This is a genomic window from Anabaena sp. PCC 7938 (genome assembly GCF_049315035.1).
GTDB lineage: Bacteria > Cyanobacteriota > Cyanobacteriia > Cyanobacteriales > Nostocaceae > Anabaena > Anabaena cylindrica.
The window spans coordinates 2,080,318-2,195,660 of sequence record NZ_CP186034.1 but is presented as its reverse complement, the minus strand read 5'-3'; the positions used below and the strand labels follow the sequence as shown (position 1 = coordinate 2,195,660).

Annotated in this window: 84 protein-coding genes, 2 tRNA genes and 5 pseudogenes (1 of these 91 running past the window's edge); 34 read left to right on the top strand and 57 right to left on the bottom strand. The window is 38.5% G+C overall.

The genetic code is table 11. From position 1 onward, the window contains the following. The first annotated feature begins 283 nt into the window (after nt 1-283). On the top strand, nt 284-2,056 hold the full coding sequence (locus tag ACOWPH_RS10090; RefSeq protein ID WP_015215254.1) for a ShlB/FhaC/HecB family hemolysin secretion/activation protein: 1,773 nt from the start codon (nt 284-286) through the stop codon (nt 2,054-2,056). A gap of 156 nt (nt 2,057-2,212) precedes the next feature. Here ACOWPH_RS10090 and lpxD read toward each other — a convergent pair whose 3' ends face one another. After that, nucleotides 2,213-3,259 (bottom strand): UDP-3-O-(3-hydroxymyristoyl)glucosamine N-acyltransferase, encoded by a 1,047-nt coding sequence (gene lpxD / locus ACOWPH_RS10085; RefSeq protein WP_015215253.1) that lies wholly within the window; start codon nt 3,257-3,259, stop codon nt 2,213-2,215. A 197-nt stretch (nt 3,260-3,456) separates the two neighbouring features. Between lpxD and ACOWPH_RS10080 the strand changes: the two genes are divergently transcribed. Then, complete coding sequence (locus ACOWPH_RS10080; protein ID WP_015215252.1) at nt 3,457-3,681, top strand: FitA-like ribbon-helix-helix domain-containing protein; 225 nt, start codon at nt 3,457-3,459, stop codon at nt 3,679-3,681. Beyond that, nucleotides 3,681-4,073, top strand: coding sequence for a type II toxin-antitoxin system VapC family toxin (locus ACOWPH_RS10075; RefSeq protein WP_015215251.1), 393 nt, complete (start codon nt 3,681-3,683; stop codon nt 4,071-4,073). Before ACOWPH_RS10080 ends, ACOWPH_RS10075 begins: the two co-directional genes overlap by 1 nt. Nucleotides 4,074-4,537: 464 nt before the next feature. Here the strand turns inward: ACOWPH_RS10075 and ACOWPH_RS10070 are convergent, their stop codons facing one another. After that, the gene (locus tag ACOWPH_RS10070) at nt 4,538-5,782 is read right to left on the bottom strand and encodes an NAD(P)/FAD-dependent oxidoreductase (RefSeq protein ID WP_015215250.1); all 1,245 of its coding nucleotides are present in this window, start codon (nt 5,780-5,782) and stop codon (nt 4,538-4,540) included. A gap of 631 nt (nt 5,783-6,413) precedes the next feature. Here ACOWPH_RS10070 and ACOWPH_RS10065 point away from each other — a divergent pair. Beyond that, nucleotides 6,414-7,019, top strand: coding sequence for a DUF4360 domain-containing protein (locus ACOWPH_RS10065; protein ID WP_015215249.1), 606 nt, complete (start codon nt 6,414-6,416; stop codon nt 7,017-7,019). Between the two features lie 240 nt (nt 7,020-7,259). On the opposite strand, the gene ACOWPH_RS10060 is transcribed toward ACOWPH_RS10065, so the two are convergent. Further along, nucleotides 7,260-7,454, bottom strand: a complete 195-nt coding sequence (locus tag ACOWPH_RS10060) for a hypothetical protein (protein ID WP_015215248.1) — start codon at nt 7,452-7,454, stop codon at nt 7,260-7,262. A 568-nt stretch (nt 7,455-8,022) separates the two neighbouring features. Between ACOWPH_RS10060 and ACOWPH_RS10055 the strand changes: the two genes are divergently transcribed. Both ACOWPH_RS10055 and ACOWPH_RS10050 read left to right on the top strand, forming a co-directional pair. Then, nucleotides 8,023-8,580, top strand: a complete 558-nt coding sequence (locus ACOWPH_RS10055) for an SRPBCC family protein (RefSeq protein WP_015215247.1) — start codon at nt 8,023-8,025, stop codon at nt 8,578-8,580. 5 nt (nt 8,581-8,585) lie between these two features. Continuing rightward, a complete protein-coding gene (locus ACOWPH_RS10050) occupies nt 8,586-9,161 on the top strand; it encodes a DUF924 family protein (protein WP_015215246.1) in 576 nt (191 codons plus the stop codon). An 81-nt stretch (nt 9,162-9,242) separates the two neighbouring features. Here ACOWPH_RS10050 and ACOWPH_RS10045 read toward each other — a convergent pair whose 3' ends face one another. After that, complete coding sequence (locus tag ACOWPH_RS10045; protein WP_015215245.1) at nt 9,243-9,470, bottom strand: Nif11-like leader peptide family natural product precursor; 228 nt, start codon at nt 9,468-9,470, stop codon at nt 9,243-9,245. Nucleotides 9,471-9,921: 451 nt separating this feature from the next. Continuing rightward, entirely contained in the window at nt 9,922-12,540 is a 2,619-nt protein-coding gene (clpB, locus tag ACOWPH_RS10040) for an ATP-dependent chaperone ClpB (RefSeq protein WP_015215244.1), read from the bottom strand. Nucleotides 12,541-13,276: 736 nt separating this feature from the next. On the opposite strand from clpB, the gene gshA reads away from it, so the two are divergent. The 4 genes from gshA to ACOWPH_RS10020 all read left to right on the top strand — a co-directional run bounded on the left by gshA (nt 13,277) and on the right by ACOWPH_RS10020 (nt 18,452). Continuing rightward, nucleotides 13,277-14,416 (top strand): glutamate--cysteine ligase, encoded by a 1,140-nt coding sequence (gene gshA / locus ACOWPH_RS10035; protein WP_015215243.1) that lies wholly within the window; start codon nt 13,277-13,279, stop codon nt 14,414-14,416. Between the two features lie 230 nt (nt 14,417-14,646). Beyond that, nucleotides 14,647-15,102 carry a tRNA (cytidine(34)-2'-O)-methyltransferase gene (locus tag ACOWPH_RS10030; protein ID WP_015215242.1) on the top strand — a complete coding sequence of 152 codons (456 nt, stop codon included), beginning with the start codon at nt 14,647-14,649 and terminating at the stop codon, nt 15,100-15,102. 787 nt (nt 15,103-15,889) lie between these two features. After that, on the top strand, nt 15,890-18,226 hold the full coding sequence (locus tag ACOWPH_RS10025) for a LysM peptidoglycan-binding domain-containing M23 family metallopeptidase (protein WP_015215241.1): 2,337 nt from the start codon (nt 15,890-15,892) through the stop codon (nt 18,224-18,226). Between the two features lie 152 nt (nt 18,227-18,378). Next, a tRNA-Met gene (locus tag ACOWPH_RS10020) sits at nt 18,379-18,452 on the top strand. Nucleotides 18,453-18,711: 259 nt separating this feature from the next. On the opposite strand, the gene gatC is transcribed toward ACOWPH_RS10020, so the two are convergent. From gatC to psaC, 15 genes and pseudogenes are all read right to left on the bottom strand, one after another. Then, nucleotides 18,712-19,002 (bottom strand): Asp-tRNA(Asn)/Glu-tRNA(Gln) amidotransferase subunit GatC, encoded by a 291-nt coding sequence (gatC, locus tag ACOWPH_RS10015; protein ID WP_015215240.1) that lies wholly within the window; start codon nt 19,000-19,002, stop codon nt 18,712-18,714. A gap of 60 nt (nt 19,003-19,062) precedes the next feature. Then, the gene (locus tag ACOWPH_RS10010) at nt 19,063-19,584 is read right to left on the bottom strand and encodes a photosystem I assembly protein Ycf3 (RefSeq protein WP_015215239.1); all 522 of its coding nucleotides are present in this window, start codon (nt 19,582-19,584) and stop codon (nt 19,063-19,065) included. Between the two features lie 206 nt (nt 19,585-19,790). Continuing rightward, nucleotides 19,791-21,278 carry a UDP-N-acetylmuramoyl-L-alanyl-D-glutamate--2,6-diaminopimelate ligase gene (locus ACOWPH_RS10005; RefSeq protein WP_015215238.1) on the bottom strand — a complete coding sequence of 496 codons (1,488 nt, stop codon included), beginning with the start codon at nt 21,276-21,278 and terminating at the stop codon, nt 19,791-19,793. Nucleotides 21,279-21,310: 32 nt separating this feature from the next. After that, nucleotides 21,311-21,598, bottom strand: a complete 288-nt coding sequence (locus ACOWPH_RS10000) for a glutaredoxin family protein (protein WP_042466030.1) — start codon at nt 21,596-21,598, stop codon at nt 21,311-21,313. Nucleotides 21,599-21,711: 113 nt separating this feature from the next. Next, entirely contained in the window at nt 21,712-22,683 is a 972-nt protein-coding gene (locus ACOWPH_RS09995; RefSeq protein WP_015215236.1) for a glycosyltransferase, read from the bottom strand. 623 nt (nt 22,684-23,306) lie between these two features. Further along, nucleotides 23,307-24,212, bottom strand: coding sequence for a glycosyltransferase family 2 protein (locus ACOWPH_RS09990; RefSeq protein WP_015215234.1), 906 nt, complete (start codon nt 24,210-24,212; stop codon nt 23,307-23,309). 15 nt (nt 24,213-24,227) lie between these two features. Next, nucleotides 24,228-25,505 carry an ABC transporter ATP-binding protein gene (locus ACOWPH_RS09985; RefSeq protein ID WP_015215233.1) on the bottom strand — a complete coding sequence of 426 codons (1,278 nt, stop codon included), beginning with the start codon at nt 25,503-25,505 and terminating at the stop codon, nt 24,228-24,230. A 2-nt stretch (nt 25,506-25,507) separates the two neighbouring features. Further along, on the bottom strand, nt 25,508-26,380 hold the full coding sequence (locus ACOWPH_RS09980; protein ID WP_015215232.1) for an ABC transporter permease: 873 nt from the start codon (nt 26,378-26,380) through the stop codon (nt 25,508-25,510). Nucleotides 26,381-26,697: 317 nt separating this feature from the next. Then, on the bottom strand, nt 26,698-27,705 hold the full coding sequence (locus tag ACOWPH_RS09975) for a glycosyltransferase family 2 protein (RefSeq protein ID WP_015215231.1): 1,008 nt from the start codon (nt 27,703-27,705) through the stop codon (nt 26,698-26,700). A gap of 98 nt (nt 27,706-27,803) precedes the next feature. After that, nucleotides 27,804-29,081 (bottom strand): glycosyltransferase, encoded by a 1,278-nt coding sequence (locus ACOWPH_RS09970; protein ID WP_015215230.1) that lies wholly within the window; start codon nt 29,079-29,081, stop codon nt 27,804-27,806. Nucleotides 29,082-29,837: 756 nt separating this feature from the next. Further along, entirely contained in the window at nt 29,838-30,038 is a 201-nt protein-coding gene (locus ACOWPH_RS09965; protein WP_052334529.1) for a DUF4351 domain-containing protein, read from the bottom strand. Nucleotides 30,039-30,328: 290 nt separating this feature from the next. After that, complete coding sequence (locus ACOWPH_RS09960; RefSeq protein WP_216087733.1) at nt 30,329-31,150, bottom strand: transposase; 822 nt, start codon at nt 31,148-31,150, stop codon at nt 30,329-30,331. Nucleotides 31,151-31,389: 239 nt separating this feature from the next. Continuing rightward, nucleotides 31,390-32,097 (bottom strand): annotated as a pseudogene (locus tag ACOWPH_RS09955) (Rpn family recombination-promoting nuclease/putative transposase); the annotation flags it as partial. Between the two features lie 90 nt (nt 32,098-32,187). Then, a complete protein-coding gene (gene glmS, locus ACOWPH_RS09950) occupies nt 32,188-34,083 on the bottom strand; it encodes a glutamine--fructose-6-phosphate transaminase (isomerizing) (RefSeq protein WP_015215229.1) in 1,896 nt (631 codons plus the stop codon). A 601-nt stretch (nt 34,084-34,684) separates the two neighbouring features. Further along, complete coding sequence (gene psaC, locus ACOWPH_RS09945; RefSeq protein ID WP_015215228.1) at nt 34,685-34,930, bottom strand: photosystem I iron-sulfur center protein PsaC; 246 nt, start codon at nt 34,928-34,930, stop codon at nt 34,685-34,687. 552 nt (nt 34,931-35,482) lie between these two features. Between psaC and ACOWPH_RS09940 the strand changes: the two genes are divergently transcribed. The 4 genes from ACOWPH_RS09940 (at nt 35,483) to chrA (ending at nt 38,959) form a co-directional block, all read left to right on the top strand. Then, nucleotides 35,483-36,463: a glycerophosphodiester phosphodiesterase gene (locus ACOWPH_RS09940; RefSeq protein WP_042465084.1), complete on the top strand. Its 981-nt coding sequence runs from the start codon at nt 35,483-35,485 to the stop codon at nt 36,461-36,463. Between the two features lie 296 nt (nt 36,464-36,759). Then, nucleotides 36,760-37,329, top strand: coding sequence for a pentapeptide repeat-containing protein (locus ACOWPH_RS09935; protein ID WP_015215226.1), 570 nt, complete (start codon nt 36,760-36,762; stop codon nt 37,327-37,329). A gap of 11 nt (nt 37,330-37,340) precedes the next feature. Beyond that, the gene (locus tag ACOWPH_RS09930) at nt 37,341-37,535 is read left to right on the top strand and encodes a hypothetical protein (protein WP_150111019.1); all 195 of its coding nucleotides are present in this window, start codon (nt 37,341-37,343) and stop codon (nt 37,533-37,535) included. A 230-nt stretch (nt 37,536-37,765) separates the two neighbouring features. Further along, nucleotides 37,766-38,959, top strand: a complete 1,194-nt coding sequence (gene chrA, locus ACOWPH_RS09925; protein WP_015215225.1) for a chromate efflux transporter — start codon at nt 37,766-37,768, stop codon at nt 38,957-38,959. A 27-nt stretch (nt 38,960-38,986) separates the two neighbouring features. On the opposite strand, the gene ACOWPH_RS09920 is transcribed toward chrA, so the two are convergent. Then, nucleotides 38,987-39,283: a hypothetical protein gene (locus ACOWPH_RS09920; RefSeq protein ID WP_015215224.1), complete on the bottom strand. Its 297-nt coding sequence runs from the start codon at nt 39,281-39,283 to the stop codon at nt 38,987-38,989. Between the two features lie 339 nt (nt 39,284-39,622). Here ACOWPH_RS09920 and ACOWPH_RS09915 point away from each other — a divergent pair, with 339 nt between their 5' ends. After that, nucleotides 39,623-40,870: a zinc ribbon domain-containing protein gene (locus ACOWPH_RS09915; RefSeq protein WP_015215223.1), complete on the top strand. Its 1,248-nt coding sequence runs from the start codon at nt 39,623-39,625 to the stop codon at nt 40,868-40,870. A 315-nt stretch (nt 40,871-41,185) separates the two neighbouring features. On the opposite strand, the gene ACOWPH_RS09910 is transcribed toward ACOWPH_RS09915, so the two are convergent. Both ACOWPH_RS09910 and ACOWPH_RS09905 read right to left on the bottom strand, forming a co-directional pair. Next, nucleotides 41,186-41,620, bottom strand: a complete 435-nt coding sequence (locus tag ACOWPH_RS09910) for a hypothetical protein (RefSeq protein WP_015215222.1) — start codon at nt 41,618-41,620, stop codon at nt 41,186-41,188. A gap of 41 nt (nt 41,621-41,661) precedes the next feature. Next, on the bottom strand, nt 41,662-43,119 hold the full coding sequence (locus ACOWPH_RS09905) for an MFS transporter (RefSeq protein ID WP_015215221.1): 1,458 nt from the start codon (nt 43,117-43,119) through the stop codon (nt 41,662-41,664). Between the two features lie 73 nt (nt 43,120-43,192). Here ACOWPH_RS09905 and ACOWPH_RS09900 point away from each other — a divergent pair, with 73 nt between their 5' ends. Continuing rightward, nucleotides 43,193-43,711 (top strand): phosphoribosyltransferase, encoded by a 519-nt coding sequence (locus ACOWPH_RS09900; protein WP_015215220.1) that lies wholly within the window; start codon nt 43,193-43,195, stop codon nt 43,709-43,711. Nucleotides 43,712-43,768: 57 nt separating this feature from the next. Here the strand turns inward: ACOWPH_RS09900 and ACOWPH_RS09895 are convergent, their stop codons facing one another. Further along, the gene (locus ACOWPH_RS09895) at nt 43,769-44,686 is read right to left on the bottom strand and encodes an AEC family transporter (RefSeq protein ID WP_042466028.1); all 918 of its coding nucleotides are present in this window, start codon (nt 44,684-44,686) and stop codon (nt 43,769-43,771) included. A 106-nt stretch (nt 44,687-44,792) separates the two neighbouring features. On the opposite strand from ACOWPH_RS09895, the gene ACOWPH_RS09890 reads away from it, so the two are divergent. Next, on the top strand, nt 44,793-45,590 hold the full coding sequence (locus ACOWPH_RS09890; RefSeq protein ID WP_015215218.1) for a M15 family metallopeptidase: 798 nt from the start codon (nt 44,793-44,795) through the stop codon (nt 45,588-45,590). Nucleotides 45,591-45,693: 103 nt separating this feature from the next. Here ACOWPH_RS09890 and mrdA read toward each other — a convergent pair whose 3' ends face one another. Beyond that, nucleotides 45,694-47,511 carry a penicillin-binding protein 2 gene (gene mrdA / locus ACOWPH_RS09885; protein WP_015215217.1) on the bottom strand — a complete coding sequence of 606 codons (1,818 nt, stop codon included), beginning with the start codon at nt 47,509-47,511 and terminating at the stop codon, nt 45,694-45,696. Between the two features lie 201 nt (nt 47,512-47,712). Here mrdA and ACOWPH_RS09880 point away from each other — a divergent pair, with 201 nt between their 5' ends. The 4 genes from ACOWPH_RS09880 to ACOWPH_RS09865 all read left to right on the top strand — a co-directional run bounded on the left by ACOWPH_RS09880 (nt 47,713) and on the right by ACOWPH_RS09865 (nt 51,455). Further along, on the top strand, nt 47,713-48,864 hold the full coding sequence (locus ACOWPH_RS09880; protein WP_015215216.1) for an ABC transporter ATP-binding protein: 1,152 nt from the start codon (nt 47,713-47,715) through the stop codon (nt 48,862-48,864). Nucleotides 48,865-48,869: 5 nt separating this feature from the next. Continuing rightward, nucleotides 48,870-49,952 carry a polyamine ABC transporter substrate-binding protein gene (locus tag ACOWPH_RS09875; protein ID WP_042466027.1) on the top strand — a complete coding sequence of 361 codons (1,083 nt, stop codon included), beginning with the start codon at nt 48,870-48,872 and terminating at the stop codon, nt 49,950-49,952. A gap of 7 nt (nt 49,953-49,959) precedes the next feature. Then, entirely contained in the window at nt 49,960-50,358 is a 399-nt protein-coding gene (locus tag ACOWPH_RS09870; RefSeq protein ID WP_015215214.1) for a hypothetical protein, read from the top strand. A gap of 179 nt (nt 50,359-50,537) precedes the next feature. Next, nucleotides 50,538-51,455, top strand: a complete 918-nt coding sequence (locus tag ACOWPH_RS09865; protein ID WP_015215213.1) for an ABC transporter permease — start codon at nt 50,538-50,540, stop codon at nt 51,453-51,455. A 390-nt stretch (nt 51,456-51,845) separates the two neighbouring features. Here the strand turns inward: ACOWPH_RS09865 and ACOWPH_RS09860 are convergent, their stop codons facing one another. The 24 genes and pseudogenes from ACOWPH_RS09860 to ACOWPH_RS09745 form a co-directional block, all read right to left on the bottom strand. Then, a complete protein-coding gene (locus ACOWPH_RS09860; protein WP_015215212.1) occupies nt 51,846-52,613 on the bottom strand; it encodes a hypothetical protein in 768 nt (255 codons plus the stop codon). A gap of 244 nt (nt 52,614-52,857) precedes the next feature. Then, nucleotides 52,858-56,547, bottom strand: coding sequence for a hybrid sensor histidine kinase/response regulator (locus tag ACOWPH_RS09855; RefSeq protein WP_015215211.1), 3,690 nt, complete (start codon nt 56,545-56,547; stop codon nt 52,858-52,860). 264 nt (nt 56,548-56,811) lie between these two features. Beyond that, a complete protein-coding gene (locus tag ACOWPH_RS09850) occupies nt 56,812-61,224 on the bottom strand; it encodes a GAF domain-containing protein (protein WP_015215210.1) in 4,413 nt (1,470 codons plus the stop codon). A 115-nt stretch (nt 61,225-61,339) separates the two neighbouring features. Then, nucleotides 61,340-61,816: a chemotaxis protein CheW gene (locus ACOWPH_RS09845; RefSeq protein WP_015215209.1), complete on the bottom strand. Its 477-nt coding sequence runs from the start codon at nt 61,814-61,816 to the stop codon at nt 61,340-61,342. Between the two features lie 148 nt (nt 61,817-61,964). After that, nucleotides 61,965-62,330 carry a response regulator transcription factor gene (locus ACOWPH_RS09840; RefSeq protein WP_015215208.1) on the bottom strand — a complete coding sequence of 122 codons (366 nt, stop codon included), beginning with the start codon at nt 62,328-62,330 and terminating at the stop codon, nt 61,965-61,967. A 317-nt stretch (nt 62,331-62,647) separates the two neighbouring features. Then, entirely contained in the window at nt 62,648-63,850 is a 1,203-nt protein-coding gene (locus tag ACOWPH_RS09835; protein ID WP_015215207.1) for a response regulator, read from the bottom strand. Between the two features lie 853 nt (nt 63,851-64,703). After that, complete coding sequence (phnL, locus tag ACOWPH_RS09830) at nt 64,704-65,408, bottom strand: phosphonate C-P lyase system protein PhnL (RefSeq protein ID WP_242043041.1); 705 nt, start codon at nt 65,406-65,408, stop codon at nt 64,704-64,706. Between the two features lie 8 nt (nt 65,409-65,416). Next, nucleotides 65,417-65,521 carry a hypothetical protein gene (locus ACOWPH_RS09825; RefSeq protein WP_422665719.1) on the bottom strand — a complete coding sequence of 35 codons (105 nt, stop codon included), beginning with the start codon at nt 65,519-65,521 and terminating at the stop codon, nt 65,417-65,419. Next, entirely contained in the window at nt 65,472-66,188 is a 717-nt protein-coding gene (gene phnK, locus ACOWPH_RS09820; RefSeq protein WP_422665718.1) for a phosphonate C-P lyase system protein PhnK, read from the bottom strand. Before phnK ends, ACOWPH_RS09825 begins: the two co-directional genes overlap by 50 nt. A gap of 154 nt (nt 66,189-66,342) precedes the next feature. Then, nucleotides 66,343-67,210 (bottom strand): annotated as a pseudogene (locus tag ACOWPH_RS09815) (alpha-D-ribose 1-methylphosphonate 5-phosphate C-P-lyase PhnJ). Between the two features lie 51 nt (nt 67,211-67,261). Continuing rightward, complete coding sequence (locus tag ACOWPH_RS09810; RefSeq protein WP_015215203.1) at nt 67,262-68,422, bottom strand: alpha-D-ribose 1-methylphosphonate 5-triphosphate diphosphatase; 1,161 nt, start codon at nt 68,420-68,422, stop codon at nt 67,262-67,264. A gap of 79 nt (nt 68,423-68,501) precedes the next feature. Further along, nucleotides 68,502-69,572 (bottom strand): carbon-phosphorus lyase complex subunit PhnI, encoded by a 1,071-nt coding sequence (locus ACOWPH_RS09805; protein WP_015215202.1) that lies wholly within the window; start codon nt 69,570-69,572, stop codon nt 68,502-68,504. Between the two features lie 6 nt (nt 69,573-69,578). Next, nucleotides 69,579-70,025 carry a GNAT family N-acetyltransferase gene (locus ACOWPH_RS09800; protein WP_015215201.1) on the bottom strand — a complete coding sequence of 149 codons (447 nt, stop codon included), beginning with the start codon at nt 70,023-70,025 and terminating at the stop codon, nt 69,579-69,581. A gap of 58 nt (nt 70,026-70,083) precedes the next feature. Next, nucleotides 70,084-70,677 carry a phosphonate C-P lyase system protein PhnH gene (phnH, locus tag ACOWPH_RS09795; RefSeq protein WP_015215200.1) on the bottom strand — a complete coding sequence of 198 codons (594 nt, stop codon included), beginning with the start codon at nt 70,675-70,677 and terminating at the stop codon, nt 70,084-70,086. Continuing rightward, nucleotides 70,678-71,136: a phosphonate C-P lyase system protein PhnG gene (gene phnG / locus ACOWPH_RS09790; protein WP_015215199.1), complete on the bottom strand. Its 459-nt coding sequence runs from the start codon at nt 71,134-71,136 to the stop codon at nt 70,678-70,680. A gap of 24 nt (nt 71,137-71,160) precedes the next feature. After that, nucleotides 71,161-72,000 (bottom strand): phosphonate ABC transporter, permease protein PhnE, encoded by an 840-nt coding sequence (phnE, locus tag ACOWPH_RS09785; RefSeq protein WP_190645357.1) that lies wholly within the window; start codon nt 71,998-72,000, stop codon nt 71,161-71,163. 205 nt (nt 72,001-72,205) lie between these two features. Then, nucleotides 72,206-73,243, bottom strand: coding sequence for a phosphonate ABC transporter substrate-binding protein (gene phnD, locus ACOWPH_RS09780; RefSeq protein ID WP_015215197.1), 1,038 nt, complete (start codon nt 73,241-73,243; stop codon nt 72,206-72,208). Between the two features lie 98 nt (nt 73,244-73,341). Further along, on the bottom strand, nt 73,342-74,139 hold the full coding sequence (gene phnC, locus ACOWPH_RS09775; RefSeq protein WP_015215196.1) for a phosphonate ABC transporter ATP-binding protein: 798 nt from the start codon (nt 74,137-74,139) through the stop codon (nt 73,342-73,344). 1,151 nt (nt 74,140-75,290) lie between these two features. Further along, nucleotides 75,291-76,559 (bottom strand): glycosyltransferase, encoded by a 1,269-nt coding sequence (locus ACOWPH_RS09770; protein WP_015215195.1) that lies wholly within the window; start codon nt 76,557-76,559, stop codon nt 75,291-75,293. Between the two features lie 69 nt (nt 76,560-76,628). Continuing rightward, complete coding sequence (locus tag ACOWPH_RS09765) at nt 76,629-77,888, bottom strand: glycosyltransferase (RefSeq protein WP_015215194.1); 1,260 nt, start codon at nt 77,886-77,888, stop codon at nt 76,629-76,631. A gap of 94 nt (nt 77,889-77,982) precedes the next feature. Beyond that, nucleotides 77,983-78,450 carry a DUF2141 domain-containing protein gene (locus ACOWPH_RS09760; RefSeq protein WP_015215193.1) on the bottom strand — a complete coding sequence of 156 codons (468 nt, stop codon included), beginning with the start codon at nt 78,448-78,450 and terminating at the stop codon, nt 77,983-77,985. A gap of 414 nt (nt 78,451-78,864) precedes the next feature. After that, nucleotides 78,865-79,869 carry an NAD-dependent epimerase/dehydratase family protein gene (locus ACOWPH_RS09755; protein WP_015215192.1) on the bottom strand — a complete coding sequence of 335 codons (1,005 nt, stop codon included), beginning with the start codon at nt 79,867-79,869 and terminating at the stop codon, nt 78,865-78,867. Between the two features lie 218 nt (nt 79,870-80,087). Continuing rightward, on the bottom strand, nt 80,088-81,266 hold the full coding sequence (gene devC / locus ACOWPH_RS09750; RefSeq protein WP_015215191.1) for an ABC transporter permease DevC: 1,179 nt from the start codon (nt 81,264-81,266) through the stop codon (nt 80,088-80,090). Between the two features lie 95 nt (nt 81,267-81,361). Then, on the bottom strand, nt 81,362-82,570 hold the full coding sequence (locus ACOWPH_RS09745) for an ABC exporter membrane fusion protein (RefSeq protein ID WP_015215190.1): 1,209 nt from the start codon (nt 82,568-82,570) through the stop codon (nt 81,362-81,364). 1,809 nt (nt 82,571-84,379) lie between these two features. On the opposite strand from ACOWPH_RS09745, the gene ACOWPH_RS09740 reads away from it, so the two are divergent. The 7 genes and pseudogenes from ACOWPH_RS09740 to ACOWPH_RS09710 all read left to right on the top strand — a co-directional run bounded on the left by ACOWPH_RS09740 (nt 84,380) and on the right by ACOWPH_RS09710 (nt 100,965). Beyond that, nucleotides 84,380-89,770, top strand: coding sequence for a type I polyketide synthase (locus ACOWPH_RS09740; RefSeq protein WP_199327322.1), 5,391 nt, complete (start codon nt 84,380-84,382; stop codon nt 89,768-89,770). A gap of 106 nt (nt 89,771-89,876) precedes the next feature. After that, nucleotides 89,877-91,608: pseudogene (locus ACOWPH_RS09735) on the top strand (SDR family NAD(P)-dependent oxidoreductase). 312 nt (nt 91,609-91,920) lie between these two features. Next, nucleotides 91,921-93,282 (top strand): polyketide synthase, encoded by a 1,362-nt coding sequence (locus ACOWPH_RS09730; protein ID WP_015215187.1) that lies wholly within the window; start codon nt 91,921-91,923, stop codon nt 93,280-93,282. Next, the gene (locus ACOWPH_RS09725) at nt 93,279-96,620 is read left to right on the top strand and encodes a PfaB family protein (protein WP_015215186.1); all 3,342 of its coding nucleotides are present in this window, start codon (nt 93,279-93,281) and stop codon (nt 96,618-96,620) included. Before ACOWPH_RS09730 ends, ACOWPH_RS09725 begins: the two co-directional genes overlap by 4 nt. A gap of 190 nt (nt 96,621-96,810) precedes the next feature. Beyond that, the gene (locus ACOWPH_RS09720; RefSeq protein ID WP_015215185.1) at nt 96,811-98,481 is read left to right on the top strand and encodes a PfaD family polyunsaturated fatty acid/polyketide biosynthesis protein; all 1,671 of its coding nucleotides are present in this window, start codon (nt 96,811-96,813) and stop codon (nt 98,479-98,481) included. Between the two features lie 2 nt (nt 98,482-98,483). Then, nucleotides 98,484-100,001 (top strand): thioester reductase domain-containing protein, encoded by a 1,518-nt coding sequence (locus ACOWPH_RS09715; RefSeq protein WP_015215184.1) that lies wholly within the window; start codon nt 98,484-98,486, stop codon nt 99,999-100,001. 159 nt (nt 100,002-100,160) lie between these two features. Beyond that, nucleotides 100,161-100,965, top strand: a pseudogene (locus ACOWPH_RS09710) (SDR family NAD(P)-dependent oxidoreductase). A 795-nt stretch (nt 100,966-101,760) separates the two neighbouring features. Here the strand turns inward: ACOWPH_RS09710 and ACOWPH_RS09705 are convergent. Beyond that, nucleotides 101,761-101,831: transfer RNA gene (locus tag ACOWPH_RS09705), tRNA-Cys, on the bottom strand. Nucleotides 101,832-101,928: 97 nt separating this feature from the next. Continuing rightward, the gene (locus tag ACOWPH_RS09700) at nt 101,929-102,531 is read right to left on the bottom strand and encodes a chromophore lyase CpcT/CpeT (RefSeq protein ID WP_042466023.1); all 603 of its coding nucleotides are present in this window, start codon (nt 102,529-102,531) and stop codon (nt 101,929-101,931) included. Between the two features lie 520 nt (nt 102,532-103,051). On the opposite strand from ACOWPH_RS09700, the gene ACOWPH_RS09695 reads away from it, so the two are divergent. From ACOWPH_RS09695 to ACOWPH_RS09670, 6 genes are all read left to right on the top strand, one after another. After that, on the top strand, nt 103,052-104,065 hold the full coding sequence (locus tag ACOWPH_RS09695; protein WP_015215180.1) for a PstS family phosphate ABC transporter substrate-binding protein: 1,014 nt from the start codon (nt 103,052-103,054) through the stop codon (nt 104,063-104,065). 239 nt (nt 104,066-104,304) lie between these two features. Then, the gene (pstC, locus tag ACOWPH_RS09690) at nt 104,305-105,219 is read left to right on the top strand and encodes a phosphate ABC transporter permease subunit PstC (protein ID WP_015215179.1); all 915 of its coding nucleotides are present in this window, start codon (nt 104,305-104,307) and stop codon (nt 105,217-105,219) included. Nucleotides 105,220-105,285: 66 nt separating this feature from the next. Next, nucleotides 105,286-106,209: a phosphate ABC transporter permease PstA gene (gene pstA, locus ACOWPH_RS09685; protein ID WP_015215178.1), complete on the top strand. Its 924-nt coding sequence runs from the start codon at nt 105,286-105,288 to the stop codon at nt 106,207-106,209. Then, the gene (gene pstB / locus ACOWPH_RS09680; RefSeq protein WP_015215177.1) at nt 106,203-106,997 is read left to right on the top strand and encodes a phosphate ABC transporter ATP-binding protein PstB; all 795 of its coding nucleotides are present in this window, start codon (nt 106,203-106,205) and stop codon (nt 106,995-106,997) included. Before pstA ends, pstB begins: the two co-directional genes overlap by 7 nt. Nucleotides 106,998-107,136: 139 nt before the next feature. Then, the gene (locus ACOWPH_RS09675; RefSeq protein ID WP_015215176.1) at nt 107,137-108,936 is read left to right on the top strand and encodes an aspartate kinase; all 1,800 of its coding nucleotides are present in this window, start codon (nt 107,137-107,139) and stop codon (nt 108,934-108,936) included. A 419-nt stretch (nt 108,937-109,355) separates the two neighbouring features. Next, entirely contained in the window at nt 109,356-110,165 is an 810-nt protein-coding gene (locus tag ACOWPH_RS09670; RefSeq protein ID WP_015215175.1) for an SDR family oxidoreductase, read from the top strand. A gap of 78 nt (nt 110,166-110,243) precedes the next feature. Here ACOWPH_RS09670 and ACOWPH_RS09665 read toward each other — a convergent pair whose 3' ends face one another. The 6 genes and pseudogenes from ACOWPH_RS09665 to ACOWPH_RS09640 all read right to left on the bottom strand — a co-directional run. Further along, nucleotides 110,244-111,053, bottom strand: a complete 810-nt coding sequence (locus ACOWPH_RS09665; protein WP_015215174.1) for a superoxide dismutase — start codon at nt 111,051-111,053, stop codon at nt 110,244-110,246. A gap of 359 nt (nt 111,054-111,412) precedes the next feature. After that, nucleotides 111,413-111,766 (bottom strand): phage holin family protein, encoded by a 354-nt coding sequence (locus tag ACOWPH_RS09660; RefSeq protein ID WP_015215173.1) that lies wholly within the window; start codon nt 111,764-111,766, stop codon nt 111,413-111,415. A gap of 119 nt (nt 111,767-111,885) precedes the next feature. Continuing rightward, a complete protein-coding gene (locus ACOWPH_RS09655; protein WP_015215172.1) occupies nt 111,886-113,127 on the bottom strand; it encodes a WD40 repeat domain-containing protein in 1,242 nt (413 codons plus the stop codon). A gap of 188 nt (nt 113,128-113,315) precedes the next feature. Next, on the bottom strand, nt 113,316-113,915 hold the full coding sequence (locus tag ACOWPH_RS09650; RefSeq protein WP_015215171.1) for a tRNA-(ms[2]io[6]A)-hydroxylase: 600 nt from the start codon (nt 113,913-113,915) through the stop codon (nt 113,316-113,318). A 63-nt stretch (nt 113,916-113,978) separates the two neighbouring features. After that, nucleotides 113,979-114,959 carry a magnesium transporter CorA family protein gene (locus tag ACOWPH_RS09645; protein WP_015215170.1) on the bottom strand — a complete coding sequence of 327 codons (981 nt, stop codon included), beginning with the start codon at nt 114,957-114,959 and terminating at the stop codon, nt 113,979-113,981. 365 nt (nt 114,960-115,324) lie between these two features. Beyond that, nucleotides 115,325-115,343 (bottom strand): annotated as a pseudogene (locus tag ACOWPH_RS09640) (SDR family oxidoreductase); it runs 698 nt beyond the window's last position.

Genomic DNA, 115,343 nt, shown 5'->3' with positions numbered 1-115,343 from the left:
TAATAAAATGCAACGAATTTACTTTAGTTTTAACTAATACTACATAGATGGTAATGAAACTTCGTAGTTTAGCTAACTTAAGTACATTTAATCTTGCAATCAATAAAAGTTACATTTGCATCTTAAGTGGTACTTAGGTTGATTCCCAAAAAGCCGTTCTCTAAAATATTTTCCTGGCAATCAGACTATATGCAATCTTTTGTAATAAATTTATCACTATAATCTTTAAAATCATCCTCCAAAGAAGTATTATTTTATCTGGTGCAGAGCAAAATATTATAATATGTACTATAGAAGAACTGCGTTTTATTACTTGCTATTAAGTATACTAGTATCGCTTGATAGTGTAACGCCTCGACCTCTGAGAGCGCAGACTATAGAAACTGAACAAACATCAAAGGGTAATACCTTTTTATCCCAACAAATCCCACTCCCTCAAGATTTACAACCACCTTCATCTTCCCCATTTCCTGCGCCAAAAATTCCACAACTACTACCCCCACCAGCAGAACTATTTCCACCTACTGAGCAAATTACCCCACTGCCAGAACAATTTCCTAATAATTCGCCTACAACTATTGTTGTTGAACGGTTTGAAGTGATTGGTAGCACTGTATTTAGTGCTGAGGAGTTAGCTCAAGTGACTGCTGAATTTACTAAACGACCGATTTCGCTGGCTGAGGTGTTTCAGGCTCGTTCTCAAATTACTGATTTGTATATTAAGAATGGTTATATAACTTCTGGTGCGTATATTCCACCACAAGCTATCCAATCTGGTGTGATTAAAATTCAGGTAATTGAAGGTAAATTAGAAGACATAGAAATATTGGGTACAGGGCGACTTAATCCTAGTTATATACGTAGTCGTTTAGCAATAGCCACAAAAGCACCTGTCAATAGGGAACGTTTGCTGGAGGCTTTGCGATTGTTGCAACTTAATCCTTTGATTGAAAACTTGTCTGCGGAACTGTCTGCTGGTTCTCGGACTGGAACGAATATACTGCAAGTGAAGATTAATGAGGCGAAAACGTTCCATTCCCAAATTACCTTAGATAATGGTCGATCGCCTAGTGTTGGTAGTTTTCGTCGCCAATTGAATATATCTGAGGGTAATTTATTGGGCTTGGGAGACGCTCTGAGCCTGACTTACAGCAATACTGATGGCAGTAATTCTATTGATGCCAACTACACATTACCTGTGAATTCTCGCAATGGAACTATAGCTTTTAGCTTTAGTAATACATCCAGTAATGTAATTGAAGAGCCTTTTAATATCCTCGATATTCAGTCTAATTCTCGTGCCTATGAACTGACATTTCGTCAACCCATTGTTCAAAGTCCCACACAGGAATTTATCTTGGGTTTGACAGGTTCTCGACGGGAAAGTGAAGCTTCTTATATCCCCGGTGATCGCATTCCTTTCCCCTCAGTGGGAGCAGATGAAGAAGGACGCACAAGGTTATCTGCGTTGCGCTTTTTTCAAGAATGGACTACTCGCAACAGCTATCAAGTAATTGCCGTGCGATCGCAATTCAATCTAGGAATTGATTTCTTAAATCCTACAATTAATACATCTGCCCCCGATGGACGCTTTTTTTCTTGGCAGGGACAAGCTCAATGGGCAAGGCTTTTAGCTCCTGATACCTTATTGTTACTCCGTGCCAATACACAGTTATCCTCAAGAGCATTGCTACCTTTAGAACAATTTGGCTTAGGTGGTCAAGAAAGTGTACGTGGTTATCGTCAAGACTACTTACTCACAGATAACGGAACTTTGGTTTCTGCGGAAGTTCTCATACCCATTCTGCGCCTACCCAAGATGAATGGTATGTTACAGGTCATACCCTTTATAGATTTCGGTGTCGGCTGGAATAATTCAGGTACAGATAATCCCACACCTAATACTTTGGCTGCGGCAGGAATAGGTTGGCAATGGACACAGAACAATCTTACCGCTCGTCTGGATTGGGGAATTCCTTTAATATCAGTTGATACACAACCAGGAACATGGCAAGAAAATGGCTTGTATTTTTCTTTGCGATACAATCCTTTTTGAATGCATAAAATAGGTTTACACGCCTAACTGTACCACCTTTAATTTTACAAACCGCGCAACCAGAACGATCGCATCTATCAACCTGCATTATTATTCAGTCAGGGAAACTCTATTATTGAAGTAGTGCTTCCCAGAAATTATGTAGAACTGTTGAGTTTACTTGTGTCCTAGCTGACGTTGCAATTGTTTGAGAGATTGATATAAATCTGGCAAGCGACTATAAACAGCAGATACTTTGAGATATAGTTTATGTGGCATTGCTGGAGAGCCAGAAACAATCTCTCCGGGTGCGACATTGTTGTGAATGCCAGCTTGAGCAGATGCGATCGCACCATCTCCAATTTTGACCTGATTGGCTATTCCTGACTGTCCGGCTAAAATTACCCTATTTCCCACCTTTACACCACCAGCCATACCTGCTTGACCTGCGATCGCACAACCAGAACCTATTTGACATCCATGTCCTATCTGCACTAAGTTGTCAATTTTGGTATTGCGTCCGACTCTAGTTTCTCCCACTGCGGGACGGTCAATAGCAGAGTTACAACCCACTTCTACCCCGTCTTCTAAAACTGTGTAACCAGATTGTTCCATTTTTAACCAACCTGTGCGGGTGGGAACAAAGCCAAAACCCTCTGCACCGATGACAGCACCGCTATGAATTACGCAATCTGCACCGATGATGGTACGTTCATGGATAGTACAATTAGCGTGTAAAGTTGTGCGATCGCCTATTTTCCCATCTGGATAAATTACCACATTAGGATGAATAGTTGCACCGTTGCCGACTTCTACCCCTGATTCAATCACAACATGAGCGCCAATATAAACATCACTACCGATTTTGGCAGTGGGGTGAATGACTGCGGTGCTGTGTATATCTGGATTTGGACGATATGGTTGATAAAAAAGAGCGATCGCTTTAGCAAAAAATAAGCGTGGTTCAGAAGTTGCTAACCAGGCAATACCATTCTCTGTAGCTTGGATTTGCAACTTTTCATCTTGAGGCAAAATTAAAGCACTAGCCTCTGTCGAATTAATCAAAGAGGCAAACTTTTTCCCTTCCACATAGCTGATAGCACCCTTTTTCGCTTCATCAATAGCTGCTACTCCAGTAATTTCTGGGTTTTGGTTGGGCTGACTAGTAATACTGTGAGAAGTAACTGTGTCTGCTAATTGGCTGAGAATTTCACTAAATTTCATTATTTAGATCATAATATTTTCATTTGCTTTTTATTTATCACATTTTGCTCAGTTACTGTACGTTCGCTCATTTTTAACCTGCCAACCCTAATTAGACCCTACAAGGCGTGTAATCCAAGCGATTAATCAAATGCCAGCAAAGTGCTATCATTTAGGTAATGACCCGGTAGTAAAGCATCATTAGCAAAGAAGGCAGTATGGCAACAATTACCATTCGCAATATATCTGATGAGTTGCTTAATCGCATTAAACGCTTGGCAGCGCAAAAAGGGGTTTCGATGGAGCAAGAAGTCCGTGATTTGTTGCAAAAACGCTATGGACAACGGGATGAAGTGCTTGATCGTATTCGTCAACGAACGGAGACATTACCGATGGAAGCAGAAAGTCAGGTGCAGTCTTGGAAATCAGAAGGACGACCTTGATGGTAATTGATACAATGGTGTTTGCCTATACTCTCTTGCACGTAGAGGATAGGTATGAACAGGCGATCGCTGCTTTAGAAAGTGTAGATCAAATTGTGGTTCCTGATTCGTTATTTGCTGAGTTGGGCAATGTGATTTGGCAATGGATACAATTTCGACAGCTACCATTGCAAATGGGATTAACCGCAATGGAAGATGCCGAAGCATTAGTTGATGTCATGATTTCCAGTTCTCAAATTCGAGATATTGCTCTAAAACTAGCAGTCGAGGCAAGTCATTTGTTCTACGATACGTTATTCGTGGCAGCAGCAATTCAATTTGATACTCAGGTGCTAACTTATGATCGGAAACTGGCGGCTAAGTTTGGTGATAGGGTTCTATTACTGGAATAGGTTAGAAATTGTACACTTGACAAAAAAGGCAATAAGTGGATCAGGCGAATACAGAAAAAACAAGCAATCGCTTTTCACCAATGTTATACGTTTGCTGATAGCGTAGCGTAAGCCATAAAAGTCTTTTGCTTAGGGTTAGGAGTACCCCTGTTAAGGTGTACCAATAAAGTACTACCCATAAGCCTAATTTTACGTTGTATCCAAAACCCTGAAACCTAAATTTGAGTGCAAATCTGATTTTTTGCTTGGAAATTTTTATGGGTGCAAACCTAAAACCCTTATTAATTTGTTAGTACAAATGTTCACCTTAACAGGGGTAGGGTTAGGAGTCAGGAGGAAGAATTAGAAGAAGAGAAGAATAGTCTTGAATCTGGTCAAGTGATAGGTTTTTGGTAGTTTCAACGCTTATTGCTTGAATTCATTTTTAACTCCTGATAACGCAACGAATCGCCCAGCCATATTCCTTAGTTCTGAACTCCTTCCATTCCCATTTCTCTCCCAGCTAAATAAGCAGTTGTCCAAGCGCTTTGGAAGTTAAAGCCACCGGTGATACCATCAACATCTAAGATTTCACCAGCAAAGTATAAACCCGGAACTAACTTACTTTCCATTGTTTTAAAGTTAACTTCTTTGAGGCTAACCCCACCACAGGTAACGAATTCTTCTTTAAAAGCACCTTTACCTGTAATTGCGTATTCTCCCTGAGAAATTTCTTGGACTAGCTGATTTAAGGTTTTGTTAGAAATACCTGCCCAACGGTCTTCTGTGGTTATATCTGCACGGCTGATCAGATATTGCCAGAGACGGTGAGGTAAGTCTACACCCCGATGGAGTGCGATCGCTTTTTTGCCCCATTCCTCTTTTACGTCTAACAGCTTTTGTCTAACTTCTTCTTGTTGTAAGTTTGGCAACCAATTGATGAATAATTTACATTGATAGCGGTTTTGATTGAGAATCCTTGCACCCCAGGCAGAAAGTTTGAGGACAGCAGGGCCACTCAAGCCCCAGTGGGTAATCAACAAGGGGCCAGTTTGTTGCAATTGGTTTTCACCTGCGATTGATAACCGCAGATTTACAGGATTAACACTAATTCCTGCTAATGCACGCAATTGAGGGTCAGCAATATTGAAGGTAAATAAAGAAGGGACTGGGGGTTCGATGTGATGACCTAATTCTCTGGCGATTTTATAACCTATGATGCTACTACCTGTAGCTAAAAGCAAGCGATCGCAATATTTAGTTTCTCCTGACTTGAAAATAATTTCAAACCCTGCATTTTGTCGGTTCACAGAAATTACAGGTGTGCCAATACTCAGTTCTAACCCCGCAGTAAACGCCGCTTTAATCAGACATTCGGCTATGGTTTCGGAACGATCTGTAATCGGAAACATCCGCCCATCAGCTTCAGTTTTCAAATTTACACCATGAGCTACAAACCAGTCTACAGTGTCTAGGGGTTGAAAACGAGTGAAAGCACCCCGCAAGGCTTTTCCACCTCTGGGATAATTGAGGACTAACTCCTCAGGATGAAAACAAGCGTGAGTGACATTACAGCGTCCCCCACCGGAAATTAGCACTTTTGCCAAAGGTTGACGACTGGCTTCGATTAACGTAACTTGGGCTTGGGGATTAGCTTCAGCACAAGCGATCGCACCAAAAAATCCCGCAGCCCCACCACCAATAACTACAATTTTTAAAGGTAATACCATTTTAACTTTTAGATTTTAGACTGTAAAAGACTTGCTACATCAGCTTTGCAGTTTTACCATCTTTTTATTTCCTCATGTCAACTTAATCAGATTTCTTTTTATTGATCCTTCCTTAAATTCTCAATTTAACTAGTTCGTACATACTATTTTATATGCATTTTAGTGAACTCCAAAAAATAAGTTATCTTCTTTAACCGCATCAAAACGACTTTTCCTCTCTCTCTCTCCTAAAAACCATGAGATATTGTTTTATTTGACAGTCTCTTATTGGAAATAGGTTAAGTTTGTTTGCTAATTTGGTTTGCTAGGAACTAAATCCATCTTCATGTCAGTCTTGATTTTCACGAGGTTGTTGAAAATTTTCAGTTTTCTAATTTGGTTTGCTAGGAACTAAATTCATCCTCATGTCAGTCTTGATTTTCAAGAAGTTGTTGAAAATTTTCAGTTTTCTAATTTAGTTTGCTAGGAACTAAATTCATCCTCATGTCAGTCTTGATTTTCACGAGGTTGTTGAAAATTTTCAGTTTTCTAATTTGGTTTGTTCAAAACCAAACTCTTTCTCATGTCCATCTTGATGTTCATGAGTTTGTTGAAATAACAACTTTGCTTAAAAACTGTGAACTAAACATTTATGAATTACCAAAATCTAAAGAATACATCTCTCAAATTTGTACAAGTTTTTCTGGTTGCATCTACACTGATGACCGCTTCTTTCGGACCCGCATTTGCTAACGAAAAAGTTAAAATTGTAGGCGCAAACTATGGTGGTAACGGTTGCCCTGAAGGATCTGCTAGTGTAAGTGTCAGTCCTGATGGCCAAGAGTTAAGTATTCTCTTCGATCAGTTTGTAGCTCTAGGAAATAAATCAAGTGAAGCACGTAAAAGCTGTAATTTGAGTATACCGATTAAAGTTCCCCAAGGCTTTCAGATTTCCTTCTACGATGCTGATTATCGGGGCTATGTTGCTCCCGCCACAACTGGGAGATTAAGAGCAGAGTACTTTTTTGCTGGTCAGCGTGGCCCTGTCTTTACTAGAACATTTAGAGGCGAAACTGATTACAACGTTCGAGATAAATTAGCGACTGTGGGTGATATCTGGTCAAGTTGTGGAGATAGTGTAAATATGCGTGTAAATGCTGCAATGATTGCTAGTGGTCGAGGCGTGGCAACTGTTGACTCTTTTGATCTAACCCACCGTGGCTTAGTTTATCACATTAAATATCGAAGTTGTCGATAAATAATGTTGATTTTCCGCTTTTCAAGGTAGGGACTGTGAATCCCTATTTCTTTTCCTAACAGTTTATCATAAATCAGCTATTAGCCAATGACTATGCCACGCTAGGGAACAGAGGTACAACCCTATGGTGGCATAGCTTTGCGATTAAATTTTTTACCTCATTTACCTGCAATATGCTGTAAGTATATTTTTAGAAAGACGCTGATGCGAACAAACGAAAAGGATGTATTTTAATAAATATCAAACACGCCACCATCTCTTTTGCAGAGAATTTAAAACCCCTAGTGCGATCGCACTTAAGAACAATAGCAAAATTACCCCACCGGGAATAAATGTCAGAATTCCCAACCCTCTAAGTATCCAAATGGCTATCCCCATACCCAAAAGGATACCTAGTATTTGCGTTAATTTGCGATTTATGGAAGATTGATTCATCCTATTTTCCCTCAATTACAGTTAAATTTACAGTTACAGCAGAATTCATGAGTCAGGAGTTCAGGAGTAAAACCGGCTTTGTGTATAGGTTTCAATTTAGACTTTGTACCTCATAACTACGTAAAATGCTGTATACTCAAGACCAAGCATGAAAATGCTTAAATACTAGGATTGCAAGTTGAGACATAAATCATGTTTGTCATTCTAGCCGTTATTTACGCAATTTTTCATCTACGCATCTGTGACGGCTGTAATTAACGCAAATGCTAAATAATATTAAGATATAGCAATTCCCAAGCTCATGAAATACACCCCACCCGCGCTGTCGCGCACCCTCCCCTTACCAAGGGGAGGGTTGGGGAGGGGTAATTTTGTATCTTACTAGAGTGGGAAAGGCTATATATCTTTCTAGTCGTTTTTAGTCAAAATAAACTTAAATGAAATCATTTCCAGAAAGTCTCCAAATTTAACTGTAATTAGAATGGAGTGGGTGAAATCTAGTCAACCTGATGATTTCCAGTTTCTCAAATTGGTTTAGGCTGTTTATTGAGGAGTGACTAAATAAACTATGTCTGCGTTTAATATCTCAGACTCAACTACGAAAGGCTCAAATATGTTATGGAGTCAAGACAAGCAAAAATTGCTATTACAGGGTGAAATTCTGCTGGAAACGCGATCGCATACTACCTGGGGTGGTGCTGTCACTGCGTGGATGTATTTACCCTTAGTCCGCTTCAATGTATGGCAGCAACTTACTGACTACCCACGTTGGGTACAATATTTTCCTGATATCACTAAAAGCGAAATTACATCTCAAGGCGACGCAAAATTTCTGTATCAAGCAGCACAAAAAGCATTTTTATTTTTTACAGCCCAAGTTGAAATCTACCTGAACGTAGTTGAAGTCATAGGTCAACAAATTCAATTTAGGATGGAAAAAGGCAGTTTTGAAGACTTTCATGCCAATTTAGACCTAAAAGATTGGGGTGATGGCACATTGATAGCTTACTCAGTTCAAGCAACACCTCATATTCCCATCCCTTCAATTTTTATTCAACAAGCAATGAGTTTGGAATTACCTACAAATATGCGTAAAATGCGACAAGTGCTTTGTAATACTCAATAACAGCAATGTCAAAGGCAAAAGCTATTTTGGAATTTTGGTTTGGTCATCCTCATGAATCAGATTACGGTAAACCTCAACAATTTTGGTTTCACAAACAACCAGAAATTGACGAAGAAATCCGCACCCGGTTTCTTGAAGATTACCAAAAAGCAGCAATGGGATATTTAGACGATTGGATAAATACGCCCGAAACCTGTCTAGCTTTGATCTTATTGCTAGATCAATTTTCCCGAAATATGTTTCGTGATACCCCAGAAGCCTTTGCAACTGACTGGGAAGCACTCTCAGCAGCACAACACGCAGTTGCACAAGGTTTTGACCGGGAATTATTGCCTGTACAACGTTGGTTTATTTACTTACCCTTTGAACACAGTGAAAATCTAGCTCATCAGCGTCAATGTGTAAAGCTATTTCAGCAACTTAGTCACGATTCTGATAGTATTATTGCAATTGAATCTGCTTTTGATCATATGAAAATCATTTCCCGTTTTGGGCGTTTTCCTCATCGTAACCAAATTTTGGGACGTTTATCTACCCCAGAGGAAGAAGAGTTTTTACAGCAGCCTGGTTCATCTTTTTAGAATGCTTAGTAAATAGGTAAGTGGGTAGGGTGAGTACTGAGTGTAAACCCACTCACTTCCTTAACAAAACCAGAAGTACTATTACGAATTACGAATTAATTTTACAGGCTCACTTGTAAACAATAATTCCTCTAATTCACCTTCCGTAAAACTGTAGCCAAGATTAGCGGCAAAATTGACAATTTTGGCTTTATCCCAATGACAACTGTCAAAAATTCCTCTTTGACAGCAACTGTGATGGTATAACTCATAAAGAGTTGTCTCTGAACTCAACATCTCATAAAAACTTTCAACTTGTTCTAAAGACATATACTCGGATAGTTTATATTTTTCTACTACTCAAAAATACCTTGATTGAGAGTACATTCTAGTTAATTCTTTCCATGATGTAAAAAATTTTAATTTACCAAAAATATTAATAGACATCGACCGAATTTAAATATGCATCATCAAGAATCTTTGTAGAGACGTTCCATGGAACTAGGACTTACGCAAGATGTGGCTGAAAACCTTATTATTACGTAGCGGTAATTCATGAATTACCGCTACTTTCGTTCTGTTTTGCGTAAGTCCTGATAAAGTCTCTACTTTCTATATAGCAATTCCCAAGCTCATGAAATACACCCCACCCGCGCTGTCGCGCACCCTCCCCTTACCAAGGGGAGGGTTGGGGAGGGGTAATTTTGTATCTTACTAGAGTGAGAAAGGCTATATATCTAATACACCCGACTGTTGCAAGTTGCCGGGTTGATGAGTGAAACTAACTGGTGAATACCTCCACAGGTAAACGACTAAATGAAAGGCGTTCGTTCTGCACATCAACAAAAATGGTATCACCGTCGTTGAATTCACCCCGCAAAATGGCTTTAGCAATTTGAGTTTCTAACTCTCGCTGAATTGCCCGCTTTAGTGGCCTTGCTCCAAAAACGGGATCATATCCGACTTCGGCTAAAAAGTCAAGAGCATAATCGGATAATCGCAGAGACATTTTTCTGTCGCTCAATCTTTGTCTGAGCCTATCCACTTGTAACTGGACAATTTGCCGTAATTCCGATTTTTGTAAACTGTGGAAGATGATAAATTCATCAACTCGGTTGAGGAACTCAGGACGGAAACTACCTCGCATTGCTTCCATTACCCGATGACGCATTTCATCATAACGAGAGTCATCACCAGCCACATCCAGAATGTACTGCGAACCGATGTTACTAGTCATGATGATGATACAGTTTTTAAAGTCTATTGTTCGCCCCTGGGCATCAGTGACGCGACCATCATCAAGAATTTGCAGGAAAATATTAAATACATCAGGGTGAGCTTTCTCGATTTCGTCGAATAGAATCACGGCGTAAGGACGACGACGAATCGCTTCTGTTAATTGTCCTCCTTCTTCATAACCTACATATCCGGGAGGCGCACCAATTAACCGAGAAACGGTGTGTTTCTCCATATATTCTGACATATCAATCCGCACTAAAGATTCTTCGGTGTCGAACATATATGCAGCTAAGGCTTTGGCTAATTCGGTTTTACCTACACCGGTGGGGCCAAGGAAGATAAAACTAGCAATGGGGCGATTCGGGTCAGAAAGTCCAGCGCGAGAACGTTGAATTGCATCTGCTACTGCTGTGACTGCTTCAGCTTGTCCGACGACACGGTGATGAAGTTCATCTTCTAAATGTAGTAGTTTTTCTTTTTCCGATTCCACCAATTTGCTGATGGGAATTCCTGTCCATTTAGAAATAATTTCGGCAATATCAGATTCGGTGACTTCTTCCCGCAACAGAGATTTACCAGTTCCTTGAGTATTTGTTAGTTCGTTTTCTACATCTTCTAATTGGCGATGCAAATTAGTTAAAGTCCCATATTTCAATTCGGCTGCGCGGTTGAGATCATAATCCCGTTCGGCTTGCTGAATTTCTAGGTTAACTTTTTCGATCTCTTTTTTTACAGATTGAATTTTGTCGATAATGTCTTTTTCTGATTGCCATTGTGTACTCAAAGTTCTTTGTTCTTCTTTGAAATCGGCAATTTCTTTTTCGAGTCTTTCAAGACGTTCTCTAGAAGCAGCATCACTTTCTTTTTTGAGTGATAACCTTTCCATTTCCAACTGTAAAATTTTGCGATCAATTTCGTCAAGTTCTTCGGGTTTGGAGGTAATTTCCATTTTCAGCCTAGCTGCGGCTTCGTCTACTAGGTCGATGGCTTTGTCTGGTAAAAAGCGATCGCTAATATAACGACTCGATAACGTCGCAGCTGCCACCAAGGCACTATCAGAAATCTTGACCCCGTGGTGGTTTTCATACCGTTCTCGCAAACCGCGCAAAATCGAAACCGTATCTTCCACACTTGGTTGATCTACATAAACTTGTTGGAAGCGTCTTTCTAAAGCCGCATCTTTTTCGATATGTTTGCGATATTCATCTAAAGTTGTTGCCCCAATACAACGCAGTTCTCCCCGCGCTAACATTGGTTTTAACAAATTTCCCGCATCCATTGCCCCTTGGGTTGCACCAGCACCAACAACGGTATGAATTTCATCAATAAATAAAACAATATTGCCACCAGAATCGGTGACTTCTTTTAACACAGCTTTCAAGCGTTCTTCAAATTCACCCCGGAATTTTGCTCCGGCAATTAAAGCCCCCATATCTAAACTAATTAATGTCCGATCTTTAAGAGATTGGGGAACATCACCAGCAACTATTCGCTGTGCTAATCCTTCGGCTATAGCTGTTTTACCTACACCAGGCTCACCGATTAATACAGGGTTATTTTTAGTCCGACGGGAGAGAATTTGAATGGTACGACGAATTTCGTCATCACGTCCAATCACTGGATCTAATTGACCTTTACGAGCAGCATCTGTTAAATCACGCCCGTATTTTTCTAGTGATTGATATTTTCCTTCTGGACTTTGATCTGTCACTTTTTGACTCCCTCTAATTTGTTTAATAATATTTTTTAGTTTGTTTTCATCTAAACCAAATTCTTGGCATAGAGCTTTACCAAAGCGGTCATCTTTGGCGTAACCTAATAATATGTGTTCAACTGAAATATATTCGTCTTTAAATTCTTGACGATATTTTTCTGCCCGGTCAAGTAGTGTATCCAAGCTGCGTCCTAAATATACAGAACTACTGCTACCTGATACTTTTGGTTGACGTAAAATAAATTGGTCAGTGCGATCGCGCACTTTTACCAAATTTGCACCTGCTTTAGTAAAAATAGCACTAGCTAATCCATCTTGTTCTAGCAGTGCTTTCATTAAGTGTTCGCTTTCAAGCTGCTGCTGTTGGTATTGCTTGGCGACATCGGGAGTATGAGCGATCGCTTCCCAGGCTTTTTCTGTAAATTGGTTTGGATTAGTGGGTTGCATAGATTTTGATATAAATTACTCCATATTCACAGAGCATTGATTCCTTATATAACTATTGTAAAAACAGGAAAGCTCTCACCTGGATCGGTCTTCACATCTTGATAAGGTAGTATTATCAGGACAGAAGCCAGGAAAAGCAAAAGTTTTCAGTTTCAAGCTTCTTGGCTTCTATAAGTTTTTTCAATAAGAATTTAACCAAAATATGTATTTTCCGACTTATTGAGAAAAATATCATCCATATTCTCAATATTAATGAGATTAATTATCAATAATTTACGAGTTTTCGTCTTTTGGGCGATTGATATTGACCTATTGATTTTTTGTATTATTATTAGTGTATACTCATGCTAGTGAGTGTAAAAATTTTAAAAGCAGCCAAATAAGATAATTACAGAAATACCTGAAAGCTTTTGGGTATTGCTGAATTAAAATATGATTTTCGATCTAGAGTCGAGAATCTCTACCCATAGAACTTCTCTGCAAGGGTTTTGAGAGCAAGTAAAATTATTTTCATAAATAAAATTCAGTAATGCTAACTTCTCGAAGCATTAAGTTACTAAGTAAATGGGCAGAATAAAACCAAACTGTGCAAAGAAAAGTAAACTCAGGGCGGCCTGATCCCAACGACAATTTTTAACGCCAACCTACTTGTCTATATTTACACCGTCATCCTTGATGCAGAAATTCGTCTAATTAGATACAATTTATTCAAATTAGGAGAGCCGAGGAGAATAAATTGGTCTTAACGAAAGGCTTTGAGATTGAGATGTATACTGGCACACCTCAAGGTGAAATCGTCGGACTCTCCGACCAAATCATCACAGATTTAGATGGGTTTATGCGAGAGCCAGATAGTCGCAATGTAGAATACATAACTAATCCATCTACTAATTATGAAAATCAATTATGTGGTTTGTTACGTCCTCGACGGATATTGCGTAAATATTTGCAGGGTTTAGGCAATTACACCTTAATTCCAGGAAGTACCTTATCTTTAGGTGGAAGCGATCGCTTTTACCGTTCTGACCCCACCAACTCTTATCATGACTACATAGAGCAAACCTACGGGACAAAAGTAGTCACAGCCAGCGTACACATCAATGTTGGTATCAGTGACCCAGAAATTTTAATGCGTGCCTGTCGAATTATCCGACTCGAAGCACCCCTATTATTAGCCCTCAGCGCCTCCTCTCCTTTCCTCAATAGTCAAGCCACAGGCTATCATTCTACCCGTTGGGGACTCTTCCCTCAAACCCCCACATACGTACCTTTATTTGCCAGTCATGCCCATCATATCCAATGGGTAGAAGAACAGTTAGCAGCCGGAACCATGCAAAATGTCCGGCATTTGTGGACATCAGTGCGGCCAAATGGCGATCGCCGCCCTTATGATCTAAATCGTCTAGAGCTGCGAATTTGTGATTTAGTCACAGATCCCATTTCCCTATTAGCAATTACAGCTTTACTAGAAGCTCGATTGTTACAAATCATTGATAATTCCAGCATTGACCCCTTAACCCAAAGCAGTTTATCTCCTGAAGAACTGATCACGTTAACCGCTAAAAATGAAATGGCGGCAGCCACAGCCAGTCTTGATGCCCAATTGCAACATTGGCAAGATGGTAGTAATATTTTCGCCAGAGATTGGATTTCCCAGATATATCAAGACGTTTGGTCAATAGCTAAACAACAAGGCTTCAGTTGTTTCCTTTCCCCTTTACAGAAAATTCTCCGCGAAGGTAACGAAGCCCAACAGTGGTTACAGTTACACAAAGTTGGTTTTGATGCCCAGCGTGTCATTAACCAAGCAATTGTCGCCACCCAAGAACGGGAACAGGAACTAGAAAATAAACTTTGTTCGTCTCTATTGACTTAGGGAGCAGGGAGCAGGGAGCAGGGAGCAGGGAGCAGGGGGAAAATTATTTATAAGAGTGTTCCAATGACCAATGACCAATGACCAAATCCTACTTTTTTCGTTTTAAAATTCTAATCTTTAGTGACAACTTCAGACCTATTAACAAAACCTATAGGTTGTCGATATCTGTCATTAGGTAGATTTTCTAATAGCGATACAGTGTTCTATAGAATTCTTAACATTTCGTGACCATGCCTCAGGTAGTCTTAGTTAACCCACAAATTCCCCCCAATACAGGCAATATTGCTCGTACTTGCGCCGCTACAGGCACAGAACTACATCTAGTTGGACCATTAGGATTTGAAATTAGCGATCGCTACCTCAAAAGAGCAGGTTTAGATTACTGGCCTTATGTCAAGCTGCACAATCATGAATCTTTAGAAGCATTCAAAATCATTCATCAGCAGCGTGGAGGCAGATTGTTAGGCTTTAGCGTCAGAGGTAGCATCAATTATCTAAAGTGTCAATTTCAAGCTGATGATTGGCTGTTATTTGGTAGTGAAACTACTGGTCTGTCGGCAACTGCTCTCTCTCATTGTGACTCCATTCTCCACATACCCATGAACGAACCTGGAGTTCGCAGTCTGAATTTATCCGTAAGTGTAGCTATTGGTTTGTTTGAATCTCGCCGCCAGTTAAATTATTGACAATAAATAGCCATTTTTAAGTAAAAAAGCTGGGACATCTCAGATTAATCAGCATTTTTGAACATTTTTTATAGTGAAAACGCTTAAAAATCAATCAATATTGACTAAAATTTAAAACACCTCTCAACCTCATATAAAAAAGTGTTAGCCAATCTGAGGGAACTGATATAAGAAATTTGTATATAAACTTTGATTTTAGGTCAATGGTCAATGATAGATTTTAGTGAACTCAAATTCTATTTGGAAGAGGTACAAAATCATCAAAAACCTTAACAGGAAAGCATCTTGACTATTTGTATTTTCAGACACAATCAAATACCCCAAAAGTTGCTGCGAGTTTGTACGGTTGTTTTTTAGGGAATAAACCGCGTAAAGTCTCCTGTTGATAAGACTGATTGGATAAAAAAACCTAGAAAATATCAACAGCAGGAACATCGTTTTTTCAGAAATCACAGCAGAGCAAATGCTAACAGCGATCGTGGATTCAGCAAAGTCATCATTATTTTTGTCTAAATCCCGGCTTAAGGGAGCAAAATCAGCACAGATAACTGTCAATAGCGAGCAGTCCTGGACTTTATGAAGAGTGGTAATAGACAAGTCAACACGAAAATTTTAAGGTTTACTAACAAGTATGAACTTGTCTAAATCAGAGAAGCAGGTTAATCTTGCGTAAGTATCTCTGGTGAATGTGATCTTGATATGTCGTTTAATGTGATCTAAATCATTGATTAGTATCCAACTGAAAAATCAAGGTCTATTGAACGCTAGTGATCATAGGAGGTCGTCTTTGAAACGAGCATTGAAAAAGAGAGTGAAGGCTGTGTTGAACAATACCCCCAACAGCGATGGTGTCCCGGTAGTGCAGTTAAATGAGACTAATCACAAACCAAACCGCCGAGCGGGAACCAAGGCCGCAATGATTGGCTTGGCAATCTCAATGGGCGCAACCAGCCTTTTGGTGACTCGACAAAGCGATCAAGCCCAAGCAGCGGCTCCTGTTGGTAGTCAAAAAGCAGCCTCAACAATTCCAGCTGTTTCTGACAATGAAATTAAATTTACAGCCACAAAGCTGGAGTCCCAAGCCGTCTCATCAGCGAGCGTGCCTGAAAATCCTGTCATTCTGGAACCAACAGCAGTTTCGCAAGTGCCTGGGCTTGAAGCTAAATGGCCAATTACAGCCAACGAAATGGCTGTTCAAATTTCTGCACTAGAAACCAATCAAAGTGCCGGCTACTTACAATCCCAAATGGGGCAGGGATTAGATAGCAATTCAATTCAATCCAGATTACAAGCAGATAAATATCTGCCTGAAACAGGACAACAATTTACTCGAAATCAGAGCGTTGCCGGCAGTCAAACTACAGATAATATCACTGTAGCAGCAAACATAGTCAGCAATGACGTTAATGCACAACTGAAAGCGCAGCAAGAATTTGCTCTGAATCGTTTACAAGAAAAATCGAACCGTTTAAGAAATAGTCTGGCGGAGTTGCGGTCTGAGGAGACCCAAAACTTATCACAAGCTGGTATTGAAATAGCACAACCAACCACCGTAGCTGGGAATACATTGGTAGCGCGGTCGGAAAAATTGAGAGATGCTCAACAAACCAGCCTGATATCAAAATTAAAACAGGAGAAACAAACAAGTGAGGCACAGCAGAAGGTAACAAAACCTGCACTAGCCGCACCCAAAGTTATCGCCCAATCAGCTCTAAAAACCTACGAAGTTAAACCCGGAGATACATTAGCAGAAATTGCTAATAATTACGGTACTTCAGTCTCAGAACTAGTCCAAGCTAATAATCTAGAAGATCCTAATCAACTGCAAATCAGCCAACAACTGATTATTCCTGGTGCTAGAGCAGGGCGTAGCAGTTTCAACCAGGCAACTGTACCAACTAGTCCTACTTTCGACCAACCTGGAAGTAATACCACAGTTGCTAATTATCCTGTGAGCAAACCTAATTTAGAGGCTAATCTACCTCAGGTATCACAGTCGTTAGTAATTGGCAAAAAGAGTAGTGTTACTATCCCAGTAGTTCAGGAGAACCAGCTGCGGGCAAATACTCCTGTTATCACCAACAGCATCCCCATAGCCGTTCCAGTAGCTGAGGATAATCAGCTTCAAAACCCACCCACTGAAATCAAAGCAACTTCTGATGGTATTGGTGGTGATACCCCACTACCCTATAGTGTTGCTGAAGCGCGAACGACTAGAAGACAACCTCAAAAGGTGGTTAAGTCCAAAGGTAACGAGCGTCTCCGCAGCTTACAAGCCGAAATTGAGAGACTACGGGAAAAATACCGCGCTCAAGAGTCGGGAATAGTTATCTCCTCAGTTGCTGAAGACAGTAATGCTGGAATTCCCATTCCGATTGCAAATGCCAATGAATTTAAGCCTTCTAAGGTGAATTCACGACTGAATGCAGTAGCGATTCCAGTACCTCGACCAATTCTGCCCAGCTACAGCGGAAGACCTGTTCAGCCCACATTCCGTGCTACTCGTATCACTAACGAGCCAATTAACCCAGAATTCCTACGAAATCAAACAGCTTTTGCCGGCAGTTCTTCTCGGAACTCAGGTGGTATTAGATTGGTAGTTCCTCCCGCAGGTACAACCAATACTGATTCCTTAGGTAAATTGCGAGGAAGTAGAGTATCTCCAGCCTTGCCACCTTTGGCCGCAGTAGATATATACTTGCCAAGGTCTGTTGATAACAACTCCAATTCTTCTACAACAGCTTATATTTGGCCAGCAAAGGGTGTACTCACATCTGGCTATGGTCAGCGTTGGGGAAGAATGCACAGGGGTATTGATATTGCTAACTCCACTGGCACGCCAATTTACGCCTCTGCTCCTGGTGTTGTTGAAAAAGCAGGCTGGAATAATGGCGGTTATGGTAATTTAGTTGAGATTCGCCATCCTGATGGTAGCAAGACTCGCTATGCTCACAACAGCCGGATTTTAGTACAAGCAGGTCAATCAGTAGAACAAGGGCAAACAATTGCTGCTATGGGTAGCACTGGTTTTAGCACTGGTCCCCACACCCACTTTGAAGTTCATCCAGCAGGTAAGGGTGCAGTTAATCCTATTGCTTTCATGCCTCCAAAGGATCGTTTGTAATATCTAACTGGCTTTAACTCAATTATTGCTTTGTTTGTTGAGGGGGAGATAAACTCCCTCTTTTATTTTTTATTTTCAGGGATATTTTTTTAATTGGGAATTGCCACGGCTAAATTTGTATGCTATCTTAGTAGAAGTTGATAAAACAACACGGCTCAGTAGCTCAGTTGGTTAGAGTACGGGACTCATAAGCCTGGGGTCGTCAGTTCAAATCTGACCTGAGCCATTTTCAAATTTCAAAATATTATGTCTTCCAGTATTTCAGCCGATTGATTCTTATATTCATGCGGCTTTTGTTGTGTGTATATTGTCTCTACAATTCGAGGAAAATTTGAAGCTGAAGTTTTCCAAAATTTGTTGAGAGGAAACCAGATTATTCTAAAAACAATACGCCATTAGCAAGCCCCAAATAATCCCTTGGCTCAAGCACAAGGGATTATGAAAATATCCATTTTTGATTTTTTGCTACAGAATCTCTGGCTGTTTTAATCAGCATTAAGGATTTTTGGTACTCTGAAGAATTCTCCTTCCTGCTCAGGGGCGCTGCTGAGGATGGCTTCTCTGTCAGGGTAGGGCTGTAGTCGATCCTCTCTGGTAACATTGCTGACATCAATGGCTCTGGTTGTGGGGAGAACATCGGTGACATCAAGTTCACTTAGTTGTTCGATATACTCCAGAATACTGCCCAGTTGGGTGGTAAATTGCGCTTCCTCGTCTGGTGTCAATTCTAAACGAGCGAGATTAGCAACTTTACGAACTTGTTCACGATCAATCATGGTTTGTAAATTGTCAATAGTAGGGGCGGCAATACACCCTAACAGATTTTGGATCAGCTGTTAAAAGAATACGTCAATTTGCGATCGCCCTGTGGTCTTTAACCAGTTTTGGGCTTCAATGTAATTATTAGGAGCCATGCGAACTGCTCTAATCCAATAATCTGCGGCTTGGTCAAACAAAGCTTCTCCAGCGTCGTTATCTCCCTCTTCTTTAGCCTTCTCACCTTGGAAATGATAAATTACCGCGATGTTATTCAAAGCTTGGGGTAGACGAGGATTTAACTCAATAGCCTGGTGATAATATTCTAAAGCCTTGGTGTGATCGCCATTACTAGCATAAATTAGCCCCATATTGTAGAGAATATAACTCTGATCATTGGAGTCTTCCTCTAGTGTGAGAGCTTCTTCATAGTAATCCAGTGCTTCGGCATATTCTCCTTCTGCCTGAGCGGACATTCCATCTCGGTAATAAACAAATGCTTCTTTAGCTTTTCTGTTAGCTGGCAGCAGTTTGAGGATCAGGTCTGCCATGACGGTGAAGGATTTGTCAACAAAGTTATCGTTTTTCTGTGTTCTTGGCATATTGGCCTCTATGGTGACTCAAATGAGTCAGATTTAGGAACTAATTCTTGGCGACTGGTATTTTACAATCAGCAACTCCATAGTTAATTTAACTGATTTATGACAACTTCTCACCTTTCTGACCCTCGATTATTAAGATTCAACTGGGGATTGGGGATTGGGTTTAAATAAATTTCCCCTTGCTCCTTGCTCCCTACTTCTTGCTGTTACCTGTCACCTGCCCTTTTTTGTAAAGCCTCCCGTGCTTGTTCTCTGTCGTCAAAGTGGATTTTTTCTGTACCGAGAATTTGGTAATCTTCGTGACCTTTACCAGCCAACAATATGCCGTCACCGGGTTGAGCTTGTAAAATGGCGGTGTGAATGGCAGTAGCGCGATCGCAAATTACCATTGGTTGCACTGTATCAGGAATACCTGCCAACACATCTTGTAGAATCTTTTCCGGGTCTTCAGTGCGAGGATTATCTGAAGTCACCACAGCCACATCAGCTAATTGGGCGGCGATTTTTCCCATTTTAGGACGTTTAGTGCGATCGCGATCGCCCCCGCAACCAAACACACAAATCATTTTACCCGAAATAAACGGGCGTGCAGCTTTGAGCAAATTCTCCAAACTATCGGGAGTGTGGGCATAATCTACAATCACGCTCACATCTTGCTGATCACTAATTTGCACCCGTTCCATTCTACCAGGAACACCAGGAAAATCAGAAATGGCATTTGTTACCAAATGCAAATCTAACCCCAAATGTAAAACTGCACCCACCGCAGCCAACAGATTTTCTAAATTATATTGACCAACCAAAGGTGAATTAAAAGCGATATCACCCTTTGGTGTATGCAGCATTCCACTCACACCATGAGGTTGATAACTTAAACCACTCATCCAAAAATCGGCATTATTATCATTAACGCTATAACTCCAAACCCGTTCTCGATTCAAAGAAGCAATTAACCGTTTTCCATATTCATCATCAGCGTTAATAACTGCCCGTCCGTGGAGATAATCAGGACTAAATAACAAAGCCTTCGCTGCAAAATAATCCTCCATATCTTTGTGATAGTCCAAATGGTCTTGGGTGAGATTACTAAACACCCCTACCTCAAACGGACAACCCAAAACCCTACCCTGTGCTAAAGCATGGGAACTAACTTCCATCACCCCAAACTCACAACCAGCATTGACCGCTGTGGCTAACTGTTGTTGTAATTCCACCGCAAAAGGCGTAGTGTGAACAGCAGTTTGTTCAAAACCCGGCCAACGAGTGTAGAGAGTTCCCAGTAAAGCCGTAGGTAAACTAGCTTTGGTGAGAAAATATTCAATTAAGTGAGTAGTTGTAGTTTTACCATTTGTCCCAGTTACACCCACCAACTTGAGTTTCTGCCCTGGATAACCATAAAAAGTGGCAGCGATTTGGGCGCAAGCTCGATTCATATTATCGGCGCTAATCACCATATCTGTAGATTTAGGCGGTTTTTTTTCCATCACTTGAGGAGAAACAACCGCAGCCACAGCACCAGCAGCCAAAGCACTCGGCCAAAAATCTCCACCATCTACCCTTGTACCAGGCATCCCAATGAACAAATCACCTGCACCGCAAGCATGGGAATTAGTCTTGATTCCCTTCACCTCCACATCCGCCAAACTAGGATTTGTCAGACCTTCCACCGTTGCTAATAATTCTTGTAATTTCATTGACTACACCTTGCCACAAGCTTTCCTTGCGCCTATTCTGCATTATTTTTTTCTGAATTGGACATATATTTGTGAAGCATTTGTTCCAATTGCTTGACACTTGCACGGGGAGAGGGACGGGGTAAAGGTTGTGTAACTGCTGCATCATCTAGTACTAGATACATTACAGGTATTTCAAACTGATACGCCGCAAACCAATCTTCACGGGTAGTAATATCTCGAATTTCTAACTCTAAACTGAGATTTTGGATTTGTTCTAGCTTTTCTTGTAAGCCTTCACAGAGATGACAACCGGGTTTACTGTAGAGAATTAATCGCATTTTGCAATTATATAATTTTTTTACTCCGTTTCTATTATCTACAGAATCCATCTAAATAGTCAAAGCACTGGGAAGCAGAATTCAGAAGCTAATAACGCTATCATTTTACTTTTTTAATCAGCACTAAGCATCGTTTTGGTAACAAACTTTTTGAAAAACAAAATTCCACAAGCAATTCGTTCAGTTTGGCGAAAACCTACAATATTTTGCACCAGCCGATAAAATTTTCTCTTACTATTAGCTTTAAATTCTGGAAACATCACAAAAGCCTCTTCTAAAAACATCAAATATTGTTCGTAGTCAAATAATAGGGCTTCTCTAGCAAGTTCAAAATATGATTTAGCTAAAGCCTGACGATATATCATCGAAAGTTGGGTTTTTTGCAATAGTTGCTGCTCTGCTTTCTTTAATACTAGATAGTGGCTTTTTAACCAGCGTGCTTTAGAAGAGGTAGAAACTGTAACAGAACCATAACGCCTATAAATAGCATAACAGCCTGGTTGATATACAACTTTAGCACCAGTCATAGCCACTGATAGAAAAAAATCTCTATCCTGCGCTGCAAGTAAATTTTCATCCCATCCGCCACTATTTTCTACTGCATTTCTTTTATACATTAAAGCAGCCAAAGCTACCCACCAATTAGCTAGTAAAGCCGCTAAAATATCATCTTGATTTTCAGAAATTTCTATCTTATCCAGAAAACTAGAACCATTAGCTAAATGATACTGATGTCTCCAGTCACCATAAACAACATCTGCACCTGTTGCTTCTAAAAAATTGATTTGTCTTTCTATTTTTTCCGGTAAAATATAATCATCTGCGTCCAGGTATTGAATATATTTTCCTTGAGATAAATTAAAGCCTAGATTTCGAGCGTAATTGCCTCCTTTATGGGGTGAACTTCGCCAGATGATTTGATCACCATAGCCTTTGATAATATCTAGAGAATTATCCGTCGAACCATCATCAATAACAATAATTTCAATATGGGGATAGGTTTGCTGTAAGCATTTATCAATTGCTTCTACCAACCATTTTCCAGAATTAAAACATGGTATGATTACCGAAACTTTATTGGGCATATATACTAATCCTAAATAGTAAAGCAGAGGTGTATATAAATTACTAGGCTAAGTAGATAGGCAAAAATAAATCAAATTAAACCTCATCCAAGTTGAGAACTGGAGTTTTTCAAAAGGGAACAGGGAAGAGTATAGAATTTAGGAACAAAACCCGATTAAGAAAAAACTATTGGTTTCAAAGTAGACGTGGTTTATGTTAAGTAAAGTCATAAGGTCTGAAATTCACTTTTAGTGAGGGCTACAGCGTTACTTTGAGGTTTAAATACCTCACTACAAACCTTTATTTACGTTACTTAAAGCAAATATTTTCTAGTAAATTACAAACTCATGTGAATTTGTATTTGAGACCTTAGGGGATATTTAAAAAGTGGTATTTGCTGTATTAAAAGCTTTGATTTTCCTAAATCATGCTTAAAAAGGAGGATATTGAGAAGGTTCTTCTCTCCTTTTAAGGGTGGATGTTGATATAAACGTAAACTGTTTAAGTATCCTCTGCGATAAACACCTAATAGATAAATTTTTGCTGACTTCATATTTCAGAAGCTAGAGATTCTATAATTTGCATACTATTAATACAACTTTTGTAGTGTAGGTATTAATGTGCAAATTAAAATCGCGACAACTTAGTAACTATTGTTGAAATTTGTACTTGCAAATTTTAGTCCTAACTGATAAAATCTAGAAACGATGAGATGAACTATTTGTAGTGGATCTTGTTGCATAGACCAGCATAAATTGTAAAAAGCTTCACGCTTTAAACCAAGTTCATAGCATCTATGAGCGTGTTCATAAATAAACTTAGCAAACATTTGTGGATGGGCTTGAAAAAGTGATTTATGTTTATGTACTAGGCGTAAAAAACTTTCTTGGCGGAGTATGGGATTTCTTGAAACTCTTAGCCCCTCATGGTTATATAACTGGTAGGTAATGATGGGTAGACCAATAATTGAGCAAACGGGGTTGAGTCTTAAAAAGAGTTCTGAGTGAACGCGCGATCGCATTTGGTCATCCCAACCCCCAATTTTTTGTAGCGTTTCTCGCTCAACTACGAGGGTTTGCTTGGTATTATAAGATTTGCCAGTTTCGAGTTCTTCGAGAAAGAAATGAGCGCCGCGTGGACGGACTAGAGGGGGTAAACGCTTACCCAGGACTTGACCTTGAGAGTTGACTTCCTCTAAACCAGAGATCACTGCCACTGGTGCAGGTAAGTATGTTTGAGATAATGCCTCTAATGATACCTCTGCCATATGGGGAAGATAGCGATCGTCATCGTCCAAAAATGTCACCCATCGACCGAGTGCAGCTTCTAATCCAACGTTACGAGTTCCCGCACCACCATGAGAATTTGATAGGTGAATCAACCGCAATTGAGGATGACTGGGTAAATCTATCGCCTTTGTAGAAGCATCATCAACCACAATTACTTCCAAATCTGACATATTTTGATCAAGCGCACTTTTAACTGCATGAGTTACTAAGTGAGGTCGGTTGTGAGTGGGAATAATGATGCTGAGTAGAGGATTACTCATTTTCAATACCTTAATTTATTGATTAATAACTTGCCATTTACGCGGTTGATAAAATAAACATCGACTGATGGTTTTATTGGTCTTCACAGTAAATCTAAAAGATTCAACAATATCAAAAGATTGAACGCCTCTTCTGATATATATTTTGGCACTATATACACCAGGAATAAAAGAACAATATGGCATATACATTTGGATTTCTGGCTTTCCTGGCAGGATAGTTAAAAGCTCTTGATCAGAATTAGAAGTTATATACTGAACCAGTCCATTTTCTCCTGACAAAGCTGTGACTAAAACACCTAAATTAGCTTGGGTAATTTTTTGGTAAGATTTGCATTCTACACATAAATAAGCTGGTTCACCAGAAAGCGGTGCTTCTAGAAAATCACCCTGTTCATCTCTAAAAAATACAGCAGTAATATCTAAACCTAAACTTTCAATTTCTGGCTTTTCCGACAAAATCATTTTTCCTAAAGCACTTTCTGAGCCACTCAAACAGAGATCTTCTTCATATTTGCGAATTACTGTTTCTGTTTGACCCGATGTAATTACTTCACCTTTTGATAAATAAATTGAAGAATCACAAACATTAAGGATGCTATGGGAGTTATGAGAGACCAATATAAAAGCTGTGCCATTTGTCCGCAGTTGTGCTAACTTGCTGTGGCACTTCATTCTAAATTTGATGTCTCCTACCGCGAGAACTTCATCAATTAGTAAAACATCTGGTTCTACATGAACTGCACAAGCAAAACCTAGTCTAGCTGCCATACCAGAACTATAAGTTTGTACAGGTGCATCAATAGCATTACCAATCTCAGAAAAATCTATCACTTCTTGAAATCTCTCTGTGATTTTTTTGGTTGATAAACCCAAGATTGACATATTTGCATAAATATTTTCCCGCCCTGTTAGTATAGGATTAAATCCTGCCCCTAAAGCAATTAATGGAGCTACCCTACCTCTAACTTTTACACAGCCAGTGTCAGGTTTTATCAACCCACTAATGATGCGTAGTAGTGTACTTTTACCAGAACCATTTGAGCCAACTAAACCAAGAGCTTCTCCCCGCTTTAATTGAAAACTGACATCCTCCAAAGCCCAAAATTCTAGGCGGCGTAAAGTATCGCTTTTCCTATTTCCTCCTAATAATTCTGTGGTAATATCTCGTACACCATAGAACAAAGACTGTTTTAAATTCCTACAAAATTTTTTAGAAACACTATCAACGGCAATCAGCACTTCAGCATTTTGAGAATGAACAGAAATCTTTTTATCGATTAATTCAGTCATTATTAAGAACTTACCCTCTCAACCACAAAAGGCATCGCTAGACGGAATACAATCCAAGTTAGTACTAATCCTACTAAAGTAATTGTACTCACCAACCAAAAACTAAAAGATTCTGATACTACTCCTGTGGTAGCTAAATCCCTTACTGTTACTAACAAAGGAGTAACAGGATTCAACTTGACTAACAACCCAAATATTCCTTCTTTGGGAACTGGATAAATTACAGGTGTGAGAAATAACCAAAATCCTGTTATCAAAGTTAGTCCTTTGGAAATATCTTGGTATAACACTCCCAAGGGAGCTAAGAAAATACCAATAAATGTTCCCAATAAAACTAAATGAATTAATGGAATTGGAGTTAAGATTACTGTCCAATTAATGGGAATGCGAAACCAAATAAACAATACCACTATGAGAATTAGCTTGATAGCAAAATTAAAAAAGACTTCCCCTACTTTGGCCAAAATTAATGCTTCCCGTGGAAAATTTACCCTGGCTAACATGGGTTTTGCTACTGTTACCGCTTGTACTGGACCATTTAAAGCTTCTACAAAAGTTTGCCATAATGCAGTGCTAAACATAACATATGCTGGATAGGGTAAATCAGTTACTCCCACATTAATAACTTTGGCATCTTTCGCAAGGGTTAAACTTACAGCTAAGACAATTGGTGGTAAAAAAGCCCAAGCTATACCTAAAAAAGATTGTCGATATTGGGCGTTGATATCTCGCATCATCAATCGCCAAGCTAGTTCACGAGAAGCTAACAAGTCTCGCCACATTTGTCGCGCTAAGTCTAGGGGATATCTCAGTTGACTTTCTGGTGTATAAATGATTTGAGGTAGTTGAGAATTCAATTTTTGATGTCGCTTCAATATTTTTTATCCTTTGTCCAAGAAATTGCAAGTATTCTAGGGAGCAACGCAAGAACTCTCAGAAACCCTCTTTACTTCCTGTCCTTTGCGGTTCGTTTTTTCATGATTTTGTGAAAGTCCTATATTCATGAAAATCAAATATGAAATATGGGACTCCTATTTGATTTTTGATAGCTTGCGTGGCGTAGCCATACAAGACTCAGTAGGTATCAATTCTGTCTTTCCTGTTCCCTGTTAAGAGTTCCCTGACTACACAAGTAAATATGCCTACGGCACGCTACCGCGAACAGGAATCAAACCGGATTCCTATATGAGTTCTATAGGTGTGTTTGTGCGTAGCGGCTAGTAATGTAACGGTTGGCTATCTTATCTATATACAATAGAGTTTTCCCCACTAATCGCCAGCCAAATTTGTTAATAGGCAATTTACGCACCAGGGGATTAATAATTGCCATCTGTCGTCGCCATCCCAAGCGTTTATATTTATTTTGAAAGTATTCATCTTCAGTGAGATTCCACTTGTCACGCAGGCGTTTAAGGCTGGCTAGTTCCCAAGCATCACTCCAACGCAGCATATAGTAATGTATGTCTGTTGGTTCTAGTGGTTTGTTTGTTACATAAGTCATCAGAGATTCAGGTTCTAAGTAAACTGTGCCACCGGCTTCTGCTACCAAAATGCACAAATCAACGTGTTCTTTGGTGTTCAAAAGTGCTTCATCCAACAGACCAATTTGTTGAAATATCTGTGTTCGTACCATCATGCAGTGAAACTCGGCTAACCCAGTTTTTTGGCGTTGTAATTGGGTTTGAATATCTGCAATTTTGCGGCCTTGTTTATATATCTTTTCAATCATGCGCTTTCTGGTGGTTTCATCTTTAGTCTCCACCTTGATTCCAGATTCCCCCCCGGCACAGTGTACTTCTGTGTGTAAAGGTGTACCCTGACAAATGAGCGGACTAACTATAGTTGCATCTGTTTCTTCTGCACATTCCACTAAAGGCTTGAGCCAACCTGGGGTAACAACAACATCATTATCAATAAAGACAACATACTTGCTGCTGACTTGACGCAAACCAAGGTTTCTCGCACTGTTGGGAGAGAGATAGTAATTTGTGCGAATTAGTTGAAATTGCTTTTGTTGTGATTGTTCTGCTAAATAATCCCTAATGTGACGTGGGGAACCACCATCTATATAAATTAACTGGAAGGGGTAATGTGTATGTTCATAAATGCTTTCTAAGGCTTCACAGGTACAACTGAAACGTTCTCTGGGAGAAACAATAATTGTTACATCTGGGGTGGTGATCGCTAATGAGTTTTTCATTTCAATCAATATCCTTTCAGAATTTAAAACTGATTTTTTTGTAAATTATTAAGGCAAGAAGTAATAAATTATGGAGAGCCTATTTTCTTGCCTAGATATTACACAGTGATTGCCGGAGATAAGGCTGAATTTTGAAGAGTTAAATCATCAGTGATAACTTGGCGATAAATTTGCACTAGCTCATCATTAAGTTTGTTCATATCATAATGTGATTGAACATAAGAATGACCAGAGTAACCCATTGTTGACCAAATTTGTGGATGTTCAATAAGATAGATTAATTTCTCAGCTATAGCTTGAGCATTTCGCTCTGGAACTAGAAAACCAGAAATACCATCTTGTACAAGTTCAGGAATACCACCATGAGTAGTAGCAATTACTGGTAAACCCATAATCATTGCTTCTTTTAAAGTATTAACTGGTGCATCTTGATTTCCATCTTGTGCTGTCACACTAGGAGCAATAAAAATATCTGTTTGGTCGAGAATTTCAACAATCTCTGGCTGAGTTTTCCATCCAATTAGCTTGACTTTATCAGCAATATTCAATGATTGTATGATCTGCTGGAAGTGTTCTTTCAATTCACCATCACCAATGATGTTATACTCGATATTTTGATAAATTTTGCTTACCTGAGCAACAGCTAAAATTGCGTATTCTATACCTTTTTTTTCAATTAAACGACCAGTGGTAGCAATGCGAATTTTACTTTCTGTATGAGGATACCTTTCTTTAAAAGGAAAGTGCATACAATCTATTCCTGAACCATGTACTACGATTTTATTGGCATCACAGCCTAGTTTGATGGCTTTTGCCTTAAAAAATTCACAGTTGGTTAAGAAAAAATCACCTTGAGTAAAGAGTGAGTCATAAACATTTTCTCCGTTTTCTTGAACAAACCAACTGATATCGTAGCCTCTAAATGAAGTAATTAATTTACCTGTGATAGCACCTATATTCCGTAAAATCATTCCTTCTAGTGCTAATGTACCGAACTGGCAATGAATAATATCGTAAGGAGGAGCTTTTAATAATGGTATAACTGAGTATAGTAATCGCAAAGAAACTGCCCGTTTACCATAGTTAAAAAAGTTGAGCGATCGCAAAATGATTAAAGGAGCTTGGTGAAAGTTTTTGACGATTAATTCTATTGCTTTTAACAAGCGCAAAAAATAATTTTCAGGAAGCTTTGTTTGGTAATATGTATGGTCAATCAAATGATAACTTGCTACTTTGGGATGAACTTTAGAAGTATTGTCAGGTGGTGTGGCATAAATATTTACTTCATTTCCTCTGTCTATCAAACCTATGATTTGATTAACAATAAATGTTTCTGACAAACTTGGGAATTTATCAACAATAACGGCAATCTTCATAAAGTTATTCAGAAATTTACTAGATATATCAACATATTTTTCATTTACAAATTACGGCAATAAAAAGTTTTCTCTCTCATCTATTTCGCTAAATAACAAGAAACAGTATAGATTAACTTTTTTAGTTATTCAATATAAAAAATCAAAATACTTCTTTGGACTGATTTTAAAATCATATCTAGTAAAAAATACAACTTATGCTGGAATTTTAAACTAAGTCATGAAACAAAATTTTGTGATTTTTTTAGTAAAAAATCTAGTAAATTAATAAATGGTCAAGAAAGAGTTTACTAAAAATCAAGAGTATATGAAACTAGAATAAACAAGTAGTTGTGTGATTGTAATAATTTATAAAACGATATTCAAAAATAAATCTACGCAAAAACACAATCACCACTGCAAAATATACTTAAAAATAATAAGAAATGATCAGCAAATAAATCCCCATAATTAAAATTAGGGGACTTTACTGTGTCAAAAAATGACTGATTCAGATATGCGATAATTAGCCGCATTGGCTGGGGCATTTTGCCATAATTCAAAAAGTAGCGTAAGGTATTTTTGAAATAATAATAAAAAATTGAGTCCCGCCGCATATAATCTAATTAATCCTAATCACACAAAATTATCCTCTGGATGATTAGTAAATACACCCACAGGATAAATTGTAGAACTTTTTTATTTAGTTATTCCACAGTCACCGACTTCGCCAAATTTATCGGGGTCAGTTTTGCGGATCGCACTCTGCACACAAATCTACTTCTCAGCAGCTTCCAAATTTTCCAGCCAAACAACTAAATTACCTAAATTAGAAAAATCTAACAATACCTCAGTTAAAGCTTCCAATTGTTCCAGAGATAACTTTTCAATTTGCATTTTTAGCTGACTAGGAACTTCCCCAAATTTTTTAGATAATAACCGCAGGATAAGATTTACTTCTCCCTCCTGTTTACTCATATCTTGCACCTTAAAATAGTAATGTCAATTCCATGACTAAGTGCTAAGGGTCGAAGTCGTTCAATGTCAAGTAATAACAAAGACAGGACTAAATGAGGAAGAAAAGTAGAGAGTGCAAGAAAAGCAGCTTTACCCCAGTCCAAAGAATCAGATAAGGAAGATGAAATATATGCCCAATATGCTAATAAATAGGCAGTCATAGACAAGATTAACCAACGATAAACCCCTAAAAGAGTGCCTTGTCCAAACTTGTCTAAACCAAAGCGATGTTTAGCAGTTTTGAACCAACCTCAAGAAAGCCAACGGCGTTTACCCCACCAAGAAATAGTGCTAGCTTTAATGGGTTTTGTAGAGATAACATATCTTTTGACAAACTGACCATTCTCGCGTTTAAAATAATACCAAGAAAGGGTAACAGGAAAATCTAATCCAACGAGTTGAACTTGTCTTCCTCGACGATGTAAAAGTTTAACAGGAGTGCCATTAATTAATTTACGATTACAACCAATACCAAGGACAGCATGATATTTAAGTTTACGAATACCGTTGATAAAATCTTTAGTGCCAAAGGCTGTATCAGCTAGAATTTTCACCTCGAATTTTTTGGTAAAATCTTTTGGTAAATTACGTACCATTCGTAGTGCCATCTGAGCAGGACTGGCTGTACCTTTACCTCTCCAGACGCGAAAATTCCAGGGTATACGCCATTTTCCAACTACCAAATATAAGATTACTATATGGAAACCTCGCCTACCATTGTAGACACTTATTAAGTTATTTAAACCTTTGAATTTACCACATTTTTCTAAAGTTGTGAGGTCAATAATCACTTGTAAAAATGCTTTTCGCCCTAATGGACAGTGACTATTAATTTGTTCAAGCGCCTGCTGGCGGAGATGATAAATGAGTTTACGAGTAGACCAATTACTAATATTCAAAAATCGACTTAATGCACTTTCGGATTTGGCTTTACTGTAATGTGGTAAAGGTTTTCCATCTGCGGCTAGAAATAATCCTAGCATTGCTTCCAAATTATCTCTTTGATAACGAGTAGGCATCAATGCTAGAATGGTGTACATTAGGTTATGGGCGTGGGCAAGAATGATTTCCATATTTCTTGCTGATTAATGTTTTCTACGCCCTTTTCTCTCATTTTTCATAAAAAAATACAAGTGTTTCTGTGCAGATGACATTATTTCTCTTTTCATATATGTCATTTGTAAATATACTGGGAGTAAATGTAGTTTATTATTTCAGTATATAAATTGTAGGTATGATTTTTAGATGTTTCTTTTGTTCTCTTATTTTCGGTTAATACTGAGGTTTTCGGTCAGGTGCAAGATGTGAGTTTACCTTGTTGTATACCTTGTTGCATACCTTGTTGCATACCTATTTCTGTCGCTTCTTCTCTGAGTTCTTGATATAAGCGAGTTTGCTCAAAAGTTATACCTAACATTGCTTCTATCTCCACACGACTTAAACGAGTAAACCGATAAGACATAATCGTGGTAATTATTTCCATTATCGCACGACTATCTGCTGGTTCTTGTAACTCCTGCTGACAACGGTTGACTAAATATCGCGCTGCTGCTGGTGCTTTGTCTTGGTTTAGAGTAGTCAATACCAATAAACTGACATCAAGGGGTAATTGCTCAATTTCTCCCAACTCATCCAAATATACTCGATGTACTTGTTCCGAACTCAAAAGTGCGCGATAGGGGTGAATATCCCCTTGTTCCATACTCCGAGTTGGATAAATTAACACAGCTTGCCAATCTTGAAAACGCTCTCTATTTCTATAAAAATAGAGAAATAACTCCCCAAATAAACGCTCATAAAGTTTTTCATCTCTTTGAAATTGTACTTCACAAAAATAAACCACCCCTGGTGTTTCCGTTTCCGGTGGTAAAAATACCCCGTCAATTTCAAACTTTGGCTCTTTCACCGCTACTGAATCAAAGCGATAATTAGCCGCATTGGCTGGGGCATTCTCCAATAATTCAAAAAGTAGCGTAGGGTATTTTTGAAATAAATAATAAAAAATTGAGTCCCGCCGCATATAATCTAATTAATCCTAATCACACAAAATTCTCCTCTGGATGATTGGTAAATACACCCACAGGAGAAATTGTACAACTTTTTTATTTAGTTATTCCACAGTTACCGACTTCGCCAAATTTCTTGGCTGGTCTACATCTAAACCACGCCGTGCAGCAATGTGATAAGCCAATAATTGCAATGGAATAACCGTGAGAATTGGTGAAAGGATTTCCTCAACCTCCGCAACAGGAATTAAATCATTAAATATTTCCCCTGCTTCCCCATCTTTGACAGAACTAACACCAATTAACCGGGAATCACGGGCTTTTGCTTCCTGGGCGTTAGAGATCACCTTTTCATATACACTACCCCGAACTGCGATCGCAACTACAGGAACTTTCGCATCTAGCAAAGCAATAGGGCCATGCTTCATTTCCCCCGCCGGATATCCTTCAGCATGAATATAGCTAATTTCTTTTAACTTCAAAGCCCCTTCTAACGCAATGGGGAAATTAATTCCTCTCCCAATAAAGATAAAATCCTTCGTTTCCGCAAAGTCATGTACTAATTGCTCAATATAACGTTCTTGAGTTTCTAAAATCGCTTCGATTTCCCCTGGTAGCTGGCGTAAACCTGTGAGAATTTCCTCAAATCTTTCCACAGTAATCTCATGGCGACGATAAGCTATATCTAAAGCCAAAGCATAAAACGCCATCAATTGAGCAATAAAAGTCTTTGTCGCAGCAACACCAATTTCAATTCCCCCATGAGTATTGATGATATTTGCAACCATGTTGCCCAAAGTACTTTCTGGACGATTAGTTATTCCTAAAAGTCGCGCTTGATACTTGCTTTCTTTGCCCTGACGACGTTCTTTTTCCATTGCTAAAGCTGCTAAAGTATCAGCAGTTTCCCCCGATTGTGTAACACCAATAGTCAGAGTATTAGCAGTTAACGGGGATGGTGCATAACGAAACTCAGAAGCGTATTGTACCTGAGTGGGAATTCCTGCCAGTTGTTCTAACAAGTATTTACCGACTAAAGCAGCGTGCCAGCTTGTACCACAGGCAACAACTTGAATTTGTTCTAAGTCTGCGTAAAAATCATCAGCTAAACCCAGTTTCACCGGTGATTGTGCAGTTGAGTTGCCATTCAATTCCGTCGGGAAATAAGCTTCTAAACAATCCCTCACTACCCCCGGTTGCTCATAGATTTCTTTGAGCATAAAATGCTTGAATCCCTGTTTTTCCACCATGACGGGATTCCAGTTGATGGTGCGGGGATGCTTTTTTAAACGGTGTCCGGCAAAGTTATAAACCTCCACCCCCAAAGGAGTCAAACGAGCAATTTCGCCGTTTTCTAGGGGCAATACAGCGCGGGTATAGGGAACAATTGCCGGAGTGTCAGAAGCACAGAAAAACTCACCTTGACCAAAACCAATGACTAAAGGTGCTTGCTGCCGGACTACAATCAATTCATCAGGGTAGTCGGCAGAAATCGCCGCCACAGCATAAGCGCCTTCCAACTTACTCACCGCTTCCCGCACTGCGTCTAAAAAAACCGAAGGGGAAGACGAATTTTGATCACAATGCTTTAAACACTCAGCAATTAAATGAGGAATTACCTCTGTATCTGTTTCTGAACGAAATTCATGTCCTAATGCTTTTAATTGTTCCCGTAACTCCCGGTAATTCTCAATAATGCCATTCTGCACCACTGCCACCCGCAATGCTGTATCCATGTGAGGATGGGCATTATGTTCTTCTGGTTTACCATGAGTTGCCCAGCGAGTATGACCAATACCAATTTGAGCAGGATTTTCTATTTGTTCGAGTTTAGAACGCAAATTCAGCAGCTTACCTTTAGCCCGTACACAGTGAACGTCACCTTCCCAAATGGTGGCAATTCCTGCCGAGTCATAACCTCTATATTCTAATTTTTCTAGTCCAGCCAATAAAATATCTGTTGCCGCTTGAGTTCCTATATATCCAACAATTCCACACATTTTTTATACCACTGGTTATCAGTTACTTTCGATTTAATTCCCTTCAAAGAAGGTCTAATGCTTTAGCAATGGGTTTAAATATCTCACTATCGGCTAAACAACTATTTGCTGTTCATTGAAATTTAATAAATGATATAGCATAAGTCAGGACTAAAACCCTTTTGTGGACGGAGTTTCATCATCGCCTGATGTCCTAACCTCCTTGTCCGTTGCTATACTTGCCATCACAGAATGGTTATCTTAGCAAATAAAAAATAAAAAGGAGCAACTTGCTCCCAGTATCACTAAGTTGTGTTTTGGATAGGACTTACGCAAGATATGGCTGAAAACCTTATTATTACATAGCGGTAATTCATGAATTACCGCTACTCTCGTTCTGTTTTGCGTAAGTCCTGTTGGATTTTGGAATTTTACTCTAAAAAAACAGCTTTGTTGGGCAGAAATGTCCACCCCAAAGCTTAAAGAGATTTGCTATGCAGATAATTGAAAAAATTAGGGTGCTGAGTGCTGAGAGAAGAATCAAGAATGCTTTTAGGTAATTTGCTTCTTGTTTCTCCTTTGCTCAGTCCTCAGCACTAAATTACTGAGTTTTTTAAAATCCTCAGTATGCTAAACCCATACTGCGAGTTGTTTCAGCGCCTAGATAAACCCGGATGCTCAAAAAGTCGGTGGGGCAAGCAGTTTCGCAACGCTTGCAGCCTACGCAGTCTTCTGTGCGGGGTGAAGAGGCGATTTGAGAGGCTTTACAGCCATCCCAAGGAACCATCTCTAGTACGTCTGTGGGACAAGCGCGGACGCATTGGGTGCAGCCGATGCAGGTATCGTAGATTTTTACGGTATGAGACATGGAAAAAACTGCTCCTTTCGAGTGTTCTTCTCTGCGAAGGAATCTTAATCAAGGCATAGTTTACCGCAGGGCTTGATAGCCTGTAAGTAAAAGGCTACATAACTTTAAACATTGTAATAAGCTCTCTGAACAATTTATCTGTCAATATCGCTCGTATTCAGCTTTAATCAGCAACATAGCTACCAAGTGTTTACCCGAATGACTCAATTCTCTAAGCCGCTAATTGTAAAGATGTGTAAATTTGAAGCCCGGCCTTTGGGGTTATCTATAGTACCTATCAGTTAGCAGCTAGGCTAGGCTAAACTTTTGACTGGTTGTGACGAAATGTTAACTATTTAGGGACGGTTTACAGATATGTGATGATGATAGCTTGTCGTTTCTGTTCAAGACAAGTAGGTTTACATTAATATCCAAATTAGTACAATAAGACAAGAAAATATGTAGGGTGGGTTAGGAGGTATATACCTAGCGGGCAAGATGCCCGCACCACAAGAGTTTCATTATTCAAGTTTGTATCTAATTTAAATGAAATCCGCTGTAACTATTAAGAATATGGCTAAAACATTCACAAACCAAAGTCCTATTATCATTGCTCACCGTGGTGCAAGTGGCTACCGTCCTGAACATACTTTAGCTGCTTATGAATTAGCAATTGATTTAGGTGCTGACTATATTGAACCAGATTTAGTGATTACCAAAGATGGTATTTTGATTGCTCGTCATGAAAATGAAATTTCTGAAACTACTGATGTTGCTATTCATGCAGAATTTACTCACCTGAAAACTACTAAAATAATTGATGGTGAGGTTAAAATAGGTTGGTTTACAGAAGATTTTACTTTAACTGAATTAAAAACATTAACAGCTAAAGAACGTATTCACCAAATTCGTCCTCAAAATATAGCATATAATGGAATTTTTACAATTCCTACTCTAAATGAAATTATTGATTTAGCAAAACGCAAAAGTTTAGAAATAGGTCGAATGATTGGAATTTACCCAGAAACGAAACATCCAACTTACTTTAAATCAATTGGTTTACCATTAGAAGATAAGTTACTCAGAACTTTACACAAAATTAATTTACCTATATTTATTCAATCATTTGAAGTTAGTAATCTGCAAGAATTATCTAAAAAAACAGATTTACCTTTAGTACAATTAATTAATGATTCGGGAAAACCTTATGATTTTGTAGTTAATGGTGATCATCGCACATATCAATATTTAGTAAATCCAACAGAGTTGATAGAAATTGCTAAATATGCACAAGCGATAGGAGTAAATAAAAATTTAGTAGTTCCCAAAGATAGCAATGGTAAATTACTATCTCCGACATCCTTAGTTAGTGATGCACATCAAACTGGTTTACAAGTTCATGCTTGGACATTCCGCAATGAAAATTTGTTCTTACCTTTAGATTTTCAAGAAAATCCCCAAGATGAATATCAACTATTTTTTGACTTAGGTATAGATGGTGTTTTCAGTGACTTTACAGATACCGCTATCTCTGCTAGAAATTTCCTGAGTTAATGCCACCGTTGAGGCGACTTTGGGGGTCGTATTAGGTGATTTGGGCTTCGGCTAGTTGTCTGTCAAATATATTTTGACGGACAAAGAAGAAACGAACCGCAAAGGACGCAAAGAGCGCGAAGGAAGAAGGAAGAAGGAAGATTTTTTTATTCGTCAATTATTTCTTGACAGACTACTAGTTGTCCTGTGGGGAGGTCGGTGATTTAAAAGGTGATATTAAAGGTGGGGTTGAAGAGGGTTTGCTAGAGATTGAGTGAGTTATCTTTGAATGTGTTAGTTGATGCAGGAGTTGAGGTATGAGAATAACTGTCGAGGAATTGCTTCAACGGTATGCTGCTGGGGAAAGAGATTTTAGAAGCACTACCCTGAAGGGAATTGATTTGAGTGGAGCTAATTTGCCCGGAATTAACTTGAATCAAGCTAATTTGGCTGAGTCCAACCTGAGTAGGGCTAATTTGTCTGGAGCCAAATTGAGGGATGCTTGGCTCCATCAAGTTAACTTGGAAGGGGCTAACTTGTCCAAAACTGATTTGAGTTATGTTGTTTCCAATGAAGCTAACTGGAGAGGAGTTAATTTGGATGGTGCTTTCTTGCAAGAAACTAACCTTGTCTCCGTTGATCTGGAAGGGGCTACTCTCCGAGGGGCTGAGATGAGTAATGCCAATTTCCAGCACTGCAATATGAGAAACGTCAACTTGGAAGGAGCCACTTGGGATATGCTTAATTTTGGAGGGCTGTTCGATGTTGATTTGACTGGAGCAATCGGGGAGCTTGACCTTGGCGATTTCATTGGAGTTGGTATTATTTTGCCCAATGGAGAGTTCCTCGAAGCTACTTGGGAGTTCATTGACCGAAAGTGGAGGTAGAGAGAAAAGTGATGAAAATTGAGTTTCAGTGCGATCGCACAAGCCCTAACTTGTCAGTGGAATCGCAATTCCTCGTAGGTTGGGTTGTTCGCGTTAGCGTTGCGGAGCAATGGAACGAAACCCAACATCAATCAACTATAATTAACTGTAAAAATAATTGTACATCATCAACATCCGCCTCAATTATTGATGAATTGGTGAATTAGATATTAGGTTTTATGACATTTAATTTTTATATTAGAGTAAGCCACAAAATAAATTATCCTGTCTTGTCATGCTGAGTGTAGCGAAGCGAAACGTTCGCGTTAGCGTGCCGGAGGCTCTAGCATCTTGGAGGATTCTTCACTACACTTCGTTCCGTTCAGAATGACATTGGGCATTTCTTTTTATAGAATTCTCTTATACAATCAAGCTGCACAATAATTACCTCAAAAAAATGAATAATGTGCAGCTAAGTCGTTTGAGTGAAGTCGCTAAACTCTTTTTTCAACTAGGTGTAATTGGTTTTGGTGGGCCAGTTGCCCATATTGCCATGATTGAAGATGAAGTAGTTAAGCGTCGTCAGTGGCTGACACAGGAGCATTTTCTGGATTTGTTAGGTGCAACTAACTTAATTCCCGGCCCCAATTCTACAGAAATGGCAATTCATATTGGATACATTTATGCAGGATGGCTAGGGCTAATTGTAGCTGGTGTTTGTTTTATTTTACCTGCGGTTTTAATTACAGGTATATTTGCTTGGGTTTATGTCAATTATGGAACTTTACCGCAAATTTCACCTTTACTTTATGGAATTAAACCTGCTGTTTTAGCCGTTATCTTTAATGCCCTTTGGCGTTTAGCAAAAAAGGCAGTGAAATCGCGTCAGTTACTATTAATTGCCGTCGCTGTTGGGGTGGTGACTTTAGTTGCAAAAGTCAGTGAAGTGATTGCACTTTTATTAGGTGGATTATTGGGGATGGTTTGGTTAAATCGTGGTAATCAAAATAACCCACCAGGAAATCAGACTAACTTGTTAATCGCAGGTTTAAGTATTAGTGTAACTTCGCAAATAATATCAGTAAATGCTGTATCTGTGCCTTTGTGGCAATTAGGTTGGTTTTTCTTGAAGGTTGGTAGTGTGTTGTTTGGTGGGGGATATTTACTGGTAGCTTTTTTACAAGGTGGATTAGTTGAAGAATATGGTTGGTTGACACAACAGCAGTTACTAGATGCGATCGCAATTGGTCAATTTACTCCTGGCCCAGTCCTGTCTACTGCAACCTTTATCGGTTATGTTATCGCTGGTATACCTGGTGCAGTTGTCGCTACTTTGGGAATTTTTCTCCCTTCATTTTTCTTTGTTGCTGCCTTAAATCCCCTGATTCCCCGCTTACGTGCCTCATCTTGGACAAGGGCTTTTTTGGATGCTGTCAATGTGAGTGCTGTGGCGCTGATGGTAGTCACTACACTGCAATTGGGAGTCGCAACGTTAACTTTATCACAATTCCCTTATGTAGATTTGTTCGGTTTAGCGATCGCACTCACTTCTGCAATTTTAGCCATTCGCTACAGCATCAATGCCGCTTGGTTGGTTTTGGGTGGGAGTTTAATTGGTTGGTTTGCTTCAGTTTTGGGCTATGTTCAATAACTAAACACCGAGTTTAAAAATTAAACTTTAACTTGCCAATTGTGATAAATCTACTTGTTGAGTTTTGGCTAATTCAAAATACTCCCAATTTGTAACGGGCATTGGATCAGAATTTTTATTAGTCATAATTGAGTCTATAAATTCTTGAGCTTCTTCAATAGCAAACTCTTCTTTAAACCAACATCTCATAGAAGTTTTTGAATAGTCTAGTTTGCTACCACTTGGGCTGTAGCAAATCACTTCAAATCTGTTTCTAGCAAAAAATTGATATATCTCAATTTTCCATTCTTTATAATGGATCGTTTTCATCAAATATTTATTCATGAATTTATTTTCCTTGATTAAAATTGATTTTTTAACCTGAAATCAAGACCATGCAACAGAAATCAGCATATTAATGGTTCTTATACTTGTCATAATAAAATATTATTTAGCTTTACATTAGAAATATATACATATCTTAATATAGTCGTTATGCTTTGTTACATTATTCAGCTACATAGTAAATTACTAGTATTCAAAAATACATTTATTATTCCATGTATCTTAATTAAGCTTCGTATTAAATTATGCCAATAAACCAAAGTGGTTGGTGAAGTAGTTGAAGTGCATCAATTTTAGGTTATCTTCAATAAATAATTATCACCAAGTTAGAAAAACAAAATGTTTGCCAAAATACGCCGTTTGTTGGGTCAATTATTTAGTAAATCAAGAACAGTCAATAACGAACCTCTCAATAAAGTAAGCTTGATTGTCATTATCTTGATTGATATTTTTATCTTAGTCAATGTTTTTACAGGACTTAATGATATTAGTGGATGGCATCTTAGTCCTAATCAAGCTTATCCATGTCATTCCGAATGGGACAATTACCGGACAAAAACTACAAATGATAAAGACTATCAAATGATTAATTTGGCATTACCAAATTACTCTAATAATCAACTCAATAGACAAATATATCAACAAGCGGAAGAAGGTCATCTGGGCAAAGTTTCTCCAATATGCTTGCAGTATGCTGAGTACAAAGATAAAATTAAAAATCCCCCAAATCTGCAAACTATAAAAACCATTGAACAGCAACAAAACAAAGTTAGTAATCTTGAGCAAAGTAATAAAAATATTCGCGCTCAATATGACTCAACACTTTTAGACAAAATTGCAGGTCAGCCTAGTGATAAATCAATTAATCAAGTCAGTGCTGAAAAAGCTAAACAAACATTAGATCAAAACAAAATTCAAATTTCTACAATTACCAAGGAAATTTCTCAACTTAAAAATGAGCTACTTACCAAGCCAGAAAGTACTAATTTCCTAGCCTTTCTTAAAAATGAAAATACATTTGGAGAAGTAGAAACAGGCTATAAAAAAGCATCATTTTGGTATCCCAGTATCCAACTTGGTTTTCAAGCTTTATTTCTGTTGCCGTTAATTTTTATAGCTTTACTAGTTCATAATATTTCTCAACGTCAAGGATATGGACTCATTGCGCTAATTAGTTGGCATTTGTTGGTTATATTTTTGATTCCGCTAATTTTAAAAATCTTTGAATTTCTGCAAGTCGGCGCAATATTTAAGTTTATCTTTGATATCGTTGGCACACTTTTGGGAGGCTTGCTATTTTTAGTCAGTTATGTTTATATCTTGATAGTTCCGCTGGTTGGTTTTGGCATTATCAAATTTTTTCAGAGAATTGTTTTTAATGCTAAAGTCCAAGCAGTTAGCAGAGTACAGAAATCACGCTGCATTAATTGCGCTAAAAAAATTCGGCATAATGATATTTATTGCCCACATTGCGGTTATGATCAATTTGTTGAATGCGAAAATTGTCACGAGCTTACTTATAAAGCTTTACCTTATTGTAAACATTGTGGAACAGTGCAAGGTTCTAGTGGACTCCACAAAAGATAAATATATTGTGGGAATCACTAAGTCTTTTACAGTTTATACCTAAGTATGGCTAACGCCACGCTGCGTTATCAGAATGACATTTTTAACCCATTTTTAGTATAATTCAATTGATGTCATTATTCTATGCAGCTTCATATAAAATTGGGATTAAATGTCAAAAAATAGCAAAAAAAGCCTCTATATTTAGTTATAGAGGTTTGTTTTATAGCCTTTCCCACTCTAGTAAGATACAAAATTACCCCTCCCCAACCCTCCCCTTACCAAGGGGAGGGTGCGCGGGTGGGGTGTATTTCATAAGCTTGGGAATTGCTATATCTATTCATACTTAACTTCTAATTCCTCACCAGATGGAAAATCTAACTTATCAAGTTTTAAAGCTGCTTCTTTAATTAAACTTGCTTTTGCACGACTTTCTAGTATTTCTTGATAATATTCTTCGGGTGTTAATCCATAATCTCTTTTAACGTAGGCAATTTTATCTTTAATGCAATCCTCAATCATTGATTTAACATCAGCGAAATAGTAATCTTCATTGAATGATTTAATATGTATTTTTTCAGTTATTGAAGGAACCGCAAGTTTTTTGAGACCTCTTGCTTCTTTTAATACTCGACTACCTATTAAATTGTCATCAGCATCAAAAAAACTAAAAACTGTTTTGCCTTTTGTATTTCTTTTTAAAGCTGGTTTAAATCCTATAAAAATATCAACTGATGGGAACACTTGGGTTAAAAACGAAAAATTATCCATTGTCGATTTGTGTTGGTTTCTTTAATTATCTAAATAGCTTATCAGCTTTCTTCCATCTTCTCCCTTCTTTCTTGCAGTTTTAACATGATTTCTGCGTGCATTTCGCGGGTAATGGGATAGAAAAAAGTCAAAATTAAGCCAATAATTAAACAAATTGTAGGTATAGGCCCAACTGCAATACGGATTGCTAATAGTGCTGAATCAGGTTGTATGGGTAATACCGTTTGTCCAGCTACAACTTCTTTAAATCCAGATGCTTGTAAAGCATTACCGACTATAAATAGCCCAAAAGCTAAACCAAATTTTTGTAATAAAACCATAAATCCATAGAAAATGCCTTCCCGTCGTTGTCCGGTTTGCAATTCATCTAACTCAATAACATCGGGAATCATTGACCAAGGAATTAGATAAGCTGTAGAAACACCAACACCTGCCATAATTGCCATGAGATACATCAATCCAATTTGATTAGATTGCAAGAAAAATAGCCCAGCAGCGGCGATAATCCATATACTCATTCCCATAAAATAAACAAGTTTCTTACCAATTTTTTTACTTAAATAACTCCAGACAAATAACATTAATAAAGCGGTTGCTTGTACTGCAATCATAACCGTGGGAACGTCTGAATTTTTTAGCCCCATACAGTAAATAACAAAATAGGGAATAATACTAGCTGTGATTTGTACACCTAACCAAGAAAAAAGATAGATAGAGATAACAAACAGAAAAGGTTTGTTAGTAAAGACAATTTTTAGCTGTTCGATGAAGGGAATTTCTGGTGGTTCCTCAAGTTGGATACGTTTGGCTTCAAAAGCCATAATGCGATCGCGTGTGCCAAAAACACACCAATACAAGGCTAAAATCGAAATTACAGTACAAATAGCTGCTAAAACTAGATATTGTTGTTGAGGATCTGCAATCTGAGAAAAAACAATTTGCGCTAGAATCAGCGATAAAATACTGCCACCAATAGAAAAAGTAAACCGAAAGCTATTCAGGCTAGTACGTTCATCATAATCTTGAGATAGTTCTGGAGTCATTGCCGTATAGGGCAAATTAACAACAGTAAAAAATGCTTGTGATACGACTCCAATGCCTACATAATACCAAAACAATGGCCAAATATTATTACTAGGTTCAGCACTAAATTGCGGTACAATCCACTGTAAGAAAAAGAAAATTCCAAAGGGGACTGCACCATATAACATCCAAGGTAGACGACGACCCCAGCGACGAGATTTAGTTTTGTCAGTTAGCCATCCCACTACCGGATCGTTGACAGCATCCCAAATTTTGCCAATCATTAAAATGCTGCCTGCTAAACCTGCGGGAATACCAGCGACGTTGGTAAAGAATACAAGTAGAAAGAATATAGCAATATTGGAAGTAATTGCTGGCCCTAAATCACCAGCACCATAAGCCAGTTTAGTTTTAAGATCTAATTTTTCACTAGTCGAATTTTTTTTAACATCACCATCAGCAGTAGAATCATTCATGATCACTTGCGCTCATATTAAGATAGTTTGGGTTTGCCTTCAGTACTAACTAAAAATCACTTTCCTGCGTTTTATGTCAGACCTTTACGTTTCTTGGTCAGATTATCATCACAAAATTGAACAATTGGCTGTCAACATTTACCAATCAGGTTGGCAATTTAACCAAATTGTTTGTCTTGCTAGAGGGGGACTACGAGTAGGAGATATTCTTTCAAGAATATACAATCAACCTCTGGCTATTTTAGCTACTTCATCTTACAGCGGTGCTGGTAAGCAAGAAAGAGGAGGTTTAATTGTTTCTCGTCACTTGACGATGACTAGTGATCAATTAGGTTCCCGGATTCTCCTAGTAGATGATTTAGTCGATTCTGGAATTACCATCCAGAAAACTGTACCTTGGCTAAAAAAACATAGTGAGTTTCCAATTGAGGAAATTCACACCGCTGTAATTTGGTATAAAGCCTGTTCAGTCATTGCACCAGACTACTACGTTGATTATCTACCTGATAACCCCTGGATTCATCAACCTTTTGAAAAATATGAACTGATTAACCCCGCAGAAATGGTGGAAAAGGTGAGTCAACCTTGTTGAAGTGGGGAAGATGAGGAAGAATATTTATTTATCTTTTCCTGTCACCTGTCACCTTCCCTAAAACAGCCACAGCCAAACTGGGAGAGTAACTAGTAATAACATAGTCCCCATTGCTAAAGCAGTTACTGCCAAATCACGATCTAAATTAAAGGTTTCGGCTATTACCAGTGTGGCAAAAGCTGGAGGCATGGCCATTTGTAAGACTATGACCTGTGCTGCGTCACCAGTGACACCAAAAAGTGGTAAGGTACTGCCTAAAATTAGAGGAACTAACAGCATTTTGATAACTATACTGCTTCCTGCTGGTTTTAGTTTGTGCCAAGAGTTCAGTCGTGCAAGTCTCATGCCAATTAAAATTAAGGATGAGGCTACAGCACACCAAGCTAATTTATCTAAGCCAATTTCTACTACATTGGGAATTGTCACTTGACGAAATAACAACCCAAATCCAAAACTCCAGAGGGCAGGATTGATGAAAATTGCTTTGGCCATCTGCCTATGATTTTGGACTGTGTTGCCAAAACGGGCTGCTAGTAAGACACCCAAGCCATAAGCTCCAAACAATGTCCCCAATAAATCGTAGAATAAAGCCCAGGCGAAATATTCTTTGCCGACCATTGCTAAGGTGATAGGAAAGCCTAGATAACCTGTGTTACCCACCATTGCCGCTAGAATTAAACTACCTTGGGTTGATGGTTGAGGAATAGATTTTGTCAAATAGGCTTGACCTTTGATCCCTAACCAAGCTAAAAATGCCCCTAGTAAGATTGCTAAATAGGCAATCGCAGGTGCAATCCAAATCTGCCCTGATAGGTCTGTTTGACGCAAAAAAGCAATAATGCTGATGGGTACTCCAACCCAGAAAAGAAATTGACACAAATAGTTAGGAAATATGGCAGGTAATTTTCGTCCTAACATAACTCCTACTAGTACTAATCCTACTAACTTGACGTATAGTTCTAAGAGATTTATCAAGATTTTACTTAAAGATAGGGATGTAAAATAATACTTATTGTGCCTATTTTTTTCTAGTCTAGAATTTTTAGTAATTAAATTATTGAACACAAGCAGGAGCGGACACTTGAATAAGGCTGGTTTTTCAGAAAAACCGCAAAACTCATCGGCTGTCCCTGGGGATGATATTCCAGCAGCTTTACGCGATACTCCTGATCCAGGGTCTAAGCTACGCTTACAACCGTTAGTTTTGGTTATTGGAGGAGTGGCAGGATTTGTGTTGCTGGCTGTAATTAGTGGTTTCTTGTTTTCCGTTATAGCACCCCCCAAAAAAACAGTAGATCCTCAACCAGTAGGTGCTAATTCTGTACCGATACCGACCAATACCCCGGCTACTAATAACGATGCTGTTTTGGGACATTTGGTATATGCTGAAGCCCCAGAGACAGAACTATTGGCAATTACCGCTGATGGACGGATAAAAATGCGACAAGCAGCAGCCCAAAAGTTTTCGGCAATGGTACAAGCGGCAAGAAGTGCGGGTGTGATTTTAACACCAATTTCTGGTTTTCGTTCAGTCAAAGACCAAGAGCAGTTATTTTTTGGTGTAGGGGCGCAGCGTAATCAGACACCTGCCCAAAGAGCGGCTCTCAGCGCTCCTCCCGGTCATAGCGAACATCACACAGGATATGCAGTGGATATAGGAGATGGAGCAGTACCAGCGACTAATCTTCAAGCCAATTTTGAAAATACTAAAGCTTTCAGGTGGCTACAAGCTAATGCTGCCCGTTTTAGTTTTGAGCTATCTTTTCCCAAGGATAACTCTCAAGGTGTGAGTTATGAACCTTGGCATTGGCGTTTTGTGGGCGATCGCAATAGTCTAGAAACATTCTACAAAGCTAGAAATCTCAAACCGTTGAAGTGATTGGGTAATTGGTAATTGGTAATTGGTAATTACTATACTCTCCCCTACTCCCTACTTCCTACTCCCTGCCCCCTGCCCCCTGCCCCCTGCCTCCTATCACCTATCACCTATCACCTATCACCTGTTTTTGATATTTCCCTGGATATTTACGAGAATAATATTCTTCCATGATTTCTAAAATCATTGGTGCAGCTACACTACCACCACCACCACCAGAATGTTCAGCAAAAGCCACAATCAAAAGTTCTGGTTTATCAGCAGGTGCATAAGCGCCAAACCAAGCATGATTCTCTTTCACTCCACGGTTCCAAGCTTCCGCTGTACCACTCTTACCAGCCGTTGGGGGAATAGTTGGTTTATTCAAAGCCTTACCAGTACCTTCAGATATCACCTTCCGCAATCCTTCGCGTAAAACTTTAATGGTACTTGGTTTCATATTTAAAGATTCGCGCCATTTTTTTGCTTCCCCATTGTCTTTGAGCAAATGTGGCTGCACTCGATAACCACCATTAGCTGGGACAGCGAACATCACTGCGACTTGTAGAGGTGATGTTTGTAAAGCACCTTGACCAATAGACATATTAATAGAGTCGCCTACAGTCCAAGGCATTTTCCAAACTTTGCGTTTCCAGTTTTCATCGGGAACCAAACCTTTTGCTTCTTCTGTGGAGAACTCAAAGCCTGTTTTTTCCCCAAAGCCATATTTGCGAGTCCATTCAATCAATCTAGGACCCCCTACTCCCTTACCAATTTGATAAAAGAAAGTATCACTACTCCACTGCATTGCACCAACAAAACCCAATGGACCAAATCCTGCATGGTTCCACTCACCAAACCTTGTGCCACCAATAGTTAAAGAACCATAGGTTTGTAGCACTGTATTCGGAGAAAATTTCCCCGATTCTAATCCAGCAGTGGTAGTGACAATTTTAAAGGTACTTGCCGGTGGAAAGATACTTAAGGCCCGATTGACCAAAGGATGCTCCTCACCTTGGACACTTTTCCAGTCTTTTTCGGAGAGTTTTTGTTTAGAAAAAAGATTGGGGTCGAAGGTAGGATGAGATACCATTCCTAATACTTCACCATTGTTGGGGTTAAGTGCCACAATTGCCCCATTGCGTTTACCTAAAGCTTTTTCGGCAGTTTTTTGCAGTTCTAAATCTATTGTCAAGTGTAAATCATTACCAGCTTTTGCCTGTTTTTCTCCCAATACCCGCAGCGGTCTACCCGCACCATCTACTTCTACTTGCTGTCCGCCCCATTCACCCCGCAGTGTTTTCTCATAGGCTTTTTCCACGCCCATTTGACCAATTACATCTCCTAGACGATAGCCTTCAGTTTTCCTTTGCTTGAGCTGTTCGGCTGTCAATTCACGGGTATAGCCAAGTAGATGCGCTAATTTGATACCATGTGGGTAATAACGCACAGCTTCTGTGTTTATTTCTACATCTGTCAATTCAGTTTCATATTCTTTCAAGGCTGTAACTTGAGCTTCATTTACGTCACGAGCAACGCGAATTAGAGAAGAGGAGTTAGCTCCGGCTTCTTCTAGTTTCTTTTCAATTTCCTCTTGAGGGATATCGAGGATTTTGGATAGACGGGGCCCTACAACTGACCATGAGGGTTTAGTATGTGCCATTGGCCACAGATGTACAGAGCGCGGATAGCGAGTAGTAGCTAAAAGTTTGCCATTACGGTCAAAAATGTTGCCTCTTTCCGGTTGTTTGGGAATCATCCGAATCCGGTTGGACTCTGCCCGTTGTCGGAGTTTTGGCCCTTCAATAATTTGTAAATAAGCTAAACGAGCGCCAATTCCAGATGTCATCAATAACGTGAATAGTATTAAAAATACTGATTGGGAACCACGTCCAACGGTACGTGTATTTTTTTGATTACTGAGTAGTGGTGGTAATATAGCCATAAAATTAAAAGTAGGCATGAAATTAATATTATCAATGCTTTGTAGCTGCTGCCCGGCATTTAGGATAAGACAATGGCAAGTATATTTCTCATCCGAGTGTTGTTGCCAGATACAATAAACCAAAGTGTTAATTGTAGTCTATATTAGTAGCCTACATTACTTAACCAAGTTTAGTCAGATCATGGCATTCTACTAAAGACTATGGCTCAAACTGTGATGCAAAATCAGAAGAGTTTCACGACTTTTCAGCCGCTTGATGTTGAACTGCGTAACGTCTTCAAGTTTTTCAACCAAGAACCAGCCGTACATGGTGTGGACTTGGACGTTAGACAGGGAGAGTTTTTTAGTATTTTAGGCCCTTCTGGTTGCGGTAAGACAACCACACTCCGCTTAATTGCTGGGTTTGAAAGGGTTGACGCAGGCAAGTTGCTGATTCAAGGACAGTCTATGACCAATGTTCCTCCTTATCGTAGACCTGTCAATACTGTATTTCAAAGCTATGCTCTGTTTCATCATCTCAATGTGTGGGATAATATTGCTTTTGGACTCCGGTTAAAAAAAATATCTAAATCAGAACTGGAGAGCAGAGTTACAGAAGCTTTGAAGCTAGTAAAAATGGAAAGTTTGCGATCGCGCTTACCTTCTCAACTCTCTGGTGGTCAACAGCAACGAGTAGCCTTAGCTAGGGCTTTAGTTAATCGTCCCGCAGTCTTACTCCTAGATGAACCCTTGGGAGCCTTAGATTTAAAACTGCGTAAGGAAATGCAGGTTGAACTATGCAATCTCCACAAAGATTTAGGATTAACCTTTGTCATGGTGACACATGATCAAGAAGAAGCACTATGCTTATCTGATCGCATCGCGGTGATGAATCAAGGCAAAATTGAACAAATCGGTACTCCTAGCGAAATTTACGAATGTCCTCAAACAGCCTTCGTGGCAGATTTTATTGGTGATACAAATTTATTCAGCGGTGAAATCACAGACGTAGGCTCAGAGTATGTGAAAATTTTGACTAAAACTGGATTGTCAATTGTAGCTGGACGTACAGACGATACACCAACGGAGTTATTACAAGCAGTAGTATTAAGTGTTCGTCCAGAAAAAATTCAGATTTCCCTTTATCAACCAAACCTACCAACAAACTGCTTTGAAGGCAGGTTAGTTAATATTATGTATCTGGGTACTCATGTTAATTATGTTGTGGAATTAGCCAACGGCATAAATATCAATGTTTTACAACCAAATACCTTTGGCAGCTTACCAGATCGTGACACCCCAATCTACATTTGGTGGGCAGAAACTGACTGTTTAGCTATTAGTCAAGCACCAAGGCTCAAAAATCCATCATGACTAAAATGACTAACAGAAGGCAATTTCTAAAAAACATGGTAGCGGTTTCTAGCTTGTCTTTAAGTAGTTGTGGCTGGAAACTAGCTAATGTGAGTTCAAACCATACTAGTTCTGGACAAAGTGACACCCTGTATATATATACATGGACTCAATATACTGATTCAGAATTACTTTCCACTTTTACTACCCAAACTGGGATAAAAGTTTTGGCAGATTTTTATGATTCCAACGATGTGATGCTGGCTAAATTACAAGCTGGAGGTGCAGCCACTTATAGCATTATCTATCCATCTGACTATATGGTGCAGAAGATGGTAGAGAAAAATTTGTTAACAGAAATCAATCATGAAAGCTTAATTGGGTTGGACAATTTATTTACCCAATTTAAGAATCCTAGCTATGATCCTAACAATCGTTATAGTATTCCCTTCAATTGGGGAACAACTGGTTTGCTTTACAACTCAGAAAAGCTGGAAAATCCACCAGAAGATTGGGAATATCTTTGGCAAAACCAAGACAAACTTTATAAACGAATGACTTTACTCAATGATGTGCGTGAGGTAATGGGTGCAGCATTAAAAATGCTGGGTTATTCTTACAATTCGCAAAATGAAACAGAAGTTAAACAAGCTTATGAAAAGTTGAAAATATTAAAACCTGCAATTGCCGCTTTTGATACTGATGCTTGGCAAAACCAACTTCTAGCAGGAGATTTATTATTAGCTATGTGTTATTCTACTGATGCAGTTAATATATCTAAAGAAAATCCCAAATTCAAATATGTGATTCCTCGTAGTGGTTCTTCACTATGGACAGATACTATTGTCATTCCCAAAATAGCTGCTAATTTGGCTGGTGCTTATGCCTGGATTAACTTGATTTTACAACCAGATGTAACAGCCAAGCTCAGTAAAAGACTAAATATTAGTACTCCTAATCGTGCTGGATTCGAGCAATTACCAAAGCAAAGTCGAGAAAATACTAATTTATTTCCTCCAGAATCATTGTTAGCAAAATGTGAACGCTCTACGCCTATAGGTGAATTTGAAGAAGTTTATGAGCGATATTGGACTCAATTACTAGCTTGAATTGACTATGAATCTATACGGGAAAGTTAGAAATACTGTCAAAAATCTCATGAAGATTTTTTGTCCGTTCTTTGAGGATTACGATGATTTTCCTAATCTCGATTCTGATCACATATCGTTGATGATAGCTAAGGAAGGATACAAAGAAACAGGCTTGAGAGGAATAATTTTAAAAGGATATCTAGCCGAACATTTAGTAAAAGATTATCCGATTGAATCTGAAATAATAGCAGGGTTAAAACAACATGGAAATATTTATGTCACGTCAACATTAGCTTTAGCTTATTTAGAAAATGCTATATATAAAGAGGAAAATCTGAGAAATTTCGATAGGTACAACCCATTAAATGAATTTATACGTGTTGAAAGCGATTCTGAAGAGTACCAATTAAATTTGGTAACATAGGGGTCAAATGAGCAGTGATTCAGAAGGTGGCGCTGTGGAAAGGCTCCTCTAATTAATTGGAGAAGCCTCCGCACAGACAGAAAAAATGATTCTCATATCTATTCGTGCTGGCAATGGGTAATTGGTTATTGTATTATTGTCAATATTAACAACCTAAAATTAAAAATTGGTGTTATACTGTGTCTCTTAAAATTCCTAATTCGTCCCTAGAATCTTCCAGCGATATTACAGAAAAGCCGCAATTTAATCGCTATCAAATCCAATGGCTTACGCCTACGTTATTGCTTGCACCATCTGGAATTTGGTTATTACTGTTATTGTTACTGCCAACATTAATAATTTTCCAATTGAGTTTGGTCACCAATATTCGACCAGGTGATATTGTCAATCCTAATGGCTTTCAAAATTATATTCGTATTCTCGAACCACTTTACTTACGAGTAATATTTAATTCTCTTTTTTTGGCGATTAATACGACAATTATTTGTTTAATTTTAGGTTTTCCGGTTGCTTATTGGATTGCTCAAATAGCACCACAGCGCTGGCGAAATTTGCTGCTATTAGGGTTTGTTTTGCCTTTATGGACTTCCTCGTTGCTGCGTTCTTATGCTTGGATTACTATTTTGCGTCCAACTGGATTGTTGAATAGTTTACTAACTAGTGTCGGCTTACCCGCATTAGAATTGCTCAACCGCAGTCCAGCAGTATTAATTGGCATGAGTTACAGCTTACTACCCTATATGGTTTTAGTGTTGTATGCCTCTTTAGAAAAGCTAGACAAGCAGTTGCTAGAAGCAGCAGCCGATTTGGGTGCAAACCCAAGACAAACCTTTTTGCGCGTCACTGTACCCCAAGTTTTACCAGGTATAGCTGCTGGTTCTTTGCTGGTATTTATTATCGCATTAGGGGATTTTATCGACCCGGAATTACTTGGTGGTGCTTCTAGCATGACAGCAGCACGGTTAGTTTATAACCAGTTTCTGGGTGCTACCCAAAATTGGGGATTTGGTTCAGCGTTGAGTATGACGTTAATTTTGTTTGTGAGTATTGCGATCGCACTCGTGATTAAATTTGGTGAGGTGACACCAAAAAAATAATTTGGGAGTAGTAGGGGTTTAGCAATATGACATTAATTTTAGTGGTGAGTATGGCGTTAGCGGTAGCTTACCGAAGGTATCGCACTTGTGATTAAATTCGGTGAGGTTAAACCAAAGAAATAGAAATTAGTTGTAATTTAGAAACTCTAAAATTTATTATCAGCATTTTTACACTACTGTCCATAAGGGAGGAATTAAGCCTTAGAGAACTCCACAAAAAGAAATGCCCAATGTCATTCTGAACGAAACGAAGTGTAGTGAAGAATCCTCCGAGATGCTTCGTTTCGCTTTGCTACACTCAGCATGACAAGACAGGATCATTTATTTTGTGGCTTACTCTTAGCGCGATCGCATCAACCAAGATAGGAACGAGCATGAGAGCATATGTTCTTACATATTTTTTTTACGCTTCTTAAGAATTTCTATTAATCGAGATGCACATTGTTTTGCTTTTTCAGGCGTGTTACATTCGCTTGCTAATACCCGTTCTGCAATAGCTCCCTCATGAGTTAGCATATTTAAACGATCATGAGCTTCTGCGGGCAATTCTCGATGAACAGTATCACCATCAACTTCAACAATCATTGTTATTCCATCTTTAATAATTAGAAAATCTGGTTCAATACGACGATAATCTTGACCCCCTCGAATAAATACCGCAAGAGGTGCAAAAGTAACTCCAAGCCTCTTAAACCCCTCATACAAATAGATTTCTGGTTGAGACCGAAATAATAATCCATCACAGGATTTACTTGCAATGTTGTCTGAACGTACACGTCCCTGATTATTGATACCTTGTCCTTCTACAAAAGCTTTTGCTTTTTCTCTCCATTGAGTGTCACTCGATAACATTGGTGATATGACCACCCATTTAATGTACCAATTTTTCATATATGGTCTTAGCACATAAGATGTTTTTTCCTGAATTTCCTTCTCTAAGTTCTCTTGCTCATCAGCAATTTGGCTAAATAGATAACCAGGAATTGTTAAATATAAATTATAAACATCAGTTCCACCGTTCCAGTTGTCATAATCTATCTGCTCAATTGTTGCAGTTGCTTCTGCAAGTATGGCAACTTTTTTTGTATCTCCAATATTTGCAAAAATATCAGTTAAAGTTGCTAGTAATGGGTCTAAATTATTAAAATCAAATTCCATACGAGAAATAGAAATTAACTCAAAAATATAAAACAGTCCAATATGAATATAGCATTTAATCGTAGTTACAAGAAGGTAACGGCTGGGAAACTATATAAAAATCGTTTACATAAAATATAATTTTTCTTTAAAAATTAATAGCAGGAAAAGCATAATACAAAAAGGCTGAATGATGAAATAAAGAAACTGGTATATTCAACCTTTTTGCAATTTGCTCAATAATTTATTTACCTGCTGTTATTAGTCACTGATTTGAATCGTCTTTATTTCTATTAGCCAAAGTATCAACAGTAGAAAGGAACTCATGCTCCAAATAAGGCTTAGTAAAATAAGCCGTTGCACCTAATTCTTGAGCTAATTGACGATGTTTTTCGGAACTACGAGAAGTGAGAATCACCACAGGTTTTTTAGCCAAATCAGGATTCTGACGAATATGACTTAATAATTCAAATCCATTCATCCGTGGCATTTCCAAATCAGAAATTATTACTTCGATTTCTGGATGTACTTCCAATTGTTCGAGAGCTTCTACTCCATTTTGTGCTGACAATACTTGATAGCCAAATTTTTGCAAAGTTAGAGAAATAGTTTGTCGGACACTAATTGCATCATCTATAACCAAAACTACTTTTGGTAATTTATTAGCGACTCCTACAGAAGAAGGGAGTTGAGGTTTGATAGTATTTAAAGGAGCAGATGCAGCCAGCAGAGGTGTAGATTGAATCTCATCCTCCGACGTTAACAAGGTCTGTTGAGAAGATATAGAACTGCTTGGTAGTGTTCTCACATCAAGTGTTGCTTGCATCTGTTGAGAATCTACCAGGAGAGTTCCGTCAATTACTAAAACAAGATTGCCATTAGCTAAACTACTACAACCATAGATGTATTTTGGTGGAGCAATGGCATTTCCCAAAGGTCTGATTACTAATTCTTGTTCACCAATAATTTGATCGACTTCTAAACCCAAAATTCCTTGATTATGTCTGAGCAAAAGCACAGGAGTTTTCATGCTTTCTGTATCGGCATGACTGGGTATTTTGTTTAAATAAGTACCACCAATAAATGAACCATTATAGTACATCAAATTTGAAAGTTTTAAGAGATTGACTAGAAGCTCATCCTCACCTGAATGCCAATGTAAAATTTGTTTACCTTCAAATTTTTTGATTTGTTGTTCAGCGGGAATTAATATTTTTTCGATACTATCTAGCAATAAGGCATAAACAACACCCCCTGCTTGGACTAGCATTAGTTTATCTGTAGTCATAGAAAAAGGTATTTTGAGTATGAATGTTGTTCCTTGAGAAGGAGATGATTGCACTGAAACCAAGCCATTAAGAGCTTGTAACTGAGTACGAACAATATCTAAACCCATCCCACGTCCAGAAATTTCACTTACCTTACCAGCGGTGGAAAATCCAGGTGAAAACATGAATTCTATCAATTCCGATTCAGTCAGATTATGAACATAGCCTTGACCATGATGATCATCTGGGATGAGATTAAGTGCGATCGCTCTTTCTCTAATTTTTTCTAAATTTATACCATGTCCATCATCTCGGATTTCGATAATAGTTTGGCTTCCTTGATGATAAGCACAGATTTCTATTAAACCTGTTTCGGTTTTGCCAAGTCCACGGCGAATTTCTGGAGTTTCAATACCATGATCAAAAGCATTACGCACTAATTGTAATAATGGATCATAGAGTTTTTCAGCAATGGCTTTATCTATGAGAACTTGTGTACCAATGAGTTTTAATTCTACAAGTTTTGCATAAACATTTCCTAGCTTCTGCACCATTTGAGGAAAGCGGTTTAAAATCGTTCCTAAAGGTAGCATTCTAGCTTCTACCAGGTTGTCTATAATATTGAGAGTTAAATTATATTTTTTATCACTAATTTGACCAGATTGTTTCATTAATAAGTCAAGAGACTCAGCTGTTTCTTGCAATTGTAGCGTGTCTTCTAATGCTTCGTGTAATGTCAAATTAAATTCTGTATATATATCCATTTCCAAAGCATCAAACTGCACAGCAGAGACTTTTTGCATAGTTTCGATAGAAACATTATTTCCCTGTAAAGATAAATCACGCAATTGATTTAAAATTGCTTGATGTTGACTCAGTTTTTGAGTTAATCTGTCAATTAATTCTATAATTTGATCATCGTATAAAGTTCGTCGTTTTTGATAAATTAGTAATTCACCTGCTAAATAATTGAGATGCTGCAACCCATCTACATTGACACGTACAAAAGAAGGCTGTCGAGAATTATTATTTTTCGTAGGTAAGGATTGATCGGCTATTTCTTTATTGTTGATTACAGGTTCATCATGAATAACTTCTAGGATTGATTCAGAAATATTTGTAAATACCTGATCACTGACAACTGATGAAGTCACACTTCCTAAATAATTGTCATTTTTAATATCTTCTACAGTATGAGTTGAGACGTTTTGCTCTACTATTTCAGAATCAACAATAGTTTCTCCTCCCCAGATTTCTTCTAATAGATTAAAGTCATTAGGAACAGCTACAGGGTTAGATATTTCTTTGATAACTAGTAATTCTTGTAGTTTAGGACTGTCAAGCCATTTTTTTTCTTGTTCGGTGACTGGAGGGTAATTTTTATATTCTTTTCCTAATTTACGGATTTGCTTTCTGAGTGTGCTGATAACTGAGATAGCATCATCATCTTTGTTAACTAAATATTGAAATTGGGCAATAGCTAGAAGAATGATTAAAATCACACCTTGACGATAAACACGAAGGTTCGGCTGATCTCTTTTATCGACAATAAAATCTAGAAATTCATTAAGCCAAGTTTCTATATAATGTTGTGAATTTTCTTGACCATCTGGAAAAATTAATAACTTTAAACTCAGTTCTGTTTCTGGTATTTCTCTATAGTGATTAAACCAGCCAAAAATATAGCGAATTGCTTTTAAATAAAATTTAGCATTTGCTGGTCTTAAAGGCTCATTATTCTTGTCACCAGATGTTATTAAAAACTGGTAAAATTTAGTAGTGATATTAAAAAACGCGGTAGCAAAACTTTGATTTGCATGGGTGATAGATGATTCAACCTTGGGGACTATAGCTAATGAACTACTAGTGATAGTGGGTATGCTAGGTGAATTATCTTCTGTTACTTTTATGAGTGTTTGCAAAGCTAAAGAAGGTGAACCCCCAGAAGTGCGATCGCCTGCTAAAACTGCTTTGTGTGACTCTTGTAAATCAGCTAAAGCAATTTCGGCAATTTGGCTTGCTTTGTGGGGATTAGCTTCCAAAGCGGACATAATTGTGCAAGCTAGTTCTTTTAAACCAGGTAAATTCAACGATTCTGCTAAACCGAGAAATACATCAAGTTGAGAGTGTAAAACCTCTACTAATTCTTCATTACTGAGTGAATTAAGTAGGGCTTCAGAAATACTTTCTAAGCGTTGTTTTACTCCTACTTCAAAGATAGACTGGACAATATCAAATCCTAATTCTTCAGAAGTAGGAATATGAGATTCAGCCCCAAAAGCATCACCTAATGTTGTTTGTATTTGTGCAAATACTGTAGTTGCTCTCTGAATCAGTTCTTCGCTATTAATATTACTGGCTGTTAGTTCTGTGGTGACAGCTAACTCCAGACATTCATAAGCTTCTAATAGCATTGTTTGCAGTTCTGAATTTATAACTACATCTGGACTATATAGAGCCTTAAATATATCTTCTAGAGAATGGGCTATAGTTTTGATAGTATCTAATCCGACAGTAGCTGCTCCACCCTTAATGGTGTGAGTTGCTCTCATTAAATTATGAACTTTAGCAATACTGTAATTTTCTAAGAGAGTAAATAGATCCTGTTCAATTGTTTGTAATAGTTCTGGGGTTTCGGCTAAAAAATAGGCATAGCCTTGTTGACGAATTTCATTATCTGTAATCATAATTTTTTGTTTGATATTTTAGGTTTTTGATGATGTTAATTCATACTAGTCTTGAATTTTATATTTTATCGAGCAGAATTCTGGAGTCTGGAGTCAGGAGTCAGAATGAATTTTGTCCTAAACTGATTGCATTCTGACGGATGTATTCTTCTTCAAATTTCTGATTCCTACAGATGGATAAAATCAGTAGGGCAGGTGATTAGCCTGCCAACACTAGGTAAATGTTACCTGTTTTCATGCACATTTTAGGAGTGCGAATGGGGATTATTTGACTTTGAACTTACTAGCGGTTGTTAATAAATCTTGTGCCATTCCTGATAAATTTTGGAATACAGTAGCAATTTCTTGAGATTCACCAAAGGTCTTATTTGCAATTGAGGCTACATCATTCATTGATGTTGTTACTGTTACTGATTGGCTCATTTGTTTTTGAGTTGCTTCAGTAATACGCTCAATTAGTTGACTAATTTCTGCCGTGGCTAAAACGATCGCGTTCAAGTTTTGGCGGGTTTCACTAACCAGGTTTGTACCTTCGACGACTTGCTGAATACCCATTTCCATTGCTACTGCAACTTCCCCAGTTTCAGTTTGAATCTCTTGGACTAGTTTTTCAATTTCGATAGTAGCTGCTGCTGACTGGCGTGATAAGGAGCGCACTTCATCGGCTACCACCGCAAAGCCTTTGCCATATTCTCCTGCACGAGTCGCTTCAATGGCGGCATTGAGTGCGAGTACGTTTGTTTGTGTGGCAAAGTTGCTGATTAAGTTCACCACTTTAGAGATTTTTTGTGATGATTCACTTAGGCGTTTAATCTTTTTGCTGGTTTGAGCAACAGTTTCCCGAATGGCTTGAATGGCGTTTACTGTTTGATTCATGGCGATATCACCAGAATCTACAGTTTTGTTGGCTTGTTGTAAGGCTACTTGTACTAATTGAGCGTTTGTTACTACTGCTTGGGTAGAATCTACCATCTGTTGAATATCGCTTAGGGCTTGGGTGATTTCATCAGATTGTTCTTTTGCTAAATCAGTCAATCCTACTAGTGAAGAATTGCTATTGATAGAGGTTTGAGCGACTTGTTGAGATGCGGTTTGTACCTGAATTACGATTTGTTGTAATGCTTGCAGAGTCCCATTATAGGCATCGGCAATTGTGCCTAATTCGTCTTCTGTAATTGGGGCGCGGACTGTTAAATCACCACTGAGCGCAGGACCAATGGCTCTGAGTAGTTGAATAGAACGTTGTTGCAGTAATTCTTTAGCTGCTTTTTCTCTTTGGGCTGCTTCTGCTAGTTTGGATGATTGAGCTTGTACTTGTTGTAAGTATTCTGTTTGTTGTAATGCTAGTCCTAGTTGGTCGCTGATACGTGATAACAAGTTAATTTCTGATTCTTCCCACTCACGAGTTCCTGAGTTTTGATAAGCTGCGAGTAAGCCCCAGAGTTTTTCTCCAAATAGGATGGGAGCAATGATGTAAGCTCTGGCTTCATATTTTTCGATGATCTCTATGTAGCATGGATCAAGGGTGGCTGTATAAATGTCGTTGACTATCAGAGTGTCACCTTTTTTATAGCGCCCGCCTTCGTTATTTTGTAAGCAAGGGTCGTTGAGGATGGTTTTGATACCGGGTCCGACTAGTTTCACCCAACCACTAACTACAGATTCGGCGACAAATTCGCCACCCCAATCAGATGTGAATTGATAGACGGCTGCGCGATCGCATTTTAGTAGTAGGCGGACTTCTTGGGTGGTGGTTTTGAAGATTTCTTCTACATCTAAAGATTGACGGATGCGATTGACTATTTTGCTGATGGCTTTTTCTTGTTCAGCTATTTGAGCGAGTTTTTCAGATTTGGACTGTACTTGTTCTATATAATCTATCTGCGATTTTGCGAGGCTGATTTGCAAGCCTATCTGCTCTAAGAAGTTGACTTCTCTGGGTTGCCATTGACGAGTTCCTGAGTTTTGATAAGCTGCCAGTAATCCCCAGAGTTTTTCTCCATAGAAGATGGGGACTATTATGTAAGCTCTGGCTTCAACCTGCTCTAAAACCTCTAGGTGACATTGAGCATGACCAGCTTGATAGATGTCATTGACGACGTAGCTTTCACCCTTGGCATATCTACCCCCTTGGGTTTCTTGCAAGTGGCTATCTTCCCAAACCATTTTAAAGTCGGGAGTGGCAACTTTCATCCATCCAGCACCTACGGATTCAGCGACAAATTGTCCACTCCAATCGGGGTGGAAGCGATAAACAGCGACGCGATCGCATCTTAGTGATTGACGGACTTCCTGTGTAGCGGTTCTGAAGATGTCTTCTAAATCTAAAGATTGACGGATGCGGTTGACTATTTTGTTGACTGTTTTCTCTTGTTCAGCCAGTTGGCTGATTTCTTGAGATTGCAACTGTACTTGTTCTATATAATCTAACTGTGATTTGGCTAGACTAAATTGCGAGCCGATTTGTTGTAAAAAGCTGATTTCTGATTCTTTCCATTCACGAGAACCAGTATTTTGATAAGCTGCCAACAAACCCCAGAGTTGATCGCCAAAAAAGATCGGTACAATGATGTAAGATTTGGCTTCAAATTGTTCTAGGATGGCAATGTGGCAAGGGGCTAGACCTATGGCATAGGTGTCATTAACCACAAAGGTTTCGCCTTTGGCATATCTACCACCTTTTGTGTCTTGTAAGTGGGTATCATCTAAAACGGTTTTGATATTTGGCCCCACTAGTTTTGTCCAACCAGTCCCTACAGATTCAGCTACAAATTCCCCACCCCAATCTGGGTTAAATTTATAAACACCGACGCGATCGCATCTCAGAGCCTGACGGACTTCATGAGTAGTGGTTCTGAAGATATCATCTACGTCTAAAGATTGACGAATGCGGTTGACTATTTTGTTGATAGTTTTTTCTTGTTCGGCTATCTGTGCTAATTCTTCAGTTTTTGACCGGACTGTTGCTAGATAGTCTATTTGGGATTTTGCCAGGTTAAACTGCAAGGCAATTTGAGTCAAAAAGTTGACTTCTGAGCTTTGCCATTCCCGCGCTTCGGTATTTTGATAAGCTGCCAACAATCCCCATAATTTTTCCCCAAAGAAGATGGGGACAACTATATAGGCTTTAGTTTCAAATTGTTCTAATAACTCCAAGTAGCAAGGGGTAATATTTTCTTGATATATATCATTCACCCACAAACTTTCACCTTTAGTAAACCTAGCTCCTTTGCTTTCTTGTAAGAAACTGTCTTCCACCAAGGTATTGATATCTGAACCAACCAGTTTGACCCACCCAGATCCTACTGATTCAGCAACGAAATTGCCACTCCAGTCTGGATTGAAATGATAGATGGCAATACGATCGCACTTTAGAGCCTGACGAGCTTCTTGAGCGGTGGTTTTGAAGATTTCTTCCAAATCTGAAGATTGACGAATGCGATTAACTATCTTTGTTAAAGCTTTTTCCTGTTTAGCAATCTGCGCTAATTGTTCCGATTGTTTTCGGACTTGTTCTAAATATTCTCCTTGGGAGATAGCAACACCAAATTGCAAACCAATCTGAGTTAAAAAGCTAACTTCCCAGTCTTGCCATTCCCGCGACCCGGTATTTTGATAAGCTGCTAGTAAACCCCACAATTTTTCCCCTGAGAAAATGGGAGCAATAATATAAGCTTTGGCTTCAAACTGTTCTAATATCTCAATGTGGCACTGAGCTAGACCTATTTTGTAGGTATCGTTAACGACAAATGTTTCGCCTTTGGCATAACGACCACCTTTGGTTTCTTGGAGATGGGTATCTTCCCAGACCATTTTGAAGTCGGGGGTAACGACTTTTGTCCAGTTATTACCTACAGCCTCGGAGACAAATTGGCCACTCCAGTCTGGATTAAAGCGATAAACACCGACGCGATCGCATTTTAGTAATTGACGAACTTCTTGAGTAGTAGTTTGAAAGATTTTATCTACATCAGGCTGCTGTAAAATTTTAGTAATGACTTTAGCTGCTGATTGCTTGGCTAAGGTAGACTGCTGTAGTTCTTTTTGTAATTTAAAGCTCTGTAATCTGTAGGTAATTTCTGTAGTTATTTGTGCCAGTAAGGTAGTTTCTGTTTCTTGCCACTGCCGTTCTGATCCACAACTATGAACTACCAATAAGCCCCATACTTTACTATCAACAAAGATAGGCAGGCTTAAGCTTGCAACTACTTGAAATTTATCAAGTAGTTGCTTTTGATAAGGAGTAACTTGAATTTGATTAATATCGTCAATGACTACGGCTTCTATATAGTCTTGATTGGTATATAAGCCAAACAAAATAGCTGGCAGATTTTCACCTAAAGATGGAGTCCAGCCACTAGTTCTTGATTCTGCTGAAACAGTTCCAGAATCAGAGTCAGTAAATTTATAAATCAAGGCGCGATCGCCACCAATTTTATCCCTAACTTCTGCTACAGTTACTTTTAATAAAGTATCCATATCTGCAACTTGACGCATCTGGGTTGTTATGTATTGAAATCGTTGCCGCCAGATTTTAAATTCCTGAGTAATAGCGTTAGCTGTAGACTTATCATTATGGCTAACATTTACAACTGTATTACCATTTTGTTTGTCTAATTTTTCTGGTTCAGCAAAGATATTTCCTCTGTCTTCGTTACTTTGATATAAAGTTGTCATTTGTTTACCTTCAATCCTATGTTTTTAGTTAGTAATAGCTTGAACTTTAGAGCCAAAAAAATGTTAAATGATTAATGCAAATTACTTGTTTAATTACTATCTACAAGCAGATTTTTTAGTTGTGATTCCCCCACATAGGTGATTGGATAATTGCTAGAGCATCTAAATTGAAAATCATTTCTTCTGAACCATTTGTGAAGTATCCATGCAAAAAGGGTGACATTGCTGGATAAAATAGATCAGGAGATGAGAATTTCATTTTCTGGGTATCTAGGGATTCAATATCTGTCAATTGGCGCACTAATAATCCCAAGTATTTTCCCTCATGTTCTAACACAATTGCCATCATTTTTGAAAGTGCATTTGAACTTTGTAAAAGAGGTGGATAACCTAACATTTCTTCTAGATCAACCAACCAAAGCATTTCGCCACGCCAGCTATAAATACCCAACACGCAATTGGGCATCTGTGGAACTCCACATATTTCTGTCAATGAAATCCTTAATACTTCTGTAATGTGCTGCAATGAAATTACTGCTTGATCTCTGACTCCCAAATTAAAACTTAAATATTTTTGTTGAGTATCCAACATTAATTTTCCTTTATTATCAGCTATTTTTTAGTCACTATTCAGGAATTAAAACTAATTGATAAATAGTGACTATTATAACAAGGCAGGAGAAAACAAAGGCTTGTTTAATCAGCTTTTTTAGGGGATAGTTTTTTAACCGTAATTTGATTTATTTTTTGATCAGATTTTTCAAAGTATTTTCTAGTTCTTCCCTATCTACTGGTTTTGATAAGTAAGCTTTAGCACCCAACATATTACCCCAAATTTTATCAACTTCACTATTTTTGGTAGAGCAAAAAACTACAGGTATCTGGCTAGTATTAGGATTGTTTTGTAGTTCTCTGCAAATTTCATAGCCACTTTTACCAGGTAAAATTACATCCAGTAAGATGACATCAGGTTTATTAGCATCTATTTTTATTTGTGCTTCTTCGCTACTGGTGGCAGACATTACAGAATAGCCGGCTTGTTGCAAGTAACGGCTAATAATTTCCATGTCAGTTAGTCCATCTTCAACAACTAAAACAGTACTCATAGCAGTTACCTTTTAAATTAATTCCAACTAATTTCAAACCGAAAGCAAAGACTTAGATGTGCGATTAGACAGAATAAACATCCATACAAAACATATACTACTCTGCATTGTTATTCTATCTTCAATCATTGTATAGATATTTTCAACCGTTAATCTACGTATTCAACATAATTTAACATACGTAACTGGTTATTTGGTGTCCTTTTTATAACATTCAAAAAGTTTTATTTGAAAACAAAAAACTACATACAAGTGTTTTCTGATGAATAGTTTTATGACAGCTTTGTCTTGAGTATTAGCGAAATATATTACCCTGATCAAGTTTCGAGGTTAGTGGTATTTCTGATTACTGAGTGAGTCTGTACAGGTAAATATTTACGTATTACAGCTATAACTCGCTCTGCCACTATTGGTTTAGAGATAAAATCTGTCGAGCCAACTACCTTAGCACGAACCCGATCTAAAAGACCATCGTTGCCAGTTAAGATAATTATTGGTGTATTAGCAAAGGTAGGAATACGTCGTAATTGAGTGCAGATTTCATACCCACTAGCTACAGGCATAACCAAATCCAAGAAAATTAAATCTGGTTTCTCTTGAATCAGAATCGGTAAAGCTTGCACTGCTTCTTGAACTTTGGTAAACCTCATGCCATTGCTGGTGATAATATCCCCTAACATTTTACAAACCAGAGGACTATCATCCACACAAGCTATAAGTAGGGAATTTCTGCGCTCAATTTTTCTTGGTTGTCTGGTTGTAGGTTGGTCAGCATCACTGACTTGTAAAGGTGAGTCAGGTATTTCTATTAACTCAATAATACCTTTGAGGATGTAGGGAAGTAAGGAACGAGAAACAGGCATAACATCCTGTTTCATTTTTATTGCTAGTTCCCGCAAAGTGTGTTGCCCATTAATTAAACTGACAAAGTTTTTATATACAGATGGACTCACCATTTGCTGGAGTTGTTCTGTTTTCTTCAATACTGGTGATGAATTAGGAGAAATATTTGCTAAACCGACTTTTGACCAAATTGCCCAAGAGTCTTGCATATGCTTAATCGACATATCTGCACTTGTAAAACTCATTGGCATTTCTAATATTACTTCCTGGTTTAGCTCACAACTAACACAAGCAAAGTCTACTTCCTGTGCTAGGTCAAAAAATAATTCTGCAATTGTGCTTTCGACAATAGCTTGAATTTGTTCTCGTTGGATTTTTTGTCTTTTGTGTAAAATATTTAAGAGGTTGTAGTCCCAGTAATCAATAGCAATATCCTCAGTTCGACAGCGGATTTTATCTACGTCAATATTGGGACAATATTGAGTCATGTGTCTCCGCCAACGTCGAAAGGGATGAGTGCCACCTGTAGCCCATACGATTCGTCCGAGACGATAATAGAAAGTCCATTGTCGCCCTTTGGAACTTTTAATATTTAACTTTCCATTGTATTGAACTTGAGTACAGGTTTTAAACTCATTGAGTAAGTTATGAGATTCTATGAGTTCTGAGTTGGCCATACTTTTTTCCTGATAATCAATAATTCAGCCTCTATCAAATCTATACTAAGTGTACTATAGAATGTGATGCTTTCCAACTTAACCAAGTTAGTTTTTTGAAATTAATTTCCTTGTAATTAATTTCAATTTATGGCGTTTCTCACTCTGGCGATGTGCGAAATTCACCCTTACCTAAGGAGAGGGTGCGCGATAGCGCGAGTGGGGTGTATTTCATGAGCTTGGGAATTGCCATATATCAAATTTATACTAAGCAGATGCAAATATTGTTATTTTGGAAATTGACAAAAGTATCTGACAGTATAAATAACACTCATTAATTTCCTCTTAATATTACTGTGTAGATTTTGTTAACCTTGATTGATAGCATCATTAAGTATGAGTTGATAAAAGATTTGTTAGAATTTACCTTCTTTCGATATTTTTTGAATGTTGTATGCTTTGGCTACCAGTGATGTTTAAAAATTAAACGTATTGACCACCGAATCTCTATTTTACTGTTTATTCACCTGTGAATTAACCGTACAAATGCTGATTTTAAATTTTCATAAATCTTAATTTTTGGTATTTTCAGAATTCTTGCTGGAGAAATAATCACATTCTTGAGATTTTTGAAGAAAGTTTACAAATAATGCACATAATCTGATCAGGTTTGCTGGAAAGCATAGCAAATTTGTGACATGAATTGTTGAGTAAAAAATGCTTGAAATGATGTTAATAAGATCTTGTTTTTTCTATTCTTGATTTTATTAAGTATTCTGAACCGATAGGGTAGCCGTATGACTCCTAGGTCGTCACGCAGGCTATAAAAAGCTTGCATAGCATCTCCTAGATTCTTACCCAAAACGAGAACCACTTAGGGAAAAATTAACTCTCTGTTACATAGTTGATTTCGCACCTCTTCATCATGAAAAATACCAATTAAGGCAGAACCCCTAGCTTGACATTCTTTGAGAAGTTCCACAACTATTTGAGAATTTTTAGCATCTAGGGCTGAGGTTGGTTCATCTAGTAGCAAAATTGGATAGTGAACGGTTAAGGTACGAGCAATATTAACTCTTTGTTTTTCTCCTCCTGAAAAAGTGGTGGGGGAGAGATGCCATAATCTCTCTGGTAGGTTGAGACGATGAAATAAGTTTTGTACTTTTTCAGCAGCGGTTGCTGTGGTTTCTCCTAGTTCTAACAGTGGTTCTGCGGCAACTTCTAAGGCTGGTACTCTAGGAATGACTCGTAAAAATTGGCTGACATAACCAATTGTTTGCTGTCGCACTGTTAACAATTCATGGGGTGGAAGTTGACATAAATCAAGCCAATTACCTTGATGTTTTACCCATATTGAACCGCTATTAGCACGATAGTTGCCATATAAACAACGCATAAATGTAGATTTACCTGCACCTGATTCTCCAGATAAGGCTACACATTCTCCTGCATTTACATTTAGGGATACTGCGTTTAAAACAGGTAATTTCACACCTCCTTGCTGATGTAAAGTGAAGCTTTTTTGCAAGTTTTCAACTTTCAGAAGGGTGTTTGTAGAAATATTAGTTGGTGTTGTCATTAATAAATTCATGGTGTTAAAGCAGCACTCACTAATAATTGGGTATAGGGATGTTGAGGATCATCAAGTACCTGGTCTGTTAAACCTGATTCCACTACCTGTCCTTGTTGCATGACGAGGCAGATGATGTGCTAAAAGCCTGACAACACCAATATCATGGGTGACTAAAATAACGCTGAGGTGAAAATTCCGCACGAGCGATCGCAATAAGTCTAACAATTTTGCTTGCACTGATACATCTAATCCTCCCGTTGGTTCATCCATTAATATCAATTGGGGTTTTGTAACTAAGACACGGGCAAGTTGTAGACGTTGCTGCATACCTCCTGAAAATGTTAATGGTAGGTCATCCATTCGCAGAGGATCAATTTCCACTTGTTTTAACCAATGGGTGGCTTCTTGGCGAATATGACTGTAATTGCGGATACCAACATCTAGGAGACGTTCACCGATATTTGCCCCAGCACTCACCTTCATGCGTAAACCATCACGGGGATTTTGTTGGACAAAGCCCCATTCGGTTCGCATTAACCAACGGCGTTTAGGTTCAGGGATTTGGGCAATATCTAAGTTTTCGCCACTGCGAGTCGAGTAAATGACATTACCTGAGTCAATAGATAGATTATGGGCGATCGCTTGAAGTAAAGTGGACTTACCGGAACCTGATTCTCCCACAATACCGAGAACTTGACCGGGATAGAGATCAAAGGAGATGCGATCGCACGCTTTGATATTACCGTAAGATTTGCTTAGTTGCTGAACTTGTAAAATAGGTTTCATTAGTTATGACAGGAATTATGCAAAAGTAAGGAAGAAATGAACCGCAAAGACGCGAAGAGCGCGAAGGAAAGAGGGTTAAGAGAAATTTTGCGTAAGTCCTGATTAGTTAAGTTCATAAAAATTGAATTTACATATCCCAATCTTGGGGAGCATCTTATCTCTTCTGTTGTTGATGATTGCAGTAATCTGTATCTGAACAAATCCACATTCTGCCACCTTGGTCATCAATTACAACCTCATCTAAGAAGCTTTCTTGAGAACCACAAAATTCACAAGTTTTATCCCATTTTTCCACACTGAAAGGATGATCTTCAAAGTCCAGACTTTTCACTTTTGTATAATGGGGGAATCGCATAAATTCGCTTTTCTCTTCCTGCACCAAATAATTGCAACGCTGGACTCATGTTCAATTTGGGATTATCAAAACGAGGAATGGGACTAGGACTCATCAAATAGTGATCATTTACCATCACTGGATAATCGTAAGCTGTAGCTATATATCCATGTTTAGTAATATCCTCATACAACTTGACATACATACCTCCATATTCCCGATAAGCGTGCATTTTGCTGGTTTCAACTGCTGATGATTCTAACCAGCGTAAAGGTTCAGGAATAGGAACTTGATAAACCATAATTTGTCCATCTTTTAATGGAGTTTCAGGAATGCGGTGACGAGTTTGAATTAGTGTTGCTTCTTCCGTTTTTTCTGTAGTCTTCACATCACAAACTTTTTTAAAAAACCGCCGAATATTCACAGCATTGGTTGTGTCATCTGCACCTTGGTCAATTACTTTTAAAACGTCATTTTGACCAATTACAGCAGATGTGACTTGAATTCCCCCTGTACCCCAACCATAGGACATAGGCATTTCCCTAGAAGAAAAGGGAATTTGATGACCAGGAATAGCTACTGCTTTTAATAAAGCACGGCGAATTGAACGCTTAGTTTGCTCATCTAAATAAGCAAAATTAAAGCCAGTATGTGAATTTTGGGAATTAGGTAATGGAGGACTTGTCATTATTGAATATTACAAAATAGTGTGATTATAGAGGTATATTGCAATACGCTATTACTGATATTTAGCCACTTCTTTGCCACCTATATAAACAGAAGAAATTGCTGAATGTAGAGAATTATGGGGAGATATTAATAAAAAATCAGCATCTAAACCGGGAGAAATTTGACCTTTATAATTACCAATTCCTGATGCTGCTGCTGGATGACTAGAAACCAATTTCCAAGCTTCCTCAAAAGACATTAAACCTAATTCTTGTAATTTAAAAGGGGCATGAAATAAAGAAGGGTAATGATAATCTGAACAAAGGCAATCTAAAACTCCATGTTTAGTGGCTTCTGCGACACTCATATAACCGACATGGGAACCACCACGCACTAAATTAGGCGCACCCATGAGGACTGCTGCACCGTAGTAACGGGATTTTGCAGCTAAAGGGATACTGGCAGGAAATTCTGCGATCGCAATTTGACGGCGTTGACTTAAAGCTACTTTTTCTTCACAATCATCATCATGGGAAGCTACGGGAATTTTATGGCTATGGGCAATTGCAATTAATTCTTCTACTTGTTCATATCCTTGATGTCTATTTTTTTCTGTTTGAGTTAGTAATTCGGTGATTTCTGGTTCAGAAAGGGCTATTCTTTGCCGCAAACCTTTGAGAAGTCGCTTTAATTTCGCTTCATCTCCTGCGGGTGGTAGGTGATCATTAATTGATATGAGGTTTATTTTTCCAGACTCTAGCCAATTACATAATTCATCATGATTTTTAGTGTTAGCTTCTTCATGTCGAATATGAATTTGATGATTACAACTTAAAACCTGTTTTCCAATTCCTAAAATAAAATCAATTAAGGAACGGGCAGAATCTCGACTTCTTAAACCTGGTTCATAGGAATCTGTAATGGAACAGAAAAAGGTTGTAATTCCCGATGCAATTAGGTTACGATCATTGTCAGCAATTGCCATTGGTAATGGAAAATTAACCCCTGGACGGGGGCAAATCATTCTCTCAAAAGCATCACCGTGTAAATCAATGATTCCCGGTAACATTTGCAGTCCTTTGGCATTGATCACAGGAAATTCAGGGGGAGTAATTGTCTGATCTATGTTGATGAATTTTCCATTTTCAATTAATACTGTTGCATCTGGAATCCAACCGTTTGGAGTTAGGATATCGACTGCTTGAATGGCTAGTTTTGTTGTTGATAGCACTGATTTACCTCGTTTTTTGAGAATATGGATTTTTGCACGCAGAGACGCAGAGGCGCGGAGAGGCGGAGATGATGAGTTGTTATTCTTTTGATTGGGTTCTCATTTTTCTGACTAGGTTTAATTCGGCTTGAAAGTCGATGTAGTGGGGGAGTTTGAGATGTTGGACAAATCCTTGTGCTTCTACGTTGTCGGAGTGATAAAGGACAAATTCGATATTTTGAGCGGGATTTTCTACTGTTTCACCTAATTCTTTAGCACGCATTGCCCTATCTACGAGTGACATGGACATAGCTTTGCGTTCGTTGTAACCAAAGGTGAGTCCATATCCACGGGTAAATTGAGCAGGTATTTCTTTGTTACCTTTAAATTGATTGACCATTTGGACTTCGGTTATAGTGATATCAGCGATCGCAATTTCAAATCCTAATTCTTCTGGAAATATCACTACTTCTACTTCTCCCATGCGAATTTCTCCCGCAAAAGGATGGTTTCTGCCATAACCTCGTTGGGTAGAATATGCTAAGGATAATAAAAATCCTTCATCTGCACGGGCTAAATTTTGCAGTCTTGCATCTCTTCCCGCAGGAAAAGTTAAAGGTTGACGTGTTAAATCAAAGGGTTCTGTTCCTGCTTTTTCTGCAATTTCTGACTGCATCAAATCTTCTTGATCTAATGTGTCAATTACACGGGGTATCGGTTCGGTAATTGCTTCTGCTTCTGGTGTTGTCGGGGCTTCTCCTTCAGCCATTAATTTAAAGTCTAGAAGACGATGGATATAGTCAAAAGTCGCACCTAAATTTTGTCCTCCTGGTACATCTTTAAAAATTGCAGATATGCGCCTCTGAATTTGCATTTTACTAGTATCTATTGGTTGGCTATAGTAAAAGCGTGGTAATGTGGCTCGATAGGCTCTTACTAAGAAAATTGCTTCTACTAAATCACCCCAAGATTGTTTCACTGCTAAGGCTGCTAATTCCTGATCATATAAGCTACCCTCACACATGACTCTATCTACGGCTAGGGTTAATTGTTGTTCAATTTGTTCTATAGTTAATTCAGGAATTTTCGGATCACCCCGGCGTTTACTTTGAAGTAAAGCTTCGGCATTTTCAATTGCTTTTTCTCCGCCTTTAACTGCAACATAAGGCATAAATTTTTATTTCCCTACTACACATTTAAAACTCCAACCATGCTGTTCAAATCCTAATTTTTTATAGAATTGATGAGCCTTTTCTCGTTGCAAATTAGAAGACAGGATAACTTTATAACATCCAGCATCAGCACAGATTTGAATTGCGGCTTTTATCATTTCGCTACCAATTCCCTGCCCTCGCAATTTAGATGTAACTGTGACTGCATCTAAGACTGCAAATTTGTGATATCCTCGATTCAGCATTGTAGGAATATAAACAAGGCTAAAAGTACCTACAGGTGCTTGGTTTTGAAAGGCAAGATAAATTTGATAATTGGGAGTTTTAGTAATAGCATCCCAAATTTCTTCAGCCTTTTCTTTTGCTAAAGGTGTTTCACCATCCATATCGGCATAAAGCTGAATTAATAGTGATAAATCTTCACGATTTGCAGTTTGAATATTAAGAGACATAGGTATTGTTTTTTATTTAATAGGGCTTAATAACTTTAATCATAATTAATGAGAAAATTTATTCTAAATTCCCTGATTTTGTAGTGCGTGGTAGACCAATTACAGAATTTTTTGCGAATAAAAAGGCATCTAATCCTAAAGGGTAACTTTGATGATTTTTTGCCCAAGATTCCCAAAAATGCAGAGGAACTTGGGGAGAAATAATTTGTTCTTTTAAAATCCCTGGTGCTGTCAATACTACTGTTCTTCCTGCTGAAAAACTTTCCAGTTGAATTAATAATGTTGTAGAAGTTTCTGGCTTTTCAGGTGTACCAGAATTGAAATTAGATAATTCTGTAAACTTGTCTATATTTTGAATTACTGCAAAATCTGCCTGTTCTGGTTGTGTGGTAAAACGGCAACCTGTATGAAATAACAACCAAGCTTTAACTTGAGGCTCAAAACTAGGCTGAAGCCATACTTGTACATCTAAATCAAATAATGTTAAACAAGCTGCTGCACAACCAGAATTTAATCCTTGAGGAATAGTTAAATTAGCCGTGATTAAATATGGTGTTCCCGGTCTAGCATGGGCATCTAGTAACGCTCGAAAAGTCTTCTGTGAATCATGAATTGGGTCTGGAAAACCTGGTAAATGTGTGATTTGATTCATCTATGCTTCCCCTCTCATCATGGTGAAGAAGTCAACTTTTGTGGCAGATGTTTGACGTTGTTTGAGTTCTTGTTGATATTGAATTTCTGTTTGCAGAGGTTGAATTACTTGAGTGTGAATCTGTGCATACCAATCGGGGCATTGTAATAAGGCATCACACAGGGCTGCTAGTTCAGCATGACGGCGCGATCGCCCTCCAACATAACCAAACCCACTCACAGCATCATTTCCGTGGCTTTCTAGCTGCACTACACAGCGAGTAATTGTCATTTCTCCGAGATTAAATGCCTCTCCTGTCCCTCCTGCGCGTCCTCGCACCATTGCTAAACCAATTTCAGGCGATCGTAAAAAGCTATAGTTTGGTAATGTTCCTAATTGGTTGACAAGTTTTTCTAGACTTTCTAAGTTCGCTTTAGCTAATGTTGCTATCCATTCCTGTCTTTGGTTTACAGTTGTCATAAATAACTTTTTGATAATTCATTCCTAAACTAACCAATTTCTTACCTTAGCTGATAGTACATCAATAATGCTGGTAGCTGAAACCAAAATAATGAGAATTGCACAAATTTTTTGGTACTCAAAAGAGCCAAAACTCTGATACAAAGCAATTCCAATCCCACCAGCACCAACAATTCCTAATACCGAAGCTGCACGAACATTAGCTTCAAATCTATAAAGTGCAAAGGAAGTCCATAAAGGCATAACTTGGGGAATTACACCAAATATAACTTCTTGAATTTTGTTAGCACCTGTGGCTTTTATGCCATCTACTTGACCTGGTTCAATTGCTTCTACAGTTTCAGAAAATAGTTTACCTAAAATACCTAAAGTGTTAATAAATAAAGCTAAAACTCCAGCAAACGGACCTAATCCGACAGCGACGACGAAAATAAGTGCAAAGACAATTTCGTTGATTGCCCGCATAGCATCTAATAAACGTCTTGTTGGTTGGACAATCCAGACTGGACACATATTTTCTGATGCTAATATGGATAAAGGAACAGCTACAATTGTTGCCATTAATGTTCCCCAAATTCCCATTGATATTGTAATCAAAGTCTCTGATAAATAATATTTCCAATCACTAAAATCTGGTGGAAAGTAGGCACGGATATATTCTGCCATATTTCTACCACTCCCAGATAAAGCAGTCAAATTAATTTCGCTTTGAATATAGGAAAAAATTAAAGCAGCAACAGTGATGATTGTGAAAAATACTCTATTTGTAGTTACTAGTTTTTTTTCTTGGTTTAGCATCTCTATTACCACAGGAGATGTGGTAAAACTTTGATGATTATCGTGGATGTTTCTTATTTCTACCATTGTTAATGAGGACTAAAGCTGTGTGTCACATTCAATGCTTCTTAATATAGCAATTCCCAAGCTCATGAAATACACCCCACCCGCGCTGTCGCGCACCCTCCCCTTGCTAAGGGGAGGGTTGGGGAGGGGTAATTCATGAATTACCTCTACTCTCGTTTTGTTGTGCGTAAGTCCTGGTAAGTATTAGTTTAATCAAATGATTAAATTACTTGGGTTGAATTTCTTTGAGTTGTTTATTTAATTCGTCTAATTTGGTTTTCTTCTCTTCCGCACTAATATCATCTTTAAATTTCGTCTCTTGAATTTTCTTAGAAATATCAAGTTCTCTAATTGGATTCCACATTTTATCTTCAGCCGGAGCAAAACCAGAAATTTTAAATGGGCTTAAAACTTCTTTATCTTTATAGTTATAGAAGAAATTTTGAAACTTCTTTTTAATATCTTCTGGTAAATCTCGACGATACGCTAGAGGATCACTAGGGATCATCGGTGATTTCCAGATCACTTCAATTTTTGCTCTAGCTTGGGGATTGGTTAGCTGTAGTCTTGCTAAAGCTTCATCACTAATTGTGGCTACATCTATTTGTTGATTAGCAACAGCTAGAGCGCAAGCTTCATGATTACCCGCAAAAATCAGCCGTTTGAATGCTTTTTTAGGATCTATATCATTTTTAGCAAAGATGTAATAACTAGGTACTAAAAATCCAGATGTAGAACTGGGATCGTTAAATGCAAAGGTGAGTTTACTTGCATTTTTGATGACGTATTTATCCCCACCTTCGGCTTTAGCTGCATTCAGAATAGGATTATTTTTGTTAGTAATTAAATGAGAATAGTAACCTTTTGTGCCATCTTCAGCAACAACTTGAGCAAATACTTCTGCATCAGCATTTTTTGTAGCTTCAATGTAGGATTTACCACCTAACCAAGCGGCTTGAACTTTACCAAATTTCATTGCTTCTATAACTGCTGCATATTGGGTGACAAAGAAAGGTTTGATAGGAATCCCTATTTCTTTAGACATTGCAGCAATCATTGGTTCCCAAAGCGGCTTTTGGTTGGCTTGAGATTCTGTAGAAAGAATGCCAAAGTTAATCTCTTTGATTTCAGCTTTACTAGTTGATGAAGTGCTGGTGGTAGTCTCTGAATTAGTATCAGCAGAAGTACAAGCAGAAAGGATTTTAGCACTGGCTAAAGTTAGGGTAAATAAAGAGGTTTGTTGAATAAATAATCGTCTGTCCATTTTTGCTCCTGTATTTTGTAGTTAATTGTGTGTTGATAATACCCTAAACTTCAATATTTTTGTAATTATAATTTCTGCTAATTGAAGAGCTATATGTATTAAGCTAAAAGTTCTCCATGTCCTTTCATGACAAGTTCTGCTGTCGCTGCACCATAAATTTCATTGAGCTTGTTGTCATTCATTTCTGAGATTGCACCATCAAACATTACTTCTCCATTTCTTAAAGCAATGACACGATGGAAGTAATTGCGGACAATTTGGATTTGGTGCAACGAAGCTACGATAGTGATGCCATTTTGTTGATTTAGTTCCACCAACAACTCCATAACTTTACGTGCAGATTCAGGATCTAGGGATGCTATGGGTTCATCTGCGAGGATTATTTTTGCTCCTTGCATCAGACAACGTGCGATCGCAACTCGTTGTTGTTGTCCACCGGATAGCATTGAAGCTCGCTTATAAGCTTGTTCTAAAATTCCTACTCTTTCTAATGCAGATAAGGCTCGAATTTTCTCGGCTTTTGTAAATAAATGTAATGCTGAACGTGCCAGAGATAACTTCGCTAAGTTACCAACCAGAACATTTTCCATCACTGTCAATCGGTTCACCAGATTGAATTGTTGAAAAATGCAGCCTATTTGACTCCGCAAAGCCCTGATTTGAGAATGTAATTTTCCGTCTGCTTGTAGAATGCTACCAAAAATTGAAACTGATCCTTTATCTGCATTCTGCAAACCATTGAGATGTCGCAATAAGGTAGATTTCCCAGAACCTGATGCACCTAAAAGTGCCACCATTTCTCCTGCGTAAATTGTACAAGATAGCTGATTCAGTGCTGATTTACCTTTGAAGCTTTTTGATAGTTGAGTAACTTCAATTGTCGCTATAGTAGTCATTTTTTGACACTTAAATAACTGTGAATAAAACTGTAATCCCACTTGGTTAAGGAATAACTAAGATGAGAATAAGTTGTGATTTCAGTAAATGACAACTAAGGGTAATTTATTTAACTACAGCAGAATCCAGTAGTCAGGAGTGAGGAATCAGGAGTAAAACTGGCTTGCTGTCTGGCTTTGAATTTAGATTCTGTAACTCATTGATCTGCAACCCGCGTATTTAGATGATCTACTATACAATGCGTAGGTGATAGTAGTATACACTTCGGTTTGTAGAGGGGAGTATCCCAATTTGGCAAAAACATCGCAAATCGTCATTTTGATAGCGAAACGTCTCGAATGGACACACTTTATACCCTATTCTACACAAGCTACATCATGACGGTAAACTTACACCTTTGTGATGCTACCTCTTAGTGTCACCATGTCATACTGAGCATAACGTAGTGAAGGGAAGTATCTCGGAGATTATTTACTTCGTTCAGACATAGATTTAAACCCTTTCATTTACCAAAAAAATTCTTCATTCGGTGAAATATTTAAATCTGTTAAATCAGGGATAAAAAAAAGCCCGCAGCAGCGGACTTTGGACATTGGATAAGGTTAAGTTGTCACCAAGAGAGCCTACAAGATGTTAGACTTGTTTGTATTTTTGCTGACTTAATCACAAAAATCAAGTCTATAAATGTAATTTGTAGGACATAATAAAAGGAGTTTTGTCTGGTAAATAACTGATTCTAATTTTCCCCAACATATTTATTTACTGCTTGGGAGGGATTAATAAAAACATAAATTTGATATGGTGAACAAAAAAAGCAAAGGTCAAATAAAAAAATATCATGGATTTTCATTTATTTATCTGACAGCAACTAATTAAATCAGCCTAAAAATTAGACATTATGCCAGAAATTTTGTCTATATTAACTGAGAAAAAAAGACCCCATAAATCAATATTTATGAGGTCTAAAGATTTTAGGCACAGTTGAAGATATTATCAATCATTTTATCAATTAGAGCAGGTCATTTCTCCATTGATAAAACTCTGGCAGAGGTTGCTAATATCTCATCCTTGGAACCTAAAAGCCCACAGGTCAATTATTTCCACACTCTATCAGAGATAATTAAAGTTATGTAGCCAAATTGGCTATTTTTTATTTGGAAGTCCCTAACTCAACTTTTGTAGGCATTTCCACTAGCTGATAGAGCCTATCTTCAAACTTTTGGGTACATACTGACCAATCAAATTCCAATATAGAAGGACGAGCTTGCTGAGATAATTGTGCTTTGAGTTCAGGATTTTCGAGAATAGTAATAATCTTTTGAGCAAAATCTTTGGGGTTATTTGGTTGAGCGAGAAAGCCATTATGACCGGGTATTACTTGTTCTGCCGTTGAGGGAGCAATAGCCGCAACTAAAGGAGTTCCTGAAGCTAAAGCTTCATTATTTGTAGTACAGAAGTTTTCGGTAACTGAAGGGTTAATAAATACATCTGCTCTAGCAAACCATCCTAAAAGTTCTGTGCCGTGAGACTCACCCCAAATAGTCACACCAGATGGATAATTTTGAGCGCGACGACGAATTTCTTGATCTAAAGGACCACTACCAATAATGACCATGTGAACATCAGGAATTTTAGCTGCAATCAAAGGATATGCATCTAAAAGTTGAGTAACATTTTTTTCTGCGGTAATACGTCCGACAAAGAGAATAGTCGGTCGCTTATCTTCAGGAATTGGATTATAACAAATGTTACGGGGGTGAAATTTTTCACAATTAATCCCTTGATAAGGCAGGTATTCAGCAGTTTGGCATTTTAGTTTTTGGTATTTAGATAATTGTTCTCTTGAAGGAAATAAGTTGAGATTATAAGACTGAGTAAATTGCTTAACTAAAAGTGGAATAATGGGATTGACTAACTTGAAGAATACATCTCCTAGGTAATATCGAATATAGGCCACAATATCCGTATGAAAAACTGAAATAATAGGAGTTTTAGTTTTTTTGGCGTATTTAACTCCCACAGGACGGCCGTAACCTTGTAAGTAAAATGAGTATAATCCTCTCATTTGCGCCGCTTCTTCAACTATGATGATGTCCGGCTGGAATCGTTCTAGTAATTTAGTATCGTTCCAATGCCGATAGTTTAATGGTTGGGGTAGAGATTTGTATAAAATCAGCGGTTTTGTAGGAAAGGCAAATGATGAAAAATTGGGGAAAGTTTCTAGTTCTTCTAGTCCCGGCATGGGACGATTACCAACTTGCTTAGGATACAGATTATTGATTTCTGGGTGAATGAGAAAAACTTCATGTCCTTGTTCAAGTAACCAACGCACACGTTGATGTACTGCAACTGAAACTCCTGTTAAAAATGGAGCAAATAATCCTGTAAATAATGCTATGCGGAGAGGTTTGTTTTTCATGGTTAAAGTAAATATTTCATGAAAATGCTGGTGTTGGAATTTTTTTATCAACTAAATACCAACATGAAATTACAGAGAAAGTTTGCCATCAATTGGTTGATCTAACCATTGATAAGGGTGATATTCAACTAGGCGAATATTCCAGGGGCCTTGGACTCGATAGGTAAGACCACGCCAGGTAACGGTTGACATCCAGAGAGAAGATATCATTGCTAATCCATAAACCCATTGTGTCAAAGGAATGGCAATTAACATTTTCATGATTGTAGCCAGTGACACTTGAGCGATTGTTTGACCTTGAGAGCGAATTACTTCCTGTACTCCCAGTTCCATGACCAACATGAGCAAGAGTAATCCGATGGTATAGACGCTATAAGACTCTAATAAAAAAGCTGCATCTTTCCATTCTGCTGCTAACAAAAATCCTAAACTTAAGACGATAACTAGAGTAGGAAATAGAATACTGGAAACAGCATCACTAACTAAAGCCAACCAATTGGGGTGATAAAGTCGTGAACAAAGTATTAAGCGTTGGAGAGATGCAAATAAATTTGGTAAATCGCATTCTTCTCGATTAACCATTAATAAAGAAGGAACAAACTTAATTTGCAATTTGTGTTTTTTGATGACTTTATGCATGAGCATATCGTCACCGAAAGCTTCTCCCCATTTTTCAAGTAGTTCTGTTTTGTGCAGAAGTTCTGTTTTGATTGCTAAACTCCCACCCCAAGGAACTTGGAATAGGAACATTTGCACGACGGTGGAGACGTTGCCGGCATAGCGCACTAAAGAACCCCAATAACTACCTGTGGGTAAGTACCAACGGTTTCCTGTGGTTAGTCCGACTTTGGTATCGGTGAGAGGACTAACTAATTCTCGCAACCAATTGGGGTGAACTATGGTATCTGCATCTACTAAAGCAACTACTTTGTAAGAGTCATCTAAGTCAGAGACGGCTTGGACTAAAGAGCTACATTTGAGACTACAATTGTGGCGGACTGTTCTCAAAGTGCTAATTTGGACATTAGTTGCAGCAGTTTCTGCGATCGCTTCTTTGGCAATTTTAAACGCTGGATCTTCTGGACTGTCAACGATCAGCTTTAAATCATACTGCGGGTAGTTTTGCTGTAAGAGCGATCGCACACAATTAGGTAAAAATGGATCTGCACCTCTTAAACACAGAATTACTGCCGTTTTGGGTAACTCCTCATCTGATAAAAAAGGTTGTTTGTATGAGCGCAGATACCACAAAAAGACTAGCGTTAAACCTACCTGAATCACCAGCCAACCCATCAAAGAGTTAGACAAAAATGTCATCAAATCTTGCATGAATCTATCGTCTCCGGAAAGATGAAGAGGTGGGAAGGTGAGGAGAATTTTTATCTTTACTTCTATCTCCTCCTTATTTCCTGTTCCTTGTTCTCTAGGGATCAAGAGAATATTTAATATTTATATTGATAGTTGTATTTCTGTCCATTTTAAAACTAGCATCGCGGAATTTTGGTGTACCAGTTTGGATAGAAACAGTGGGATTTTTGGAAACACCAAAACCTTCTTGCGGAATCCCAAAAAAATCTTTATTGAGTTTGCGGTCGCCATTTTGATCATCAACTACAGCAACAGCATAAGTCCCAGCTTTTAAACCAGAAAATACCTTCTTTACAGATTTGCCAGTAATTTTAGTACAGCCACTTTGGACTTCACTAGAATTATTTGTAGGAAATCCTTTTTCAGAAGCATAAATTCTCAAGCAAACCTCACCAGTTTTGTGACGGATATTATTCACCACTACGGTCAGTTTCATGTTTGGTTCTGCATGAACTGTTTTCGCACAACTGAGAGTTAATAAAGTTGCAAACAATAGATAAGAAAGGCGTGTTAGCTTCAACATAAGCTGATAGTTGTATCCAGGTAAGATTGATATACTTAAGTACTTGAATAAAAGCTACATATAGAAATCCTACATCAACTCTTAATCATAAAATTCCATCCACATTTTGATAACTATCCTGAGGAGGTATTATTTTTCAAGCATAATTATGTATGGGAATTAGAGAGTTTTGAAACGTAATAGCTGATGTGTTGAAAGTTTCAGATTCTCCTAAATCTTCCTTAGAAAGGAGGACTTTAAAAAAGTTATTTCTCCTTTGTTAGGTGGATTATGGAGATATCAATATAAGCATAAATTTTCAAACATCACTATTACGCATTAATGGAAAAGACGAAATATAATGAATGGTTTTTAGTCTCTTGTAGCGTGCCTCAAATGTAAAAAGTGTAGATGCATTATCTGATTAACAAAAAATTATTTCATTAATTTTTGAAGATCAGTTTTTTGCAACCACTCATGTGTACGTCGCATTCCCTCTTCTAGGTCAACTTTGGGTTTATAGTTTAAGATATTTTCAGCTTTAGCAATAGAATAAGCATAGGGACGACTCATGAAATCAACAGACTCAGGAAGAATATCGGCTTTTTTACGAAACAGCTTTTGTCCTTGGTGACGCACACGAAGAAACAACTTCATTTCTTCTTTAGGAAGAGACATCGGTGCAGGTAAATTTTCCATTGCTGCTAAGTGAATAAAATACTCTTTCCAGGAAGTTTTTTCTCCATCTGTGATATTAAAAATTTCGCCATAGCTTTCCTTTTCCATAGCTAAGAAAATGGCATCAATCAAATTATCTATATAGAGATGATTCATGACTCCCTTACCATCATTTGCATAAGCAAATAATTTTTGTCGCATCATCAAAACTGGTCGTACTATCCAAGGAATACTTCCTGGCCCATAAACATCTCCAGGACGGATAATGATAACACCAAAATCTGATGGTGAATTTAATTTTAATAGTTCTGTTTCCGCTTCAATTTTTGTTTGACAATAAGGATTATTATCTCCAGATAGTAACCCTGATTCTGTAACATTATCGGCATAGTCAAAGCCATACACTAAAACACTAGAAAGATGTACAAATGTTTTGACACCAGATTGCTTTGCAGCTTTAGCTATATTGAGAGTACCACCAACATTTATCTCACGAAAATTCTTCAGTTCTCCAGCTTCTTCAGCAAGTTGAGTGGTATGTAGAACAATATCGACTCCTTGGCAAGCCTGTTGGGCAACTTTTGCATCAGTGATACTACCAACAATGATTTCAACTCCTAAATTTTGGAGATTTTTATTCTGCGCTGAAGAACTTTGTAAGCCTCGTACTTTCATTCCTTGAGCGATCGCTAACTCGGCTGCACGTAAGCCGATAAATTCATCAATGCCAGTGATTAGAAGAGTTTGGCTGTGAAGATTCATAGTACAATATTGATGGGTAAATATGTTGACAAAGAAGAATACAGGAGTTCAGAAGTTCAGGAGAATCCTAGATGGGAGGACATACTGAAGTTCTGGCGACTGACAGAGAGAAAGGGTCACAAGCCCCCCACTGCTACCTTTCAGGTAGGGTTTGAATCTCCATTTGAAAGACATTCTGAACTTATTTCAATTAAATTACTGAATTTATGCTAGATTGACTAGAAAATATCAGCCGGGTCTGCGGAGCGCAGTTTATTAATAGCTAATGCTCCAGAAGTTATACAAATTAAAACCGTAGATGTTAAGACAATTAGTCCATTATTAGGAGTCATAATGATAGGTAGCTTAGTCGATTTCATGGCAAAATCATATAGCATCAAGGAAACAATAAACCCTGGTATATAAGATAATATTGCCAAGATTAACGCCTGTTGAAAAACCACATTTAATAAATAGCCATTAGCATAACCAATAGCTTTTAAGGTTGCATAGGCAATAAATTGAGTGGCTATATTGCTATATAAAATTTGATAAACTATCACCACACCAACCACAGAAGCCATTGTTAACATGAGATTAAGAATGAAACCAATAGGAGTTCTTACAGACCAATATTGTTTTTCAAAGTCAATAAAGCCTTGACGAGTAAAAATCTGCACATCATTGGGTAAACTTGCTTTCAAATTTGCTAAAATCTTATTTGCATCAACGCCAGATTTGAGTTTAATAATACCTACATCTATCTTTTCTACAGGACGACTATTAGGATTTATCCTCAAAAAAGTTGAGTCACTCACAATCAAATTGCCATCTACACCAAAGGAAGGCCCTAAACTGAATAAACCACCTACTCGAACTCGATAACCTCTTGCGGCATCAAAAGGAAAAATTTCGATTGTTTGTTCCGTGTCACCGCGCTGAAATTTTTCTGCTATTGGCCCAAATTCTGGTCGAGAATCTCTGTCAAATAGCATGACATCAGGAATTTTGAGTTTATCTAAATTCTGCTCAAGTTCGGGGATATTCATGACTGGTTTTCCTGGATCAAAACCAATTACGTATATTGAATATTTTTCACCAGTTGCAGGATTTTTTAATTTGGCAAATTGCAAGTACATTGAACTCACAGACTCTACACCATCAAACCCTAATGTTTGATGTAAACGAATCCGAGAAAAACTTTGATTTGAGGTCAAAGATTTATATTGAGAACTAACTAAAAATAAATCACCTTTGAGGTTTTGATGTAATGCTGTAGCACTAGAATAAAGTGCATCTTGAAACCCTAGTTGAATAAACATCAACAGCACAATAAAAGCAATTCCGGCTACAGCTACGACAAAACGTACTTTTTGCTGGACTAACTGTAGCCATGCTAAAGGAATTTTGATATTCATATATTTGTCTTTAGTTGTTAGTCATTAGTAAGTGGTATGTGGGTGATTGATATTCCCATATCTCCATCTTTTCCTATTCCTTATCTCGCTAATGACTAGATTTGAATAGCAACGTCTACTTGCAAATTGGTGAAACGAGATACCTTTTGAATATCAGCAGGGCTATCAATTGATATTTTGACTTCAATGATTCTGCGGTCTGTATCTGAATAGGGGTTAATGCTAAAGATGCTTTGTTTGTCAACTTGCCAACCAACTTCCTTCACTGTTCCCTGTATTTTGTCAGGAAAAGCTGGGCTAGTGATCATAGCTTTTTGACCAACCCGTACTTTTTGAATATCAGTTTGATAAACTTCAGCAATCACATTCATTTCCGATATTTTACCAAGTTCAGCAAAACCAGATGTAGCGATTACTTCACCATTTTTGGCATGAATTTTCAAGACTCTGGCATCTATGGGGGATTTGATGTAAGTTAAATCGTGGTCTGCTTTGGCTTGTTGAATAGCAGTGTTAGCACTTTTGACTTCACTTTCTGCTAACTGAACATCTACACTACGTACTTCTTTAATGCTGTTGAGTCTAGCGTTTGCTTCCTTAATTTGATCTTTCAGAGTGTCTTGAGTACGTATAAGAGAAGCTTTGGCTTCTGTTAACTGTTGTTGTGTTATTTTGAGTTGTAAAGCCCTGCTATCTGCTATGGAAGCAGAAACTGCGCCGTCTTTATATAATTGTTGATAGCGATCGCTCTCGGTTTGAGCATTATTTACTTCTGCTTGGATGCGGTTAATTGCTGCTACTTGAGCCGCAATATCACCTTTTAATTGTGAATCTAAACGAGTGACGGTGGCTTTTTGAGCATTAATATCACCTGGTTTAGCCCCAGCTTTTACCTGAGTTAGTTTAGATTTAGCAATTAGTAGTTTGTCAAAAGCTTGTTTGATAGCAGTTTTAGAACGAGCATAGTCATCTAAATAAGCTAATATTTGTCCCTGTTTAACTTCGTCTCCTTCAGCTATCAATAGTTTTTCGACACGCACACCGTTGATAGAATTAGGAGCAGATAAATAAGTAATTTTACCTTTTGGTTGCAATCTTCCCAAAGCAGTTACAGCAACTTTGCCAGGAGTTGTTTGAGGAGAAGCAACTGAGGAAGACTGTAGCTGAGAATTAGGTTGCGTCTTCAATTGAGAAAAACTGTAAAAAGATGCGAAACCAGCAGCTAACGTAATAGACGCAGCCAAAATTATTTTCCATTTCATAGCAGTTTTTTTCAATAGTTGGCTTTCTTTGTTTTCTGCCATATTTTTATTCCAAGTATTTTCTGTTCGGGGATAGTTGTGATACCTATATCAGTTCAATGTCAGATAATTTTAGATTTCGGATTGATTACACGGATAAATTTGGGTGTCTGTATCATCAAGGAGTCATTGATCATAGATGGCTCCACAGATTACCTAAAAAAATTATCCTGAATAGTTTTAGTGTCCGCAAGTGGATAGACTGAGTAGCTGCCAAAGATAACATGAACAGCAGCTAAATCAACAGTAATATTACTTTTGAGTATCCTTAGTTTTATCCTTAATCGGAGTTTTATAAAGTAGCGTCAAATACCTTAGCGCTAACTTAAAATTTCAATTCTAGATGTAATGAAGCTCTGTTGTGATCATCTAGAAAAACCGGGATAAACTTATATTTAATTTTGCCCAAAAAAGTTGATTTTGTCAACTAAATAAATTGGAATACCTTGACATAAGAATAGAAATCATATTTGTACTCAAAACCCAACGAAAACTATCTATTGCTGATGGGATATTACATTACAAGCTCATAAATCAACTATTAAATCTGTATTTTTCTTAGCAAACAATCCTTGAGAATGCTTAAATATACAGATTTCCTCACAAGTTACATCGTTGATGTTGAAGTCATCACATCCGCCAAATTAATATTTGCTTTATAAATAACTAATTTGAGTATTAAAGTGAGTTATCTTATAAATTCATCAAAAAATTAACCCTAATTATGATGTTTCTCTGAGAAAAAAGATATTTATGTTCAAACGCCTCGAATGTGTATTTAATGATTTGTGATTTCCTAGACAATCTATCTATAAGGCTTTATTTTTCAATGAAAAACCTCTAAAACATACGGAATCCCCAAAACTCAAACCGTACAAAACCTAGTCAAAGATTATACGATTATATGGATTAGTCTTTCAAAATTAAGTAAATTAACAAAATATTTTTTCCTAAACTTACTTTAAATGAACTATTCAATTTCTATAAGCTGTGCTAGTCTTTGTATTAATTCACTATTTAAAAGCTCGAAGGCATTAGTCAGTTAATGGAAAGTAAAAAGGAAAAAATACTAAAATAGAGCTAGATGATGATGACAAGAAAACCATTTCAGTATTTTTTCTGGTTACATGAATTGAGATTAAATGTGATGTTATTTCTGTAACGAACTTGGCAGCTTTTATTGGTTGAATCGCATACAATATATTATCCTGGGTGGTAAAACTGGCTACGGTATTGAGCAAAACAGATAACGTTGTAATTAACACTAATTACGTTCCTGTAGTGAAGCTAGATCATCCAAATGGTGAGAAAAAATACACATTTCTATTTTCAACTCTACTCTTCTCTTTCCTTAATGCCATTGGCATAAAATCACTCAAAATCCTTACCATGATGATTGGATACGGTTCACTAATTTAGTACCTAAAACAAGCCCAGAATTTTTTACCAGCTTCCACAATATCAGGAGTCGTTTGTGTAGCGTTGTGTAAGTCCTGTAAATAAACTCATCCTTTGGGATATGCCACAGGCTTTAAGCATAGCGTCTCTGACAAAAGAAGAAAAGGGAAGACAACTTTGTATAGTATTTTTACAGCATTACAGTGTTTCCAAATCGCCTCAAAAACCCAAAATACCAATTATTTAGATGTTCAGTTAAGGCAGAATTTACAGTGTGGTGTTGATTGGGAAAAACCTTGGTTATTACGCAGATAGGATAGCTAACTGCTGATAAAAAGAGGTGGCTTCATCACTTCTAGGCAACAGAATTTACTGTAACTAAACAATTCACAGTACTCAAAATTAGTCTATGCCATGATATCTGCTTCTTCAATTAATACTGCCTTGTCGGAGTTAGAGAGCCTTATTAACAGTTGTGAAAAGGATTTGATTAGGTTTATAGAGGAAAAACAAATGAAATCAGAAACGTCAATATCTACTAACAAAATTAATAGACAACTGCAACAAAATCCGATAGCGATTGTCGGTATGGCATCTTTATTACCAAAAGCCAGAAATTTGCGGGAATACTGGCGCAATATTGTTAATAAAACTGACTGTATTACTGATGTTCCTGATACACATTGGAGCGTCAAAGATTATTACGATCCTAACCCCAGAACACCAGAGGATAAAACCTATTGTAAACGCGGTGGATTTATCCCCGAAGTTGATTTTAATCCGATGGAATTTGGTATCCCTCCCAGCATTTTAGAAGTTACTGATGTATCACAACTATTAAGTTTAGTAGTTGCGAAAGAAGCAATGGAAGATGCTGGTTATAGTGAATCTCGTGAATTTAACCGCGAGAATGTGGGGGTAATTTTAGGTGTAGCGCAAGCCAAGCAATTAGGAATTCCACTATCTGCAAGGTTAGAATATCCGATTTGGGAAAAAGTTCTCAAAAGTAGTGGTTTATCTGACGAAGATACTAAAGTAATCGTCGATAAAATCAAAACTGCCTATGTGAAATGGGATGAAAATGCTTTCCCTGGAATGTTAGCAAATGTGGTTGCTGGTAGAATTGCTAATCGGCTCAACTTTGGCGGTACAAACTGCGTAGTTGATGCTGCTTGTGCTAGTTCCTTCGGGGCTTTGAAGATGGCAATTAGCGAGCTAATTGAATATCGTAGCGATATGATGCTGACTGGTGGTGTCGATACCGATAACACCATCATGGCTTATATTTCTTTTAGCAAAACTCCTGCTGTTACTCCTAGCGAAAATGTCAAACCTTTCGATGCTAAATCTGACGGCATGATGTTAGGTGAAGGTATCGGCATGATTGTGTTGAAACGTCTCGAAGATGCAGAACGAGATGGTGATAAAATCTATGCTGTTATTAAAGGTATTGGCACTTCTAGCGATGGACGTTATAAGAGTATTTATGCTCCTCGCAAAGAAGGACAAGTTAAAGCTTTAGAACGTGCTTACAATGATGCTGGTTTTTCTCCGGCTACCGTGGGTTTGATGGAAGCACATGGCACAGGAACAATGGCTGGAGATCCTACAGAGTTCGGATCTTTGCGAGATTTCTTGACTCAATATGACAACAAGAAACAGCATATTGCATTGGGTAGTGTAAAATCACAAATTGGACATACAAAAGCCGCAGCAGGTGCAGCAAGTTTAATTAAAACTGCCTTGGCTTTACATCACAAGATTTTGCCACCAACTATCAATATTACTGAGCCAAATCCTAAACTAGATATTCAAAATTCTTCGTTTTACTTAAACACAGAAACTAGACCTTGGATCAAGGCAGAAGGGGAAGCACCAAGAAGGGCTGGGGTGAGTTCCTTTGGTTTTGGTGGGACTAATTATCACGTTGTTTTGGAAGAATACGAAGCCGAACAAAAACAAGCTTATCGTTTACATAACGCGGCTAGTGAAATGTTATTATTTGCTGCCAATCCCAGTGAGTTAATCAATAAGTTAGAAGCAACTTTCCATAATTTGCAATCTAACGAGGGAGAAAGACATTACTCGCAATTAATCCAAGAATCACAATCTCTAACTATTCCCCAAACTGCGGCGAGAATTGGGTTTGTAGCTGAGAGTCTGCAAGAAGCTTGTAAGTTACTGAAAGTTAGTATTGATTTACTAAAAAATAAGCCGTCAGCAGTTTCTTGGGAACATCCTCAAGGTATTTATTACCGTTCTTCAGGGATGGAATTAGGCGGAAAAGTTGTAGCTTTATTCTCTGGACAAGGTTCTCAATACCTAGAAATGGGTAGAGAAGCGGTGATGAATTTCCCGGCTTTACGTCGTCTGTATGGGCAAATGGATGGGTTGTTAATTAAGGATAATTTGCAGCCAATTTCGCAAATTGTTTTCCCGAATCCAACTTTTGAGGAAGAGGAAAAAACTGCTCAAATTGCAGCTTTGCAAAGAACAGAATATGCTCAACCTGCGATTGGGGTTTTTAGTGCGGGATTGTATTCTATCTTCCAAGAAGCTGGATTTAAATCAGATTTTGCTGCCGGACATAGTTTTGGTGAATTGACAGCTTTGTGGGCGGCGGGAGTGCTGACTGAGGAGGATTATTTGTTCTTGGTTAAGTCTAGAGGTCAAGCGATGGCTGCACCAAAAGACCCAGACCATGATGCGGGTAGTATGTTGGCGGTGAAGGAAGATATTACTAAGGTGGAAGCGGTGCTGAGGCATTTTCCCCAAGTTGCGATCGCTAATTTCAATTCTCCCACGCAAGTTGTCCTGGCAGGGCCAACGGCTGAAATTAAGAAAATTCAGCAAAAGTTCCGAGAATTGGGCTATGGTGCTGTGTTGTTACCAGTTTCCGCTGCGTTCCACACACCTTTGATTGCATTCGCTCAAAAATCATTTGCGATCGCTACTAAGTCAGTCGATTTCCAAAATCCCAAAGTTCCCGTTTTCAGCAACGTCACCGGCAAACAATATCCCCAAGAACCTTCAGGAATCCAAAGAGTTCTAGAAGGACACCTTTCCAGTTCAGTCCTATTCAAGCAAGAGATTGAAAACATCTACGCTGCTGGTGGTTATTGCTTCGTAGAATTTGGGCCAAAACGGATTCTCACCAACTTGGTTAAAGATATCCTAGGCGATCGCCCTCATCTTACCGTATCTCTGAATCCTAGTACTCAAAAGAATAGCGATCGCTCCCTCAGAGAAGCCGCAATCCAACTGCGCGTCATTGGTATGGCTTTGAGCAATCTTGACCCCTACCAACTACCCCCAATCATCCCCCCAACTGCCACCAAAAAGACCTTAAGCGTCAAATTAAACGGTATTAACTACGTTTCCGAAAAAACCAGAAACGCCTTCACCGAAGCCCTAGAGGATGGTTTCAAAATCAAAGGAGTTCAGGAAATCAGGAGTTTAGAAGTTCAGGAGTCAAAAGATTTAGAAGTTCAACACTCCCCACTCCCCACTCCTATTAACAGTCATAACGGAAATGGAAACGGTAACGGACACAAAAAAACACCTGTAAATACCACCCCCCAACAGCCCCAGATGATTCCTGCGCCCCGTTCAAATCAAGCAATTCAAGAATTATTACCTACTACAGCACGTTATGCAGTGGCACAGCGTCCAGGAGGGAAAATGGAAACACCAGACAAAAATATGAACTTCCAACAGGTTCTGGAAAGTTTAGAAAACCTCCTGAACCAGTTTCAGCACAACCAAAGTGATAACTTACAAATTCACGGAACTTACCTAAATCATCAAATGGAATACGCCAAAACGTTTTTCCAACTGATGCAACAACAAAACGCCCTATTTACAAATAATCAAACTTCAGAAACCGCCCAACTTAAACAAGTTGTGATGGAAACCTTCGAGCGCAGCATGATGCAGTTTCACAACCAACAAGGTGAAACCCTCCGCATTCATGAACAATATCTACAAGAACAAGTAGAATACACCAAAAACTTTTTCCAACTCATACAACAAGAATACTCACTACTAATTGCTGGTACAGACACAACACAACCTGTAATTCCTCCCCAACTCACAGAGACACACACCAACAGTCTGCGGGAGTTGATGTCCCCAGAACCAACCATTACAGAAACAGTTGTTCCTCCCACCGTCAAAATAGTAGAAACTCAGCCAGTAATAGAACCAGTAGTTGAAAAAGCTGCACCTGTAATCGCAGCCATTCCCACTCCTCAAATTGCAGAACCTACCCCAGTTATTGAAACTCAACCTGAGCCGGTAGCACCTGTAGCGTTAATTCCCGAACCAGCAACCAGCAACCTAAATATTGAAGATATAGGTAAAAACCTCCTAGCCATCACCAGCGAAAAAACAGGCTATCCCATCGAAATGTTAGAACTCGACATGGACATGGAAGCCGACTTAGGGATTGATTCCATCAAACGGGTAGAAATATTAGGAGGGCTGCAAGAGTTATACCCCAACCTACCCAAACCAAACTTAGAAGAACTCTCAGAAAAACGCACCATTGGTCAAGTCGTCGAGTATCTGCAAAAACAGGTTACAGATGACAGGTTAACAGAAGAAATACAGGTTACAGGTGACAGGTTACAGGTGACAGAGAAGAAAGTAGAGGAAGCAAGGGAAGAATTACCTCTTCCCAGTCCCCAGTCCCCAGTCCCTAGTCCCCAATCCCTAGTACCCAGCAACGAATACGCCGACTTAGGACAAACCCTGTTAAACATCACCAGCGAAAAAACAGGCTACCCAGTCGAAATGTTAGAACTCGACATGGACATGGAAGCCGACTTAGGGATTGATTCCATCAAACGGGTAGAAATCTTGGGTGCAATGCAAGAAACATACCCCGACTTACCCAAACCCAACATAGAAGAACTAGGCGACCTAAGAACAATTGGACAAATTGTAGACTACCTCCAAAAGCTGGCGGGAGGTGAAAAAAAAAACCCTGATTTTAACCCGGTAGAAGCGGAATCTCCCCGCACTCTTACCCTCCCAGAAGTGGCAGTGGATTTAACCCCACCGCCACTAGTAGACCCAAATCTTCCTCGTCGTCCCGCCAAACTCAAAAGCCTACCACGACCTGATTTTTGGGAATGCAAATTACCAGAGGGACACATCGCTTTAATCACCGATGATGGTTCCCTCACCACCACCAAACTAGCTCACGCCCTGATCGAGCAAAACTGGAAAGTAGTAGTTCTCAGCTTCCCCCAAACATTAGTTGCAGAACAATTACCTTTACCCGTAGGCGTTAACCGCGTTACCCTGGCGAACTTGAGTGAAGAACATCTGCAACTACTCTTACAAAGCATCACCGCTAAACACGGAAAAATTGGTACATTCATTCATCTTCATCCTCAATTCCCAGGCGAAAACACAGGTAAAATCTCCTATCTAGAAGCCGAGAAAGCGATCGTTAAACAAGTGTTCTTGATAGCCAAACATCTCAAACCAACCTTGAACGCAGCCGCCGATTTAGAAGGAAGAGTTAGCTTCTGCACAGTAGCCCATCTTGACGGAGCATTTGGGCTAGAACACAAAGAAAACTTTGGCATTATCGGCGCTGGATTATTTGGATTAACCAAAAGTTTGAGATGGGAATGGCCAAAAGTTTTCTTCAGAGCAATAGACTTAAGCCCAACTTTAGATCCTCACCAATCAGCAGAATATATAGTTGCCGAATTGCATGATTCCAACAGATATATAGGTGAAGTTGGCTATAGTTCTCAAGGAAGAGTCACCCTCGTAGCTAAACCCGAATAACCTATAGGGGCAATTTATGACTTGCCCCTACTCAAAAACTTCTCCTCTTCCTCTCCCCGCCTCCGCGCCTCTGCGTGAGACATTCATAAAATTATAAATTGCAATTATGACAGCAACACTTCAAATTAGCCCATCATCTGTCTTCGTCGTCAGTGGTGGAGCCAAAGGAATCACTGCACAATGCACCATTAAATTAGCACAAAATCAACCTTGTAAATTTATTCTACTTGGTCGTTCTGAAATTACCACAGAACCAGAATATACTCGTGATTGTTTAGACGATTCTGCTTTGAAAAAACGCATCATGGAAAATCTGATTTCTCAAGGAGAGAAACCAACACCCATGATGGTACAAAAGATATTTAATGAAATTAATTCTAGCCGAGAAATCAAAAAGACCTTAGAGGCAATTGCAGCAGCAGGTGCAAAGGCAGAATATATCAGCGTTGATGTCACTGATACAGTAGCTTTGCAAGAAAAACTCAATACTGTATCTCAAAAACTTGGACAAATTACAGGCATTATTCACGGTGCTGGTAATTTAGCTGATAAGTTAATTGAAAAGAAAACACAAGAAGACTTTGACAAGGTTTACAACGCCAAAGTTCAAGGATTGCAAAATTTACTTTCTTGTGTTCATCCTCAGCAATTACAGCATTTAGTGTTATTTTCTTCTGTGACTGGTTTTTATGGCAATATCGGTCAAAGTGATTACGCCATTGCTAACGAAATTCTCAATAAATCAGCCCATCAAATCAAGCAAAAATTATCCTCAATGTCATGTAGTCGCAATTAATTGGGGTGGTTGGGATAGTGGTATGGTGACACCACAATTAAAAAAAGCATTTGCCGAAAGAGGAATTAGCATTATTCCTCTAGAAGTTGGTACACAAATGTTAGTTAATGAACTGTATCCCGCTTATCAAGATAATACACAAATTGTCATTGGTAGCACCATGATTCCCCCGGCGATGCCTTTAGGCTCCGAACTCCGCAGCTACCGCATTCGCCGACGGATGACATTAGCAGAAAATCCATTTTTGTATGATCATACAATTGCAGGTTCACCAGTATTACCAGCCACCTGTGCTAAATCATGGATGGTTAATGGTTGTGAAGAAATTTATCCGGGTTATACATATTTCAGTTGCCAAGATTTCAAAGTTTTGAAGGGCATTACTTTTAACTCAACCTTGGCAAACGAACATATTCTAGAAATACAAGAAGTAGCTAAAAGTGAGGGTGACTTTGTTGAATTTCAAACCAAAATATTGAGTAAAACTCCTGAGGGAAGAACTCTCTATCATTTCAGTTCTCTGATTAAACTGGTAAAAAATATGCCAGAAGCACCCATTTATGAATCAATGGATCTCAGAGAAGATAATATCGTCACTACCACTGGTAAAGGATTTTATCAAAATGGCGATTTGTCCTTATTTCATGGCCCAGCTTTTCAAGAAATCACCAGAATTTTAAACATTAGCTCAGAAAAACTGACAGCCGAGTGTTGTTGGCAAGAAATCTCAGCCAAACAACAAGGACAATTTCCCGTTAAATGGCATAACCCTTACATCATTGATTTGAGTACCCAAACCCTATGGTTATGGTTAAATCATGTACATCAAGAAGTTTGTTTACCAGGACAATTAACTTACTGTGAACAATATTTGGCTGTACCATTCAACATCCCATTTTATGTTTCCTGTGAAGTCAAAGCTAAAACAGATACTGGTGCAACTGTCAATTTTATTATCCACAATCGTGAAGGAAAAATATACTCACGAATATTAGGAGCAAAAGCAGTTATTTGGCCAATGAAAACGTTAAATAAGAAGTAATATAGCAATTCCCAAGCTCATGAAATACACCCCACCCGCGCTGTCGCGCACCTTACCAAGGGGAGGGTTGGGGAGGAGTAATTTTGTATCTAACTAGAGTGGGAAAGGCTATAGTAGGTTGGGTGAAGCGACAGCGCAACCCAACAAATTTACCAAGAAGGGAATAGGGAACGAAGAGGAACAAACCGTTAAGAGTTCCCTTTCACACAATGTTGGGTTTCCTTGCGTCAACCCAACCTACACAAAAAACCGCGATTGGGGGAATAGCGTAAATCCTGAACAACGTCTTATGCCCCAACGAGGATTTCAAGAGTGGAAAAAATAGCTATTATCGGGTTATCTTGCCTCTTTCCCGATGCTAAAAATCCTGAAGAATTTTGGCAGAATCTTACCGAAGAAAAAGATTCTACATCACCATTAAGTGTAGCGGATTTGGGAATTGATCCTGCTATATTCTACGATTCTGAAAAAGGTAAACCGGAAAAATTCTACTTTCTTAAAGGTGGATTTATCCGTGACTTTAAGTTTGATGCTAGTGATTACAATTTACCTGGGGTATTTGTAGAAAGCTTAGACAATACCTTTAAATGGTCATTGTATGCTGCCAAACAAGCCATTATCCAAAGTGGTTATTGGGGAAATAAAACTGCACTCTCAAAATGTGGCGTAATTTTAGGAACTCTCTCTTTACCAACCAAAGCTTCTAATCAATTATTTGCTCCTCTTTATCAGCAAACAATTGAACCTGCAATTGGTGAACTTTTACAGGAAAAAGACTTCCGTTTAGGTGGTGCATTAACTGCCGCTAAAGCATCTCCATATAATGCTATGGTGAGCGGCTTACCTGCTGCTATAATTTCCCGTGCATTTTCTCTTTCTGGAACTCATTGCTGTATAGATGCTGCCTGTTCATCAGCATTTTATGCCATTAAATTAGCATCCCATTATCTACAATCTGGTAAAGCTGATTTGATGTTAGCTGGTGCTATTAGTTGTTCAGATCCGTTGTTTTTAAGAATGTTGTTTTCCGGTATTCAAGGATATCCCGAAAATGGCATTAGTCGTCCTCTAGATAAGGCATCACGCGGGTTAATTACCTCCGAAGGGATTGGGATGGTAATGCTGAAAAGATACAGTGATGCTGTTCGAGATGGCGATCGCATTTTAGCAACAATCTGCGGTAATGGTCTATCTAATGATGGTAAAGGTAAGCACCTCCTCAGTCCTAATGCTCAAGGACAAACTCTCGCGTACCAAAGAGCATACGCTGAGGCTAACCTTAACCCCCAAACAATAGATTATTTAGAGTGTCACGCGACCGGCACTTTGTTGGGAGATACCACAGAATGCAACTCTGTTGAAGGCTTTTTTGGTCAACACCAAGCAACGCCTTTGGTGGGTTCGGCTAAAACTAATGTTGGTCATTTACTCGTTGCTGCCGGCATGGTGGGGATAACAAAGACGATTTTAAGTATGTCACACGGTGTTATCCCTGCGACCATAGATATCAGTGAACCTATGGGTTCTGAGCATAATGTTATTTCGCCTCAAAACATTGTCAGAACTGCCACACCTTGGCCGAGTAAAGGAACTAAGCACGTAGCTTTAAGCGCATTTGGATTTGGTGGAACCAACTCTCATTTAATTTTGGAACAGGGGGAAGTCAGCAAATGAGTATTCAACAAGATATGACTGCAAAAATGGCTATCGTCGGTATGGATGCCTTTTTTGGTGAATGTGGCGATTTAGATGCTTTCGAGAGCAGCATTTACGACGGAAAACAGCATTTTATTCCCCTGCCCGAAAAAAGATGGCATGGCATTAATGAGCAGGAAAAGTTACTGCAAAAGTATGGTTTAGAAGCCGGAAAAGCACCGCAGGGCGCGTATATTAGCGATTTTGAAATTGATACCTTAGCTTACAAAATCCCCCCCAACGAAGTTGAAAAAATCAACCCGCAACAACTTTTATTATTGAAGGTGTGCGATCGCGCCCTCAAAGATGCCAAAATATCCCCAGGTGCTAATGTCGCAGTAATTATCGCTGCCGATACAGAACTATCTGTACACCAATTACAACAACGTTGGAATTCATCTTGGCAACTTAAAGACGGCTTGAACAGCTTAGAAATTGCCGTATCACCAGAAAAAATTACCGAACTAGAAACAATACTCAAAGATAGTATTCACCCACAAGTTGATCTTGGTGAAATTATCAGTTATGTCGGCAACATTATGGCCAGTCGCATTTCTTCCCTATGGAATTTTTCTGGTCCTTCTTTCACTATTAGTGCTGTAGAAACAGCAGCTTTCAAAGCTTTAGAACTAGCAGAAATGCTACTAGCTACCAACGAAGTTGAGGCTGTAGTTATAGGTGGAATTGACTTAGCTGGTGGTGTCGAAAACGTCTTACTCCGCAGTCAATTAGGAAAACTCAATACAGGAATCAATACCTTAAGTTTTGACGAAAAAGCCGACGGTTGGAATGTAGGAGAAGGTGCAGGTGCAGTTGTTATCCAACGACATGATACAGCATTGCAAAACAATCAACGCATCTACGCAGTAATCAATGGCATTAGCATTGGTCAATCCTCCTCAATGGCGATAGATAGTGCCACCATTACTCAAGTATGCAAACAAGCCTTTCAACAAGCAGGTATTCAACCCACAGAAGTCAACTATTTAGAAGTCTGCGGTAGTGGAATTCCCACAGAAGACGAAGCCGAAATTAACGGTATCCTCCAAGCTTATCCCCCCGTAGGAGATGGTTTACACTGTGCTATTGGTAGCGTCAAAGCCAATATTGGTCATACCTTTGTCGCTTCTGGAATCGCTAGTTTAATCAAAACCGCACTGAGTCTTTACCACAGATATATTCCCGGAACCCCCAATTGGTCTGGTGTCAAAACACCCCAAGTATGGGAAGGTAGCCCCTTTTACGTCGCTACCGAATCCAGACCTTGGTTTTCACAAAAAGAGGTCAAATGCAGAATTTCTGCCATTAATAGTATCGGCTGTGACGGTTCTTTTGCCCATGTGATCTTATCAGAAGAAACCCAACAAACAGAACGCAGCAGTAGATATTTAGAATCAAGACCTTTTCATCTGTTACCCATTGCCGCTAATGACCAGTCTAGCTTATTTGCAGCACTGGATAATTTGCAACAAACAATTGAAAATGCTGATTCCCTCAAAGATGTTGCTAGTCAAACATTTGTCGAATTTCAACAGCATACCGAAGCCAAATATACACTTTCTCTCACTGGACGCAACCAAAAAGAATTACTCAAAGAAATTAACTCAGCTAAAAAAGGTGTAACAAATGCCTTTGAAAATGGTAAAGATTGGCAAACTCCCATAGGTAGTTATTTTACACCTAAACCACTAGGAAAAGATGGAGAAATTGCCTATATTTATCCCGCCGCTGTCAATTCTTATCTCGGTATTGGTCGCAGTCTCTTCCGCTTATTTCCTAAAGCCTTCGATGATGTAATTGTCAAAAGTCTATACGAACGTGCAGCGGATGTTGAAAAACTAGTATTTCCCAGAAGTTTGAGTAAATTGTCAACTCGACAACTGGAAACTCTAGAAAAAAAATTGTTTGATGATTCTCTGGCCATGTTTGAAGCCGAAGTGCTATTTACCAGACTCATCTCCACAATTATCACCGATGATTTTCAAATCAAACCCAAATATATCTTTGGATATAGCTTAGGTGAAACTAGCATGATGGTTGCTCAAGGAGTATGGAGCAATTTTTATGAAGTAAGTAATACCTTTAACTCATCAGCCTTGTTTGGAGATAGATTATCTGGCCCCAAAAATGCTGTACGTGAGTATTGGGGACTACCAAAAGCTTCCATAACTTCAGATGATAATTTCTGGAGCAATTACGTTCTCATGGCCACTCCAGCACAAGTCAGAGAGTGTTTAAAAAACGAACCTCGCGTTTACTTGACACAGATTAATACATCAGAAGAAGTATTAATCGCCGGTGAACCAGTAGCTTGCGAGCGAGTCATTAAAACTCTTGGTTGTAACGCTTTTCCTGCTCCTTTTGATCATGTGATTCATTGTCAAGCAATGGAATCAGAGTCCCAAGAACTGGAAAAATTATACACTTTACCAGCACAAACCATCCCTGGTATTACTTTTTATTCCGCTGCTGAGTATCAACCAACTACACTTAATAGTCAAGAAATTGCTCACAACATTGCCAAAGGATTATGTCAGCAACTCGACTTTCCCCGCTTAGTTAATCGCGTCTACGCTGACGGTGCAAAAATATTTATTGAAGCAGGTGCAGGTGGTATTTGTTCTCGTTGGATAGATAAAAATCTTAGCAATCAAGAACACATCACCGTATCCCTAAACCGACGCGGAATAGATGATCATAGTTCACTTGTTAAAGCACTAGCAAAATTGCTTAGTCATGGAGTGCATTTAGATTTATCTCCGCTTTATAACCTATCCTCAGTTACTGGAAAACAAAATAAATCTACTCTGAGAAAAATTACCTTAGGTGGTAATTCCATAACTGCTGCAATTTTGAATGAGGATAACCGTAAGCTTTTCCAAAAAGCTACTCAAATAAAGCAACAGCAGATAATTTCCAATTACCCAGAGTATAAAATCATCAATTCCTTACAACCTCCAGCCAAATTTGCCCCTAGTGATATTTACTCTCACCCAGAAAAAAACACCATGAAAACTATCATGGATAACGGTTTAAAAACTAGAGAACAATTACAATCTTCAGAGTTAACTAGCAGTCAAAAGCCAAATATCCCATCAACATTAACCCCACCTCTAATCACTCAAGAAACTAGTAACACAATTAGTATGAATGATTTAAAACTTTCTCAGTATCAAAAGCTGAGTGCCAATAATTCAAAATTAACACAAGCACATACTAGCTTCTTACACGCCAGACAAGACTTTAGTCAACAAATGAGCGAAATTATCCAACTACAATTGGCTTGCGCTCAAACCCTACTCAGCGAAGAAAAATAAATCATTAATTCTCGTTCTTAGCCTCTGGCTGGGAACGCAATTCTAGAGGTTCTACCTCTGCTAATTTCAAGAGGCAGTCAGGGCGAAGCATTTGGGCGATAACCTATCGTCTAAACAATTGATTTTCTGTCCGAATGCTGATAAGCCCCTACAAGGAAAACCATTGCTTACAACTTGAGGAACAATTACCGTGACAACACTCGATACGGTACTAAATAAATACGATAATGGTCTTGTTTTTTCTACCTTCTCCAATAATCACAACCAAGTTTGGAAAGGCTCATTAGATTGTATTGCTTTTGAACAAAAATCCATCATTGATAAATTTTTATCATTAGATCAACCTTGTTACATTCTTAAAGTAGCTGGTAACATTGGCGTTACTAATGATGGTTATTTAACATCTACTGATAACGCTTCCTCAGCACAAGCAGAACTTTTAATCTCACTGCCACCATTGCGCTTGCAACAATTTGGCGACCCTAACTTTCTCACTACTTATGGTGTGAAATCTGCCTATATGACAGGTGCAATGGCAGGTGGTATTGCTTCCGAAGAAATGGTAATTGCATTAGGCAAAGAGAAGCTTTTAGGTTCTTTTGGTGCAGGTGGTTTAACTCCAGACCGGATAGAAACCGCTATCAATCGTATTCAAGAAGCCTTACCTAATGATCCATACTGCTTTAATTTAATTCACAGTCCTAATGAATCAGCTATTGAACGCCGCGCAGTAGATTTATACCTCAAATATGAAGTAAGAACTGTAGAAGCATCTGCATTTTTAGACTTAACTCCCAACATCGTTTATTATCGAGTTGCTGGACTGAGTTTAAATGCAGCTAATGAAATTGAAATTAAAAATAGAGTCATTGCCAAAATTTCTCGTCGTGAAGTTGCGACTAAATTTTTGCAACCAGCACCCGCAAGAATTCTCAAAGAATTAATTCAGCAAGGACTAATTACTGAATTTCAAGCAAATCTTGCCAGCAAAGTACCAATGGCTGATGATATTACCGTTGAAGCCGATTCCGGTGGTCATACAGATAATCGTCCTTTGGTGTGTTTGCTTCCTTCAATTATTAGTTTACGAGATGAAATTCAAGCACAATATAATTATCAAAAACCGATTAGAGTAGGAGTAGCTGGAGGGATTGGTACACCAGAATCAGCCTTAGCTGCTTTTATGATGGGTGCTGCTTATATAGTGACTGGTTCAATTAATCAATCCTGTATTGAATCTGGAGCTTGTGATTATACCAAAAAATTATTAGCCCAAGCAGAAATGGCTGATATGATGATGGCTCCAGCAGCAGATATGTTTGAAATGGGAGTCAAATTGCAAGTTCTCAAACGCGGGACAATGTTTCCAATGCGAGCGCAGAAACTATACGAATTATATCGCAATTATGACTCAATTGAAGATATTCCCCTTGCAGAAAGAGAAAAACTAGAAAAACAAATCTTCCGTAAAACTATCGCTGAAGTTTGGGAAGGAACTGCTGCTTATTTATCTCAGAAAAACCCTGAAAAGTTGGGTAAAGCAGTCAATAATCCGAAGCTAAAAATGGCTTTAATTTTTCGCTGGTATTTAGGACTATCCTCTCGTTGGTCTAGTTCTGGTGAAAAAGGAAGAGAAGTCGATTATCAAATTTGGTGCGGTCCCGCTATGGGTGGTTTCAATGACTGGGTGCGTGGTTCCTATTTAGCAGAACCTAATAATCGTCATGTGGTTGATGTTGCCCATCACATCATGTTAGGAACAGCCTTTTTATACCGCATTCAAAGCTTGAAAATTCAAGGTTTGCAAATCCCTAATTACTACGGTCAATATCACCCAGTTCGCTCTATATTGGAGATGTAAAAATGAATTTAAAACCTGCTTATACCGCTGAAGATATTCAAGCATTCATGGTGTCTAATTTGGCTGAAGTTATTGGAGTCACACCAGAAGAAGTTGATGTCAAAGAAAATTTAGAAAATTATGGTTTGGATTCAGCCCAAGCTATGATTATTATCAGTAAATTGGAGCAATTACTAGGTTTTAAACCTTCTCCTGTTTTACTTTGGCATTACCCAACTATTGCTTCACTGTCTGAACGATTAGCTGAAGAAGTTCCCAAACAATCTCAGGTAAAAGATTCAGGAACTGGAACAGTTACTGCTGTAAATATTGCTCCTCCTTTTCTAGATTTGGCTGCTGAAGCTGTTCTTGACCCCACTATTCAACCCAGTTCAGTATCTGCTGTATCTGTCAGCAATCCCAAAAATATCTTTTTAACTGGGGGAACAGGTTATTTAGGTGCTTTTGTAATTAAGGAACTGCTAGAAGCAACTCAAGCAAATATCTATTGCTTAGTACGTGCTACTGATGTTACAGAAGGCAAAAGTAAATTAGAAAAAAATCTTCAACAGTATGCACTTTGGGATGATAAACATTCCTCTAGAATTATCCCAATTGTTGGTGATTTAGCACAGCCACTTTTGGGTATTGGTACAGAACAGTTTCAAAATCTAGCTGCTAATATTGATGTTATCTATCATAGTGCTGCTTTGCTGAATTACGTGTATCCTTACTCAGCATTAAAAGCAGCTAATGTTTTAGGAACTCAAGAAGTTTTGCGTTTAGCTTGTCAAACTAAAGTTAAGCCTGTACATTACGTTTCCAGCGTCGCTGTTTTTGAATCAACTGCTTATGCAGGTAAAGTTGTCAAAGAACAGGATGATTTTCATGACTGGCAAGGCATTTTTCTCGGTTACTCTCAGACTAAATGGGTAGCAGAAAAATTAGTCAAAATTGCTGGTGACAGAGGTCTGCCTATTACTATTTATAGACCACCTTTAATTTCTGGAGATAGCAAAACAGGGATTTGTAATACCCATGATTTTATCAATTTGATGATTAAAGGCTGTCTCCAAATGGGATATTTCCCTGATGTAGATTATATGTTAGATATGTCTCCTGTAGACTATGTAAGCAAAGCCGTTGTATATCTATCTCGTCAAGAAGCATCAATTGGTAAAGCTTTCCACTTACAACATCCCCAACCAGCTTCTCTAAAGTCTTTGGTTGAATGGATACGCACTTTTGGTTTTTCACTTCAGATGATTCCCTACGAACAATGGCAAGCAGAGTTAATCAATAACGTCACTTCTCAAGAGAATCCTTTATACACTCTGCGACCATTTTTATTAGAACGCTGGTCTGATGAGCAAATAACCATTCCTGATTTGTATTTGCAAGCTAGAAGACCAATTATTAGTTGCCAAGAAACTCTAGAAGCATTGAAGGGAAGTTCTATAGTTTGTCCACCGATTGATTCTCAATTATTGATCACCTACACTTCCTATTTAATGCAGACTGGTTTCTTAAGTCTTGCCTAAATATAGTGATTCAATGCTGGGAAAGAGTGATTAATAGTAATAAATAAGTTGTCAGAATATTAATTTATTTTTAGCCAACCTATTTTTCCTTCTTTATCACTCTTTACTCAGCAAGACTCAACTGATATTATTTGTGGTGAAATTCACCAAACTTTTGTTATGAAAATCAAAGATCAAGGACAGTATAAGAAAACTGCTCTTATTACTGGTGCTGCCAGTGGAATTGGCTACGAATTAGCTTGTATTTTTGCTTCCGAGAATTATCATCTTGTTTTAGTAGATAGAAACGAGTTAAAATTACTAGAAATTGCAATTGAATTTCAGGAGAAATATCAGCTTATTATCAAAACTATTGTCAAGGATTTATCTATATCATCATCTCCTGAAGAAATTTTTGCAGAACTACAACAAGCCGATATTAAAGTCGATGTTCTGGTGAATAATGCCGGATTTGGTACTCATGGCTTATTTAATGAAACAAATCTGAATACTGAACTAGAAATGTTGCAGGTAAATTTGGTTTGTCTCACCACATTTAACCAAGTTATTTCTCAAAAATATGGTTAAGGAAGGTAAGGGAAAAATATTAAATGTTTCCTCTGCCGCTGCCTTTCAACCAGGCCCTTTAATGGCAGTTTATTTTGCAACTAAAGCTTATGTTTTATCCTTTTCTGAAGCTATAGCTAATGAATTAGAAGGTACTGGTGTGACGGTGACAGTGCTTTGCCCAGGTTCAACAGTTTCTGCGTTTCATGAACGAACAGGAATGGCAGATTCTAAGCTGGTTAAAGGTCAGAAGATGATGGATGCTAAAACTGTTGCTCAAATTGGTTATGATGCTTTAATGGAAGGGAAGACAATTGTGATTCCCGGACTGCTAAATAAAATACTGGCGAAAATTGTCGGATTTTTCCCTAGAAATCTGGTGACAAAAACCGTTAGAACTATGCAAGAAGATAAATAAGTATTCAGTTAAGACTAATGATCCTGTCTTGTCATACACCATGCTGCACTATCAGAATGACATTGGGCATTTCTTTTTATTGAATTATCTAATACCAATTTTATGTGAGGCTGCACAAAATGACGGCATCCATTTAATTATAGCAGATTTCATTTAGTACAAACTTTAATAATGAAACTCTCGTGGTGCGGGCATCCTCGGACTAATCCTGTCGAAGTCTTGCCCGCTAGATATGTACTTACTTACAGCGAAATCCCGCTATCCATGAGCGTAGAGGCAGAGCCTCTCTGATAGCATTCCTAGTCAGAGACTAGGAACGAGATATGGTAAGGAATGTGGATTAAATAAAATGCAAAAGTTGTGAGAGGGGTATAGTAGACTCAAGAAGTGGGTATCAGGAGGCAATATCGTGATAGAAATCTACTCTCTAATGCTGGAAAAGCAGATGCAAGATTACTATTAATCTCTATCGGAGAAAGACCGTAGGCGAGGATGTCAATGCTTGTTTATCTACTTCTACTAAAAACTTTGTCCCATCTGCTAAGGTAAACGCTACTAATTGCTTACCTGCCATATTGTTTGAATTAGTGTTGATTAGGCTATGCAACGTCAAATATAAAACATTTTAAACATATTTTAAAAGTAAAAAACTGCACTAGAAATAATTTGTAAATTGGTGTATTTTCCGTATTTTTACCCCAAAATTAACCCAAAAAACTTGGGACGAGTATCATACCCGTCCCTTTGCTTATAACTATAAGGCTTGAACTGCCTGTTTTGATGTTGTCTTTTCAAAGGCGACACCCGGATTTGAACCGGGGGTGAAGGTTTTGCAGACCCTTGCCTTACCACTTGGCTATGTCGCCGGACTCACAATTAATATATAATACCACTATTTGCGCTCAATTGCATCATCTGGCTGAATTTTTTTTGGAACAGGCTAGAAGCCTGTCTTGCTTTGATTCAAGAATCAGAACTTATTTTGACTTCATCGGCAAAGTTGCCCCAGCGGACAAAGTAAAATGGCCCGGCAACAGAACCCCAAACGTGTTCATCTGTTTCGGGATTGCGTCCTCTGTCGCGGCTGATGAATTTTTCACCGTCAATTTCAAAATCACTATCCAAATAGGTTGTTTGCCCGTTGCGGACTACCATGCAACCCTTTCCTGGCTCAACTGTGCCTTTGAAGTGATTACCAGCCCACTCTACGATCATGTTACAACCAGAAAGTTTTTCTAAGCGATCGCTCGTTAAAGTTTGCAAACGTGCTAAATCACGGGACGCACCAAAAAAGTCTTTTTCGTTTTTGACAGTATAATTTTCAATATAGATCTTATCTTCTGCTGTCATCAACTTCAATACGCGTAACCGATAGGGGTCATTGAGCATATAGTCATAAGCTTGTTCTACAAACAAACTCACCCCTGATAGCAGTGAATAAGGTAGGGGACGCATACATACACGAATATGGGCAAAAAAAGCCGGATTCTCAAAAACTTGGGCTTGATTACTAAAATCAGCAGCCATCCAACGGGCTAAGGTGGCAATATCTGTAGAATGAGTCATAGCAATTTTGGATTTTGGATTTTGGATTTTGGACACAGGCTCAAAACCGCCTGATACAGATTTGCTAATTTTAAACCTTGGGGTGTCACTGGAACAGTGCAGAGTTCTCTTCCTGCGCTCCTATTCCCTAATAAATCAGGACTTACGCAAAACAGAATGGAAGTAGGGGTAATTCATGAATTACCTCTACGCAAGAGTCAGCTTTTGAGTTCGATCTTGCGTAAGTCCTCTAAATGTAGAAATGTTCCATGAAAAGTCTCTACAATCTTTTTCACTCCTAAACCACGTCTGCTTTGAACTCCAGTTCTCAACTTGGACGAGGTTTATGTCTAACGGACTTTGCAGAATATTCATTAAAAATTAACCTCTGTCTAACCAAAAGTTAATTGCTAGATTACCTTATCGTGTGACTTTATACAGTGTACGTATGAATTTTCACTGCTTTTTCACTAAACAGAACTGTTGTTCTTTTGGAGTGATTAAGCGGAAATATTACGTCCAATAAACTAGGAGTATTTTTGTGAACAAAGTTAATATTAAGCTTAACAGCTTGAAAGCATTAGGTGTAATTTCATTAATGACCGCCACCTTGGGTGTGTCAATGTCTGCGGTTCAGTCTCAAAGTGTCAGCACCATTAAGATTGATGGTTCCAGCACAGTTTTCCCCGTTACCGAAGCAGTAGCAGAAGAATTCCAAAAATCTCAAAGAGGTAAAGTCAGAGTTACCGTTGGTGTTTCTGGTACTGGTGGTGGCTTCAAAAAATTCTGTCGTGGTGAAACAGATATCTCCAATGCTTCCCGCCCCATTCTCCAAAAAGAAATTGATGAATGTAAAAAAGCTGGTATTCGCTACATTGAAATACCAGTAGCTTATGATGCTTTGACCGTTGTAATTAACCCAGGCAACACTTGGGCTAAAAACCTGACAGTTGCAGAACTCAAGAAAATTTGGGAACCAGGCGCACAGGGCAAAATTAATAACTGGAATCAAGTACGTGCTGGATTTCCTAATGCACCTTTGAAGTTGTTTGGTGCTGGTACTAACTCTGGTACTTTTGACTATTTCACTGAAGCAATTGTTGGTAAATCTAAATCTAGCCGTGGTGATTTTACCGCTAGTGAAGACGACAATGTACTTGTACAAGGTGTTGCCCGCGATAAGAACGCCCTTGGCTACTTTGGTTTTGCCTACTACTCAGAAAACAAGGATAAACTCAAGTCAGTCTCTGTTAATGGTGTAGCACCGTCGGAAACAACCGTAAAAAATGGTACTTATAACCCCTTGTCTCGCCCTATATTTATCTATGTGAGTAACAAAGCTGCTGATAAACCAGAGGTGAAGCAATTTGTACAATTTTACTTGCGGAATGCATCTAAGTTAGTGAAAGAAGTAAAATATGTAGCTTTGCCAGGTTCAGCTTACACCACTGCTCAAAGTCATTTCAACAAAAAGAGATTTGGTAGCATATTTGGTGGTAAAGAAGCAGTTGGACTGAAGATTGACGAATTAATACGTCGTGACGCTAAAGAATAACTCTAGTATCGAATATAGCGGTTATCGGTTGAGTTAGGTACAAAAACCCCAACCCCCTCCCCGCAAGCGATGAGGGGGCTAGGATGCAACTCATATGATGAGGAAACGCTATAAATCCTGTAGAGATGTTCTATATAACGTCTCTACAGCTAAGGATAAAGCACTGATGTTCTGCCTATCTTCATCCATTTAAATTATCAAGCGATAGCTACGCTAGCCACAGGCAGCGCATTTCTAGCATGAACAATGCCAAACAAAATCAGTTTTCGCCAAAGCTAACGCGAGATTTACGAGAACGGGCAATTGAGTCTATCTTGTTTCTAGCTGCACTTTCCTCAGTCGCAACTACAGTAGCAATTATCGGTATCTTACTTTACGAATCCATACTATTTTTCCAGAAAGTATCTTTATGGGAATTTTTGACAGATACCCAGTGGACACCATTATTTGATGACAAACATTATGGTATTTGGCCACTGGTTTCAGGAACTTTTGTCACTACAGTAGTAGCCTTATTCGTCGCCATACCACTGGGTACAATTATTGCTATTTATCTTAGCGAATTTGCTCCCCCCATAGTCCGAGAAATAGTGAAACCAGCCTTAGAACTACTAGCAGGGATTCCTACCGTAGTTTATGGTTATTTTGCATTGTTATTTGTCACACCTTTATTGCAAAAAATTCTGCCGACCTTGCCAGGTTTTAGTATGTTGAGTGCAGGTTTAGTCATCGGTGTGATGATCATTCCTTACGTTAGTTCCCTGAGTGAAGATGCCATGCGGGCAGTACCCACACATCTGCGTGAGGGTTCTTATGCCACAGGGGCTACCCGTTTACAGACAGCATTAAGAGTGGTGTTACCAGCAGCGATTTCTGGAATAATAGCAGCTTACATTTTGGGTATATCTCGTGCAGCTGGTGAGACAATGGTAGTTGCGATCGCAGCAGGTGGACAACCTAACCTCACCCTCAACCCATTAGAACCAGCCGCGACGATGACAGCCTATATTGTCTCCGTCAGTCTTGGTGACTTACCTCATGGCAGCCTAGAATACGAAACTATCTTTGCAGTCGGACTCACTCTAGTACTGATGACTTTGTGTTTCAACATCATTGGTCATTTCCTCACCAAACGTTATCGAGAAATTTATTAAATAGGGAACAGGGGAAGAAGATTTTACGAATTACGAATTACGAATTACGAATTACGAATTATAAACATGACAACTCTGAATATTCAACAAGTCCGCAAGACTATTGTCCGTAATAAGCGGTCAGAATATATTTTCAACATCATTGGCCTTTTGTCAATGCTGATTGGTATTGCCACACTAGTGGCGCTGTTATTTGATTTGTCCAGTGATGGTTTACCTCGTCTTTCCTGGCAGTTCTTGACTTCGTTTCCTAGTCGTAAGTCGGAAGAAGCCGGGATTCTTTCCGCTTGGGTAGGAACACTATTAGTAATGTCAGTAACGGCATTTGTAGCGATTCCCGTAGGTATAGCATCAGGGATTTACTTAGAAGAATATGCCCGAAAAAATTGGATTTCTGATTTAATTGAAATTAACGTTACCAACCTAGCCGGAGTTCCCTCAATTATTTACGGACTTCTGGCTTTAGGAGTATTTGTCTATGGTTTAAACCTTGGTCAAAGTATTATTACTGCTGGTTTGACTTTGGCATTATTAGTTTTACCTGTGGTAATTGTTTCCACCCGTGAGGCTTTGCGGGCTATCCCCAATAGTATCCGTGAAGCTGCCTATGCAGCAGGGGCTTCCAAGTGGCAAATGATTTGGGATCATGTTCTACCTTACTCAACAGGTACAATTATTACTGGTATTATTGTGGCTATGGCGCGGGCTATTGGCGAAACTGCACCTCTAATTACCATTGGGGCGCTGACATTCATTGCCTTTTTACCAGAATCGCCATTTATAGGGCAGTTTCCTTATATTTCTTTTTCTTGGTTACTTGCCCCCTTCACAGTCATGCCCATACAGATGTTCGATTGGATATCTCGCCCCCAGGCTGACTTTCAAGTAAATGCAGCTACCGCTGGTGTTGTCCTCATTGTCATTACTTTGGCTATGAACTCCATAGCTATTTATATCCGCTATAGTTTACGCAAAAAAATCAAATGGTAGAAACTAAATCTTCAACCCTCAAAAGACCAATCAAAGCTTCTGTTAATTACCTCAATTTCTACTATGGTGGCAATGTTCATGCTTTGAAAGACATTAATATGTCCGTAGGTGAGAAGCAAGTAACAGCGATGATTGGCCCTTCTGGATGTGGCAAAACTACTTTGCTACGTTGTTTCAATCGCATGCACGATCTTTATCCGGGAAATCGCTATCAAGGGGAAATAGCTTTAGAACCAGATGGGATTAATTTGCTCGGTAAGAAAATTGACCCGATTGAGGTACGGATGCGGATTAGTATGGTATTTCAAAGACCTAATCCTTTTCCGAAGTCAATTTATGAAAATGTGGCTTATGGTTTGCGGGTACGTGGTGAATCCAGACGTGGAGTGATTGATGAGAAGGTAGAGAAAGCTTTACGCAGTGCGGCTTTGTGGAATGAAGTTAAGGATAGATTACATGATTTAGCTTTTAATCTTTCTGGGGGACAACAACAGCGTTTGTGTATTGCTCGTGCTTTGGCTACTGACCCTGAGATTATTCTATTTGATGAGCCAACTTCTGCGCTAGATCCTATAGCTACTGCTAGTATTGAAGATTTAATTGCTGAACTGAAACAAACAGTGACGATTTTGATTGTTACTCACAATATGCAACAAGCTAGTCGTGTATCTGACTATACGGCATTTATGTATTTAGGCGAATTGGTGGAGTTTGGTAAAACTGAGATTATTTTTAATCACCCAGTCCAGGAAAAAACCGCTGACTATGTAAATGGTCGTTTTGGATAAAAATTACCAACTCAAAAATATAAATCCTGGTTTGTGCGATCGCTGTTTCTGTTAATTTAATCTAAATGACTGATCAGGCTTCAAGGCTTCCCGGTGGAGGTGTTGGCCAAAGTAAGCATAATTGATTAAATGTAAAGTTATGGCGCTCATAGTTCAAAAATACGGTGGTTCATCTGTTGGTTCAGTCGAACGTATTCAAGCTGTTGCCCAGCGGATTAATAAAACTGTCAAAGCTGGAAACTCTGTTGTTGTAGTGGTTTCCGCCATGGGAAAAACTACTGACGGACTCGTGAAACTAGCTAATGGTATTTCTAAAAGTCCTAACCGTCGGGAAATGGATATGCTGCTTTCCACCGGGGAGCAAGTCACTATTGCTTTACTGAGTATGGCGTTGCAGGAAATTGGACAAGCAGCAATTTCCATGACTGGCGCTCAAGTAGGAATTGTTACCGAAGCTGAACATACCCGCGCCCGGATTTTACATATTGAAACCGATCGGTTGCAAAGACAAATTAACGCAGGTAAAGTAGTTGTTGTTGCGGGGTTTCAAGGCATATCTAGCATCGGAGATATGGAAATTACTACTTTGGGGCGTGGTGGTTCTGATACTTCTGCGGTGGCTTTGGCAGCAGCATTGGGTGCGGATTTTTGTGAAATTTATACAGATGTACCAGGGATATTGACTACAGATCCCCGGATTGTTCCAGAAGCGCAGTTGCTGACAGAAATCACCTGTGATGAAATGCTGGAATTGGCCAGTTTAGGGGCTAAGGTATTGCATCCCCGTGCTGTGGAAATTGCCCGGAATTATGGTGTGCCGTTGGTGGTACGCTCAAGTTGGACTGAACAGCCAGGAACTTGGGTGACATCACCAAAGGTGCAAGAACGGGCGTTAATTAATTTAGAATTAGCTCGTCCTGTAGATGCTGTAGAATTTGATAGTGATCAGGCTAAGGTATCTTTGTTACGTGTCCCCGATAAACCAGGGGTAGCTGCCCGGTTATTTGGCGAAATTTCCCGTCAAAATGTCGATGTCGATTTGATTATTCAGTCGATTCATGAAGGTAACACTAATGACATTGCTTTTACTGTAAATACACCAATTTTAAAACGAGCCGAAGCAGTTGCAGCCGCTATTGCCCCAGCATTAAGAAATCAACCAAACTCAGACGAAGCGGAAGTAATTGTCGAAAAAGATACCGCAAAAGTCAGTATATCAGGTGCAGGAATGATAGGCCGTCCTGGCGTGGCTGCGAAGATGTTCGCTACTTTAGCCGCAGCAGGGGTAAATATTCAAATGATTTCTACCAGTGAGGTGAAGGTAAGTTGTTTGATAGATGCGGCAGATTGCGATCGCGCTATCATTGCCCTATGTAAAGCCTTTGAAATCACTGCTTCCCCTGCCAGTCCTACATTATCTGCTGTCCATGCTACTGCCGTTCGTGGTGTGGCTTTAGATATGAATCAGGCACGTTTGGCAATTCGTCAAGTTCCCAACAAACCAGGCATGGCAGCGAAATTGTTCGGACTATTGGCAGAATATAACATCAGCGTCGATATGATTATTCAATCACAACGCTGTCGTGTGATTGATGGTGTAACCTGTCGGGATATTGCCTTTACCGTGGCGAGAATGGATGCCGAAAACGCCCAACAGAAACTAACCCAAGTGGCAAATGAGTTAGGATGGGGTGAAGTGGTCTTGGATAATGCGATCGCTAAAGTGAGTATAGTTGGTTCTGGGATGGTAGGACACCCAGGAATAGCAGCAAAAATGTTTACAGCCTTAGCCCAAAATCAAATTAACATCCAAATGATTGCTACTTCAGAAATTAAAATCAGTTGTGTTGTGGGACAAGATGAAGGTGTCAAAGCTTTGCAAGTTATTCATGCAGCCTTCGATTTAGCTGGTAGTGAAAAATTTGTAGTTCCTGCATAGGATTGGGTTATTTAACACTAAAAAAGATCCCTGCTTTATCAATTAAAGTCGGGATCTGATAGTTTTATAGTTACTGTTTGCAATTGTCTAATACCAAATTACTATGAAGCTGCATAGAATAAAATTATAAGAATAATCGACCGCAGATAAACACAGATAAAAATGGATAAATCAAATCAATAAATTTCAAAATTCTGTATAGCTTCACATAAAATTGGTGTAAGTCTATAGACATATATATTTGATATGCCTTTTGATGGAAGATCGTAATCATAAAATTATGTAGCCTAATATATAACACTTACTTACTCGCAAAACTCAATTTTATTTCTCTGCGTCCTCTGCGCCTCTGCGGTTCGTTTTAAAATTGAACTTTCCAGACTTCTAATATTGAATAAATCAAAAATAGATTATCAATCATGAATGGATTAAAAGGCAAAAACACCCTCATCACAGGTGCAAGTTCAGGTATTGGACAAGCGATCGCAGTTCGTCTGGCACAAGAAGGTTGTAATATTGCCATTAACTACCGCAAAAGTCCTGCCGGTGCGGAAGATACCAAAGAAATGGCTTTGCAAAAAGCCTGTGCAGATATCGAAAATTGTGGAGTTAAGTCGCTGTTAGTCCAGGGTGATCTTTCTCAGGAAGAAGATATTATCCAGATGGTAAACACCGTCATTGAAAAATTTGGCAGTCTTGACCTTCTGATCAATAATGCCGGTATTCAAAGTGAATGTCCATCCCACGAAGTCAAAACAGAAGACTTTGACCGAGTAATAGGAGTAAATCTGCGGGGTGCTTACCTATGTGCGCGGGAAATAATCAAACATCTGTTAGATCAAAATCGCACCGGGGTAATTATCAATATTTCTAGCGTTCACGAAATTATTCCCCGACCAATGTATGTGAGTTATTCTATTAGCAAAGGTGGCATGGAAAACATGACTAAAACCTTAGCTTTGGAATATGCCCATAAAGGTATTCGGGTGAATGCTGTAGCACCTGGGGCGACGATTACACCTATTAATGAAGCTTGGACTGAGGATGCAGAAAAAAAAGCTGTTGTAGAAAGTCATATCCCTATGGGTCGTGCTGGTACTTCTGAGGAAATAGGGGCAGCAATAGCATTTTTAGCATCGGATGAAGCTGCATATATTACTGGACAAACTCTGTTTGTAGATGGTGGTTTGACGTTGTATGCAGATTTCCGGGATGCTTGGTCAGCTTGAAAATAATATCAAGTTGGGCTAATTTTAGTTCAGGAGGCAGGAGGCAGAAGGAATAGGATTCCTATATTCCCCCCTGTTCTAAGCTTGTTGGCGTGAAGCTTGGGCGCGTTTGTTAATCTCCGTCCAGTTAACTACATTCCACCAGTTATTTAAATAGTCAGCACGGCGATTTTGATATCTCAGATAATAAGCGTGTTCCCAGACATCATTACCCATAATCGGGTACGATCCTTCCGTAATGGGGTTATCTTGATTTGGTGTAGTGGTAATTTGTAATTGTCCTTGAGGGTTTCGTACTAACCACACCCAACCACTACCAAAGCGATCGCTTGCCGCTTGATTAAACCGGTTTCTAAATTCCTCAAAACTACCAAAGGTTTGGTTAATCTCTTGGGCAATTTCTCCTGTTGGCTGTCCACCACCTTGAGGACTCATAATTTGCCAAAAAATCGTATGGTTGAGATGACCACCCCCATTGTTACGTACTGTTCCCCGAATATTTTCAGGAACATTATTCAAATCACGCAGCAATGCTTCTACACTTTGATTTTGCAGATTCGGTTGAGTTTTTAAAGCATTATTGAGGTTATTTACATAAGCTGCATGATGTTTGTCATGGTGCAGTTTCATTGTTTCTGCATCAATGGCTTTTTCTAATGCGTTATCAGCATAAGGTAATGGTGGTAACTCGGCAGGATTTGCACTAAGTTGGCGATCAAGATAACCTATGGGGCGTGCATCAGTTACTAGTGTTGTTGTTTGTGTGGGTACTGCGATAGGAGTTTCTAAAGACTCTGCTACCTGTTGCGGTTGACAAGCAAATAGGGTAAATACTAGTAAAATTCCGGTACAAAACCCAATGACTCGTTGCAGCAATAATGTTTTCATGATGTATTTTTCCTACAGATAATTAACTAGAGTCAAAATAATTCGTAATTGATATAGCGGTTCTCGGTTGAGTGAGATACAAGAACCCCACCCCCAACCCCCTCCCCTTCGGATTCACCAGTCGCCTACGGTGGGAAACCCGCCTACAGCGCTGGTTCACCGCAAGCGATGAGGGGGCTATGATGTATTTCATTCAAGTGCATACCGCTATAATTCGTAATTCGTAAGTGCAATCAGTGGAGGCTTGAACCTACCGCTGATTGTAGACCACTAAATCTAAGATTTAGTGGGGGCTTGTACCCTCTTTAATTACGAATTAGTAATTATTTGGTCAACTTACTAAAATTGTTATTTTATATTCATGTAATGGATGCTACAAGTCTTAATAGAATTGAGTTGATAATTGAGAGAGTAATTGAACCTAGTAAAGCACTCCAGAAGCCATACCTTAAGCTAAAACCTGGTACTATTGCAGCTGCCAATGCAAAGATAATGGCATTCAAAATAAAAAAGAATAAGCCAATGGTGAGAATAATTAATGGTAAGGTAAAGAAGGTAAGAATGGGCAACAAAATAGCATTTAAAATTCCAAAAACTATGGCAGAAATTGCCGCTTTACCAAAGTTATCTATTTCAATACCCAAAAATGGCAATCTAGAAATAATCAAAAAGCTCACAGCAGTAACTAGCCAGGTAAGAATAAGTCCTGTCATAAGTAATCATTTCTCTCCTTTTTTAACCATGATGAGCTATCGGGTGAAAAATTACATCTATATTAAGTATAATATTGGAGCAGGGGAAGCTCTTGGAGAATAGCTTTTCTCACATTTTGTTAATCTCCAACCAATCCCCAAATTTTAATTGCTCTGTCAATGCTGTAGCTGGCAATGAATTCATAATCATTGCTCATGGCAATATAGGCAATTTGTGCGGTATGCCCCTGTAATGTACATAGTTGACTGTCTAAAGCTAAATCCCAAATGACTATTTCGTTATTATCTGTGCAGTAAATTAAAATTCGACCATTAAAACTCATAAGGCAGGGTGCGGTTTCAGAAGAAGTATAAATGATGCGATCGCTCAACAATTCCCAAACGCACACCTGATTTTCTCGTATTCCGCAAGCTAAGACTTGCCCATCAGAACCAATTGCAAGTGAATGTACTGTTAAAGCAGGGAGATTTTCTAACTGCTGAACAAGATTTCCTGTCTCAAGGTTCCAGATTTGTAGCATACAGTATTTTTGCTGCTTGAAACGTGCGACTAGAAATTTACCATCTGGGGTAAATAAAAGCGGTGAAACAGAATTAAGTAAATTCAGAATTTCTGAGGTGTTCCATGATGGCCATTGAGTAATTAAAGCGACATCTTGAAATTGATAATGAAAATGACGAGTGCGAGTTTCATAATTCCAAACTCCAAATTCTCCGTTTCTACCGACTGTAGAGCCAATTGCCAGGAAGGGATTTTGCGTTGGGCAAGCACTGAAACAGTGAGGATTAGGTATTATAGTATGAATAAAATAATCGGGATAATCGCCATTAATTAACTTGTATGTTTCTGTATCTAATACCCAAACTAAGTCTTGAAAACTGATGATTGATACCTTCCCATTTTTACCTAACCTAAATTCATGAGCAGTACCTAACTCCAAATTTCTTCTTTGCTGCCCTGTTTTTAAATCCCATACATTAACAAAAGAATACTTGTATTCTAAATCCCAATAGCAAATTAGAGTGTTGTTGTAATCTGCAATTGCAAAATAAGCTGGATGACGTTGTTCTGAGTTAGAGTAATTTGAATTAAAATCAAAATTTGTTAACGTATGTAAGCATTGCATTTTTCTAAATGGGAGATAGTTCCATATAGCTTGTCTAGCAATATCCTTATAGCAATCAGATAACAGTAAAAAAGCTGACTGCCGCACTTCTCTAGTGTGATCATTTAACGCCTGACTTATTAACTCAATACCTGTTTGTCCATACTGAAAGGCATCTAAAAGAGCATCTACTTTTTCTTTTGTAGAATTGCTTTGTAATCGAGAGCAAATTTTTTCTAATTCTCGCTGAGTCATATAGCCTTTCCCACTCTAGTTAGATACAAAATTACCCCTTACCAAGGGGAGGGTGCGCGACAGCGCGGGTGGGGTGTATTTCATGAGCTTGGAAATTGCTATAATAGGAGAAGCAGACAAGCTCTGTCTTTCAAAATTCATCTTTAATCATAAAATGTCGATAGTGAATCCAGTGTAATATAATGGATTTAACTATGAATCCTTGGTTCTGGGTGTAAAGTTGCTAATATTTCACTCTCAGCAATTGCTAATTCATCCAGTCTTTGCATAACCTTTTCTCGGTCATAATAAGTATCTGCTAAAACCCAATATGTCCCAAAATGTCGCGCTTCTGATGCCATTAAACCACGATAAAATTTAGCTAATTCTGGTTCTGGACAATTAGCCGCTAATAATCCTAAACGTTCGTGACTGCGTGCTTCAATTAAACCAGTAACTAATAAATTATCTAAAAATTGCTCTGGTTCTTTTTTTCTTACCTGTGCTTTTAAACTTGCACCGTAGGGAGGTGCTGATAGAGGTGCTAGGGGAATGTGGCGACGTTCTAACCATTGGTTAACTAGCTCAAAGTGTTCTAGCTCTTCTCGTGCGATCGCAGTTAGCTCCCTCACCATCTTAGTATTAGAGGGGTAACGAAACATAAAATTTAAGGCTACACCCGCTGCTTTGCGCTCACAGTGGGAGTGATCGAGTAAAATAATATCCAAATTAGCGATCGCTTGCGCTACCCAAGCATCACTAGTAGGCTGTTTGAGAGCATTGATAGTTGGTAAAGGAGAACTAAGCACAGGATGAAAAACTCCATTGTAATGATTGAGAAGAAAGAACGGAAAATATGTTTTCTGTAGATGCTATAACCAACGTTGTTGTTTAGCGTAAACGATACTACTAACTACAATTAATGCCATCATACACAGAAGAGTAGGATAAGCCCAGGGTTGCTCTAATTCCGGCATATATTTGAAGTTCATACCATAGAGGCCAGCAAGGAAGGTGATTGGTAAGAATATAGACGAGAGGATAGTTAGACGATTGATTCGTTCACTGGTTTTACTGGCAACATTATCGCGTTGAATTTCCATTAATTCTGACATCCAAGTTCTCAAATTAATATATTCTTGCCAAAGATTATCAACGTGATGAACTAATTCTTGATTAAATAGTACTTTTACTGGTTGGGATAACCATTGGAAATCTTCGTAATTCATAATAACTAGAAGTGACTTGATACTTTGGAAATTACGCCGTCCTACGCGAGTAGATTGGCGCATGATAGCAATTTTTTGGTAAGTTAATTCATCACCAAGATCCCCTAATACTTCATCTTCTAAATCATCAAGCTGTCTGGAAATATAGTCAAATACACTATAGTAATTGTTTAATATATCTTTAGAAATTAGATATAAAATATAATCAACTCCCCACTGTCGAATATCTATAGTTCCCTTCTGAATATAATTATTTAAGATACTAAATATTCTGATTTCAGTGATTTCAAATGTAATTATAAAATTTTTCCCCACTACAATGCTGCCACGCACCACTTCAAAATCATGATTTTTTATTTGATGCGTCATAATTTCAAAACTATCAAATAAACAATCTTCTATATCTTCATCTATTCCTACAGAACAATGGTTGAAAATCATGTTGGTACGAGATGAATTGAGTCCGAAATGGTTGATAATTTTAGCTATTCCTGTGCGATTGCGGAAATTAATACAACGCAACCAAATATTATGAGAACTATCAATTTTTTCGAGTACCGCATCGACTTCCTTACTGCTGAAAAACTCCAGATGATTCGGAGAAAAGCTAATGAGAATTAGCATATAAAAATCCTAATTGAGTTGTGAGAAAACACTATAACTCAAAATAATTGAGGAAACCCCCAGCTTCAAGATAATATAGTGTTTCCTCATCATATGAGGTACATATAGCCCCCTCATCGCTTGCGCTACTCAAGCATCACAAGTAGGTTGTTTAAAAGCGTTGATAGTTGCTAAAAGAAAACTAAGCACGAAACGAAAAAAATCCATATTTAATACTTGCACTAAGTATCCTAGCAAATTGATTTTAATCGTTATGCACCTCTTTTAAGCTGTTGTGCATTTAATTTGTATAAGGCTGGTGGGCAAGATGCCCACCCCACAAGATTTAACAATTTTAAAATTATCAAACTTAGGTGCTTAACAGCTTACCAATCAATTTGTTGA

Bases quoted from the DNA above. Each gene is read 5' to 3' on its own strand.
- ACOWPH_RS10090 (WP_015215254.1), top strand. From the start codon at position 284: ATGTACTATAGAAGAACTGCGTTTTATTACTTGCTATTAAGTATACTA.
- lpxD (WP_015215253.1), bottom strand. From the start codon at position 3,259: ATGAAATTTAGTGAAATTCTCAGCCAATTAGCAGACACAGTTACTTCT.
- ACOWPH_RS10080 (WP_015215252.1), top strand. From the start codon at position 3,457: ATGGCAACAATTACCATTCGCAATATATCTGATGAGTTGCTTAATCGC.
- ACOWPH_RS10075 (WP_015215251.1), top strand. From the start codon at position 3,681: ATGGTAATTGATACAATGGTGTTTGCCTATACTCTCTTGCACGTAGAG.
- ACOWPH_RS10070 (WP_015215250.1), bottom strand. From the start codon at position 5,782: ATGGTATTACCTTTAAAAATTGTAGTTATTGGTGGTGGGGCTGCGGGA.
- ACOWPH_RS10065 (WP_015215249.1), top strand. From the start codon at position 6,414: ATGAATTACCAAAATCTAAAGAATACATCTCTCAAATTTGTACAAGTT.
- ACOWPH_RS10060 (WP_015215248.1), bottom strand. From the start codon at position 7,454: ATGAATCAATCTTCCATAAATCGCAAATTAACGCAAATACTAGGTATC.
- ACOWPH_RS10055 (WP_015215247.1), top strand. From the start codon at position 8,023: ATGTCTGCGTTTAATATCTCAGACTCAACTACGAAAGGCTCAAATATG.
- ACOWPH_RS10050 (WP_015215246.1), top strand. From the start codon at position 8,586: ATGTCAAAGGCAAAAGCTATTTTGGAATTTTGGTTTGGTCATCCTCAT.
- ACOWPH_RS10045 (WP_015215245.1), bottom strand. From the start codon at position 9,470: ATGTCTTTAGAACAAGTTGAAAGTTTTTATGAGATGTTGAGTTCAGAG.
- clpB (WP_015215244.1), bottom strand. From the start codon at position 12,540: ATGCAACCCACTAATCCAAACCAATTTACAGAAAAAGCCTGGGAAGCG.
- ACOWPH_RS10030 (WP_015215242.1), top strand. From the start codon at position 14,647: ATGCCTCAGGTAGTCTTAGTTAACCCACAAATTCCCCCCAATACAGGC.
- gatC (WP_015215240.1), bottom strand. From the start codon at position 19,002: ATGATTGATCGTGAACAAGTTCGTAAAGTTGCTAATCTCGCTCGTTTA.
- ACOWPH_RS10010 (WP_015215239.1), bottom strand. From the start codon at position 19,584: ATGCCAAGAACACAGAAAAACGATAACTTTGTTGACAAATCCTTCACC.
- ACOWPH_RS10005 (WP_015215238.1), bottom strand. From the start codon at position 21,278: ATGAAATTACAAGAATTATTAGCAACGGTGGAAGGTCTGACAAATCCT.
- ACOWPH_RS10000 (WP_042466030.1), bottom strand. From the start codon at position 21,598: ATGCGATTAATTCTCTACAGTAAACCCGGTTGTCATCTCTGTGAAGGC.
- ACOWPH_RS09995 (WP_015215236.1), bottom strand. From the start codon at position 22,683: ATGCCCAATAAAGTTTCGGTAATCATACCATGTTTTAATTCTGGAAAA.
- ACOWPH_RS09990 (WP_015215234.1), bottom strand. From the start codon at position 24,212: ATGAGTAATCCTCTACTCAGCATCATTATTCCCACTCACAACCGACCT.
- ACOWPH_RS09985 (WP_015215233.1), bottom strand. From the start codon at position 25,505: ATGACTGAATTAATCGATAAAAAGATTTCTGTTCATTCTCAAAATGCT.
- ACOWPH_RS09975 (WP_015215231.1), bottom strand. From the start codon at position 27,705: ATGAAAAACTCATTAGCGATCACCACCCCAGATGTAACAATTATTGTT.
- ACOWPH_RS09970 (WP_015215230.1), bottom strand. From the start codon at position 29,081: ATGAAGATTGCCGTTATTGTTGATAAATTCCCAAGTTTGTCAGAAACA.
- ACOWPH_RS09965 (WP_052334529.1), bottom strand. From the start codon at position 30,038: ATGAGTAAACAGGAGGGAGAAGTAAATCTTATCCTGCGGTTATTATCT.
- ACOWPH_RS09960 (WP_216087733.1), bottom strand. From the start codon at position 31,150: ATGGAAATCATTCTTGCCCACGCCCATAACCTAATGTACACCATTCTA.
- glmS (WP_015215229.1), bottom strand. From the start codon at position 34,083: ATGTGTGGAATTGTTGGATATATAGGAACTCAAGCGGCAACAGATATT.
- psaC (WP_015215228.1), bottom strand. From the start codon at position 34,930: ATGTCTCATACCGTAAAAATCTACGATACCTGCATCGGCTGCACCCAA.
- ACOWPH_RS09940 (WP_042465084.1), top strand. From the start codon at position 35,483: ATGGCTAAAACATTCACAAACCAAAGTCCTATTATCATTGCTCACCGT.
- ACOWPH_RS09935 (WP_015215226.1), top strand. From the start codon at position 36,760: ATGAGAATAACTGTCGAGGAATTGCTTCAACGGTATGCTGCTGGGGAA.
- ACOWPH_RS09930 (WP_150111019.1), top strand. From the start codon at position 37,341: ATGAAAATTGAGTTTCAGTGCGATCGCACAAGCCCTAACTTGTCAGTG.
- chrA (WP_015215225.1), top strand. From the start codon at position 37,766: ATGAATAATGTGCAGCTAAGTCGTTTGAGTGAAGTCGCTAAACTCTTT.
- ACOWPH_RS09920 (WP_015215224.1), bottom strand. From the start codon at position 39,283: ATGAATAAATATTTGATGAAAACGATCCATTATAAAGAATGGAAAATT.
- ACOWPH_RS09915 (WP_015215223.1), top strand. From the start codon at position 39,623: ATGTTTGCCAAAATACGCCGTTTGTTGGGTCAATTATTTAGTAAATCA.
- ACOWPH_RS09910 (WP_015215222.1), bottom strand. From the start codon at position 41,620: ATGGATAATTTTTCGTTTTTAACCCAAGTGTTCCCATCAGTTGATATT.
- ACOWPH_RS09905 (WP_015215221.1), bottom strand. From the start codon at position 43,119: ATGAATGATTCTACTGCTGATGGTGATGTTAAAAAAAATTCGACTAGT.
- ACOWPH_RS09900 (WP_015215220.1), top strand. From the start codon at position 43,193: ATGTCAGACCTTTACGTTTCTTGGTCAGATTATCATCACAAAATTGAA.
- mrdA (WP_015215217.1), bottom strand. From the start codon at position 47,511: ATGGCTATATTACCACCACTACTCAGTAATCAAAAAAATACACGTACC.
- ACOWPH_RS09880 (WP_015215216.1), top strand. From the start codon at position 47,713: ATGGCTCAAACTGTGATGCAAAATCAGAAGAGTTTCACGACTTTTCAG.
- ACOWPH_RS09875 (WP_042466027.1), top strand. From the start codon at position 48,870: ATGACTAACAGAAGGCAATTTCTAAAAAACATGGTAGCGGTTTCTAGC.
- ACOWPH_RS09870 (WP_015215214.1), top strand. From the start codon at position 49,960: ATGAATCTATACGGGAAAGTTAGAAATACTGTCAAAAATCTCATGAAG.
- ACOWPH_RS09860 (WP_015215212.1), bottom strand. From the start codon at position 52,613: ATGGAATTTGATTTTAATAATTTAGACCCATTACTAGCAACTTTAACT.
- ACOWPH_RS09855 (WP_015215211.1), bottom strand. From the start codon at position 56,547: ATGATTACAGATAATGAAATTCGTCAACAAGGCTATGCCTATTTTTTA.
- ACOWPH_RS09850 (WP_015215210.1), bottom strand. From the start codon at position 61,224: ATGACAACTTTATATCAAAGTAACGAAGACAGAGGAAATATCTTTGCT.
- ACOWPH_RS09845 (WP_015215209.1), bottom strand. From the start codon at position 61,816: ATGTTGGATACTCAACAAAAATATTTAAGTTTTAATTTGGGAGTCAGA.
- ACOWPH_RS09840 (WP_015215208.1), bottom strand. From the start codon at position 62,330: ATGAGTACTGTTTTAGTTGTTGAAGATGGACTAACTGACATGGAAATT.
- ACOWPH_RS09835 (WP_015215207.1), bottom strand. From the start codon at position 63,850: ATGGCCAACTCAGAACTCATAGAATCTCATAACTTACTCAATGAGTTT.
- phnL (WP_242043041.1), bottom strand. From the start codon at position 65,408: ATGACAACACCAACTAATATTTCTACAAACACCCTTCTGAAAGTTGAA.
- ACOWPH_RS09825 (WP_422665719.1), bottom strand. From the start codon at position 65,521: ATGCAACAAGGACAGGTAGTGGAATCAGGTTTAACAGACCAGGTACTT.
- phnK (WP_422665718.1), bottom strand. From the start codon at position 66,188: ATGAAACCTATTTTACAAGTTCAGCAACTAAGCAAATCTTACGGTAAT.
- ACOWPH_RS09805 (WP_015215202.1), bottom strand. From the start codon at position 69,572: ATGCCTTATGTTGCAGTTAAAGGCGGAGAAAAAGCAATTGAAAATGCC.
- ACOWPH_RS09800 (WP_015215201.1), bottom strand. From the start codon at position 70,025: ATGTCTCTTAATATTCAAACTGCAAATCGTGAAGATTTATCACTATTA.
- phnH (WP_015215200.1), bottom strand. From the start codon at position 70,677: ATGAATCAAATCACACATTTACCAGGTTTTCCAGACCCAATTCATGAT.
- phnG (WP_015215199.1), bottom strand. From the start codon at position 71,136: ATGACAACTGTAAACCAAAGACAGGAATGGATAGCAACATTAGCTAAA.
- phnE (WP_190645357.1), bottom strand. From the start codon at position 72,000: ATGGTAGAAATAAGAAACATCCACGATAATCATCAAAGTTTTACCACA.
- phnD (WP_015215197.1), bottom strand. From the start codon at position 73,243: ATGGACAGACGATTATTTATTCAACAAACCTCTTTATTTACCCTAACT.
- phnC (WP_015215196.1), bottom strand. From the start codon at position 74,139: ATGACTACTATAGCGACAATTGAAGTTACTCAACTATCAAAAAGCTTC.
- ACOWPH_RS09770 (WP_015215195.1), bottom strand. From the start codon at position 76,559: ATGAAAAACAAACCTCTCCGCATAGCATTATTTACAGGATTATTTGCT.
- ACOWPH_RS09765 (WP_015215194.1), bottom strand. From the start codon at position 77,888: ATGCAAGATTTGATGACATTTTTGTCTAACTCTTTGATGGGTTGGCTG.
- ACOWPH_RS09760 (WP_015215193.1), bottom strand. From the start codon at position 78,450: ATGTTGAAGCTAACACGCCTTTCTTATCTATTGTTTGCAACTTTATTA.
- ACOWPH_RS09755 (WP_015215192.1), bottom strand. From the start codon at position 79,869: ATGAATCTTCACAGCCAAACTCTTCTAATCACTGGCATTGATGAATTT.
- devC (WP_015215191.1), bottom strand. From the start codon at position 81,266: ATGAATATCAAAATTCCTTTAGCATGGCTACAGTTAGTCCAGCAAAAA.
- ACOWPH_RS09745 (WP_015215190.1), bottom strand. From the start codon at position 82,570: ATGGCAGAAAACAAAGAAAGCCAACTATTGAAAAAAACTGCTATGAAA.
- ACOWPH_RS09740 (WP_199327322.1), top strand. From the start codon at position 84,380: ATGATATCTGCTTCTTCAATTAATACTGCCTTGTCGGAGTTAGAGAGC.
- ACOWPH_RS09725 (WP_015215186.1), top strand. From the start codon at position 93,279: ATGAGTATTCAACAAGATATGACTGCAAAAATGGCTATCGTCGGTATG.
- ACOWPH_RS09715 (WP_015215184.1), top strand. From the start codon at position 98,484: ATGAATTTAAAACCTGCTTATACCGCTGAAGATATTCAAGCATTCATG.
- ACOWPH_RS09700 (WP_042466023.1), bottom strand. From the start codon at position 102,531: ATGACTCATTCTACAGATATTGCCACCTTAGCCCGTTGGATGGCTGCT.
- pstC (WP_015215179.1), top strand. From the start codon at position 104,305: ATGAACAATGCCAAACAAAATCAGTTTTCGCCAAAGCTAACGCGAGAT.
- pstA (WP_015215178.1), top strand. From the start codon at position 105,286: ATGACAACTCTGAATATTCAACAAGTCCGCAAGACTATTGTCCGTAAT.
- pstB (WP_015215177.1), top strand. From the start codon at position 106,203: ATGGTAGAAACTAAATCTTCAACCCTCAAAAGACCAATCAAAGCTTCT.
- ACOWPH_RS09675 (WP_015215176.1), top strand. From the start codon at position 107,137: ATGGCGCTCATAGTTCAAAAATACGGTGGTTCATCTGTTGGTTCAGTC.
- ACOWPH_RS09670 (WP_015215175.1), top strand. From the start codon at position 109,356: ATGAATGGATTAAAAGGCAAAAACACCCTCATCACAGGTGCAAGTTCA.
- ACOWPH_RS09665 (WP_015215174.1), bottom strand. From the start codon at position 111,053: ATGAAAACATTATTGCTGCAACGAGTCATTGGGTTTTGTACCGGAATT.
- ACOWPH_RS09660 (WP_015215173.1), bottom strand. From the start codon at position 111,766: ATGACAGGACTTATTCTTACCTGGCTAGTTACTGCTGTGAGCTTTTTG.
- ACOWPH_RS09655 (WP_015215172.1), bottom strand. From the start codon at position 113,127: ATGACTCAGCGAGAATTAGAAAAAATTTGCTCTCGATTACAAAGCAAT.
- ACOWPH_RS09645 (WP_015215170.1), bottom strand. From the start codon at position 114,959: ATGCTAATTCTCATTAGCTTTTCTCCGAATCATCTGGAGTTTTTCAGC.